The organism is Methylosinus sp. Ce-a6 (genome assembly GCF_009811655.1).
Taxonomy (GTDB): domain Bacteria; phylum Pseudomonadota; class Alphaproteobacteria; order Rhizobiales; family Beijerinckiaceae; genus Methylosinus.
Genome location: NZ_BGJX01000015.1, coordinates 1 through 95,063, shown reverse-complemented (window position 1 = coordinate 95,063; position 95,063 = coordinate 1). Strand labels below are relative to the sequence as shown.

Below are 95,063 nucleotides of genomic sequence, written 5' to 3'. Positions count from 1 at the left end.
AAACCTTCGTCGTTCTGGCGTCGATCCAGATCGCAATCAGGCGGCTCGCGCGATAGTTGTCTTTTGAGTCAGGTTCTCAGACCAAAGTCGACATCGTTTATCGTGACTTTCAGTCCATTCAAGAAGCCCTTTAGGCCGCGTAGGCCGCGGCGCGCCAAGTCTTGCGCGCTGTCGACCTTGCTCAATGAATAGAGGAGGGATCGTAATTTTGGCGCAAGTAATTCTGGGAGATTCTTGCCCTCGTGAGCTTCGACAAATGCTGATTTACAGCCAATATCAGAGGAAATTTCTTCGATCCGGTTTAATAGAACTGTCTTTCCGACGCCCCGTAACCCGACCATTATTAGGCTTTGCGCAGGGCGTCCGGCCGCAACGCGCTTGATCGCATTGGTGGCGTCGTCGATGAGGGATGACCGCCCGGCCAATTCCGGAGGCGGAGTCCCCGCGCCGGGCGCGTATGGGTTGCGGACGATGTCCAATTCGAGCGACCTTAGCTAATTATAGCGAAAAAATCATATACTCAGATAACTTCGCTATCAAGCCGCCTTGGAGGCATGCCGTGGCGTTCCTTATTCGCCATCATCGGCGAAGGTCGAGGAATGACCCAAAGCGAGCGCGCCCCCCCCCTCACGCCCGCACCCGCACATATTCCCCCGGCGCGTCGCAAATCGCCTTCAGCCGGCCGTCGCCGGGGATGCGCGCCGGCACGCGCTGCGGGGCCTGGGCGGTGAGCCAGGCGAGCCAGTCGCCCCACCAGGAGCCCTTGTTCTCACGGGCGGCCTTGGCCCAATCCTCATAGGCGCCGACAGGCGGGCCGCCGGTCCAATATTGATATTTGTTCTTGTCCGGCGGATTGACGACGCCGGCGATATGGCCCGCTCCGGCGAGCACATAGCGCACCTCGCCGCCGAAATATTTCGCTCCCGTGAAGACGGATCGCGCCGGCGCTATATGGTCCTCCTTGGCGGCGAGCTCATAGATCGGGATCTTCACCTTGCGCAGATTGAGCGTGACCCCGTCGATCACCATGCGGCCCTGCGACAGCGCATTCTCTATGTAGCAGTGGCGCAGATAGAAGAGATGGTTGGCGCGCGGGATGCGCGTGCAGTCGGAGTTCCAGGTCAAGAGATCGAAGGCCGCCGGCTCGACGCCCTTCATGTAATTGTTGACGAAATAGGTCCAGAACAATTCGTTCGGCCGCAGCAGATTGAAGGTCGTCGCCATTTTGACGCCTTCGAGATAGCCGGTGCGGGCCATGGCCTCGTCGAGCGCGGCGAGGCGCGCCTCGTCGATGAACACTTGCATGTCGCCGGCGTCGGTGAAATCCACCTGCGTCGCCAGAAAAGTGACGCTGTCGATGCGGTCGTCGCCCTTCTCGGCGAGATAGGCGAGCGTCGCGGCGAGCATGGTGCCGCCGACGCAATAGCCGGCCGCCGCCACATGTTCCGCGCCTGTCGCCTGCTGCACCGCGTCGAGCGCGGCGAGCACGCCCTCCTTCATATAGGCGTCGAAGCCCTTCTCGGCCTGGCTCTCGTCCGGATTGACCCAGGAGATGACGAAGACGGTGAGGCCCTGCGCCACCGCCCAGCGCACGAAGCTCTTCTCGCGATTGAGGTCGAGCACGTAGAATTTGTTGATCCAGGGCGGCACGATCAGCAGCGGGCGCTCATAGACCGTCTGCGTCGACGGCGCATATTGGATGAGCTCCATCACCTGCGTGCGACAGACCACCTTGCCGGGCGTGTTGGCCATGTCGACGCCGAGCTCGAACTCGCTCTCGTCGCTCTGGCGCAGCTTCAGCATTCCGTGTCCGGCGGAGAGGTCCTCGGTCAGCATCTTCATGCCGCGCACGAGATTTTCGCCGCGCGCGTCGAGCGTGGCGCGCAACAGCTCGGGATTGGTGGCGACGAAATTGGAGGGCGAGAGAGCGCTGGCGATGAGCCGCGTGTAGAAGGCCGCCTTGGCTTTCATCTGCGGGTCGAGGCCCTCCGTGCGCTCCACTGTCTCGCCGGCCCAGCGCGAGGTCAGCGCATAGGATTGGCGCAGCCAGTCGAAGAAGGGATTGTCGCGCCATTCCGGCGCGGAAAAACGCTTGTCATTGGGATCGGACGGAACGATGGGCGGCGCATCCTCGCCGGAGAAGCGCCGCAGCGTCTGGCTCCAAATGTCGGTGAGGCCGGAAAAGAGCGTCGCCTGAGCGGCGTAAGCCTGCTCGGGCTTGGCCATCCAACGCTCGGCCACCACGCCGAGCGTCTTCGCCGCATCGGCGACATTGCTGGCGAGCTCGCTGCGTGTGTCGCCGGGCTCCATGCCGCCGATCGCGGCGGCCAGCGCCTTGCGTCCCTGATCCACGAGCCGCGCGAGATTCTCCGCGAAAATCTCGATGTCATGGCCGCTCTGCGCGGCCGGCGCTCGGACGACCGGCTTCGGCCGCGCCGCTGTCCTCTCCTTGGGCGAGGGGGCGGGCGCCGGCGCGGCGGGCGTCAGCCTCTCGACCAGCAGGCGCCGCTGCTCCTCGCTCAATTCTCCAGCGGCGCTCGCCAGAAGCCGGGCCGCGGCGTCGAGCGCGTCGCGGCGGTGCGTCTCGTCCGCCGTTTTCGCGGTCTTCTTCGCCGGCGCGGCTTTCGCCGGGGCGCCCTTGCCCGGCTTTTTTTCCGGCGCGCGCTTTGCGGCGGGGCGGGGCGGTTCGGCCTCGGCGCGCTGCATCTTCTGTATCTTTTTCGCCGCGCGCTTGCGGGGGCCGTCGTTATCGGCCGCGAGCGTCAGCACTCGCTCGCCGGCGGCGGCCCCTCCTTTCGGCGCCTCTGGCGGCTCGGCCGATGCGCGAAGCGGCGACCGCCGTTTGGCTCCGGCGTGCGAACGGCGTTGTGCGGTCATGGGCTGTCCTGTCCTCGGCGGCTTTCGGCCCTCGGCTGTGTCTCTTCCTTAGAGCATATCCCGCGGAGGTTCGGAAACCGTCTCCGGCGCAGAAATGCTCTTCCTCCAATACTTAAGCGCGGCGATGCGTCGCGGAAGGGCTGGCGCTTCCTTATTCGGGCGCCCCCTTACCAAAGCCGCAATGTCGCTCTATGACGGGAGCAACCATCCGGAGAAACCGATGATCTCGCGCCTCGCGCTCTGCCTGATCCTGTTCGCTGTCGCCGCCGGCGGCGCGCGCGCGCAGGAAGGCGGGTCGGAGACGGTCGGCGAGTCGATCGGCAATTTCTTCGAGGGGCTGGACATGCGCAGGACGCCGCCGCCGCCGGCCGATTTCGTCGTTCGCTCGCGGACGGGGGCGACCGGCTACACGCCCTTCGTCGCGCCGGCGCCCGACGCCGCGAAGGACGCCAAGAAGAGCGCCGCCCGCGCCGCCACGCTCGAGAAGGAGCTCGCCGCCGCGGCCGCCGCCAATCGCGCTCGCGCCGCCCGCGTCAAAATTCCCGACGCGCCGAAAGAGCGGCGCGCCGAGACGAAACAGCCCTAGCTCTTTCGAAAGGGTTTCGCGTCACAATCCTCCGCCGCGCTCAAAAAGGGCGCGGACGGAATTTTCAACGGATATCGGCGATGTCGGACTTCTATCGCATCAAGCGCCTTCCCCCTTATGTGTTCGAGCAGGTCAATCGGCTCAAGGCCAAGGCGCGCGCCGGCGGCGCCGACATCATCGACCTCGGCATGGGCAATCCGGACCTGCCGGCGCCGCGCCATGTGATCGAGAAGCTCGTCGAGACCGCCGGCCGTCCGCGCACCGACCGCTATTCGGCCTCCAAGGGCATCGCTGGCCTCCGCCGCGCCCAGGCCGGCTATTACGAGCGCCGCTTCGGCGTGAAGCTCGATCCCGAGACGCAGGTGGTGGCGACGCTCGGCTCGAAGGAAGGCTTCGCCAATATGGCGCAGGCGATCACCGCGCCGGGCGATGTGATTCTCGCGCCCAATCCCTCCTATCCGATCCACGCCTTCGGCTTTCTGATGGCGGGCGGCGTCATCCGCTCCGTGCCGGCCGATCCGACGCCGCAGCTCTTTCATGCGCTGGAGAAGGCCGTCGCCCATTCGATACCGAAGCCCATCGCCATCGTCGTCTGCTACCCCGCCAATCCGACGGCGACGGTCGCCTCGCTCGATTTCTACAAGGATCTCGTCGCCTTCGCGAAGCGGCACGATATTTTCGTGCTCTCCGACATCGCTTATGCCGAGGTCTATTTCGACGACAATCCGCCGCCCTCCATCCTGCAGGTCAATGGCGCGATCGACATTGCGGTGGAGTTCTCCTCGCTGTCGAAGACCTTCTCCATGGCCGGCTGGCGCATCGGCTTCGCCGTCGGCAATGAGCGGCTCTGCGCCGCGCTCGCGCGGGTGAAGAGCTATCTCGATTATGGCGCCTTCACGCCGATCCAGGTGGCGGCGACGGCGGCGCTGAACGGCCCGGACGATTGCATCAAGGAGATGCGCGCCATCTATAAGAAGCGCCGCGACGTGATGGTGGAGAGCTTCGCGCAGGCGGGCTGGACGATTCCCGCGCCCTCGGCCTCCATGTTCGTCTGGGCGCCGATCCCGGAGCGTTTTTCCGGCATGACCAGCCTCGAATTTTCCAAGCTCCTCATCGAGAGGGCGGATGTGGCGGTCGCGCCGGGCGTCGGCTTCGGCGAGCATGGCGAGGGCTATCTGCGCCTCGCCCTCGTCGAGAACGAGCAGCGCATCCGCCAGGCGGCGCGCAATCTGCGCCGTTTCTTCGAGAGCGCGGAGACGACGCTGCACAATGTCGTGCCGCTGCAGGCGCGCGGGTGAGGGCGCGCGCCGCTTTCGGCCGAACGAGGAGAGGAGCCGCGACCATGCGCTTCATTCTGATCGTGTGCGCGCTCGTCGTCTTCGTTCCGCGCGAGCCATTCGCCGCCGAGCAGATCGAGCGCGGCCGCGCCATCGCCAAGGCCAATTGCAGCCGCTGCCACGCCATCGGCGCGCGGGGGAAGAGCCCCAATCCGGCCTCGCCGCCCTTTCGCTCGCTCACGAAGAAATATCCGCTCGACAATCTCGAGGAGGCGCTGGCGGAGGGAATCGTCGTCGGCCATGGCGGGCTCGACATGCCGCGCTTCGAATTCTCGCCCGCGCAGATCGAGGCGCTGCTCGCTTATACGGCGTCGATCCAGCGCAAATGACGCCAGGCGGCCTCCTGCACAATTTCTTAAGACGACCTACGTAATTTTGTCACATGGAGGATCGGGCGCATGTGGCGGGCGCTCGAAGGCATGACGCCGCTCCTCCATTCCGGTGTCGATCCGGCCTGTTCCCGGTCGCGGAGCGTTCCGCGCCGACAGCTTCGCTCTCCCTCGCAACATATCCGCCGCCAGGACAATTATCGTCTCCGAGCGGCTCGCTCCATCCGGAGGCAGTGTAATGCGCCTTTCCATCGCACGCGCCGCGAGCCTGCTCGCCGCGATCGCGCTTTTCGCCTTTGCGGCGACCGCCGGCGCGAGCCGCTATATTCTCGGCGAGCTGCAGATCGGCGGCCCGGCCTATCAGAAGCTCGCCGCCGGCAAGGACTTCGTCGCCGATCTTCTGCCGCCGCCGCTCTTCTTGGTGGAGGCCTATCTCGACGCGGAGCGCGCCGCTTCCTCCAAGCTGGACGCGAGCGAGGCGAAATCGCGTCTCCAGGCGTCGCGCGAACGGTTCGAGCAACGACGCGCCCTCTGGTCGAAATCGACGCTTCTGCCCGCCGATCTCGTCGCCCTCGCCAATGGGCCGGCCGCGAAGGAGGCCGAGGCCTTCTGGCGCGAGATCGACGTCTTTTTCTCCGCGCTCGAGCGCGGCGACGGCGCCGGCGTCGAAGCGTCGCTGGCGCGCCTCGACAAGAGCTTCTCCGCCCATCGCGCCTTCGTCGAGCGTCAAATCGACAAGGCGAACGGCTTTGCGAGGACGACGGAACAGAGCGCGGTCGCGCTCGGCGAGCGTTACGATTGGGCGAGCCTCGCGGCGGCGCTCGCCATTCTCGGCCTTCTCGCCGGCGCGGCGCTCGTCGCGCATCGCCGCGTGGTGAAGCCGATCGTCGCGCTCTCGGACTATGCGGCGAAGCTCGCGCGCGGCGACACGCTCGGCCAGCCGCCCTTCGCGGGGCGCGACGACGAGATCGGCCGGCTGCGCGACGCCATCGGCGTGGTGCGCGACAGGCTCGAGGAGGTCCGCCTCGCCGAGACGCGCGCCGCCGAGCAGAACGCCGCCGCCGCCGCCAAGCTCGAAGAAAAGGCGGCCGGCGCCAAATGGTATATCGAGAATCGCGATTTCTTCTTCGCCGAATATACGGCCGCCATGGAGCGGCTGGCCGAGGGCGACCTCGAGGTCCGTCTCGAGAAGGAGTTCATCAAGGATTACGAGAAGCTCAGGGCTCGGTTCAACGCCGCCGCCGAGCGCATGCAGCATACTTTGCGCGGCATCGTCGCGACCAGCGGCGCGATCGGCGCCAGCACGCGCGACATCGCCCATGCGGCCGAGGATCTCTCGCAGCGCAACGAGCAGCAGGCGGCGACGCTGGCGGAGACGGCCGCGGCCGTCGACCAGATCACCGGCACGGTGCGCAAGGCGGCCGAGAGCGCCGTCGAGGCGCGCGAGATCGTCGGCGACGCCAAGACCGATGCGGTCAAAGGCGAGAAGATCGTCGGCGACGCCATAGAAGCGATGAGCGGCATCGAAAAATCCTCCGAGCAGATCGGCCAGATCATCGGCGTCATCGACGAGATCGCCTTCCAGACCAATCTTCTCGCGCTCAACGCCGGCGTCGAGGCGGCGCGCGCGGGCGAGGCCGGACGCGGCTTCGCCGTGGTGGCGACGGAGGTGCGCTCGCTCGCCCAGCGCTCGGCGGAAGCCGCCAAGGAGATCAAGGACCTCATCGTCGCCTCCAACGCCCGCGTGCAGGACGGCGTCGCGCTCGTCGCCGAGACGGGCGCCTCGCTCCACCGCATCGTCGAGCAGGTCAATCGCATCGATGTCGTCGTCACCGGCATCGCCTCGAGCGCCGAGGCGCAATCGACGAGCCTGCGCGAGGTGAACACGGCGGTGCAGGAGATCGATCAGGTCACGCAGAAGAATGCGGCCATGTCCGAGGAGACCAATGCGGCGAGCCGCTCGCTCGCCGAGGACAGCGCCGAGCTGGTTCAGCTCGTCTCGCGTTTCAAGATCGGCGAGATCGAGAGCCGCGCGCCTTCTGCGGCTCGCCCCATGCTGAAACGGACCGCGACCTCGCGCTCCGGCGCGGCCGTGCGAAAGGCGGAGGTCGCGCAGGAGGGGGATTGGACCGAGTTCTGAGTTTCGGGGGCGGAGGCTAGAGCTTTTCTAGCCTCCGCCGAAACCGCCGCCGGCCGGACCGCCGCCGAACCTCTCATAGCGTGACCTTTCGTGCATCCGCCGGCCGTTTCGCCCGGGGGCGATGGCGGACGGCTCGGCGACAGCATGAAATCGCCTCGCCCCTGCCGGTCGGATTTCCGCGGCAGACGAAAGCCGCGCGCCGCGCTATAGACGCCTTCCTCGCCGGGACGGAGCCGCCGCGCCATGACGACACTCTTTTCGCGCTTTCCGCTTTTCCTTCTCGCGGTTCTCATCGGCGCCCTGCCGGCGCGCGCGCAGGAGCGCTCCGTCGTTCCGCTCGATGTGATCCATGGCGCGGATGGCGGCGGCCGCGTCTATGTCACCATGCGTTTCGGCAATGTGATGGGGCCGATGCGGCTCGACACCGCCGCCTCGACGAGCCGCATCGAGCTCGCGCCATGGAACGAGGGATTTCCGGCGCTGGGCGCGAGCGTCTCGACGGGGGCCTCGGGGGCGGCGACGAGCTGCGAGGACGTCGAGGCGACGAATGTCGAGCTGAAAGCCGCGCAAGGAACCAACATCGGCCGGGCGACATATCGCGTCACCCGCTGCACGACCTCCGACGGGGACGATCTTCTGGGGCTCGATTTCTTCAAAGGCGCGCGCTTCTCGCTCGATCTCGAGGGCAAAGAGATGGTCTTCTTCCCCGAGGGCGAGGAGAGCGGCTTTCGGCCCTTCCGCCGTCTCTGGCCGGATCACAGGCTCCTCGGCCTCGACGTGCGCCTGGGCAAGACGGAAGCGGTCGGCCTCTTCGACACGGGCGCCGAAATCTCCGCCGTCGACCGCCGCTTCCTGGAGCGGCGCAAGGCGCTTTTCGTCCCGGTGAAGAAAAAAGCCGAGGTGAGCGATGCGTCGGGCAGGAAATTCGGCGCGAAAGTCTATAAGGCGAAAGAAATCGACCTCGGCGACGGCCATGTTCTGAAGGATGTCGTGGTCGTCTCCTATGACTTCGGCCCGCTGCGGGAGGCGTTGGGCGGCGAGGCGCCTCTCATTCTCGGCTTCGACATTTTGAGCCGTTTCCGTTGGGAGCTGGATTTGCGTGTCGCGGACGCCCCGCGCTGGAAGGCCGAAGCGCGCTAGAGCGCATTCGGACAAATCAGGTCCGAATGCGCTCTAGAGCTACTTGAATTCGCATGTTCTTTCCCGAAAACCGCTTCGCACTTTTCGGGAACATGCTCTAGAGCGCTTTCCGCTCGAACGGAATCGTTCGAGCGATCAGAATTCGCTCCAAGCAAGAAAAGCTGGACCGGAATCCGATCCGGTCGGATCGGATTCCGGTCCAGCCCCGGCCCTTTGCGCCTCCCGCCGCTTTTCGCTAATAGTCTGATGGAGCCGTCAGAGGAAAGAAATGTCCCAAATTCCCGACTTCACAAAAATCGCCTTCGCTCCTGTCGACGCGACCCCGGCGCAAGCCGCGGAGCCGCGCCGCTGGCTGACGCCCGAGGGCATAGAAGTCAAGAATTCCTACGGACCCGAGGATGTAGAAGGCCTCTCTTTCATCGACGGATTCCCGGGCGTCGCGCCTTATGTGCGCGGGCCCTATCCGACCATGTATGTCGCCCAGCCCTGGACGATCCGCCAATATGCGGGCTTCTCCACGGCCGAGGACAGCAACGCCTTCTACCGCCGCAATCTCGCCGCCGGGCAGAAGGGCCTCTCCATCGCCTTCGATCTCGCCACCCATCGCGGCTATGACAGCGATCATCCGCGCGTTTCCGGCGACGTCGGCATGGCGGGCGTCGCCATCGACTCCATCTACGACATGCGCACTCTGTTCGACGGCATTCCGCTCGATCAGATGAGCGTCTCCATGACGATGAACGGCGCGGTTCTGCCGGTGCTCGCGCTGTTCATCGTGGCGGGCGAGGAGCAGGGCGTTCCGCCGGCGCGGCTCACCGGCACGATCCAGAACGACATCTTAAAAGAATTCATGGTGCGCAACACCTATATTTATCCGCCTTTCCCGTCGATGCGCATCGTCTCGGACATATTCGCCTACACCAGCGAGAATATGCCGAAGTTCAACTCCATCTCGATCTCCGGCTATCACATGCAGGAGGCGGGCGCCTCCGCGGATCTCGAGCTCGGCTATACGCTGGCTGATGGCGTCGAATATGTGCGCGCCGGCGTCGCCGCGGGCCTCGATATCGACGCTTTCGCGCCGCGGCTCTCCTTCTTCTTCGCCATCGGCATGAATTTCTTCATGGAAGTGGCCAAGCTGCGCGCCGCGCGCCTGCTCTGGGCGCGGCTGATGAAAGACCTCGGCGCCAAATCCGAGAAGAGCATGACTCTGCGCACCCATTGCCAGACCTCCGGCTGGTCGCTCACCGCGCAGGACGTCTATGTCAACGCCATCCGCACCAGCGTCGAGGCGATGGCGGCGACGCAGGGTCATACGCAATCGCTGCACACCAATGCGCTGGACGAGGCGCTGGCGCTGCCGACCGACTTTTCCGCCCGCATCGCCCGCAATACTCAAATTGTCTTGCAGGAGGAGAGCGGCACGACGCGCATCATCGATCCTTGGGGCGGCTCCTTCTATGTGGAGAAGCTCACCGCCGAGCTGGCCGAGGCGGCCTGGGCGCATATTCAGGAGATCGAGAGCCTCGGCGGCATGGCCAAGGCGATCGCCGCGGGCGTCCCCAAGCAGCGCATCGAGGAAGTCGCCGCCAAGACGCAGGCGCGCATCGACACGGGACAGCAGGTCGTCGTGGGCGTGAACAAGTTCCGCCCGGACAGCGACGTCGCGCCGGATGTGCTGAAGGTCGACAATTCCGCCGTGCGCGCCGCGCAGATCGCCAAGCTCGAGCGCCTGCGCGGCGAGCGCGACGAGGCGAGGACGCAAGCCGCGCTCGACGCGCTGACGGAAGGCGCGAAGGGCGACGGCAATCTTCTGGCGCTCGCCATCGAGGCCGCGCGCGCCAAGGCCAGCGTCGGCGAAATCTCCTTCGCGCTGGAGAAAGTGTTCGGCCGTCACAAGCCCAAGGCCAATGTCATTTCCGGCGTCTATGCGCGCGAGGCGGGCGCAGATTGCGACAAGGTCGCGCGCGTACGCGGCATGACCGAGGCCTTCGCCGAGAACGACAAGCGCAAGCCGAAGATTCTGGTCGCCAAGCTCGGCCAGGACGGCCATGACCGCGGGCAGAAAGTCATCGCCTCCGCCTTTACGGATTTGGGCTTCGACGTCGTCATCGGCGATCTCTTCGCGACGCCGGAGGAGGTCGCCAAGCGCGCGGCGGAGGAGAATGTGCATATCGTCGGCGTGAACACGATGACCGCCGGCCATCTCGCTCTGACGCCGGAATTGCGCGACGCGCTGAAGGCCGCGGGGCGCGAGGAAGTGATGATGGTCGTCGGCGGCGTCATTCCCGAGCAGGATTTCCAGGCGCTCTATGACGCCGGCGCGGCGGCGATCTTCCCGCCCGGCACCAATATTCCGGAAGCCGCCGAGAAAGTGCTCGAAGAGCTGAACGTCCGGCTCGGCTATGCGCAGCGGGAGACGGTTCGGCGGTAGGCCGCGTTTCGTCATGAAGCGAGCCTTCAGGCTCGCATCGTTCGATCTCTGTAAGCGCGTCAGACCGAGCTCGCCTCGGGCGTCGTCGCGCCTGCGGCGGCGGGGTCGCCCGGCCCGGTCTCCCAGGCGACGCCGGGAATGGCGACGATGCGCCAGCCGCGCGCGTCCAGACGGCAGACGATCGCCTGCCGCTCCTCCATATAGGCGAGCAGCCGCCGCGCCCGGCCGGGCGAGCTTGTGCCATAGGCGTTGGCGACATCGGCGTCGGAGGGGCAGGGGCGGCGGTCGAAGGCGGCGCGCGCCAGCGACAGAAAGACGCCCTGCATATCCTCCGGCAGCGCGCCGGCCATGGCGAGCACCTCGGCCCAGGGCGAATTCTCGGCCTCCGCCTCGGCGAGCTCTATGCCGGCGTGCGCCACGGCCAGACGGCGGCGGAAGGCGGGCAGGCTCAAGGGCTCGCCGCCGATGCGGCGGATGCGGCAGCGCACGAGAAAATCCTGATAGAGCACCGTAATGGTGCGAAAATTGGCGTCGCTGTCGGCCAAAATCTCGCGCAGCGCCGCGTCTATGGCGGTCTGACGCTGCTCGGGCGAAAGGCTCGGCGTCGGCTCGACGGAAGGCGGCGCCGGCGGCGCGCTGCGGGCGAGGCGCGCCAGCACATCGGCGGTCGGCGGCGCCGGCGGCGGCCGGCGCGGGGCCTCGTAGCGCGCCTCATCGACGCCGGGCGTGAAGATCAGATCATGGGCGTCCTCGCCCGCGGCGGGCTCCGGCAGCGGCAGCAGCTTGGGGCTGACCGAGCGCGCCGCCGTCTCCACCGGGCCGATGCGCACGGACAGCGGGCGGCGCGCGAGGGCGGGGCCGAGAGCCACGAAATTGCCGCTCGGAAGATCGCGGAACATTTCGGCCTGACGCCGCTCCATGCCGATGAGATCGGCGGCGCGGGCCATGTCTATGTCGAGGAAAGTGCGGCCCATGAGGAAATTGGACGCCTCCGCCGCGACATTCTTGGCGAGCTTGGCGAGCCGCTGCGTGGCGATGACCCCGGCGAGGCCGCGCTTGCGGCCGCGGCACATCAGATTGGTCATCGCGCCGAGCGAGGCCTTGCGCGCCTCGTCCGACACTTCTCCGGCGGCGGCGGGCGCGAAGAGTTGCGCCTCGTCCACCACCACCAGCAGCGGATACCATTGATCGCGCTCGGCGTCGAAGAGCCCGCCGAGAAAGGCGGCGGCCGCGTGCATCTGCTGCTCGGCGTCGAGCCCTTCGAGGTCGAGCACGACGGAGACTCTGTGCTGGCGCGTTCGCGCCGCGATGCGCGTGAGATCGGCCACGCCGCGCCGCGCATCCACGACGACATGGCCATAGCGCTCCGCGAGCGTGACGAAATCGCCCTCCGGATCGATGACCGCCTGTTGCACCCAGGGCGCGCTCTGCTCCAGCAGGCGGCGCAGGAGATGCGATTTGCCGGAGCCGGAATTGCCCTGCACGAGAAGGCGAGTCGCCAGCAGCTCCTCGAGATCGAGAGCGGCGACGCCGCCGTCCGCGCGGGCGCCGAGGTCGATGGAAACCTTGGCGGTCGATGTCATCGCGACGCAAGTCCGGCGGAGAAGGGGCTGAAGATCATGGCGCGGACTCAAATCGATTCGCGCCGCGCGTTCAACTGCGCCGCATCTCCTGTGGACAAGGGCGCGGAGCCGGGCGCTTCCCGCCGTCGCCGCTCCTCCCCATCGCGCGAAAGCGTTCGATCCCGCTTCGCTCGGTCAGCGCAGCGCCAGCAGATGGCCTCGCGTCAAACGTTCGACCAGGAGGCTCATGAAAATCGCCCCGACCGCGAATTCGAGCACATAGGCGCGGTCCAGAAATCCGGCCCCCACGCCGTCGTAATAGGCGGCCCGCATCCATTCGATCGATTGCGCGATCGGATTATAGCTCTGCATGGTGCGATAGGGCTCCGGCAGATTGTCGGGCAGGAAAATCGTTCCGGACGCCATCCACAGCAAAATTCGTATCAGCGCGAAAATCATGGCCCATATCGGAATGGCGAGAGCCAGCGTTCCGTTGAAGAAGCCGACGCCGACGCCGAGCAGGATCGCGGCGCCGTAGGCGCTCGCCGCCTGTTCTATGTCTCGTGGCATCAGATTCTCGCCGAAAGCGGTTCCGATGCCGATGAGGATCAGAACGACGGCGCAGGAGGAGAGAATCTCCTGCACGATGCTCGCGAGCAGCACATCCATCACCTTGACTTCCGGAAAGGCGAGGAGAGGCCGGGTCGTGAGGATGGACATCATCATGAAGGTGGAGAGATAGGCCTGCACTTGAAACGGCACCGCGCCGGTCGCGATGAAAAGCATCGTGCTTTCGCCGACCGGGGCCATGCGGCCGTTGAGGCTGAACAGGACGATGACGATCAGCGTATGCGCCAGCGGCCAGGCGATCGCGATCAGATAGCCGAGGCCGTGACCGAAAAATCGCGTTCGGATGTTTCGCAGCATCAAAGCGAGAATCACCTGCCGCTGTCGCGCAAAGGCTTCCCTGAATTCCGATCGCGCATTCAGTTCGGCGTACATGGCTCGGCTCCACTCGGTTTCGGCGATCTCCGAACCGATGATCGGGTCGCTTTCGCTCGCAAGAGGCGAAGGGATTTCGCCTCGCATAGGTCTCGAATATGGCGCTCCTGCGGCGCGGACGCCGCGGAAGCCGAGATGGTGGGCGCGATGCGGGTTCGGCTGGCGTCGCGCAAAAGTCGTTTCTTGATCCGGTCGCAGCTTTCTCTTAATAGAATCGCCTCACGCCAGCGAGCGTTCTTCCCGGCGAATTGTCTTCGAAGCAGGCTGTTTCCATGCGTAGAACGGCCAGTGTGATCTCGATCTGCGCGATGTTTGCCGGAGCTCCCGGCCTCGCCGCTCCGTCGGGGCCGAGCGTCGAGCCGGAGGCGCTCGAGCATTATTCCTATTGCGTCGCCGAGGCGAAGGACCGACTCTCCGTCTTCGTCCTCTCGCGGCAGATTCTCTATCGCTGCCATGGAGATGTCGCCATCTCCTATTTCAACTATCTCGGCCATGCGCATGTCTTGGATCGGCGCGTCGAGGACGAGACTGGCGTCTATCTCTTTCGGACGATCAACGGCGTCGGACGATGCTGGAACAAAATTTTCGACGAAGCGCGTTTTCCGGTCTCGGCCTTCGGCTGCGAGATCTTCGTCGATATCTGAGCGTGTCGGCGCGCCGCCGCGCCCTGCTCCGCGAAACCGCCGTCGCCATATTGACGGCGCGCGGGGAGGGGCGCGCGCTCGCCCATGTCGCCTGGATCGCTCTCGCGGCGCTCGCTTACGCCTTTCTCGAGCCGGCGCCGCTCGGATGGTGGGCGGCGCCGACGTCGATCCTCTTCGGCGCGTTGGCGCTCGCGGCTCTGTTCGACGCGCGCTTTCTCGTTATTCCCGACGGTCCGCTGATCCTTCTTCTGCTGCTCGGCCTCGCCATGCTGCCGCCGGATGGCCATGAGGCGGCGCTGCGCCTCGCGGCGGCGGCCGGCGGCTATGGAGCCCTGCGCGCGATCGACGCCGCCTATCGCCTATTGCGGGGGCGCGACGGGCTCGGCCTCGCCGACGCCCATTTGCTGGGGATCGCCGGCCTGTGGCTGGGGCCGGCCGCCCTGCCCGGATGCCTGCTCGTCGCGACCCTTTCCGCCTTCGTCTCCGCGCTCATCGCGGCGCGCGACGGGGCTCTCGGCGATATGACTCGCCCCATCCCCTTCGGGCCGCATCTCGCGCTCGGCTTCTGGCTCTGCTGGAGCCTCGGGCCGCTCGAGGCGGGATGATCGCGTCACAGCGGATTTTGCCGAATGCCGACGACGAAAGAGGCGTCGATGAGCTTGCCGTTGCGCTTCGCCGTGAGCCGCACCGAGACGAGCCGCGGCGCGACGATGCGCTCCGACCAGATGTTCGTCCAGCTCGGGGCGGCGTTCGGCTCGGCCGCGCCGAAATAGGCGAGCTCGAAAGTCGCGAGTCCGCGTAGCGCCGTCGTCGCGCGCGTCGGCGCGCCCGCGCCGCCGAACCAGGCTTCCTGCCGCAGCACGCCGGAGCGGACGGCGAGCTCGTCGCCGGATAGCGATATCTCCGTCAGCGCGAGGCCGCCCCAATCCGCGCCGCCGTCGCTCGTCGTCACCAGCCTTATGCGATCCGGGCGGCCCTCGAAGGCGACCGTCGGCGCGCCGTCCCGCCTGGTCAAAGGAATGGGAAAGGCGCGCGACAATAGGGCTTCGAGCGCGCCGGCGGCCTCCTCCACCTCCTGCACGCCCTCATAGTCGCGGCCCGTCTCCCAGACGCGCTTGCCGAGACGAAAGCCGCCCGCGATCGCGCCGACGATCAGCGACATCAGAGCGATCGAGAGCAGCACCTCGATCAGGGTGAAGCCGCGGGAGCGAATGGGAGCCTTCATCGCTGCGTCCCGCTCGCGTCGATCTTGACCGTTTGCAGCGTCAGCCTGTCGCCCGGCGCGGCGTCGCCCGGCCGGCGTATGGTGAGCGCCACGGCGCAGGCGACGGTCTCGCCGAGGCCAGCGCGGTCGGACGCCGTCCGGCACGCGCCGATCGTCAGCGACCAGAGCAACCCGTCCGAATAGCGTCCCGAGGTCTCGCCGGCGACGAGCGGCGTCTCGACGCCGAGCGCCTCGATCTGCGAGCGCCCTTGCCGCGCGGCGCGCAGCAGGAAGTCGCCGCGACTCTCGTTGCGCGCGCCGAGGCCGACGCCTTGCAGCAGCCCGCCCAGAACCAGCGCGAGAATCAGAAAGGCCGCGAGCGCCTCGATCAGCGCGAAGCCGCGCCGCGCCGTGATAGGCGCCGGACGCGTTCGCGATCTGACCGGACGGAAAACGCGTCTCGCTTCTCGCAAAAACGATCGCTCTAATGGAGAACGCATCGCGTCGCTCCGGTGAGCCAATTCACGGCGATTTCGGCGCGCGCGCCCGAAAGGCCGATCGAAACCACGCCTCCCGAGGAGCCGCCGTCGGGAAAGAAGGAGATGGCTCCGCGCGAGGGCCCCGATCGCTCGCGCTCGGACACGGAGAATTCGATTCTGGCGTCCCCCGGCAGCGCCGTCGTGGCGATGGCGGGAGAAAAGAAGGCTTTTCGATGCAGATCGATCGTCAGCGCCTGCTCGCTCGCCATGGAGATCGCCCGCATGCGCGTCGTGCGCAGCGCGACGCACAGCGAGCGCATCGCGCTCTCGACGCGCAGACGCGGCGAGGGCCGGCGCGTGAACTGCCCGGCCATTCCCGCGAGAAGCGCCACGATCGCCATGACGGCGAGCATTTCAAGCAGCGAGAATCCGCGCCTGCGCCGCGCGCCGCGGGCGAAAGGAGGTCTCATCGCATCGCGAGATCATTGATGCCGAGAACGGCGTCCATCACCGTCATCACCAGTCCGCCGACGACGGCGGCGATGAGGATGGTCAGGGTCGGCGTGACGAGGCCGACCGCCTGTTCGAGGCTTCGCTGCGTCTGCCGCTCCAGCATGGATGCGTGACGCAGCAGCATGTCGTCGAGCCGGCCGGCCTCCTCGCCGATGCGGGTCATCGTCGGCGTCGTCGCGGGGAGCCGCTCGAAACGCTCCAGCGCCGAGCTCAGCGCGCCGCCGCCGCGCACGCTCTCGATGACTTTCGCGAGCTCCGCTGAAAAATAACGGTCGGAGAGCGCCGCCCGCGCGCTCTCGAGGCCTTGCAGCAGCGGCACGCCGGCTTTGAGCGACGAGCCGAGCGTATAGGCGAAGCGCGCGGTTTGCAGCTTGGCGGCGAGCGGGCCGGCGTAGGGCAGAGCGAGCAGCGCGCGATCGAAGCGCACGCCGAATTCGGGACTGGCGGCGGCGTATCGCCTCAGCGCGAAGACGAGAGCCGCGACGAGCGCGAGGCCGGCGACGCCCCATCGCCAATTGGCCGAGACGTCGATGACGAATTGCAGGCCGGCGGGCATGGGCTGGCCGCTGTCGGCGAAGATCGGCGCGATATTGGGAACGAGCGCGCCGAGCACCACCGCCGTCGAGACGATCGCCAGCACGATCAGCAGCGCCGGATAGACGAGGCCGCTCTGAATGCGCCCGCGCATCTCGAGGCGCCGCTCCAATATATCGGCCATGTCGGCGAGCGCCTGCGCCGCATTGCCCATGGTTTCGCCGGCGCGCACGATATTGATGTAATCGGCGCCGAAGAGATCCGCGCGCGTCGCCAGAGCGTCGGACAGCGACGCGCCGTCGACGACGCGCCGCAAGATCTCGTCCGCCAGAGCGCGCAGCGCCGGCGTCGCGCTCTGCGTCGACAGCAGCCGCAGGCTGTGGTCGAGCGGCACGTCGGCCTGTTCCAGCGTGGCGAATTCGCGCGTGAAGGAGGCGATGTCGGCGGCGGAGGGCTTGCGGACGCCGAATTGCAGCGTCAGCAGCGAGCCCTTCGCCCCGGCGCGAGTCTCGCGCAAGGAGAGCGGCGTGAGGCCGCGCCGCCACAGAGCGTCCTCGGCGTCCGCGGTCGAGCGCGCCTCTATGTCGCCTTCGACGAGATCGCCGATCGACGAATAGGCGCGGTAGCGAAAATTGGACATGTCAATCGACCTGCGTCACGCGCAGCACTTCGTCGATGCTGGTCTCGCCGCGCCAGGCCTTGCCCATGCCGCATTGATACATCGTCGTCATGCCGGCGTCGCGCGCCGCCGCCGCCATCGTCGCCTCGGGCGCCGACTCGCAGACGAGCCGCCGCATCGGCTCGTTCAGGACCAGCATTTCCGCGATCGTCGAACGTCCGGCGTAGCCAGTCTGGCGGCAGGAGGGGCAGCCCCCCGGCGCGCCGAGCCTCTCGGGCTCTCGGATGAAAGCTTCGGCCGCGAGACGGCCGCGCCATTGCGCGCGCTCGGGCAGCGGCCGGGCGCAGGAGCGGCACAGGCGCCGCACCAGACGCTGCGCCATGATCGCCTTGACCGTCGAGGCGATGAGATAGGGCTCGACGCCCATGTCGATGAGGCGCGTGATCGAGCCCACCGCGCTGTTGGTGTGCAGCGTCGAGAAGACGAGATGTCCAGTCAATGACGCCTGTATGGCGATCCTCGCCGTCTCGGCGTCGCGAATCTCGCCGATCATGATGATGTCCGGGTCCTGGCGCAGCATGGCGCGCAGGCTCGTCGGAAAATCGAGGCCGATCGCCGGCTGCACCTGCACCTGATTGACGCCGGCGAGCTGATATTCGATCGGATCCTCGACAGTGAACACTTTCACTTCCGGACGGGCGAGCTCCTTCAGCGCCGTGTAGAGAGTCGTGGTCTTGCCGCTGCCGGTCGGGCCGGTGACGAGCACGATGCCGTTCGGGCTGCGCATCACCTTGCGCAGCGAGGCGATCACGCCCGGCTCGAAGCCGAGCGCGTCGAAGTCGAGCGCGACCTGGCTGCGGTCGAGAATGCGCAGCACGATGCTCTCGCCATGCGCCGTCGGAATGGTGGAGACGCGAAAATCGATATCGACGCCGCGCACGGCGAGCTTGATGCGGCCGTCCTGCGGCAGCCGCCGCTCGGCGATGTCGAGCCGCGCCATGATTTTTATGCGCGAGGTGATGGCGGCTTTGAGGCCCGGCGGCAGCGTGTCCACCGTGCGCAAGGCGCCGTCGATGCGATAGCGCAGCTGCACGGCGTCGAGCCCGGGCTCGATATGAATGTCGGAGGCGCGCGCCTCGATCGCCCCGCCGACGATCTGATTGACGCGCCGAATGACCGGCGCCTCATTGGCGATGTCGCGCAGGCGCTGCAGATCGAAGTCGCTGGCGTCTTCGGCCCTCGCATCGGCTTCGACCAGCGTCGAGCCGTCGGAGCGATCGCCGTAGAGGCTGGCCCAGGCCTTTTCGAACAGAGCCGGCGTCGCGATGCGCAGATCGTGCGCGAGGCCCGTGGAATAGGCCAGCGCCTCCATAGGGCCGTTGTCGAGCGGATCGAGAACGGCGAGCGTGAGACGTTCGCTGGTCGCGGCGAGCGGGAGGATGCCGTTGGCGCGGATGAATCGTTTCGGAATCCGCGCTTCGAGCACCGGCTCGGCCGGCGTCTCCTCCGCCGACATCACGGGAATTTGCAGGAATTTGCCGAGATGGAGACAAAGATCGTTTTCGGAGACGAGCCCGAGCTTCGTCAACACGTGATCGAAGCGCTCGCCGCTCTGGCGCGCCGCCCGCTGCGAGCGTTGCAGGGCGAGCTCGTCGATGACCTTCTCACGAAGCAGATAGGCGCCGAACGCTTCCAGCAGCGCGCCGTTCTGGGCATCGGGCCGGGGCGACGTCGCCCGCGAAATCACGCCGTCGGTCATCGAAAGAGCTCGCTCGAAATGTTCGGACCTCTCCGCCGATTCGCCTCTGAGATTGGCGACGGAGCGCTGGCGCCGCGCGGGATCGAATGGTAGCCTCGCGGCGTTCCCGGCGCAATCGCGCCGAGCAGCGAACGAGCGATCGCATATGTCGTCGGCGTCGATCGCGCGGGGGCGCCTTGCTGCGAGGGCCCGGCGCGCGTCCCATATTTTATGGCTTTGCGCGGCGGTTTGGCCGTCGCTTCTCCTCGCGCCTCGCGCCGCCGCGATATCGTCATATCTTTTCGCTACTCCCGAGGCCTGCGCAGCGTCCAGACGATTCTCACGGCAAAATTGCGCGGATGCTTTCGCCAATGCGCTCGTCGAATTGCGCGAGCGCATCGCGAATTTTTCTACGCGATGGAAATGTCAGTTCAAATACCGCCTCTGCGAGAAGGACGGCGGCGCCGAGGAAGCCTGGCGCCCGACATTGCTCGGCGTCGAGATCGTGGTCGGCGCCGGCGAGCCGTCGGCGACGCCCATTCTCGCCGTCGAGACGCCGCGCGGCGCCTTCGCGGCGCTGCCGATCTCGCGATCGATCGAGCCCGTGCGTCGCATTTCCGCGGGTTTCGCGCCGATCCTGCCCGTCGGACGTTTCCACGCCAAATCGCATAGCGTGGCGTCGAAGAGTGTGGAGGAGGGCGCGGAAACCTCTTTCGGCACGATGATCGACGTAGAAGAGCCGCCGCCCCGCGACGACGCCGCGCCTTCGACGCATGAGTCATCGGCCGCGCGGCGTCGGCGCCTGCGCGCGGCGCCGTTTGTCGAATGACTTTGTCGTCACGCGAGTGGAACGTCGCGCGGGATTGGCGGCTAGACCTCGTCTGTGCTAAAGACCGCGCCGCATATCGATCGTCACTTGGAAATGAGCGCGTCCTCGATGCCGTCTTCGTCCATCTGGCGCAAGGAATTGTTCGAGGGTTCGCTCGCCGGCGCTGCGAGTCGCGCTCTGCATTGGTATCGCGCTGAATTTTTCGCGCTCTTCTCTCCCTCCACGCTCGCTTGGCTGCTCGATCGCGGCGAGCGCCGGCTGCTCTTGCGCGCCGGGCGACGGCGTGAGCCGCTGCGATTGCTCTCCGCGGACGGGCAGGAGCTCGCCGAGCCGGTTTCGGCGGAGGAGCTTTCGGCTGCTTCGATCGATGAAGCATTGGAGCGTCGGGGCGCGACGCGCGCCGCGACGAAAATCGTCGTGGAAGTTCCGCGCGAGGCGTTCCTCGTGCGGCGTTTCGATGCGCCTCTCGTCGCGCAGCCCGATCTGCCGCGCCTGCTCGCGGCGGAGGTCGAACGCAAGACGCCCTTCGCGCTCGCCGACATTCTGCACGGCCATATCGCCACGCCGCATCCGCGATCGCCGGGCAAGATCGTCGTGGAGCAATGGATCTTGCGGCGCGATCTGCTGCCCGGTTTGCTCGACGGCTCCGGCCTTTCCGTCGAGGATCTCGACCTGGCGCAGCCCGCGCCTTCGGGCGACGGCTCCGCGCCGGTTCCGACTCTCGCCGTCGGCCGCGCCTTCGAGGCGCCGCATTGGGAGCGCAAGGCGGCGCTGATCCTCGCTCTGCTCGCTGCGGCGTTTTTCGTCATCGGCGCGACGATCACGATTTGGCGACAGGAACATGACGCCGCGGCGCTCGACGTCGAAATCGCCGAAATCTCGCGCCGCGCGGGCGAAGCGCGAAAGATCGCCGACCAGGCCGCTTCCGAGAGCCGGCTGCTCGCCACGCTGCGCGAGGAGCGCGCGAAATATCCGGCGTTCGCCGATCTGTGGGAGGACGTTTCTCGGCTCCTGCCCGACGGCGCCTTCGTATCCGATCTGCGTCTCGTCGAAGCGCGCGAGGGCGAACGCTCCATCGAGATCGCCGGCCTCGCCGATTCCGCCGCGAGCCTTCCCGCGTTGTTCGATCGCTCCTCGCTCTTCGCCGACGCCAAGCTGACCGCGCCGATCACGCCCGATCCGATCGAGAAGCGCGAGAGCTTCTCGCTGCAGGCGAAGGTGAGACGAAATCCATGAGGGGGACGGAACGATGCCGCTGAGCTCGACGGCGCTCTCGCATCCGAAATCGCGGCGCGCCTTGTTTTTCGGCGTCAACGCGCTACTGGCGCTGCTCTTCTTCTTCGCCTTCGTCGAGCCTTTGCGTGGGCTCCTCGCAGAGCGCGCGGAGGGCGTCGCCGACCGCCGCGCGACGCTCGCGCGCTATGAGGCCGTCGCCGCGCAGGAGAAGGCCGTGCGGCTCTATGCGCGGCAGGTGGCGGAGAGCAATGCGCAGGGCGAATTGCTCTCCGGCGCGACGGAGGGCGTCGTCAACGCCAATCTCCAGGCGCTGCTGAAGGCCGCCGCCGACCGATCCGGCGCGACGGTGAATTCGATTCGCATGCTGCCGCCCAAAACGCTGAATGGCGCGTCTCTCGTCGGCGCGCGGCTCGATGTGAGCGGGTCGATCGAATCGCTTCACGCGCTCGTGCGCTCGCTCGAGAACGAGACGCCGCTGCTTCTCGTGCTCACGGCGTCATTGCGTCGTCAAATGCCCGTCTGGGGGGCGCAGACTGCGACCGACGCAATGCTGGCCGGGCAATTCGACGTCTTCGGCGGCGCGTCGCCGAAAGAGCGCTCGTGACGGCGGCGCCGATCGAAGGTTTTCGGTCGCTGGCGCGCGCGCTGCGTTTGTCGCCGCTCGCCGCCATGCTCCTCTTCGTGCTGGCGACGCTGGACGTCGCCGCTTTCGCCTTTGCGATTGTTTCACTGATCGGCCCCGACGAGGCGGCGCCGACGCAGAAGACGGATTGGCGCCCGCCGAGCTTCGTGTCGCCGTCGTCGGGCCGCGCCCCGGCGGCGAGCGACGACGCGCAGACATTGTCTCGGCCCATCTTCTGGAAATCGCGGCGTCCGCGCCCGCAGGTCGCGAAGGTCGGCGACAATGCGGCCGCAGGCTCCGCGGCGCTCGCCGGCCTCTCGCTCGCCGCGATCGTCAAGACCGGCGGATCGACGCGCGCTTTCGTCGTCTCCGCCGAATCCCCCGAAGGCCGCTGGCTCGCGCAGGGCGAGACAGTGCAGGGCTGGACCATCGCGGATGTCGGCGAATTCGAATTGAAGCTCGTCAATGGCGCGCGATCGGCCCGCCTGCAACTCTATCCGGAGCATTAGTTTTTCAGCCCGTGAATTGCGTCGGCGCGAGTGGCGCGTGACCGACAATCATGTTAGGTGACGAGCGTGAGCCTGGGTATTCTTCGGCGTTGAGGCGAATGTGCGGTCGCGCTTTTTACATTCGAGTCTTTTCGCCATCGTGGCAGCCGCGGCCTCTGGTTGTCAGAGCACGAGCGATCCTCCCGTCGCGGAATGGAGTCGAGAGGCGCTCGACGACGCGTCGCGATATTCCGCTGGAGAAACGAAGAGCCGCGCATCCGCCGTTCGCGGAGGGCGCCTCTCCGCCGAATCGATCGTGGGCAGCGGGCGTTTCGTCGGCGACGCGGCGCCGCGGCAAAAAGACGACATGCGGGACGAGAAAGACGGCGTCACGCTCAATCTCGCCAATCTGCCGATCGCTCAGGCGGCGAAAGTGGTGCTGGGCGACATCGCCGGCGTCGACTATGTCGTCGATCCGCGCATCGACGGCAAGGTGACGGCGCATACCGCGCGGCCGGTCAGGCGAAAGGCCGCGATCGAATTGTTCCAATCCGCTCTGCGCGTCTCCGGCGCGGCGATCGTCGAAAGCGATGGGGTCTACAAGATCGTGCCGCTCGATCAGGCGGCCGCCAGCGGCTCGATCTCCGTCTCGCCGCAACCTCTCGACCAGGACCGCCTCGCCGGCGGCGCGCGCATCGTGCGTCTGCGTTATGTCTCGGCCTCGGAGATGAAGCGCGTGCTCGAGCCGATCACGCGGCAGGGCGCCGTCGTGCGCGCCGACGATCAGCGCCGCACGCTGACATTGAGCGGCGGCCCGCAGGAGATCGCCGCGCTCGAAGACGCGATCGCTCTCTTCGACGTCGACACGATGCGCGGGATGTCCTTCGCCGTCGTGCCGGTCACGAGCGCCGATCCGGACGCGCTCGTCGAGGATTTGCGCAAGGTCTTCGGCTCCGAGCGGGAGGGGCCGATGAACGGCATGATCCAGTTCATCGGCAATAAGCATTTGTCGGCGATTTTGGCGATCACTCCGCAGCCGGCCTATCTCTCGCGGGCGCGCGCCTGGATCGAGCGTCTCGACGCGCGGGCGCAGGGCGTTCAGAAGCAGTTCTTCAGCTATCGCGTGCAGAACCGGCCAGCGAAGGAGCTCATGCAGGTCGTCGCGTCCATGTTCGGGCGCGACGCCGGCGTCTCCAAGAGCAATGACGTCTCGCCGCGTTTCGGATCGTCGGTCCTCTCCTCCTCCGGCGGGCTCTCGACGAGCTCCGGCGGCTCTTCGGCCCTCGGCTCTTCCGGTTTCGGCTCATCCTCGGGACAGCTCGGGGCGATCTCGCCGACGAGCTCGACGAGCGGCGGCCTCGGCTCTTTCGGCGGATCGTCGAGCGGCGGCGCGGCGGGCTTCGGCGCGACGAGCGGCTCATCGAGCTCGAGCAACGGACAGGATCAGACGCAGACGGCGTCGGCGCTCGGCGAGGACAGCCGCTTCAAGCTCGCCGTCGACGAGGCGAAGAACGCAATCGTGGTGATGGCGACGCCGGAAGACTACAAGCGCCTCCTGCACGTCATCGAGAAGCTCGACGTGCTGCCCAATCAGGTGTTCATCGAAGCCACGATCGCCGAGGTGTCGCTCAACGACGATCTGCATTTCGGCGTGCGCTGGTTCCTGCAGAAGCGATCGTCGATGGCCGGTTTCTCGACCGGGGACGCCGGCGCGCCCGCGGCGATCGACACGCTCGGCAATAATCTGCTCGGCGCGGCGGTCGGCGGGGTGTTTCCGGGCTTCGCCTACGCTTTTCGCGGCGCCAACGCGCAAGTCACGCTCAACGCGCTCAACCAGATCACCAATGTCAACATCATCTCGACGCCCTCGCTCACCGTGCTCGACAATCGCCAGGCGGTTCTGCAGGTCGGCGATCAGGTTCCGGTGACGACGCTCTCCGGCGCGACGGCGCAGGGCGGCATCACGACATTCAACTCGGTCAATTATCGCGACACCGGCGTCATTCTCGCCATCACGCCGCATATCAACGAGAGCGGCCGCGTGATGCTGGAGCTCGAGCAGGAGGTCTCCAATGTGGCGCCGGGAACCAACACGACCACGACGACGCCGACGATCCAGCAGCGGCGCGTCAAGACGCAGGTCGTCGTGAACGACGCCGAATCGCTGATGCTCGGCGGCCTCATTCAGGATTCGCGCACGCGCGGCTCCGCCCAAGTGCCGGTGCTCGGCGACGTGCCGATTTTCGGAAACGCCTTCAAGGACAAGATCGACACCGCCGGCAAGACCGAGCTGCTCATCATGATCACGCCGCATGTGGTGCGCACGCTCGGCGAAGCGCGCGACATCACCGACGAATATAAGCGCAAGCTGCTGAACATCGCCACCAAGTCGAAGGTTCGCCCCCATTCTCTCGAGGGCGTGACGCGGCGCGTGCTGCTCGACGAATAGAGCATATTCCCGAAAAGCGCGAAGCGCTCGGCGACGACTTTCGTCAGCAGGGCGGCGCGGAGGCGCCCGCGCCGATCAGCTCGCGGCTGCGGGCGGGCGCGCGTTTCGATTCGACGATGGTGAAGGGGAGGCGCTCGTTCGGCCGCAGAGCGACGATCGTCTCTTCGACGCCGATCGCTCCATTCGAGAGGGCGGCCTCCGCATGGATCGAGTAGGTTCCGGCGGCGACGACGCTCTGGCGAAATTCCGGCGGAAAGCGCGGATCGCGGCGATCGAGGCCATTGGGGAAGGGCCTCGCGGCGAGCGCCAGCGCCTCGGCTGCGGGATAGCGCGCGAGCGCGGCGAAGAGGGCGGGCGGCGCCGCGCGCGGATCGACGCCGACGCCATGCGCATGGACGGTGGCGATCGGCAGCAGCGCGCGCATGAGCCGCGGCTCCATTCCGTCCACTTGGTCGAGCTCCGAGGCGGTCTGGAACGGCGCATGTTTCGGCGCGAAAGGCCGCTCCGACGACGGCGGCGGCGCGGTGAGACGCGCGAGCTCCGAGGTCTGCGTCTCGCGAAAGGAGACGATCGCGCGCGCGAGGCGGCCGGCGTCGCCGACGCCGAAGCCGCGCAGCGTCGCTTCGATCAGAGCGGACGAAGCCGCGTTGAGATCGAGCTTGCCGCTCTCGTCCTCGATCGAGATCGCGACGAGCGCGCCGGCGAGCGTGCAGATGCGCGGCGCGCCGTCGTGAGCGGTGGTTTCCGCCTTCAGAGGATCGGCTGCGTTCTGCTCCGCGAGCAGTCCGAGGATCGCGAGATTGACGGCCCCTTGCGCGACGAGCCGCGCCCTTATCGCCGAGGAATTGTCGACGGCGCCGCGCAGGCGCAGCCGCGCCGTCGCCATGAAGGAGGTCATCAGCAGAATGACGACGCCGAGGCCCCAGATCACGATGAGCAGCGCGAAGCCTCTGCGCTTCTTCGACCGCCGTCTCTCGAGCGCGTCGCGACGGGCCGCCGGCATGGGAGAGCGAATGATCAGCGCGACGCCGTGTCGCGACTGCGCGTGAGCGATCCCGCGCCGCCTTCGCGGCCCTCGGGGCCGAGCGAGCCTATGTCGAAGGGCCCGTGCTGGCCCGGAGCGCGATAGAGATAGTCATGTCCCCAAGGGTCTTTCGGGACATTGGCGGATTTCAGATAAGGGCCGTTCCATACGCTCGCGGCGGCGGGCCTGCGGGCGAGCGCGGAGAGTCCTTCCTCCGTCGACGGGTAGCGACCGACGTCGAGATAGTACAGCTCGAGCGCGCTCGAAATATTCTCCATCTGGATCTGCGCGGTCTTGACCTTCGACTCGGAGAGATAATTCAAAACGCGCGGGCCCACGAGGCCGACGATCGATCCGATGATCGCCAGCACGACCAGCATTTCGACCAGCGTGTAGCCGGCGCGCGCGGATTTTCCGACCGCGCGGCGAAGAGTTCGATAGGGACGGATCGAGGCTTTGAGCGAAGGAGAGGATCGCATCGGACTCTCGGGCTGTGCGTTCACACGCGGAAAAGCGGCGCCAGACTAGGCAGAGCGAGCCGACGAGTCCAGCCGCGCGCCATGCGCCTCAGCAAAGGATTTCTCGCGTTCCGTCATTGGATCGACACGAAAACATGTCTCGCCTGCGAGGGGCGGCGGAGGGGCGCGGTTTGCCCTCGAGGGAGGGGGAGCTGGCCTTCGCATCGTTCATCCAGATCCCCATGCCCTCGCGCTTGACACATCTTCGTCCAGGGCGGTGAACTCCGCCTCATGCGCAGACGAATCGTTCGACGTCACTCGGCCGAGAGGCCATGCTCCTTCGGCCTGTCATGAAAGTCGTCGGACTATTCGCCGGCATCGGCGGCCTCGAGCTCGGGCTCGCCCGCGCCGGGCACGAATGCCTCATGTTTTCCGAAAATTGGCCGCTCGCCGCGCATGTGCTCGCCGCGCGTTTCCCGCAGACGCCCAACGCCGGCGACGTCGCTTTGCTGCGCGCGCCGCCGGGCGAGACGGAGCTCGTCGCCGCCGGCTTCCCCTGCCAGGATTTGAGCCAGGCGGGCCGCACGCAGGGCATAGGGGGGCGCAAATCCTCGCTCGTCGAGCATGTGTTCCGCCTGCTCGACGAGAGGCCCGCGCCTTACGCTCTGCTCGAGAATGTCTCCTTCATGCTGAGCCTCGATCGCGGGCGGGCCATGGCGCGGCTCGTCTCGGCTTTCGAGGCGCGCGGCTATCGCTGGGCCTATCGGGTGGTCAACACTCTGGCCTTTCTGCCGCAGCGGCGCGAGCGCGTGCTCTTTCTCGCCTCCCGCGCCGCCGACCCGGCGGATGTCCTGCTCGTCGACGAGGCGGCGCCGCGGCCGCGCGTCACGGCGCTGCGGACGCACGCCCATGGTTTCTATTGGACGGAAGGCGTGCGCGGCCTCGGCTGGGCGCCTGATTGCGTGCCGACGCTGAAAAACGGCTCGACGCTCGGCATCGCCTCGCCGCCGGCGATCCTGCTGCCGGGCGGCGAGGTGGTGACGCCGGACATTCGCGACGCCGAGCGGCTGCAGGGATTTCCGCAGGATTGGACCGCCCCGGCCGAGGCGCTGGGGCGTCCCGCCTGGCGCTGGTCGCTCGTCGGCAACGCCGTGAGCGCGCCGGTCGCCGAATGGGTCGGCCGCCGCCTCGCCGCGCCCGGGCGCTATGATCGCGTCCGCGACGGCGGGAGGCTGGAAGAGGGCGCCCGCTGGCCCCGCGCCGCGCGCTATGACGGCGAGCGGCGCGTCGGCGTCGAAATCTCCGCTTTTCCCTGCTGGCGGGAGCGCGAGCCGCTGCATCTTTTCCTGAACCATCCGGGCAAGCCGCTCTCGGAGCGCGCCGCCGCGGGCTTCCTCGCCCGCACCGAGCGCGCCAAGCTGCGATTCGAGCCGGGTTTTCGCGAGGCGGTCGCCGCCCATCTCGAGCAGATGCGCGCGCCCCTCGTCGCAGCCCAATGAAGACGCCCCCGGCCAGCGATCCCGCGCGCTCGGCGCTGATGAAGCGCGTGCGGCAGGCCCGCACCGGGGCGGAGGAGGAAGTCGCTGCGGCGCTGCGGCGGGCCGGCCTCCATTATCGGCGCAACGCCAAGGGTCTGCCGGGCGCGCCGGATTTCGCCAATCGCCGCCGCGGCTGGGCGCTCTTCGTCAACGGCTGCTTCTGGCACCACCACAAGAATTGCGCGCGCGGCACGATCCCGAAGCAGAACCGCGCCTTCTGGCTGGAGAAATTCGCCGCCAACCGCGCCCGCGACGCCCGCAAAGCCAAGGCCTTGAGGGCCTTGGGGTTTCACGTCGCGATAGTGTGGGAGTGCGAGGCGCTGGACGCTCGCCGCCTCGCCGAGCGCGTCTCGAGGCTCGCGCGGCGCCGCGGCGCTCGGGGACCGCGAGAAGAGGATCCGCGAGAATTGGAATAGGCGCGGCGAAGGGCGGTTCACGCCGATCGCCCAGGCTTCTGGCCATGCGGCCGCCGAATTGCTACAAGCCGCAGCGAGCGATCTATATTCCGCTTCATCCCTCGAGCGAGCCCGTCAGCCCATGCGCAGCGCCAGATACGAGCGCGACACGAAAGAGACCAGGATCGCCGTCGCCGTCGACCTCGACGGCGAGGGCAAATCCGATATTTCGACCGGGATCGGCTTCTTCGACCATATGCTCGACCAGATCGCCCGCCACGCCCCGCTCGACCTCACGGTCGCGGCCAAGGGCGATCTGCACATCGACGGCCACCATACGGTGGAGGACGTCGGCATTGCGCTCGGCAAGGCCGTGGACGAGGCGCTCGGCGACCGCAAGGGCATCGCCCGCTATGGCGACGCCCATGTGCCGCTGGACGAGGCGCTCGCCCGCGTCGTCGTCGACGTCTCCGGCCGGCCCTTCCTCGTCTTCGACGTCGCCTTTCCGGCGGCAAGGATCGGCGAGTTCGACACCGAGCTCGTGCGCGAGTTCTTCCAGGCTTTCGCCACCAATGCGCGCATCGGCCTGCATGTCGAGGCGTTGCGCGGCGTCAATTCGCATCACATTGCGGAAAGCTGCTTCAAGGGATTCGCCCGCGCCTTCGGCAAGGCGGTCGCGCCCGATCCGCGCCGCGGCGGCGTCGTGCCGTCCACCAAGGGCACGCTCACCGGCTGAAAGGGAGGCGGGCCCATGGCCGTCTACACGGTCCACATTCCCCCGGCGGCGCCGGGCGAGGCTCCGTCGCCGGAGCGCGTCGTCTTTCTGCGCGACGGCTTCTCGGCGCCGGCCTTTCTGTTCGGGCCGCTGTGGCTCGCCTGGCGGCGGGCCTTTGCGCCGGCCGTCCTATGGTCGGCGCTGCTGGCGCTGGTCCTCGGGGGCGGGGCGGCCTTCGGATCGAACGCCGAGGCGGCTTCGGTCTTGCAGCTGGCGCTCGGCCTGCTGCTGGGCTTCGAGGGGCCGCGGCTCGTCGCCTGGTCGCTCGAGCGCAAGGGTTATACGGAGAGCGCCGTCATGGTGGCGGATAGGATGGACGAGGCCGAGGACGTGTTTTTCGCCAATTGGCGCCCATCCGGCGCCGTCGTGACGACGGCTCCGACGACGGCCGCCGGCGCGACGGCGATGCGTCCGATCGTCGGCGGCCTGTTCGAGGAGCCGCGCGCGTGACGACGGCGATCATCGACTATGGCTCCGGCAATCTGCACTCGGCCGCCAAGGCCTTCGAGCGCGCCGCTCGGGAGGGCGACGGCGCCGAGATCATCGTCACCAATGATCCGGAAGTGGTGCGGCGGGCCGAGCGAATCTGCCTGCCGGGCGTCGGCGCTTTCCGCGATTGCCGCCGCGGCCTCTCCGCCCTCGCCGGGCTGGACGAGGCGCTGCGCGAGGCGGTGATCGCGCGCGGCCGGCCGTTTCTCGGCATATGCGTCGGCATGCAGCTGATGGCGACGCGCGGCCTCGAACATGGCGAGGCGGCCGGCCTCGGCTGGATCGAAGGCGACGTCGCCGTCATCGAGCCGAAGGACAAGAGCCTCAAAATCCCCCATATGGGCTGGAACACGCTGGAGCTCTCGCGCCCGCATGCGCTCTTTTCCGGCATTCCGACCGGGGAGAGGGGGCTGCACGCCTATTTCGTGCATTCCTACCAATTCCTGCCGACCTCGCCGGAGCATGTCGTCGCGACGGCCGATTATGGCGCCCCGCTGACGGCGGCGGTGGCGCGCGACAATCTCGTCGGCACGCAATTCCATCCCGAGAAGAGCCAGAAGCTCGGGCTCGCTCTCATCGCGAATTTTCTGAGGTGGCGTCCGTGATCCTGTTCCCCGCGATCGATCTCAAAGAGGGCCAATGCGTTCGCCTCGTCGAGGGCGAGATGTCCTCGGCGACGGTGTTCAACGACGATCCGACCGCGCAGGCGCAGGCCTTCGAGCGCCAGGGCTTCGAATATCTGCATGTCGTCGATCTCGACGGCGCCTTCGCCGGCGCGCCGATGAATGCGCTGGCGGTCGAGGGCATTCTCGCCAATATCCAAATCCCCGTGCAGCTCGGCGGCGGCATTCGCGAGATGCGCACCATCTCGCGTTGGCTCGACAAGGGGATCTCGCGCGTCATCATCGGCACGGCCGCGGTGCGCGATCCGGCGCTGGTGCGCGAGGCGGCGCGGCTCTATCCGGGCCGCATCGCCGTCGGCGTCGACGCCAAGGACGGCTTCGTCGCCGTCGAGGGCTGGGCGCGCCGCACTCATGTCTCGGCGCAGGATTTGGGCCGCAGCTTCGAGGACGCCGGCGTCGCCGCCATCGTCTACACCGACATCTCCCGCGACGGCGTGCTGAAGGGCCTCAACATAGAGGCGACGCTGGCGCTCGCCGAGGCGCTGAGCATTCCGGTCATCGCCTCGGGCGGCCTCGCCTCGCTCGCCGACATAGAGCGGCTGCTGCAGCGCGACTGCAAGAAGCTCGCGGGCGCGATCACCGGCCGCGCGCTCTATGACGGGCGGCTCGATCCGGCCGAGGCGCTGGCGCTGATCCGCGCGGCGAAGACGGCGGCATGAGACCGCAGGACTTCATCGCCAGCTTGACGTCTCGCGCCGGCGTCGTGCGCGTGAGAAACGTCATGAACCATGTCTTGTGGTTCATGACGGTCGGAACACTGGCTTTCCTGACGGCGGCGCATCAATTCGAAGCCGACGCGATCTTGAAGTATGTTTTCGCTTTCTTCGCGCTGGTTCCGTCCGTCGTGTTTGTCGTCACGCATTTCTTCTTTATGCTGAGGAGCCCGGACCGCCTTCAGTCCGAGGAGTTCGTCGTGCGGCAACACGAGCTTTGGATAGAGTCTCGGAGCAAGAGCGGCTTGCCGCAAAAGATCGAAGGAGAAGGATTGGAGCTTCCGAACGTGATCGAGGTCGATCCGAGCGAGGGAGAGCAACGATGAACGCTTTTCTCTTGGTTTACGACAGTTCGAAAATTTCGCGCGACCTCGTGTCCAGGAGGTTGGACAAGATTGCGGAAATCACGAACTGGTACGCCGTCTTCGACAATACTTTCTGCATCTCGTCCGAGCGCGACGCGCGGTGGCTCGCAGCACAGCTCAGGGAGCAGGTGATCCCCGAAATTCGATTCATCGTCACGGAAATCGAGACGAGGAAGAAAGGTGGTTGGCTGCCGAAGATCATTTGGGATTTCATCAATCGCCCGCAGTCGGTGGAATCGTCGGCCGCCTGATGCTCAAATCCCGCCTCATCCCCTGCCTCGACGTGAAAGAGGGCCGCGTCGTCAAAGGCGTCAATTTCGTCGATCTGCGCGACGCCGGCGATCCGGTCGAATGCGCCATCGCCTATGACGCCGCCGGCGCCGACGAGCTCTGCTTCCTCGACATCACCGCGAGCCACGAGAATCGCGGCATCATGCTCGATGTCGTGCGGCGCACGGCGGAGGCCTGCTTCATGCCGCTCACCGTCGGCGGCGGCGTGCGCAACGAGGACGATATTCGCAATCTCCTGCTCGCCGGCGCCGACAAGGCCTCGATCAATTCCGCCGCCGTCGCCGATCGCCAATTCGTGCGCGAGGCGGCGGAGAAATTCGGCGCGCAATGCATCGTCGTGGCGATCGACGCCAAGCGCGTCGGCGACCATTGGGAGATCTTCACCCATGGCGGCCGCCGCCCGACGGGCATAGACGCGGTCGCTTACGCCAGAGAGGTCACGAGCCTCGGCGCCGGCGAAATATTGCTCACCTCCATGGATCGCGACGGCGCGAAAATCGGATTCGACATAGAGCTGACCCGCGCCGTGGCCGACGCCGTCGACGTGCCGGTCATCGCCTCGGGCGGCGTCGGGACGCTGGATCATCTTGTCGAGGGCGTGCGCGAGGGCCATGCTTCCGCCGTTCTCGCGGCGTCTATTTTCCATTTCGGCGAGTTCACCATCCCGCAAGCGAAACGATATATGGCGAATGCGGGCATACCGATGCGTCTCGACGGCCTGGAGCCTTCATGAGCGATTTTTCTCTCGCCGATCTTTCGCGCATCATCGCATCGAAGCGGGGCGCCGACGCCGCGCAATCCTACACCAAGAGCCTGTTCGAGGCCGGAACGCCCCGCATCGCCAAGAAATTCGGCGAGGAGGCGGTGGAGACCGTCATCGCCGCCATGGAGGGCGACCGCGAGAGTCTGACGAGCGAGGCCGCCGACGCGCTCTACCATCTGCTCGTGCTGCTGGAGGCCAGCGGCGTCACGCTCGAGGATGTGCTCGCCGAGCTCGAGACGCGAACGGCGCAGTCGGGCCATGCGGAAAAAGCGTCGCGCGGAGAGAAAAAATGAACGCCGAGGCCATTCCGCCGGGCGGCGCGGCGTTGTCGCCCTATCGGCGCTTCACCCGCGCCGAATGGGCGAGCCTGCGCGCGGATACGCCGCTGACGCTGACGCTCGACGATCTCACGCGGCTCAAATCGCTCGACGATCCGATCTCTCTGGAAGAGGTGATCGAGATCTATCTGCCGCTCTCGCGCCTGCTCGCGCTCTATGTCGCCGCGACTCAAGGGCTGTTCAAGGCGACGCAGAGGTTTTTGGGCGCCGAGGACGGCAAGATGCCTTACATCATCGGCGTCGCCGGCTCCGTCGCCGTGGGCAAATCGACGACGGCGCGCATCCTCAAGGCGCTGCTGTCGCGCTGGCCCAACACGCCCAAGGTGGAGCTCGTCACCACGGACGGCTTTCTCTATCCCAACGCCGTGCTCGAGCGCGACGACCTCATGGACAAGAAGGGCTTTCCCGAGAGCTACGACAATCGCGCGCTGCTGCGCTTTCTCTCCGATGTGAAGGCTGGCCAGCGCAATGTCGCCGCGCCGGTCTATTCGCATCTGACCTATGACGTCGTGCCGAACGAGTTCTTCTATGTCGATCGCCCGGACATTCTCATCGTCGAGGGCGTGAACGTCCTGCTCGCGAGCCGTCCCCGCGGCGACGGGCGCGAAATTCCTTTCGTCTCGGATTTCTTCGACTTCTCGGTCTATCTGCACGCCGAGGAGAGCGTGCTCGAGCAATGGTATGTGGACCGTTTCCGCCGCCTGCGCGAGACGGCCTTCCGCGATCCGCGCTCCTACTTCAAGAAATACGCCGACCTCGACGATGAAGAGACGGTGCGCGTCGCCAAGGATATCTGGACGCGCATAAATCTCGAAAATCTGCGCCGCAACATCTCGCCGACGCGCCCGCGCGCGAGCCTGGTGCTGACCAAGGGCGCGGACCATCGCATAGAGGAAGTCGCGCTGCGGAAGTTGTGAGAGCGGTCTGTGTAACGTTTCCTTCTCCCGCTCGTGGGAGAAGGAAACGCCACGCCCGACGATCGCCATCAGTTCGTATTGATTTCGAAAACAGCCTTTCCGATCTTCCCGACCTTCATCCCGGAGAACGATCATGACCACGCGCCTCGATTACACCCACGCCGCGCCCGACGGCATGAAGGCGCTCGGCGCCGCCCATTCCTATGTCGGCGCGAGCCTCGGCAGAGCTCTCGTCGAGCTCGTCTATCTGCGCGTCTCGCAGATCAACGGCTGCGCCTATTGCCTCGATCTGCACACGCGCGCGCTCGTCGCCGAGGGCTTCACCGTGGAGAAGCTCGCGCTCGTCTCGGTCTGGCGGGAGGCGGAGGCGCTGTTCAGCGAGCGCGAGCGGGCGGCGCTCGCCTGGGCGGAGACGGTGACGCGCGTCGCCGAGACAGCCGTTCCGGACGCGGAATTCGCGGCGGTCTCGGCGCAGTTCGCGGAGAAGGAGCTCGCCGACCTCACCATCGCGATCGGCCTGATGAACGCCTACAACCGCATCGCCATCGCTTTTCGCGCGACGCCCGGAGCCGTGAAGCGCGCCGCGAGTCACGCGTAGCGAAATTGGCTGGCTCTGCCGTCGCTCTGGCTCGGCATGATGGAAAGCGTCGAGCCGGACGTTTCCGCCGCCTTCTTTCCCTCGATCGCCAGCGTCGTCGGTGCGTGGCGGCTCTGAGAACGCAACTTTTCGCCGCGTGCGGCGTTTTTTAAGCATCGGGGCAGGGTCATCGAGGCAAGGCCATCGAGGGAGGTCGAAATGGCGACCGCAATCCCTGAGCTTCACATGATCTCGAGCGAGCATGTCGTCGGCGCGAAAGTGTTCGATGGCGAAGGCAAGGAGATCGGCGAGATCGATCATCTGATGATCGATCCCATAACCGGGCAGGCGCGCTACGCCGTCGTGAACTTCTGCGGCTTCATGTGCTTGCGCAAGGGCCATCACGCCGTGCCGTGGAACGCGCTCTGCTACGACCGCGATCGGCGCCGCTATACGACGACGGTGACGGAGCGGCTGCTCGAGGAGGCGCCGGAATATGACGACGCCAGCTGGGCCGATCGCGATTGGGAGACGCGTATCCACAAACACTACGGCGCGACGCCCTATTGGCGGGAGGGCGCGGCGCGGTAGCGGAGCGCAGGCCGGGCAAACTGTCTTGACATTGTCTGGCGGCGCTCCTAGCTTATTCACATGGCTACACGCGTCACCCGGAGCGAGAAGCTCGACCTTCGCCTGAGCAAGGACGCCAAGCGGACCTTGCAGGCCGCGGCCGCGGCCGCACGCAAGACGGTCAGCGATTTCGTGCTCGAAAGCGCGCTGAGCGAGGCGGAGGCGCGTCTGGCCGATCGTCGCATTTTCGTGCTCGACCCCCGAGACTGGGACGCTTTCATCGCTGCGCTCGACGCGCCGCCCCGACGTCACGCGCGGCTCGAGCGCTTGTTCCGCGAGTTCTCGGTCTTCGATCGCGATCCGTGACGCTCCGTTGCGGATCGAAAAGCTCCATCGAACGCATGCCGTCGAGGATTTTACCTGTGGTCGGCCGGAGTTGGATCGATTCTTGATCCGTCATGCGCTTCCGGCGCAGCAAGCCGGATCGTCGCTCACCTATGTCGGCATGAGCGACCGTGCGATCATCGGCTTTTATTCGCTCGTCGTCGGCGAGGTGAGGCATGCCGATGCGCCGGAGCGCGTCGTCAAAGGCATGCCCCGACATCCAATTCCGCTCATGGTTCTCGCGCGTCTCGCCACGCACAGCGACTGGCGAGGCCGCGGCGTCGGCGCCGGGCTATTGCTGGATGCTCTGACGCGCGCCTCGCAGGCGGCGGATATAGGCGGCATTCGCGCGCTGGCCGTTCATGCGAAGGATGAGCCGGCTGCCTCGTTCTATCGACATTTCGGCTTTACGCCGTCGCCGACGGACGAGCGTCATTTGTTCATGCTGATAAAGGACATTTGGGCGGCGGCCGGCGCGTGATGGGGACGGGGTCGTGCGATTCAAATATGAATCGCCCGCCCATAGGCGTCGAGCGCGCTCTCGTGCATCGTTTCGGAAAGCGTCGGATGCGGAAAGATCGACTCGATCAGCTCCGCCTCGGTCGTCTCCAGATTCATCGCTATGACGAAGCCCTGGATCAGCTCCGTCACTTCCGCGCCGATGAGATGCGCGCCGAGCAGCCGGCCGCTCTTCGCCTCGAAGATCGTCTTCACGAGGCCTTCCGTCTCGCCCATCGCAATGGCCTTGCCATTGCCGATATAGGGAAAGCGCCCGATCTTTACCTCTAGCCCCGCCGCTTTTGCCGCCGCCTCGGTGAGGCCGACGGAAGCGATCTGCGGATGGCAATAGGTGCAGGCGGGAATGCGCGCGCGGTCTATTCCGTGCGGCGAGAGGCCGGCGATCGCCTCCACGCAGACGACGCCCTCATGCTCCGCTTTATGGGCGAGCATGGGCGGCCCGGCGACGTCGCCAATGGCGTAGACCCCCGCGACATTGGCGCGGCCGAACCCGTCGGTAAGAATGACGCCGCGCTCCATTTTCACGCCCAGCGCCTCGAGCCCGAGCCCCTCGCTGTTGGGAACGACGCCGACGGCGGAGATCACGCGCTCGGCTTCGACGATTCGTTCGCCGCCCGCCGCGGCGATCGTCGCGGCGACGCCATTCTCTCGCTTGTCGAGCCGCGCGACCTTGGCGTCGGTGATGATTTTTATGCCCTGCCTCTCGAAGGATTTGCGCGCCAGCGCGGCGATCTCGGCGTCTTCGGCGGGGAGAATTTGCGGCAGCGCCTCGACGAGCGTCACCTCAGATCCGAAGGTCGCATAGAAGGACGCGAATTCGACGCCGATCGCGCCGCCGCCGACGACGAGCAGAGATTTCGGAATGGAAGGCGGCAGCAGCGCCTCGAAATAGGTCCAGACGAGCTCGCCGTCCGGCTCGAGGCCGGGCAGAGCGCGCGGCCGCGCGCCCGTCGCGACAATGATATGCTCGGCCGAATAGGCGCCCTCGCCGAGAATATTCTTCGGCCGTGGGAATTGCGGACGCTCGCCGAACCCCTTCGGCGCGGCGACGCGCACTTCGCCCGGCGCGGCGAGCGAGGCCTCGCCCCAGATCACATCGACCTTGTTTTTCTTGCATAGAAATTCGACGCCGGCGTTGAGCCTTCCGGCGACCGCGCGCGAGCGCTTCACCAGCGCCTGCGGATCGAAGGAGACCTCGCCTTCGATGCGCAGTCCGAAATCCTTCGCATGTCTCGCATAGCGGAAAATATCGGCCGAGCGCAGCAGGGCTTTCGTCGGTATGCAGCCCCAGTTGAGGCATATGCCGCCCAAATGCTCGCGCTCGACGACGGCCGTCCTCAGCCCGAGCTGGGCGGCGCGGATCGCGGCGACATAGCCGCCCGGCCCGCCGCCGATGACGATGAGATCATATGAATTGGCCATGGAAGCCCTCGCGACTCGAACGCCCTCATATGTGGCCGATGCGCGGGCCGGGCGCCATAGCGTTCCAGCCGAAGTGGACGCCGGTTCGGCGCTGGAAACGCGTTAAAACAATAGCGAGAGCATGTTCCCGAAAAGTGCGAAGCGGTTTTCGGGAAAGAACATGCGAATTAAAAGCATTCGGACATGATGTGTCCGAATGCTAGCGGCCGGCGTCAGCCGGACGGCCGCGCGAGCTGCCGGCGCCGCTCGGCGCGGCCGCGCCGCTCGAAATGCGCGCGGGCGCAGGCGTAGCGGCCGCGCGCGATCAGAAAAGCGACGTCCGGATTGCGCGCGACATAGGCGTCCGCGTCGAAAGTCTCCGGCGTGACGAGGAGGTCGCGCGGGATCATCTGGACACGCCCCTCATAACGGCCGTAGCGGAGAAAATGCGTCCGGCCGGAGAGAAGACGCCCGCGCCGAACCGATTCGGCGACATCCGGATTGGCGTAGAGATAGGAGCGCTCGTCGAAATTCTCGAGCGTCGCGACTTCGGCGAAACTCGCTTCCGGCGGCAGGGGGGGAGGGGCGACGGCCTCGCGCGGCCTATGCGGCGCCAGCCCGCGCAGGGCGGAGCAGGCGCGGCGCAGCGCCCGCCCGCCCGCGGTCGCGGCCGCCTCGAGCCGCAGCGGCGCGAGCGCCGTCGGGCGGATGCGCTCGCCGCGCCGGCAGGCCTCGGCGGCGAGATCATGGAAGCGCAGAAAATGCGCATAGCCTTCCGGATCGCGGCGATAGAGCAGGCCCAATAGTTCGCCCGAAAGATCATCGCGAGGCGGCGCGCTCGCGAGCCGGCGCGCGTCCTCGGCCTTGGGGCCGTGGAAATGCACGATCGCTGCGTCCCATTCGACGCCCCAATAGGGCTTCCAGTGCATATGGATCGGCAGATGGTCCCAGCGCCCCTCGAAATGCTCGTTGAGCGCTTCCTGGTCGTAATAATGCGGCCGGCCGAGGGACTCGCGGGCGCGCCGCATCAGCGCGTCATATTCGGCGCGCATGGCCGGGATGTTGAGGAGCAGCACGCCCGAGCACAATTGCGACCATTCGTGCGGCTCGTGCTGCGGCGCGGCGGCGAAATAGCGCGGGCGCAGAGGCTCGAGCTCGACGCGGCGCGAAAACAGCACGTCGCAATCCGTATAGAGGACGAATTGGTCCCGCGTCTCGATGAGCGGAATGTCGAGGCGCAGCAGCGCGCCGGCGGCGACGGCGCGGCTCCAGCCCGGCGTCTCGGGCGTCGCCTCTATGGCCTCGATGAGGCCGGAGCGCCGGCGATGGATATGGATGGCGTCGTCATGGCCGAGGAGGGCGCGGATCTGGTCCGCTTCGCCGTCGAAGACGATATGCGGCTCGAGCCCCGCTATGTCGATCGCCGTGCGGACGGCGACGCGCAGATGCTCGGCGTAGCGGTCGAGAGCCGGCGCGTTCAGACAGGCGTACCATTTCATCCGCGCTCGTCCTCGCGGGCAGTCCCTGCCTGAAAGCGCCGGATTTCAGCCTCAGGCGGTCTGCGGCAGCGCGGCCTTGGCCTTTTCGACAATGGCCTTGAAGGCCTCCGGCTGGGTGATGGCGAGCTCGGAGAGCACCTTGCGGTCCACCGCGACGCCGGCCTTGGCGAGGCCGTCGATGAAGCGGCTGTAGGTCAGGCCGAACTCGCGCACGGCGGCGTTGAGGCGCTGGATCCACAAAGCGCGGAACACGCGCTTCTTGGCCTTGCGGTCGCGCGTCGCATATTGCATCGAGCGGTCGACCGCGGCCTTGGCGGCGCGGATCGTATTCTTGCGGCGGCCGTAGAAGCCCTTGGCGGCATCCAGGGTTTTCTTATGCTTGGCGTGCGAGGTGACGCCGCGTTTGACGCGAGCCATGGCGTGATCCTTTGTTTAAATCCGAAGCGAGGGAGGGGGAGAAGCTCAGCCGTTGGGCAGGAAATACTTCTTGATGTTGTCGCCGTCCGTCTTGAACAGGACGGAGGTCCCGCGCAGATTTCGGATTTGCTTGTTGGTGCGCTTGATCATGCCGTGGCGCTTGCCCTTCTGGGCATAGACCACCTTGCCGGTGCCGGTGAGTTTGAAGCGCTTTTTGGCGCCCGATTTGGTCTTCAACTTGGGCATTTTGCTCTCCTGGGCTCGAGGCCCCGTTTCTGCGCGCCGGGAATCCGGCGCTTATTCGCGCGAGCGAAAAGAACCGCCACGGCAGCCCATCTACTGGCCGGGCGGTTCGGAAGCGCGGCTTATAAGCGGAAAGACAGGAGGTTGGCAAGCCCGCGGGCGGCCGCAAAAGCCTTCACCGCGGCTTCGCCAGTCGCCAGAGCCAAAAGCTCAGCGCCAGCAGCACGACGAGCGCCACTGCGCTCGGCCAGAGCGGCATGGCCGCGCCGCCGACCTGTATGTCCGGCTGCGTCGCGAGGCGCCCCGCCTGACCGAGCGCCATGAGTCCGAAAATGACAGCCGCCACTTTCAGTCCGGTGATCCGAGAGTCCATCTCTTGGTCCTCCGCAATCCCTCGGTTCGCTCATATAAATGCGCTTCTGGAGAGGAAAAGGGCGCGCCGCCGCCTTGCGCATCGGCGCGCTTTTCCTTCGGCTGAGCGTTTACTGTAAAGGAAGCGCGCGTCATTCGCTGCAGGCCGAAGGCCCGACAGGGAATTCAGCGGCCGAGACGAGGAATGTGGTCGTTGCTCCTCGATTCCCGATCGCGCGCTTTGCGCGCGTCGGGAATGTCGCGCGGGGCCGATGGGGCGGCTCAGGCCGCGTCGCGCGCTTCCGAAGGCCCGCCGAAATAATCGAGATAGCGCGCGTCGATCTCGGCGACGCGCATGATCACAAAGACGTCGGTCGTGTTGAATTTGCGGTCGACGACGGCGCCGTCGCCGAATTTCGCGCCGCAGCGCAGATAGCCCTTTATCAGCGGCGGCAGCGCGCTCATCGCCTTGCGCGGATCGACCGCTTCTTTCGCGAGCATCTCCATCGGCACATGCAATTCGCGACGCGCGGCGACGCGCCAATCGTCTTCCGCGCGCGCATGATGGGAGAGAAAGCTCAGCGCCGCCGCATGGGCGAGCGGATTGGCGCCCTCGAGGCTCGCGCAGCCGATCATCGCGTCGATGCGATGATGCCGCACATAGGCGAGTATGCCGCGCCACAAAAGCTCGATCGTGCGCTTGCCGCGATATTGCTCGAGCACGCAGGAGCGGCCGAGCTCGAGAAAACGCAGGCCCGGATGGCGCGCGAGCAATGGCGCGATGTCATATTCGCCAGCCGAATAGAAGCCGCCCTTCTTCGCCGCGACGTCGTCGCGCAGCAGGCGATAGGCGCCGACGACTTTCGGCTTCATCTTGCCGAAGCGTGTGCGCGCCTCATGATCGATGACGATCAGATGATCGCAGAATTTGTCGAAACGGTCGGCGTCGCGGCGCGTCAAGGCGGCCTTGGCGTCGGGAATGGCGCCGCCTTTGCGAAAGAAGACTTTGAAGCGCAGCCGCTGCGCCTTGCGGATTTCCTTCTTGCCGCAAGCGAGCCGCACCTCGAGCGAGCCGATCCGCGCGAGCGGGCCTTCGAGGCCGCCGTGCTTCTTCTTTTTCGGCTTCAGGAAATTCTGCGGCTTCAGCAGAGGAAAGGCGCCGGCGATAATCTTGCGGCCGGCGTCGGCGTCGATCGCCCACATTTCGCGTATCGTCTCCGCTCGTGTCGCGCTCGCGCTTTTCTCGCAGGCGCCTCGGATCGATGCGTTAGATCACGAGCGGGCGAAGCTTTTGTGACGCCGCGCGCGAAACGAATGCGAGCCCGAAGGCTCGCGGTCCGGCGTGCGATATGGACCGCGAGCCTTCGGGCGTATCGCGAACAGGAACAGTGTCGAACGAGCTCGCTCGGACGGCGCGCGAGAGAATGCGCGCCGTCACGAGTCTCTCATCGGCGTCTTTGCGTCTCGGCCTGCGGGCCGTTCAAGAGCGGCGTGATTCGACGCACGGTCACGCGACGATTTTCGCGCGAGGGGCCTTGCGTCTGCACTTTGCGATATTGCTCGCCATAGCCTTGCGTCGTCAGATTTTCCGGCGGCACGCCGAAATCGCGCGACAATATCGTCGCCACCGCCTGCGCGCGGCGATCGGAGAGCGACAGATTGTCGACATCGGAGCCGACAGCGTCGGTGTGGCCCTCGACGAGGAACACTTCCGCCGGATTGCGGCGGATCGCTTGGTTGAGCGCCTCTGCGATCAGCGCCAGCCGCTGCGCCTGATCCGGCGCGATGGCCCAGGAGCCGGTGTCGAAATTGATCGTGTCGATATCGACGCTGCGCGTATAGGCGCGCAGCGACGAGCTGTAGCGGATCTCGTCCAGCGTATAGCGGCGCGGCACGGGCGCGAGCGGCGGCGCCGTCAGCGTCTCATAGAGCACGCGCTCGTCGGCCATGCCGTAATCGACGACATAGGCGTCGGGCGCGATCTCGACCAGCGGCGGCGGCAGCACGATGATCTCCTCGGCGAAGCTGCGCGGCGGGCCGCGGAAGCCATTGTCGATGAGGATGATCTCGCGTCCGTCGGGGAAGCGGCGGATGCGGCGCAGCAGCACGCCATTGGCGTCGGTGTAGGTCAGCACCTCGCCGCCGTCTCGGCGGGCGTAGACGCTGATATATTCGTCGCCGCGCCGTTCGCTGCGCAGATTGCCGCCGAGCTCGCGGAAACGCTCGTTCTCGTCATGACGGATGAAGGCGCCGCCGCCGTCGCGCACGATGGTGCGGCCGGGCTCCTGCACGACGAACACGCCGTCGCGCTCGAACTGCTGGCGGCGGGCGTGGATGTCGTCGAGCCGATGCGTTCCCGGCTGGCTCAGCACGAAGCCGCCGACGAGGCCGGCCGCCGCGCCGATCGCCGCCGCGGCGGCCGGCGACACGCGCGGTCCGCCGCCATGCGGCGGCGCCGGGGGCGGCGCGCCATAGGGCGCGCCCGCCTGGGGCGGACCTCCGGCCGGCGGCGGATAGGCTCCGCCGGCCTGCGGCGGGGCGGGGACCTGCGGCGGGGCGGGGACCTGCGGCGGGGCGCCTGCGGCGCCCGGGGTCGGGCCGGGCGAGGTCGCGCCGGCTCCGCCGGGCGGAAGGAAGCGGCCGGAGCCGGCTGAAGGCGGCTGGCCGGCGTGATCGCCGGATCCGCCGGCCGGAGGGGCGTCGGGTCGCGGCGCGCCCGGCGCGGCGGTCGGAGGCAGGAAACTGCCGCCCTGCGCTGGTTGCGCCGGCGGCTGGCTACGCGGCGCGGGGGCCTCGGGCGCGCCTGCGGCTCCCGCCGGATGCGGCCCGCCGAGATGCGCCGGCGCTCCGGTCGGCGCGTTGGCCGGTCCGCCTCGGGCGCCGCTCTGCGCGCCGCGGGCCGGCGGGGCTTCCGAATGCGGCGGCGCTCCGGCGCCGGGCGCCGTCGGCGCAGTGGCCGGTTGCTGTCCTCCGAGCGGCGCGCCGCCGACCGGGCCGCTCTGAACCGGGACAGGAGGACGTCCCGGCGAAAGGGCGTGGCTCTCATGCGGCGTCGACGGCGCCCCGCCGATTGCGGGCGCGGGGTTGGAGGGCGCTGCGGCCGGATGCGGCGTGGGCGCTGGCCGGATCGGGGCGGCCTGCTGCGATGGACGGATGATCGCCGGCCCCGGCGCCGAGGGCGGGCGCGGAGCGGCCTCTAGCGGAGGCGCGGCGCGAAGCTGTGGGCGCGGCATCGGCGGCGCGCCGGCTCCCGGATAGAGAGCGGGCGGATGGGACGGGCGTGGGCCGGGCTGCGGCGCCGAGGGCGCGTGCGTCATGGGCGCGTGCGTCATAGGCGCGGGATGGATGGGCGCGGGATGGATGGGCCGGGGACGGAAGGGCTCGGGATGGATGGACTCGGCGGCCGGCGGGGCCGGCGCTGGACGAGGAGCCGGCATTGGCCCGAGCGCAGGTCGCAGCGGATGTCTCGGATGATCGGCGTTGGGGTCCAAACCTTGCGCGGCTTGCGCGAGCAGGACCCGCTCGCTGGCGGCGGCGAGCGCGGTTCCGCCCTGCGGGCCGAGAGCCAGCGACGGCGTCATCAGGCTCGCGAGCAGCAGATTCTTTCGTCTCGACATTCCACTTCTCCACTCGGCGCCAGCATTCGCGAATCGTCCCCATGTCGCTTGTGACGCGGGCGCGGGGCGAAATTTTTTCTTTTTTGTGGCTTTGGGGAAGCGGAGCCGACGGGGAAATTCAGATCGCCTCGCGCGCGCCCGCCGCGCGGCCCCGGCCGGCGGCGACCGCCTCCTCGATCGCCGTCGCCAATGCGCCGAGCTCGACCGGCTTCGTCAGCACGAAGTCCACCCCGGCGCCGCGGGCGGCGCGTTCGTCCTCCTCGCGCGCGCTCGCCGTGAGCGCGATGATCGGGCGCCGTTTCGCGCCCATGCGCGCCTCCTCCGCCCGGATCGATCGCGTCGCCTCCAGCCCGTCGAGCTCGGGCATGAACAGATCCATCAAAATGACGTCGAAACGTCGCTCCCCGCCGCTCCGCGCCGGGCGCGCGAGCTCGACGGCGCGCGCGCCGTCCTTCGCGCGCGTGACCAGCGCGCCGAGCTTCTCGAGATGGCGGCAGACGATCAGCGCATTGACGTCGTTGTCCTCTGCGACGAGCACGCGCCGTCCCGAGAGCGTCGGCTCCGGCGCGACGAATCCGGTGTCGTTGCGCGTCGGCGGCGGGGCCGCGGACAGGCGCTCGACGAGCGAGGCCGCCCGCACCGGCTTCACCAGCCAGCCGTCGAAATGGCGCAGCGCCGCCTCGCCGAAGGCGCGCCGCTCCATCGGCGAGAACATCAGAAAGATGCGGCCCGCGCCAGCGAGACGCGCCGCGTCGGCGAGACGCTCGGTCGCGGCCTCGCCGAAGGCGCAGTCGACGACCACGGAGTCGAAAACGCCTTCCGGCGCTTCGCCGAGGCGAGCGGCGGCGCGCCTCTCCTCGCTCGAAATCTCGGCCAGCGCGCCGGCGCCGCGCAAAATTTCGGCCATGAAGGGGCCTTCGAAGACCGTCGGCGAGACGATCAGAGCGCGCGAGCCGGCGAGCGGCTTCTTGCGCTCGCGGGGGCGGTCGTCGAAGAGCGCATGCGGCCCGCGCGGTAAAGTGAAGGCGAAGACCGCGCCCGCGCCCGCGCTCTCCTCTATCTCCAGCCGGCCGCCCATCAGCGCGGCGAGATGGCGCGCGATGGCGAGGCCGAGGCCGGTGCCGCCGTGCCTTCGCGTCGATGAGGCGTCGCCCTGCTCGAACTCCTCGAAGATGATCTCGCGCGCCGCCGGGGCGACCCCGGGCCCGGTGTCGGCGACGCGAAAGACGAGCGCGCCCGCGGCGTCGCGCTCGACCCTCAGTCCGACGCCGCCGCTCGTCGTGAAATTCACCGCATTGCCGGCGAGATTGACGAGCACCTGGCGCACGCGGGCGGCGTCGCCGGCGACGGTCTCCGGCGCGTCCGGCGCGATATAGCTCGCGATCTCGAGATGCTTGGCCTGAGCGCGCGGCGCCAACAGCTCGACGACGCTTTCGACGAGCGGCGCCAGAGCGAAAGGCTCGACCTCGAGCTCGATCTTGCCGGCCTCGATCTTGGAAAAGTCGAGAATGTCGTCGATGAGCTGGGCGAGCGAACGGCCCGAAGCGGCGATCGCCTCGACATAGCTCGCCTGCTCGGCGTCGAGGCGCGTCGCCGCGAGCAATTGGGCGAGGCCGAGCACGCCGTTGAGCGGCGTGCGGATCTCATGGCTCACCGTGGCGAGAAAGCGCGATTTGGCCTGGCTCGCCGCCTCGGCGCGGTCGCGCGCGGCGGCGGCGGCGCGCAGCTCCCAGATCTCGTCGCGCAATCCTTCGAGCTCGCTCTCGACGGCCCGGCGCCGCCGCCCCCGGCGCCCGCGCAGAAACCAGAGCCAGCCCGCCGCGGCGCCGGCGGCGAGGAAGACGAGGGCGACGAAGACGCAATCGGGGACAACGGGCATGCGGAGCGTCCGAAACGGGTCGATCAGGACAGTTATTTCACGGCAATCGAGAGAAAAGTATGAATTGACGGAAGGGGCTTCGGCTCAGGCGGCGGCGCGCGCGCCGGCGGAGCCGCCCCGATAGGCGAGAGCTTCGGCGAGATGGCGGCGCGCGATCGCCTCCGCGCCGTCGAGATCGGCGATGGTGCGGGCGAGCTTCAGCGCGCGATGGAAGCCGCGCGCGGAGAGGCTCAGCCGCTCCGCCGCTTCGCGAATGAGCGCCGTTCCGGAGGCGTCGAGCGCCGCGGCCTTTTCGATGACGCCGGCGGGAGCCGAGGCGTTGGTGGTGGAGGGGGAGAGGCCGAGCGTCTCATAGCGCAGGCGCTGGCGCTCGCGCGCCGCGGCGACGCGTGCGGAGACCTCGGCCGAGCCCTCCGCCGGAGGCGGCAGGACGAGATCGGCCGCCGACACCGCAGGAACCTCGATGCGCAGATCGAAGCGGTCGATCAGCGGGCCCGAGAGCCGCGCCTGATATTGCGCGACGCAGCGCTCATTGGGCTGGCGGCGGCAGGCGAAGCCCGGATCGAGCGCATGGCCGCAGCGGCAGGGATTCATCGCCGCCACGAGCTGGAAGCGCGCCGGATAGACGGCGCGGTGATTGGCGCGCGAGACGGCGACCTCGCCCGTCTCCAGCGGCTGGCGCAGGCCGTCGAGCGCCTGCGCCGAAAATTCCGGCAATTCGTCGAGAAACAGCACGCCATTATGGGCGAGCGATATTTCGCCCGGACGCGCATGGGCGCCGCCGCCGGCGAGCGCCGCCATCGAGGCGGAATGATGCGGCGCGCGAAAGGGGCGCCGGTCGGTGAGCTCGCCGCCCTTGAGCTCGCCGGCGACGGAATGGATCATCGACACGTCGAGCAGCTCGCGCGGCGACAGCGGCGGCAGGATGGAGGGAAGACGCGCCGCCAGCATGGATTTGCCGGCGCCGGGCGGCCCGTTCATCAGGAGATTATGGCCGCCGGCGGCGGCGATCTCCAGCGCCCGCTTGGCGTTCTCCTGGCCCTTGATGTCGCGAAGGTCGGGAAGATCCGCCGCGGGCGCCCGCACCGCCGGCTCCGGCCGCGCGAGGACCTGCGTTCCCTTCAGATGATTGACGAGCTGGATGAGCGAGCGCGGCGCGATCACCTCCATCTCCTTCGACGCCCAGGCGGCCTCGGGCCCGCATTGGCGCGGACAGACGAGGCCGTGGCCGCGCATATTGGCGGCGACGGCGGCGGGCAGCACGCCGGCGACCGGCGCGATCGCCCCGTCGAGCCCCAATTCGCCGAGCACGGTGTAGCCGTCGAGCGCGTCGGAGGGAATCGCCCCGATCGCCGCCATCACGCCGAGCGCGATGGGCAGATCGTAATGGCTGCCCTCCTTGGGCATGTCCGCCGGCGCGAGATTGACGGTGATGCGCTTGGCCGGCAGCGCGAGGCCGGAGGCGACGAGCGCGGCGCGCACGCGCTCCCGCGATTCGGCGACGGCCTTGTCGGCGAGGCCGACCAGGGTGAACACGACATTGCCGCTGGCGATCTGGACCTGAACGTCGACCGGCTTGGCTTCGATGCCCTCGAAGGCGACCGTCGCGACCCTGACCACCATGGCGAAAGCTCCGAACAAAACCGCTAAAGAGAATTCCGATCGCTCGAACCATTGCTCCGCAGGAAAGCGCCCCTGACGCGGACGTCGCCATAGTAGACGCGCCGTCCCGCCTCGGCAAGAACAATATGAGAACGAAGTTTCTCCGCGTTTCGGCAACGGCCCGCTAACCGGCGCGGGCTAGCGTCTCCGGCCGAAACGGACGCCCGCTCGGCGTTGGAAGCGCGTCAGGAGCAGACTCTCGTGGCTGCGTCAGCTCAGCGTCGTTCCCGACGCTCGCATAGCGAGCGATCGGGAATCCAGAGCAGCAGGCAAGGTTTTCGCGCCGTCGTTCTGGATTCCCGGTCAGGCCTTCGGCCTGCCGGGAATGACGACGCCCTTTCTGTTCAGGTGACGCGGCCCCTGGTCTGCGCGGCGATTTCATGCCGAATATTTTCGTTTTTGCGAAAGCGGGCGCCATGGTGCGGCCGCGCTCTCATGACAGAGAGCGCCGAACAGGGCTTCGCCTCGAAATATGGAATGCGCGAGATGTCTCAGAAAGTTCGAATGAAGAGGGCGTTCGGCGCGGCGGTTCTGGCGCTCGCCTTGGGGCTCGGCGCGGCGCGCGCGCCGGCGGCCGAATGCGGGCGCAGCGGCGAGGGTTTCGAGAGCTGGCTCGACGGCTTCCGGCGCGAGGCGGCCGCGGCGGGCGTCTCGAAAGCGGCGATCGATACGGCGCTCGGCGACGTGTTCTACGACCGCTCGGTGATCTCGCACGACCGCGGACAGAAAGTGTTCCGCCAGACCTTCGAGCAATTCTCCGCGCGAATGGCCAACTCCTTCCGCGTGAACAAGGGGCGCGCTCTGCTGCGCAAACATGCGTCGCTGTTCGAGCGCATCGAGCAGAAATACGGCGTGCCGGGGCCGGTGCTCGTCGCGATCTGGGGGCTGGAGACGGATTTCGGCGCCTATCTCGGCAATTTTCCGACGATCCGCGCGCTGGCGACGCTCGCCTATGACTGCCGCCGCTCCGACAAGTTCCGCGCCGAGCTGCTCGACGTCCTGCGCATCGTCGAGCGCGGCGATCTCGATCCCGCGCAGATGCGCGGCGCCTGGGCCGGAGAGATCGGCCAGACGCAGTTCATGCCTTCGTCCTATCTCAAATTCGCGGTCGATTTCGACGGCGACGGCAAGCGCGATCTCGTCCACGACACGGCCGACGTGCTCGCCTCCACGGCGAATTTCCTGCACGGTTACGGCTGGAAGCGGGGCGCCGGCTGGGACGAGGGCGAGCCGAATTTCCCGGCGCTGCTCGAGTGGAACAAGGCGAAGGTCTATTCCAAGACGATCGCTTTGCTCGCCGACAAGATCAAAGGCGCGGGCGACTAGAGTCGTTCCATGTTTCATTGAAACATGGAACGACTCTAAGTTTTTGCTTCAACGCGTTTCCGACGCCGAACCGGCGTCCGCTTCGGTTGGAAACGCTCTATTCGGCAGGCTCTGGATCGGTCTTGAGCGGGCGCACGGGCGCGTGCCGCAGATAGATGAAGAAGAGAGCGACCACGGCCATGCCCATCAGCACGTAATAGGGCAGGGTGCGCATGAAGCTCATGCCCACGGAGAAGGGGAAGCGCGACACCCAGCGCTCGCCATGCTCCCCGGTCACCGTCACTATGCCGACGAAATAGCCCGCGTCCGCGAAGACATGCTCGAAATTGATGGTGCCGGTCGGATAGGTGCGCGGGCCGCGATAGGCGACCGTCACCGAGTCGATATCGGCGTTCTCCTTCTCCTCGCCGCCGACGTCTTTGACGATTCGGATTTCCACCGCCATGTCGCGCAGCTCGTCCTGCTCGGCGTCGAGCGCGATGATTGTGTGGCCGGTCGCCGGAATATCCTCGCAGAATTCGTTTTTCGAGGCGTCCGGAAGATAGCCGGTGAAATTCATGATGTCGGGGCCGATGTAGAGCCGACACCGTCCTTCCGCCGAGCCGAGACGGCCATGGGCCGAGGCGGGCGCGCTCGCGGCGAAAAGCGTCAGCAACAGAATGAGAAGAGCGGGCGCGGCGGAGCGGATCGCGGAACGCAGAAACCCATCGATCGACCGCCAGAACGGGGCAAGGCCGCTGTCGGACATGATGATTCCCCCATGGAGCATTGTTGCGGGCCTCGTTTCGCGGGCGCCTTCGCTCCGACGACGAAGCGAGACCCGGATCGGACGACCCGGTCGCTCGCCGCCCGCGACAATGCGGCATGTTAGCGCATTCTCCCCGGCCGGCAAGAGCGTGACCGGGTTGGCGTTTTTCAGCCCCTCGGGCTAGACTTCGAAGCGGCTGTCGCGACGCGATACTGGAACTTTTGCTTGCGCGTCCTCCGAATTGGCGCAGGCTTTGCGGCGCTTATTCTCGGACTCTTGTTTTTTCGCGGGGCGCACGCCATATTCGGCGGCGAGGACCGCGCCGATTGGCCGGATTCACCGGGCCGCGCGGCCTTTTTCGAGAGGATGCTATGTCCAATTTCGACCGCAACACGAGCTTCGGCTATCGGGGCGGCGTCTCCAGAGCCGGCACGGCCGAGATCGACGAGGGCCTGCGCGCCTATATGCTCGGCGTTTATAATTACATGGTCCTGGGGCTCGGCGTCACCGGCCTCGTGGCGCTCGGCACACATATGCTCGCCGTGGCCAAGGAAGGCGGCCGGCAGATCGCGCTCACGCCCTTCGGCCAGATGCTCTATACGAGCCCGCTGAAATGGGCGGTGATTCTCGCGCCGCTGGCCTTCGTGTTCTTCCTCGGCTATCGCGCCGACCGCATCTCCGCGGCGACGGCCCGCAACCTGTTCCTCGCCTTCTCGGCGGTGATGGGCCTGTCGATGTCGTCGATCATGATCGTCTTCACCGGCGCCTCTATCGCCAAGGTGTTCTTCATCACCGCGGCGGCCTTCGGCGGCCTGAGCCTCTACGGCTACACGACGAAGCGCGATCTTTCGGCCTTCGGCTCCTTCCTGGTGATGGGCCTTTGGGGCCTCGTGCTCGCGAGCCTCGTCAATCTGTTCTTCCAGAGCAGCGCGATGCAGTTCGCCTTGTCGATCCTGTCGGTGTTCATCTTCGCGGGGCTCACCGCCTGGGACACGCAGTCGATCAAGGACGGCTACTATCAGAGCGCCGGCTATGGTCATGAGGTCGCGCAGAAGCAGAGCGTGTTCGGCGCGCTCGCGCTCTATCTCGACTTCATCAACATGTTCCAGTCGCTGCTCTATCTGTTCGGCGACCGCAACGACTGATCTTGCCGGCATCCGATCGGATGCCGGTCTCGCTTTCTTCGCTCAGAGCGAATTCTGATCGCTCGAACGATTCCGTTCGAGCGGAAAGCGCTCCAGGGTCCGCGTGCGATGAGATGAAGGCCCTGCTTTCGGCAGGGCCTTTTCTTTAGTTACGCGCGGTTCGTCTTTATTACGCGCGGTCGCGCAGTTTTCCTTTCAGTCGCGCACCAATTCGAGCTTGTTCCGCAGCACGGCGAGCACGCGCGAGAGATCATGGCCGCGGCGCATCACCAGGCCGCTGGCGGCGACCACGCTGAACGCGCCCTGACGGCGGCCGAGCTCGGGATTTTTCTCGATGCGGTAGAGCGGCGCTTCGCTAGCGCGGCGATAGACGGAGAACATCGCCTTGGCGGGAGAGAAATCGATCGCATAATCGCGCCATTCGCCGGCCGCGACCTTGGCGCCATAGAGATCGAAGAGCAGCCGCAATTCGCGCTGGTCGAAGGAAACGAGCGGAGCGGTTCTGCGCTCGGGCGCGCCTCTCGGCGGATCGGCTTCGAGCGTCGCGCGGCCTGTCACGACGGACAACAGGCCGCGCCGCCGGCTGGGTTCGGTCGTCTCCGTCTCGCTCATGCCGCTTTCCCTGCTATTGCGCGCATGATCGCCCGGTAATGGCGCGAGGGCAAGATAAAGATGACAATAAGACGACGAGCGCCCGACGGTAACGGCCAGATTTCACATTTTCGCCAATATCGAGCCCCTTGCCCGCCAAAGGAGACGACCAATATCTAGCCTATTGCCTCGACAGGCTCGGGAAGCGGTTTTTCCGGATTTCGTCAGCCCCCCAGCCCCCCGGAAGGGCGCTTTTCGAGCAGCGTTACGTTCGTGGCGATGGACGGGCCGGCCGGGCGACGCTCGGTCGGCCCGTCTTGTTTTCGGGGCGGCCTTTTCCCCATCCCGCGTCGCTGCGGCGGCTGCAGCGATCTTGCAACTTTCGGAGCGATCTCCGATATCACCTCTCGCGCTCCGCTCGAGGCGGCTCGAGCGAGCGCCCCATTGCCGATCGACGAAGACCTTTGTCCGGGCCCGAGCCTGCGCGCCGACGGCCATGCTTCCATTTGCGGGAAGCGGCGCGCGGCGGGGACGACGACAACAAGCGGAGACGACGCCCGTGAACGATCACGCCGAGACCACGACGACCGATGCGGCCGAGCGCAAGGATTACGGCTTTCAGGCCGATGTCGCGCGGCTCCTGGAGCTGATGACGCATTCGGTCTATTCTGAGCGCGACATATTTCTGCGCGAGCTCGTGTCCAACGCCGCCGACGCGATCGAGAAGCTGCGTTTCGAGGCGGTGGCGAACGAGGCGCTGGCGGCGCAGGCCGGCGCGCCGCTCGTCGCCATCGCGATCGACAAGGACGCCCGCACGCTGAGCGTCACGGATAATGGCGTCGGCATGTCGCGCGAGGAGCTCGTCGGCGCGCTCGGCACGATCGCCAGCTCCGGCACGCGCGCCTTTCTCGACGATCTCGCGACGAAAAACGGCGCCGATAAGGGCGGCTCGCTCATCGGACGTTTCGGCGTCGGCTTCTATTCCGCTTTCATGGTCGCCGACCGCATAGAGGCGGCGACGCGCCGCGCGGGTTCGTCCGAGGCGTTCTTATGGACATCCGAAGGCAAGGGCTCGTTCCAGATCGAGCCGCTTCCACTGGACGCCGCGCCCGCCGTCGGCACGCGCGTGACGCTGCATCTCAATTCCGAGTCGGACGAGTTCCTCGAGCCCTATCGCATCGAGCAGATCCTGCGCGAGCATTCGGGCGCGATCGCCATACCGATCGATCTCGTCGAGGAGAAGGGCAAGGAGCCGCGTCGCTTGACCGACGGTCAGGCGTTGTGGACGCGGCCCAAATCCGAGGTGAGCGAAGAGGACTATAAGGATTTCTATCAGCAGATCTCCGGCCAGTTCGACGAGCCGGCGCTCACCATTCATTGGCGTGCGGAAGGACGCACGGAATATACGGTGCTCGCCTTCGTTCCCGGCTCGCGGCCCTATGATCTCTTCGATCCCGAGCGCAAGAGCCGCTCCAAGCTCTATGTGCGCCGCGTGCTGATCTCGCGCGACGCCGACCTGCTGCCGGCTTGGCTGCGTTTCGTGCGCATCGTCGTCGACAGCGCCGATCTGCCGCTCAATGTCTCGCGCGAGATGGTGCAGAACAATCCGATCATCGGCGCCATTCGCAAGGCGGTCGGAGCGCGCGTCCTCAAGGAGCTCGCCGATCTTTCCGCCAATGACAAAGAGAAATTCGCCTCCGTGTGGAAGAATTTCGGCGCGGTGATCAAGGAGGGCCTGCACGAGGACCCGACGCGCCGCGACGAGATTTTCGCCATTGCGCGTTTCGCGACGGCGCAGCATTCGGACGGCGGCCGCAGCTTGAAGGATTATGTCGAAAATCTGCGGCCCAATCAGACGGCGATCTATTACATCGCCGGCGACGACAAGAAGCGGCTCGCCGCGAGCCCGCAGCTCGAAGGCTATCGCGCCAAAGGGATCGACGTGCTGCTGCTCGACGATCCGGTCGACTCCTTCTGGGTGACGAGCGCGGTGGGTTTCGACGGCAAGCCGTTCAAATCGGTGACGCAGGGCGCGGCCGACATTGACGCCGTGCCGACGCCGGAAGGCTCCGCCGACACGCCGCCGGCCGAGGCGAGCGCGGAGGTCGCGCTGCTCACGGCGATGCTGAAGGAGACGCTCGCCGACAATATCGAGGATGTGCGCGTCTCGACGCGCCTGCGTGAGAGCCCCGCCTGTCTCGTCGCCGCCGATCACGGCTTCGACCTGCAGCTCGCGCGAATGCTCGCGGAGAGCGGCAACAGGGGCGTGTTCGGCAAGCCCGTGCTCGAGATCAATCCGCGTCACGAGGCGGTGCTGGCGCTGGCGCGGAAGGCCAAGGCCGATAGAACGAGCGCGGAGGACGGCTTCTGGCTGCTATTCGACACGGCGCGCATCGCCGATGGCGAAGCGCCGCTCGACGCGGCCGCTTTCGCGCGGCGCGTTACCGCGCTGCTCGCCAAAGACTGACGCGCGCCCATGTCCTCTCTCGCGCCCATGTCCTCTCTCGCGCCCATGTCCGCTCTCGCGCTCGAGGCCGGAACGCGCGCCACGGCGCTCGACGAGGTCGCGGCCTTTCTCGATCGCTGCGGCGTCGAGGATGCGCGCCGCGACGCGCGGGCGCTGCTGCTCGCCGCGGGCGAATTCTCGGCGGCGGAGCTCTTGCTCGAGCCGAATGCGGCGCTCGCCGGCGCCGCGCGCGAGAAGCTGCGCGACTATGCGGAGCGGCGCGCGGCGCGCGAGCCGGTGTCGCGGATTTTGGGCGCGCGCGGCTTCTGGACGCATGATCTCGTCGTCGCGCCGCGCGTGCTCGATCCGCGGCCGGACACGGAGACGCTGATCGAGCTTGCGCTGGAGCTCCTGCGCGAACGTCGGCGCGAGGCGCTCTTCATTCTCGATCTCGGCGTCGGCTCGGGCGCGATCCTCTGCGCGCTGCTCGCCGAATTTCCCAATGCGCGCGCCATCGGCGTCGATCTTTCCGCGGAGGCCTGCGCCGCCGCGGCGCTCAATCTGTCGCGCTGCGGCTTTGCTGAGCGCTCCTTCATTCTGCGCGGCCGCTGGGCGGAGGCGCTCGACGCGCGCTTTGATCTCGTCGTCTCCAATCCGCCCTATATCGCGAGCGGGGAGCTGGAAACGCTCGAGCCGGAGGTGCGGCTTCATGATCCGCGTCTCGCGCTCGACGGCGGCGCCGATGGACTGCGCTGCTATCGCGACATCGCCCGCGAGCTGCCGCGCCTGCTCGCGCCGACGGGCGTGGCGGCGCTCGAGGCGGGCTGCGGACAGGCGCAGAGCGTTATCGCGCTGATGGCGGAGAATGGCCTCGAGCCTGCCGGAATTCGCAAGGACGCTGGCGGACGCGAGCGCGCTGTCGCCGCGCGGCGCGAGCGCTCCCTCGCCGCGCGGCGAGGCGGCTGACGTGTCGAAGCGGCCGCGTTGGTCGTGACATATTGGCTACACCGCCTATTTATATACGGGACGGAACATTCACGCCCTTGGCGGGCCTGTCCGGGTAGACTATAGTCGCCCGCGAAAAGACGGTGATCGTCGCGAGCGAGGCTGAGCGCAGACGAGGGGGAGTTCGGCCGGACCCCGATATTTGCCGATGGCGCGCATCCCGCGCCGCGCGTGTGTCCGGCGCCGCCGTTCGAGAGCCCGAAAAGACGATTCACGATCGGGGTATTCGGCGCGCGACACGCTGTTATTCGGGCAATCGAGCGTGAGCGGCGGTTTCGCGAATTGACCGCCACAGCGCGGAAGTCGTGGTTCTCGACGCGTGTCACGACAGGCGCCGATGAAGGGCGTCCTCGGCGGGCGCTCTCGGCGGGCGCTCTTGGGAACCGAACGGCTTCGACGCGTCTCGACGTTCCTCGGAAAGCGCGTTCGAATGTGTCGGAGGCGCTCGCATGGGAGATGTGAATTCGGCGCTGGCCGTCCTGTGAGGGCGGCGCGCCGGCCGCGCGATCCGCGCCGGGATCGCGCAAGCGACAGAACGGACCGAATCGCCGCTCGAATCGGAGCGGAGAGTTCCGTTGGATCGGGCATTTGCGGTGATGGCCGCGCCCGGCTTCCGCCTCTGACGCAGTTTCGAGCGTCCCTCTCGGCGCGTTCCGCCGAAGAGGACGACGCGGAGCCAGACAAAGCCTAAGGACCTTCTCGGGGATATTCGATGAGACCAGGACAGAATAAACGCATCCGCGGCCGCAATGGCCGCAAAGGGCCCAACCCCCTCACGCGTTCCTACGAGTCGAACGGCCCCGATGTGAAGATCCGCGGCACCGCTCAGCATGTCGCCGAGAAATATCTTCAGCTCGCCCGAGACGCGCAGTCCTCCGGCGACACCATCATGGCCGAAAGCCTGCTTCAGCACGCCGAGCATTATTTTCGCCTGATCGCCGCCGCTCAGGCCGCGCAGCAGCAGGCGCAGGGCGGCTATGGCGGCCGCTCTTTCGAGGCCGAAGCCGATCTGGACGACGACGACGATCTCGGCGGCATCCCGGACCGCTTCGCGCCGCTCTCCGAGCGCCTGCCGCAGCCCGCCTATCAGCAGCCGCAGCCGCAACCCTATTCGTCCGCGCCCTATCCGCAGCCGGCGCCGCAGCCGCAATTCGCGCCGCAGCCGCAGCCCTATGAGGAACGGCCGATCGGCGATCGTCCGGTCAATGAGCAGCGCTATGAGCGCCAGCCGCGCCAGGATCGCGGCGGGTTCCGCGACCGCAGGGACCGCGACCGCGGCGGCGAGCAGAACGCCGAGAACGGCGGCGAGCGGCCGCACCGCCAGAATTTCGATCGCAATCGCGAGCGTCGCTTTCCGCCGCGCGTTCAGCCCGCCGCGCAGGACGAGGCGCCGGCCGCGCTGCCCTCCTTCATCACCGCCGCGCCGATTCGCGCCGCCGGGCCGGATGAAACGGAGGCTTTCGCGCGCTCCGAGCGCGCCGTGGCGCGGGAGCATGAAGAGGCGGCCGCGGGCTTTCATCTGAACCAGCGCCGCCGCCGCCGCACGCGTTCGCAGAACGACGAGGCGAATGGCAATGTCGCTTCCGGCGACGAGCCGCCGCGTTCCGACGAGCTGCCGCTCGCCGATTGAGCGTAACGCCGCGGCGCGCAGTCAAAGCGCCGCGCGTCTTTGCCCGCGCGGCGCCCGCTGGGCGAGTATCTTGTCGATCCGGCGGCCGTCCTTGTCGAGAACTTCGAAGCGCCAGCCATGCGCGTCGAAGCTCTCGCCGATCTCCGGCAGATGGCCGGCGTGAGCCAGAACGAAGCCGGCGGCCGTCTGATAGCTCCTGTCCTCGGATGCGGGCATCGAGAGAAGATCCAGCATTTCGTCGGCGGGCATGCTGCCGGAGACGAGCCATGAGCCGTCGTCGCGCTGCACGGCATGAGGCTCGGGTGGGCCGTCCGCGTTTCCGAATCCGCCGGCGATGGCCTCGAGAATGTCAGCGTCGGTCACGATCCCCTGGAAGTGGCCGTGTTCGTCGAAGACCAGCGCGACATGGACCGAGGCCTTCTTGATCGATTCGACCACATCGAGAGCGTCGGCGGCGGCCGGGACGATCGGAGCCTGGCGCACGAATTCGCTCGGCTGCGGGTTCTCGCCGCGCAGATAGGCGTCGAGCAGGTCCTTCGCCTGCAGGACGCCGAGCATGTTCTCGGTCTTTCCTCGATAGGCGGGCAGCCGTGAATGGACGCTGGCGATGATCGCCTCGCGAATCGACTCTCGCGAATCGTCGAGATCGATCATGTCGACCTCTCCGCGCGGCGTCATCACGCCGCGCACCGGGCGATCGCCGAGACGCATGACGCCGGCGATCATCGCGCGTTCGCCCGGCTCCAGAACGCCGGCCGTCTCGGCCTCGGCGACCAGCGCCCGGATCTCCTCGTCGGAAACGAGAGGCTCGCCCGCCGCGCCATAGCCGAGAGCGCGCAAAAGCGCGCGTCCGGAGAGATCGAGAACGAAGACGAGCGGCGCGGCGAGCCGCGCCAGCACGCTGAGGACCGGAGCGACGGCGGCGGCGATCCTTTCGGGATTGCGCAGGGCGATCTGCTTGGGGACGAGCTCCCCGACGATCAGCGACACATAGGTGATCGCCGCGACGACGAGACCGACGCCGAGCGTCTCCGACATCGCCGGGGACAGGCCGTGCGACGCGATCCATTCGGAGAGCCGCGCGCCGATGGTCGCGCCGGAGAAGGCGCCGGACAGAACGCCGATCAGCGTGATGCCGATTTGAACGGCGGACAGAAATTTTCCGGGATCGGAAGCGAGGGCGAGGGCGGCGCGCGCGCCGGGAGCCCCGCGCTCCGCCGCAGCTCTGAGGCGCGCCGGGCGTGACGACACGATCGCGAGCTCCGACATGGCGAGCGCGCCATTGGCCAGGGTCAAGGCGATGACGACGGCGATTTCCAAGTAAGGCATGAGGGGAGCATAACGGCGCCGTCCCTGTCCCGCGAGTCCTCTCGCGGCCGGAGCGATCGGGCGACCGCCGAGAAGGCTTTATCCGCAATCCCTCGCGCTCGCGTTTCGTCGCACCCTCTTTTCGAGCGCGAGGGCCTTTCCCATATCGGCCTGGAAGGTCGCCGCAAGGGGCCGATTTCACGCCATATAGGGACGAGGCGCGCCGCTCGACGTGGCGCCTCGAGGCCGGAGGGGTTCCATGAATTTCGACAAATACACGACGCGCGCGCAGGGCTTCGTGCAGGCGGCGTTGTCGCTGGCGACGCGTGAGGGCAATCCGCAGCTCACGCCCGAGCATGTCTTGAAAGTGCTGCTCGACGACGAGCAGGGCCTTTCCGCCGGCCTCATCGACCGCGCCGGCGGCCGCTCGCGCGAGGCGCTCGCCAAGACCGAGGCCGCGCTCTCCAAGCTTCCGAAAGTCTCCGGCGGCGGCGCCGGACAGCCGCAGCTCAATCAGGCGACGGCGCGGCTCTTCGACAATGCCGAGACGATCGCGCAGAAGGCCGGCGATTCCTATGTCAGCGTCGAGCGACTGCTGCTCGCCATCGCCCTCGAGAAGGGGACGGAGGCCGCGCGCATTCTGAGCGAAGCGGGCGTGACGCCGCAGACGCTGAGCGCCGCCATCGAGGATCTGCGCAAGGGCCGCACCGCCGATTCCTCCTCCGCCGAGAGCGCCTATGACGCGCTGAAGAAATATGCGCGCGATCTCACCGAGGCCGCGCGCGAGGGCAAGCTCGATCCCGTCATCGGCCGCGACGAGGAAATTCGCCGCACGATCCAGGTGCTGTCGCGCCGCACCAAGAACAATCCCGTGCTCATCGGCGAGCCCGGCGTCGGCAAGACGGCGATCGTCGAAGGGCTGGCGCTGCGCATCGTCAATGGCGATGTGCCGGAATCGCTCGAGGACAAGAAGCTGCTCGCGCTCGACATGGGCGCGCTCATCGCCGGCGCGAAATATCGTGGCGAGTTCGAGGAGCGTCTCAAAGCCGTGCTGAGCGAGATCACCGCGGCGCAGGGCGGGATCATCCTCTTCATCGACGAGATGCACACGCTCGTCGGCGCCGGCAAGGCGGATGGCGCGATGGACGCCTCGAATCTGTTGAAGCCGGCCTTGGCGCGCGGCGAATTGCATTGCGTCGGCGCGACGACGCTCGACGAATATCGCAAGCATGTGGAGAAGGACGCGGCGCTGGCGCGGCGTTTCCAGCCGGTGTTCGTCGACGAGCCGAGCGTCGAGGACACGATTTCCATTCTGCGCGGGCTGAAGGAGAAATATGAGCTGCATCACGGTGTGCGCGTCACCGACGGCGCCATTGTCGCGGCGGCGACTCTCTCCAACCGCTATATCTCGGATCGCTTCCTGCCGGATAAGGCGATCGACCTCGTCGACGAGGCGGCCTCGCGCCTGCGCATGCAGATCGATTCGAAGCCCGAGGAATTGGACGAGCTCGATCGCCGCATCATTCAGCTGCGCATCGAGCAGGAAGCGCTGCGCAAGGAGACCGATCCGGCCTCCAAGGACCGGCTCGCCAAATTGGAGACGGAACTCGGCGAGCTCACCGAGAAATCGGCGGCGCTGACGCAGCGTTGGAAATCCGAGAAGGACAAGCTCGGCCAGGCGCAGAAATACAAGGAGCAGCTGGAGACCGCCCGCAACGAGCTCGCTCAGACGCAGCGGCGCGGCGAGTTCCAGCGCGCCGGCGAGCTCGCCTATGGCGTGATCCCCGATCTCGAGCGCAAGCTCGCCGCGAGCGAGCAGGAGGGCGCGCAGAAAATGCTCGAGGAGGAAGTCAGCCCTGAGCATGTCGCGCAGGTCGTCTCGCGCTGGACCGGCATTCCGGTCGACAAAATGCTCGAGGGCGAGCGCGAGAAGCTCCTCCATATGGAAGACGAGCTGTCGCGCCGCGTCGTCGGGCAAAGGGAAGCGGTCGCCGCCGTCTCGACGGCGGTGCGCCGCGCGCGCGCCGGCTTGCAGGACCCCAACCGTCCGATCGGCTCTTTCATCTTCCTGGGGCCGACCGGCGTCGGCAAGACCGAGCTCACCAAGGCGCTCGCGAGCTTCCTCTTCGACGACGAGACGGCGATGGCGCGTCTCGACATGTCGGAATATATGGAGAAGCATTCGGTCGCGCGTCTCATCGGCGCGCCTCCCGGCTATGTCGGCTATGAGGAGGGCGGCGCGCTGACCGAGGCGGTGCGGCGCCGACCCTATCAGGTCGTGCTGTTCGACGAGATCGAGAAGGCGCATCCGGACGTGTTCAACGTGCTTCTGCAGGTGCTGGACGACGGGCGCTTGACCGACGGCCAGGGCCGCACGGTCGATTTCAAGAACACGCTCATCATCATGACGTCGAACCTCGGCGCCGAATTCCTGGTGATGCAGCAGGAGGGCGAGGATTCGACCGCCGTGCATGACGAGGTGATGCAGGTGGTGCGCGCGCATTTCCGGCCGGAGTTTTTGAACCGCGTCGACGAGATCATCCTGTTCCATCGCCTGCGGCGCGAGGACATGGGCGCGATCGTCGATATTCAGATGAAGCGGCTCTCGAGGCTGCTCGACGATCGTAAGATCGCCCTGGAGCTCGACGAGAAGGCGCGGGCGTTCCTCGCCGCCAAGGGCTATGATCCGGGCTATGGCGCGCGGCCTCTGAAGCGCGTGATCCAGAAGGAGCTGCAGGACCCGCTCGCCGAGGCGCTGCTCGGCGGAAAGATCGCCGACGGCTCCACCGTGCGCGTCTCCGCCGACAGCCAAGGGCTGACGCTGGACGGCCGCCCGATCGGACGTCGCGGTTTCGGGGCCGATAAGGCGGCGTGAGGCGTGGGCGGCGGCCCGCGCCCTCATCCGACCCTCGCTGACGCGAGGGCCGCCTTCTCCCGCAAGCGGGAGAAGGGCCGCGGCGTCGAGATTTCTGTTGTCTTGCAGAATGGGCGGCTTCCTTCTCCCACTCGTGGGAGAAGGTGTCGCGCGTATGCGCGACGGATGAGGGCGCCCGGCGCACAACTTGCTTCTCCGAAAGCGGAGGCGCGAATGAAATTCTATATGACGCCGGGGTCCTGCTCGACCGGCATCCATATTCTGCTCGAGGAGGTCGGCCTCGTCTTCGAAGCCTATATCCTCAATCTGCCGCGAGGCGATCATCTGAAGCCGGAATATCTCGCCATCAATCCGCATGGCACGATTCCGACTCTGGTGCGCGACGACGGGACCGCGCTCTGCGATTTTGTCTCGATTGCGACATGGCTCGCCGAGACCTATCCGCGCCGCAAGCTGCTGCCGGAGGACCCCGCCGGCAAGAACCAAGCGATGGAGGTGCTCAATTTCGCCACGCGCTACATCCATGGCGAGGGCTTCCGCCGCGTCTTCACGCCGGAGCGCTACGCCGTCGCGGGCGACATAGAGGCCACGAAGGCGCAGGGGCGCGAGATCGTCGCCGAGGCTCTGGAGAAAGTGAGTCGCGATCTCGACGGCAAGAGCTATGCGGCGGGCGCCTTCTCCATCGCCGACGCCGGCCTCTTCTATGTGGAGTTCTGGGCCGACAAGATCGGCATGGAGCTGCCGGTCAATTGCCGCGCCCATTACGAGCTCATGAAGAGCCGGCCCACCGTGCGGCAGGTGCTGGCGGAGGAAGGCTATCGCTGACGCTCACGCGGCAACTTGCCGCATGGCGGCGTCGGCGGGCGGCTTGACCCTCCGCCGCCGCTCGCCTAGCGTGCTGGCTCGCAGCTCGGAATAGGCGGCCCGTGCAAGCAGAACCCCGTTCGATCTTCAGGATGGATAGAGCCGTCGGCCTTCTGGCGGCTGCGATCCTCCTGTTGCAGATCGTGGCGATCGGCTTCGCCACCGGCGCCATGGCCGGGGAGGGCGCTTTCGGCGTCGTCTGCGTCACGGCTGCGGCGAGTTCCGCATCCTCCGATTCCGCGCCTCTCGACAAGCATGTCGGCCCCTGCTGCATGCTTCATTGCAGCTCGGCGGCTGAGGTCGAGGGCGCCGATGCGGTCGTCATCGTTCTGAGCTTCGACTTTCCCTCGGCGGCTCCGCCTCGTTGCGACGAGCGAACGGCCGTCGCCGCCACCGACCCGCCGGAGCTGCGGCCACTCTCCCCACGCGCGCCGCCTGCGCGCTTCGCCTGATCCCGCTCTCGCGACTTTGAAAGTCGTGACAGGGGCGATTTCGAGCGCCACCAGCCGGGACTCCGTCGCAAGATCGAAACGTGATCGCGACGCCGCGAAGACGAATTGGGAGCGATAGGCTCTCATCCGCCCCCAAACGACAGACTATTTCCGTCAGTGTCTCGCCGAGCGTCTCGCGCGTCAGGGCTGCGCCGCTCGGAACTCTGTCGGGCGCCCCATAGGCGAAGCGGCCTTTTGAAGCGGCCGCGCGCTCCTCCTCTTCACTCGGAAAGCTCTCCTCCGAGTGGGGCTCCCAACTTTCCCCCCGCTCGACATGTCTCGAGCGGGGCTTTTTTTTATGGGTCAGGCGGCGGCGGCGGTGACGCGATTGCGGCCGCCGCTCTTCGATTCGTAGAGCGCCTTGTCGGCGCGGCGTAGCAGCGCCTCGGCGTTGGCGTCGCGTCCCCGCTCCGCTATGCCGATCGAGGCCGTGACCGGTATGACGCGGCCATTGCGGTCGATGCGGAAAGGCTCCGATTGTATGGCGGCGCGCACGCGCTCGGCGACCTTGGCGGCGATGACGAGCGGCGTGTCCGGCATGACGATGACGAATTCCTCGCCGCCGAGACGGCAGATGAGATCGGCGCTGCGCACCGCGCGCTTCACTCGCTGAGCGAAATGTTTCAGCACCTCGTCGCCGGCGTCATGGCCATGCGTGTCGTTGACGGATTTGAAGTGGTCGATGTCGAGCATCATCAGCGTCAGCGCGCGGCCCTTATGGGCGGCCTGGTCGAGCAAAGCGGCGAGATGAGTCTCGAGATAGCGTCTGTTGTTGAGGCCGGTGAGCGAATCGACGGCGGCGAGCTCGATGGCCGCCTGCAGATCGGAGCGCAGGCTGTCGGCGTAGCGCTTGCGGCGCAGCTGGCTGCGCACGCGAGCGACGAGCTCATTGCCGTCGATCGGCCGCACGATATAGTCGTTCACGCCGAGATCGAGGCCCCGCAATATGCGGCCGCGGTCGTCCATATCCGCGATGACGAGAATGGGCAGCGCCCGCGTGCGCTCCAGCGAGCGGATCTGGCTGCAAAAGCGCAGCGCGTCGAATCCATCGAGGTCGAGGCTCACCGCGATGAGATCGAAATCGCCCTCCGCGGCGCGAAACAGCGCGTCCTGCGGATCGGATAGGATCGTCACCTCGTGCCGATCGCGCAAGGCCATGGCGATTCGCTCGGCCGAGCCGCCGCGATTCTCGAGCACGAGGATGCGGCCGTTCTCGCCGCCGTCGAACATTGCGCGCGCGCCCTTGTCGCCGAGGCCGAGGCTGACGGATGTGTCGGCGCGCGCCCGCAACTCGTCGAGCATCACCTTGAGGCGGGCGAGCGAGCGGACGCGCGCGATGAGCGCGATCTCGTCCACCGGCTTGGTGAGAAAATCATCCGCGCCGGCTTCGAGGCCGCGCAGCCGATCGGCCGGCTGGTCGAGCGCGGTGACCATCACGACCGGAATATGCGCGGTGAGGGGATCGGACTTCAGACGCCGGCACACCTCGAACCCGTCCATGCCGGGCATCATCGCGTCGAGCAGCACGATGTCGCAGCGATCCTCGCGGCAGAGCGCCAGAGCCTCGGGACCGCTGGTCGCCGAAAGAACGTCGAAATATTCGGCGGTGAGACGCGCCTCCAGCAATTTGATATTGGGCAAAAGGTCGTCGACGATCAGAATGCGTGCGGTCATAACGCTCGGCCTCTCATCTGTCCGCTAAAAACGCGTTCACGGTTTCCAGAAAGCGAGCCACGGAGATCGGCTTGGAGAGATAGGCCTCGCAGCCGCCTTGGCGAATCTTCTCCTCGTCGCCCTTCATCGCGAAGGCGGTGATCGCGATGATCGGGATGGAGCGCAGCTGCTCGTCGTCCTTGAGCCAGCGCGTGACTTCGAGGCCGGAGATCTCGGGGAGCTGAATGTCCATCAAAATGAGGTCCGGCGAGTGGATGCGCGCCAGAGCGACGGCCTCGACGCCGCTCTTCGTCTGCAGCGTCGAATGCCCATTGGCCTCGAGGAGATCGTTGAAGAGCTTCATGTTGAGCTCGTTATCCTCTACGATGAGGACGGTTTTCGGCATCGGTTGCGACTCTCGTGATTCTGCACTCGTTTCGGCGCGGCTCGCGCCCTTTGGCGTCTCGTTCCCGGCGGCGACCGGCGTCTCGCCCTCCCCGAAAATCGAAAGCCGGTCCATTCGAAGACGATCTCGCCTCCGGGTTAGCAGATGAAGATTGATGAAATGAAAATCGAAAAGACTAGACACCGTCTCGGTGGCGAAAAGCGGGCAGAGCGGCCATCGAAATCGCAGGCTCGTTCTATTGCCTTGCGATCATTGGTGTTTCTCGCCGAGGACGATGAGCGGATGGGCCGCTTTCTGGCGCTCACCGGCGCAGATCCCGGCGACATTCGCGCGCTTTCGAAAGACGAAGGATTTCAGCTCGCGCTGCTCGAGCATATTTGCGCCGACGAGCCCTTGCTGATCGCATTCGCCGCCGCGGAAGAGCTCGCGCCGGAGAGCGTCGTCGCGGCGCGGACGGCGCTCGGCGGCGGGACAATGGATTGATTGATGGATTGAGGCGCGGATGCGGCGCAGGCGCGTCGCATAGGCGCCGGCGCCCGATCATCGCCGTTTTTCGTCACGATTGCGGATCGTCGAGGCGTTCCGCCCCGGCCTTGGCCACGATGCCGTCCTGAAAGGACTGCACGCCGGAAACGCCGATCGCCCCGACGATATCGCCGCGATAGACGAGCGGCAGCCCGCCCTCCACCGCGGTGACGCCGGGCAGGCTCAGCATGGCGACGCGGCCGCCGGCGACGATGTCCTCCAAGGCCTTGCTCGGCCGTTTGAACAAGGCGGCGGTGCGGGCCTTCTCGGTCGCGATCTCGGCGGAGGCGGCCTGCGTCCCGTCGAGGCGCTGCAAAAGGACGAGATGGCCGCCTTCGTCCACGATGGCGATGACGACGCTCCAGCCGTTCTTCATCGCTTCGGCCTCGGCCGCGGCGGCGACGCGCCTGGCGTCGGCGAGAGTGAGCGCGAATCTGGTGTTCATCGGTAAACCTGTCCTTCGCAACCGCAGCGAGCGACGGGCTTGCGCGCCGGCGCCTGCTCGAATAGGGAGGTTACGAGCACGAAACGGCCGGGGCGCGCAAGCCGGCCGCAGCGGCCTGGCCGCAGCTTCGACCGAACTTTTCAGCGAGTCCGCATGTCTCTCCTCATGCCGCTTCCCGAGCAGGCGATCTTGGCGCGCCGCGAGGAGCTCGTCGCGCGGCTTCGCGCGATACTGCCGGCCGCCAATGTCATAGCCGACGAGACCGCGCGCCGGGCCTATGAATGCGATGCGCTGGTCATGTATCGCGCGCTGCCGCTCGTCGTCGCGCTGCCGGAGACGGTGGCGCAGGTGAGCGCGGTCATGGCGCTGGCGCAGGAGATGAATGTGAAAGTGGTGCCGCGCGGCGCCGGCACCTCGCTCTCGGGCGGCGCGCTGCCGCTCGAGGATGGCATTCTGCTCGGAATGTCCAAATTCAACCGTATATTGGAGGTCGATTTCGAGAATCGCTGCGCGCGCGTGCAGCCCGGCGTGCAGAATCTCGCCATTTCGAAAGCCGTGGAATATGCGGGTTTCTATTACGCGCCGGACCCTTCCTCGCAGATCGCCTGCACCATCGGCGGCAATGTCGGCGAGAACGCCGGCGGCGTGCATTGCCTGAAATATGGTCTGACCACCAACAACATCCTCGGCCTCGAGATCGTGCTGATGGGCGGCGACGTGCTGCGCCTCGGCGGCAAGCATCTCGACAGCGAGCTCTATGATCTCATCGGCCTGATGACCGGCTCGGAAGGGCTGCTCGGCGTGGTGACGGAAGTCACCGTGCGGCTGTTGCGAAAGCCCATGTCGGCGAGAGGCCTGCTGCTCGCCTTCCCGAGCGTCGAGGCCGGCGCGCGCTGCGTCGGCGCGATCATCGCGCGCGGCGTCATTCCCGGCGGCCTCGAGATGATGGACGCCGCCACCATTCGCGCCGTCGAGAATTTCCAGCCCTGCGGCTATCCGCTGGACGCCGGCGCCATCGTCATCGTCGAATTGGACGGAACGCCGGCCGAGGTCGATCATCTCGTCGCAGTGGCAGAGCAAATCGCCCGCGCCGAGGGCGCGACCGAGACGCGCGTCTCGCAGAGCGAGGCCGAGCGGCTGCGCTTCTGGGCGGGGCGCAAGAACGCCTTTCCCGCGGTGAGCTGCATCGGTCCCGATTATCTCTGCATGGACGGCACGATTCCGCGCGGCCGCCTGCCGGAGGTGCTCACGCGCATGGACGGACTGGCGAAATTGCACGGGCTTCGCGTCGCCAATGTGTTCCATGCCGGCGACGGCAATCTGCATCCGCTCATCCTCTATGACGCGTCGAAAGAGGGCGACATCGAACGGGCCGAGAAGCTCGGGGCCGATATTCTGCGCCTTTGCGTCGAGGTCGGCGGCGTGCTGACCGGCGAGCATGGCGTCGGCGTCGAAAAGCGCGATCTGATGCACGCAATGTTCGACGAGACCGATCTCGCGCAGCAGCAGCGCGTCAAATGCGCCTTCGATCCGCAGCATCGGCTCAATCCGGGCAAGGTGTTTCCGACGCTGCATCGCTGCGCCGAGCTCGGCATGATGCATGTGCAGGGCGGCAAGCTGCCGTTTCCTGATTTGCCGAGGTTTTGAGCGAATGATCGCCGTCCTCCCACAATCTTCGTGCGCGCTCCTTCTCCCGCTCGCGGGAGAAGGTGGCCCGGCGCAGCCGGGTCGGATGAGGGTTCGAGCAATCGGCGGGGACATTCACGGTCGAGCGAGATTCATTCATGATCGGCGACAAGCCCTCATCCGACCCCGCTTCGCGGGGCCACCTTCTCCCGCAGGCGGGAGAAGGAAACGCGCGTCTCGATGCGGGAAGCGCGTCATATGCTGCTGACCCCGAGAGATGAGAAAGACGTCGCCGACGCGATCCGCGCCGCGCTCGCGCAAGACGCGCCATTGTCTGTCGAAGGCCATGGCTCCAAATCCGCGCTCGGCCGCGCGACGCAGCGCGAGCGCATTCTCTCGCTCGCCGCGCTTTCGGGCGTCACGCTCTATGAGCCGCAGGAGCTGGTGCTGACGGCCCGCGCCGGCACGCCCTTGCGCGATATCGTCGCGCTGCTCGACGGAGAGGGCCAGCAATTGGCCTTCGAGCCGCTCGACCATGCGCCGCTGCTCGGCGGCGCGCGCGATAATGCGACGATCGGCGGCGTCATCGCCGTCAACGCCTCCGGTCCGCGCCGCATCAGAGCGGGCGCGGCGCGCGATCATCTGCTCGGCTTTCGCTGCGTCACCGGCCGCGGCGAGATCGTCAAATCCGGCGGCCGCGTGATGAAGAATGTCACCGGCTATGATCTCTCCAAGCTCGTGACCGGCTCCTATGGCACGCTCGCGGCCCTGACCGAAGTGACGTTGAAAGCGCTGCCCAAGGCGGAGACGGAAGAGACTTTGCTGCTCTCCGGCCTCGGCGAGGAAAAGGGCCTCGCCGCCCTGCGCAAGGCTTCCGGCTCGCCTTACGAGGTCTCGAGCTTCGCCTATGATCCGCGCAATGACGCGGCGGCGCTGCGGCTCGATGGGCCGGAGATTTCTGTTCTGACGCGCCGCGACGATCTCGCCGCTTTTCTCGCTTCCTTCTGCGCCGCGATCGACGTTCTACGCGATGCGGAGAGCCGCGCGTTCTGGTCGCGTCTGCGCGACGCCGAGCCGATCGCGGGCGAGGGCGTCATATGGCGCGTGTCGCTCGCGCCGACCGACGGTTTTGCTTTCGTCGAGCGCCTGCGCCGCGCCGGCGCGCCGCTCATCGCCCATGTCTATGATTGGGCCGGCGGCCTCGTCTGGCTGCGGCTGGAGACGGCGGCGGACGCCCATGCGCAGGCGATCCGCGCGATCGTCGATTCGCTCGGCGGCCATGCGACGCTCATTCGCGCCGACGCCGAGATTCGCGCGCGCGTCGATGTGTTTCATCCGCAGCCTTCCGCGCTCGCCGCGCTCACGCGGCGTGTGAAGGAGGCTTTCGATCCGCGCTTCATTCTGGAGCGCGGGCGCTTGCGCGCGGAGTTCTGAGACAAAAGCGATGCTGACGCATTTCTCTCCCGAGCTTCTCGCCGATTCCGACATGGCGCAGTCGGAGAAAATCCTGCGCGCCTGCGTGCATTGCGGCTTCTGCACGGCGACCTGCCCGACCTATCTCTTGACCGGCGACGAGCTCGATTCGCCGCGCGGGCGCATCTATCTGATGAAGGAGATGCTGGAGAATGGCCGCGCCGCCGACGAGCGCACCATGCGCCATGTCGACCGCTGCCTCTCCTGCCTCTCCTGCATGACGACCTGTCCGTCGAGCGTGCATTACATGCATCTCGTCGATCACGCACGCGCGCATATCGAGAAAACTTACCGGCGGCCCTTCCTCGATCGCTGGCTTCGCGCCGCGCTGGCCTTCGTGCTGACGCGGCCGGCGCTGTTCCGCCAGTCCTTGCGCGCCGCCTCGCTCGCGCGGCCCCTTGCGAGCCTGCTGCCGCGCCGCATGAAAGACATGATCGCAATGGCGCCGGCGCGGCTGCCGTCGCCTTCGCCGATCGATCGCCCGCAAACTCTCGCGGCGAAGGGGGCGCGGCGAATGCGCGTCGCGCTGCTGAACGGCTGCGCGCAGACCGTGCTCGATCCGAAAATCCATGAGGCGACCGTGCGTCTGCTGACGCGTCTCGGCGTCGAGGTCGTGGTGGCTGAGGGCGCCGGCTGTTGTGGCGCGCTGCCGCATCATCTGGGCAAGGCCGCGCAATCGCACGAGCTGGCGCGCCGCAACATAGAGGCCTGGACGCGCGAGATCGAGCGCGGCGGGCTCGATCACATCGTCATCGACACATCCGGCTGCGGAACGACGGTCAAGGACTACGGCCATATGTTCCGAGACGATCCCGCGCTCGCGGAAAAATCCGCGCGCATCGCCGCCATGGCGCGCGACGTGACGGAGATTGTCGCCGCGCTCGACTTCGCCGCGTCGGTCGATGTCGGCGGGCTCCGCATCGCCTATCATTCCGCGTGCTCTTTGCAGCATGGGCAGAAGATCGCCGATCTGCCGATGGAGCTGTTGCGACGCGCCGGCTTCGACGTCGTCCCCGTTCCGGAGAGCCATATCTGCTGCGGCTCGGCGGGAACCTATAATCTCCTGCAGGGCGAGCTCGCGAGCGCATTGCGCGAGCGCAAGGTGGCCAATATCGAATTGGTCGCGCCGCAGGCGATCGCGGCGGGCAATCTCGGCTGCATGATCCAGATCGGGCAGGGGACGACGATCCCCATTCTTCACACCGTGCAATTGCTCGATTGGGCGAGCGGCGGCGACAATCCCCTTCAATGAACCGACCCGTCATCGCGAGCGCAGCGAAGCGATCCAGAGCCATGGGGCGGCCCCCTGGATCGCTTCGTCGCTGCGCTCCTCGCGATGATGGCGGGTTTTGCGTCAGCGCAAAAAGCCGACGATGTCCTTCACCGCATCCATATTGGCGCGGGCCAACTCGCGCGCGCGGGCGGAGCCGTCGCGCAGCACATTGTCGATATAGGCTTCGTCCGCGGTCAGCTTGCGCATTTCGGCGGTGATCGGCGACAGCTTGGCGACGGCGAGATCGACCAGCGCATTCTTGAAGGTCGAGAAATTGGCGCCGCCGAATTCGCTCAGCACATCGGCCTTGCCGCGCTCGGCGAGCGCAGCGAAAATGCCGACGAGATTATCCGCCTCCGGCCGGCCCTCGAGGCCCTTCTCTTCCGAGGGCAGGGCGTCCGGATCGGTCTTGGCCTTCCTCACCTTCTGCGCGATCTGATCCGCGTCGTCGGAGAGATTTATGCGCGAATAATCCGAAGGGTCGGATTTCGACATTTTCTTCGTGCCGTCGCGCAGGCTCATCACCCGCGTCGCCGGGCCGGAGATCAGCGGCTCTGGCAGCGGGAAGAAGGCCTCGCCGAAGTTGTTGCGCGCGATCGATTCGGCGAAATCATTGTTGAACTTCTGCGCAATGTCGCGGGAGAGCTCCAAATGCTGCTTCTGATCCTCGCCGACCGGCACATGGGTGGCGCGATAGAGCAGAATATCGGCGGCCATCAGCACCGGATAGTCGAGCAGGCCCATGGAGGCGTTCTCGCGATCCTTGCCGGCCTTGTCCTTGAACTGCGTCATGCGATTGAGCCAGCCGATGCGGGCGACGCAATTCAAGATCCAGGCGAGCTCGGCGTGCTCGGCCACCTGGCTCTGATTGAAGACGATGTTCTTCTTCGGGTCGATTCCGCAGGCGATGAAGGCCGCGGCGATCTCGCGCGTGTTGGCTTTGAGCGCGATCGGGTCCTGCGGCACGGTGATGGCGTGCAGGTCGACGACGCAATAGAGGCAGTCGAAGCTCTTCTGCAGCTCGACGAATTTGACGATCGCGCCGAGATAATTGCCGAGGTGCAGATTGCCGGTGGACTGCACGCCGGAGAAGACGCGCTGCGGGAAGCTGGTCATGGAAGCGCCGACTGGTTCGAGATCGGCGGCTCTTATGACAATGCGGGACCCCGAGCGCAAGTAGCGGCCTCAGCCGCCGGACGCCGCCCTCTCCGCCGCCGCCCAGGCCTCATAGCCGCCGTCGAGGCTGTAGACCTCGGCAAAGCCCATATCGGCGAAGATGCGCGCATAGGACTGGCTCGAATTGCCGTGATAGCAGCAGACGATGACGGGCTTCTCCTTCGGCGTCTCGAAGAGATAATAGGTGAGGTCGTCCTGCGAGGCGTTCTCCGCGCCCTCTATGTGCCCGCGCCCGAAGGATTCGGGATCGCGCACATCGAGGACGAGCGTCTCGCCGCGGCTCATCACCTCGCGCGCGGCGGCGACGTCGATCCTGCGAAAATCTTGCGCCATTGTAAGGTCTCGCGCTTCGATCGGGCGCCCTTTGCGCCATTCCGCCTGCGCTCATGCGAAGAAGGGGCCAACTCGAGCGGCCGTCGGGCGGACGTCCGGTCGCGCCCGCTCTCGACATTGGGCGCGGTCTCGTGTATGGCGGCGCGTCCAAATCAAAACAGCGTCCCGAAACGCTCGCCAGAGCGCCGCCAAGGCGAAAAGGCGAAACGGCAGGAGTTTTCTTTCATGTCCTCTATCATCGAGCAGCTCGACGCCGAGCAATCCGCCCGCCTTCTCGCCGGCAAGTCGATCCCGGAGTTCCGCCCCGGCGACACCGTCATCGTCAATGTGAAGGTCAAGGAAGGCGACCGTTCCCGCATCCAGGCCTATGAGGGCGTGGTGATCTCCCGTCAGGGCGGCGGCCTCAACGAGAGCTTCACAGTTCGAAAGATTTCCTATGGCGAAGGCGTGGAGCGCGTGTTCCCCATCCATTCGCCGCTCGTCGATTCGATCAAGCTCGTCCGCCGCGGCAAAGTGCGCCGCGCCAAGCTCTATTATCTGCGCGATCGTCGCGGCAAATCCGCCCGCATCGCCGAGCGCATCGACAATAAGGCGAAGGCCAAGGACAAGCCCGCGGCCGAGTAAGGCCGAGGCAACCCTCTCTTCCGTCATCGCGAGCGAAGCGCAGCGATCCAGGGACCGCCCGTGGCTCTGGATCGCTGCGCTCGCGATGACGCTGTCTCGCGCGACGAGGACCAATGACCAAAATCCTGTTCTGGGATTTCGAGGGCGCGCTCGCGCGCCGCGAGCCCGATTGGCGGCTTGCAGAGGGCGCGGCGGAAGCGCTCGAGGCGCTCGCCGCCAAGGGCTGGAGCCATGTCGCCGTCGCCGCGGGGACAAAAGAGCTCGCGGCGGTCGCCGAGCGCCTCGGCCTCGCCGGCCGCTTCGCGAAACTCTATGACGCCGCGACGCCGGGCCTCGGCGAGGGCGCGTCGCTGCTCGTTTGGGCGATAGAGGCGTCGCGGCCCTTCGACGAGGCTTTCGTCATCGGCGACAGCGTGCAAAGGGCAGTGCTGCCGGCGCGAGAGGCGGTGCTGCCGTCCATTCTGGTTCGCGATGCGTCGCCGCTCGCGCAATTCTGCGTCGAGGAACTCTCGGAGATCGCGCTCGCGCTCGAGACATGGACCTCGATGCGCCGGTCCTTCTTCGTCTCGCCCTGAAGCGTTTCCAGCCGAAGTGGACGCCGGTTCGGCGTTGGAAACGCGTTAAAAAACAAAAAGCGTTTCCAGCCGAAGTGGACGCCGGTTCGGCGTCGGAACACGTTAAAAACAAAAGTCTCTCGCGCGAGAGATCAAGTCCCGCCGACGGACGAATCGAGCGGCGCGTTCAATATCCATCTGTGGCCGAAGGGATCGCGCAGCGCGGCGTAGCGCGTGCCCCAGAAGGAATTGGTCGGCTGCGTCTCGATCTTGGCGCCGAGCTGGCCGGCGCGCGCGACGATCTCGTCCACTTCCTGCGGCTTGTCGTATTCGAGGCTCACGGAGGCTGTGACCAGCTCGCCGGGCAATGGCGTGCGGGCGTGGCCGAACTCCGGAAAAGCGTCGGCGAGCATCACCGAGCCGCCATTGATGCAGAGTTCGCAATGGGCGATGCGCATCCCGTCGACGGAGGGCATCAGAGCCCGCTGATGCGCGCCGAAGGCGGCGGTGTAGAAGGCGATCGCGCCGGCGGCCGGCGAGACCGTGAGATAGGGCGAGACCCTCGGGCGCTGCATGTCACTCCCCCGCCGATATTTCCTCCGCGGCGACCTCGTCGCCCCAGTCTTTCTTTTTTATAGGCGCGAATTTCCGCTTATCGCGCTTCGCCACCATAACTTCTGCGATTCCCGCCTCAGTGCAAAGCTTTATCCTTAACCCATGCTTGAGAACTTCCGGCCGAGCCGACATACGGGCCGGCGCAGGCGCGATCTCGGCCTCCGCGCGGGTCGCGACCAGATAGGCGAATTTCTCGTCCTCGAATGGCGCGTCGGCGCCTTTGAGCAGCTTATGGTCGCGCGAGCGCGCGAGCCGCACCGAGAAATGGCACCAGTCGGGCGGAGCCAGCGGGCAGGGCGCCGAATGCGGGCAGGGCAAAGAGACGCGCGCTCCGGCCGCGACGAGCCGCGCCCGCATCCGCATCAGCCGCGCATGATCGCGCGGCGTGCCGGGCTCGACGAGGGCGAGCGCCCCGCCACAGTTCGCCCAAGCGGCGTCCACGGCGGTGGCGAGGCTGTCCTCCGCGATCTCCGTAAAGGCGTAGCTCGCGACGACGAGATCGAATGGGCCGCCGAGATCGGGGGGAGCGGAGAGGTCTCCAACGACGATCTCGGCCGCGGACAGCGCCTCGCCGGCGAGCCGCCGGGCGAGCGCCAGAAAGGGCGCGCTGCGGTCGAGCAGCGAAAGTTTCTCGATTCGAGGCCAAATCTCGCGCGCGGCCCGGCTCGCGGTCCCCAGTCCCGCGCCGAGGTCCAGCACCCGCCGCGGAGCGAAGTGAGGGGCGCGCTCGCGGAGCCGGCCGAGCGCATGGATCGTCGCCGCATAGGTCGCCGGAAGGCGATAGAGGGCGTAGGCGAGGGCGTCGTCTTCGTCGAGAATGGCCTGCGCCGTCGCGCCGCCGCCGCGATAGACGGCGGAAATGCGCGCCGCCCGCTCGGCCAGGCTTTTCCGCGAGCGTTCGTCCAATAGGAGCTCCAGCGCCGCCGTCAGCTCCTGCGGCGGCGCCGTCGAAATTCGCGTCACGTCGAAGAGACCTCCCGCTCGGACGCGGCCGAGATTACATGCTTCCAAGCCGCCCGGGTTGCGAGTAGAACATCCTGCCGGGTTCGGTCGAGGCCGAATTTGCGGCTCTTTTTACGGCGGTTCGAAGCAGGAACGAGACAAATGTCAGCACGCCCGCGCACGCTCTACGACAAGATCTGGGATGATCATGTGGTTCATGAGCAGGAGGACGGGGCGTGCCTCATCTATATCGATCGCCATTTGATCCATGAGGTGACGAGCCCACAGGCCTTCGAGGGGCTGCGCGTCGCCGGCCGCAAGCTGCGCGCGCCGGGCAAGACTCTCGCCGTCGTCGATCACAATGTGCCGACCACCGACCGCTCCAAGCCGATCGAGGATCCGGAGAGCAAGGCGCAGGTCGAGCAGCTCGCCATCAACGCCGCCGAGTTCGGCGTCGAATATTTCAATGAGCATGATTCGCGCCAGGGCGTCGTGCATATCGTCGGCCCCGAGCAGGGCTTCACCCTGCCCGGCACGACCATCGTCTGCGGCGACAGCCACACCTCCACCCATGGCGCCTTCGGCGCGCTCGCCCATGGCATCGGCACGTCGGAGGTCGAGCATGTTCTGGCGACGCAGACGCTGATCCAGAAGAAGGCCGCCAATATGCTGGTGCGCGTCGACGGCAAGCTCGCCGAGGGCGCGACCGCCAAGGATATTATTCTGGCCATCATCGGCGAGATCGGCACGGCCGGCGGCACCGGCCATGTGATCGAATATGCCGGCGAGGCGATCCGCGACCTTACGATCGAGGGCCGCATGACGGTCTGCAACATGTCGATCGAAGGCGGCGCGCGCGCCGGCCTCGTCGCGCCGGACGAGAAGACTTACGAATATTTGCGCGGCCGGCCCAAGGCCCCGCAGGGCGAGACCTTCGAGGCGGCGCGCCGCTATTGGGACACGCTGCGCACCGACGAGGGCGCGCATTACGACCGCGAGATCGTCATAGACGCGGCCAATCTGCCGCCGATCCTCACCTGGGGCACCTCGCCCGAGGATGTGATGCCGATCACCGGCAATGTGCCGACGCCGGACAGCGTCGCCAATCCGGCCAAGCGTCAGGCGATCGCCAGAGCGCTGGACTATATGGGCCTCGCGGGCGGCGAGAAGGCGAGCGACATTGCGATCGACCGCGTCTTCATCGGCTCTTGCACCAATGGCCGCATCGAGGATCTGCGCGCCGCCGCCGCTCTTGTCGCCGGCAAGACGGTCAACGCCCGCGTCAACGCCATTGTCGTGCCGGGCTCGGGCCTCGTGAAGGCGCAGGCCGAGGCCGAGGGTCTCGACAAGATCTTCCTCGCCGCCGGCTTCGAATGGCGCGAGCCCGGCTGCTCCATGTGCCTCGCGATGAATCCGGACCGCCTCGCGCCCGGCGAGCGCTGCGCCTCGACCTCCAACCGCAATTTCGAGGGGCGGCAGGGCTTCAAGGGCCGCACCCATCTCGTTTCGCCCGCCATGGCCGCGGCGGCGGCGATCGCCGGCCGTTTCGTGGATGTGCGCAGCTGGAGGTAAGTCCCCATGGCCTCGCCTCTCGACGATAGCGTTCTGGCCGGGCTTCGGGCCCCTTCGCTCGAGGATCTGGAGGTGCTGGCCGATGCGGCTTTCGCGTCCTTGCCGTCACGCTTCACGCGGCTCTGCGAAGGTCTCGTGATCCATGTCGAGGATTTCCCGGACGAGGAAATCCTCGAGGAAATGGAATGCGAGACGGAGTTCGATCTCCTGGGGCTGTTTCGCGGCCAGGGCCTCGCCCAGCGCGAGGCGACGGGGCGCACGGGCGAGCCGCCGAACATGATCTGGCTCTATCGCCGTCCGATCCTCGACTATTGGGCGGATGGCGAGGACACGCTGCAAGAGGTCATCACCCATGTCCTCGTGCATGAGATCGGCCATCACTTCGGCCTCTCGGACGAGGATATCGAGGAGATCGAGCTGCGGGCGGGGTGAGCGCGGCGTCGCCGAGCTTGCGCCAACGCCGCTTTCTTCGAGCGCGGCCGTCAGTCGGGCAGCCGCATCGTCACCTCGAATGTCGCGCCCTGCAGCGGCTGCGACCGCGCGGTCAGCGTCCAGCCGTGGCGGTCGGCGATCGTCTTGCAGATGGCGAGGCCGATCCCCGTGCCCGGATATTCCGCCTTGCTGTGCAGGCGCTTGAATGGCTCGAAGATCGCCTTGGCGTATTTCGCCTCGAAGCCGACGCCGTCGTCCGACACGGAGAGGCGCAGCATTCCATCCTCGACATGGCCGGCGATGGCGATGCGCGGCGCCTCTCCCCGGCGGCGAAACTTGATGGCGTTGCTGACGAGATTATGCATGAGCCGCGCGAATTGCGGCGGGTCGGCCTCGAACTCGACGCGCGGCGCGTCCAGGCTGACATCGGCGTTCGATTCCTCGATCAGCTCGGAGAGATCGGTCAGCGCCGATTGAATCTCGACGCGCAGCTCGCGCCGCTGCACTTTGAGCGGAGCCTCGACGATCCGCGAATAGACGAGCAGATCCTCGACCAATTCGCGCGCGCGCAGCGCCGAGCCGCGCATCACCTCGCTCGCATAGGAAATGTCCTTGTGGTCCGAGGCGGCGACGGCGGCGTCGAGCATTTGCGAGAAGGCCACGATCTTGCGCAAGGGCTCCTGCAGATCATGCGAGGCGACATAGGCGAAGCGGGCCAGCCGCTCATTGGCGCGCTCGAGCTCGACGATGCGCTGCTCCAGCGCGCGCTCCGCCTCGAGCCGCGCCGCCTCCTCGCGCTTGCCCTCGGTCACATCCTGCGCATAGCCGTGCCAGACGGTGGAGCCGTCCGCCTGACGCACCGGCTGCGCCTGCGTCTCCAGCCAGATTTGGCCCTTGGAGGGATGGTCGTAGCGAAACTCCTCGCGCAGAAGCGTCATCTGCGCCGCCGAGCGGGCGAAGCTCGCGCGCATGCGCTCTGCGTCGGCGGCGTCGATGCGGCGCAGCATGGGCGCGGCGTCGGCGGCGATCTCCTCGGGCGCGAGGCCGAACACGGCGCGCACATTCTCCGCGAGATAGGGGCAGGAGCCGAAGCCTTTCGTATCGAGCCGGAAGGAGAAGACGACGCCCGGCGCGGCGAGGGCGACGCTGCCGAATTGCTCGACGAGCCGCGCATTCTGCGCCGCGAGCCGCTCCATCGCATGGCGCGTCTCGAGATTGTCGACATGGGTCAGCGTGCGCTGGAACGCTTCGCCGACGACGATGATGACGCTGTTGGTGGTCAGGAAGGTGGCGAAGGCGAGCGCATCTTCGAGGCCCTCGATCGGCGCGAGCCAGAGGTGGGCGACCGCAGTGCTGATGAGCAGCGTCAGCGCTCCAGATACTGCGCCGCCGGTGAAGGAGGCGACGAGGACCGGGAAATAGAAGGTCACATAGGCATGGGCGCCGCTGTCGCCCGCGATGAGCTGGCGCCAGACGACGCCTGCGGCGGCGGCGAGAAGGCCGATGGCGAGGCGCCAGGAGAGCGAGGAGCGATACCAGCGCGCGAGCTGCGGGGCGAGCACGGCGACGAGCGCGCGGATGCGGCCATGGTCGGCTCGCGTAAGATCGGAGCTCGCGGCGGGCGGAGGTGGCGCTTTGACGCTCGGCATGTTCAATTCGCCCATATCCGCCGTCGTCGAACGAAGCTGCGCGCCTCATGAGGAGACGAGCGGATAAGCCAAGGGGGGTCGCCCCGGGAATTCGGCGATTCCGGTGGCGGGGCGCCGCCTCCCGAGCCCAATGCGCGCGCTTCCCGGCTCATTTATGGCCGAAAGTGGCGCAGCGCAGGGACCCTGCGACGATAAGCCCTTCACACGGCCCGGCTTCCCGGCGTCTGACCCTTCTCGTAATTGGTGCCGAACACATAATCCCACCAGATCGCATGAACGCCGAAGCCTCGCTCCGCGTCACGAAAATGGTGCAGCATATGGAGCCTGCGGACCAGATGGCCGAGCTGCGACTTCGGCTGGCCGTGATGCGTCCAATAATGCACGCAGTCGTAGAGCACGTAGCCGGCGATGAAGCCCGCGAGCATCGGCCAGGCGAAAGCTCCGCCGAAGAGAAGGCGGATCAGCGTCAGCGCGATCAGCATGATCGGGGCCGATAGCAGCGGCGGCATGACGAGCCGCAGCGGATCGTTCGGATAGATGTGATGCACGCCATGGATGAGGAATTGGAAGCGCGGGCCGAGCCCGAAGGGCAGCGCAAACACCGTGTGGAACAGGAAGCGATGGCCGAAATATTCGGTGAGCGTCCAGGCCGCATAGCCCGCGATGAAGGCGAAGAGAATATAGGCGGCGCTCGCATAGCCGCTCGCATAGGCGACGAGCCAGAGAATGACCGGCCCATAGACGAGCGGCGGCGTCAGATGATGGACGCGCGAATATTTGTCGAGAATGTCGCTCTCGAAGAGCCGCGGCGAGGCGGCGAGCGCGTCGTTTTCGGTCGCAGTCATGAGGAACTCTACTCCGCCGGGACGGGAACGAGCGGCGCGGCGGCGCTGGCGAGCTCCACATTGGCGGAGCGCGTCTTCAGCGAATAGCGCCGATCGAAGACGAAGGTGACGAGCAGGGCGAACCAGGAATAATGGGCGCCGAGCGGCTTGTAGAACTCCGGCGCCATTTCGGTGAGCTCTGGCAGGCGCCGCCAGGGAATCTCGTGAAAGTCGTGATGCTCGTTATGATAGCCGATGTTGAGCGCGACTTTGTTGAGCGGGCCGTAATAGTCGAAAGTGCCTTGATTGGGGCCGAAGGCGAAATGCTCCTGCACCCAGCGCGCGCTCAAGGGATGCAGCCCGCCGACCGAGAACCAGAAGGACAGAAAGAGATAGAGCAGCGCATTGGGGCCGAAGGCGAAGAGCACGAAAGCATCGAAGAGGAGGATGACGGCGGTGTTGACATAGGTCCACAGCCCCATGATCGGCACCGTGCCTTTCAGCCGCGAGAGGCGGGCGAGCTGGATCGCCGGGAAGAAGAACAGCCAGACGGCCTTGCGCCATGTGCTGTCGCCGACCCATTCCACTTCCCAGCGGCTCGGAATATCGGCGTCATAGTCATAGGCCGAGAGGTGGGAGTGATGCTTGATGTGATAGCAGCGAAAGCCCATGGCGGTCGGAAAGGCGTTGGGGAGATCCGCGAGCAGGGCGGTCAGCTTGTTGTAGAAGTGGTTCTCGAACACGCAATTGTGGATCGCGTCATGGATGACGACGAAATTGGCGTGATTGGCGAAAGCGCCGACGCAAATGGCGAGCAGCAGGGCGAGCGGCCAGTAGGAGAGGCCGAGCCAGCCGAGAATGGCGGCGATCAGCAATTGGCCGGCGAAAATTCCCGCGGTGATCTTGAAGGTGACGTCGTCCCTGCCGAACAGCATCTTCACTTCCGGATGCGCCTCGAGAATGAGGCGACGGCGCTCGACATGCGAGCGGTCGGCGGAGGATGTCGAGGAAATAGAGATGACATTCATGGCCTCGCCTCTTCTCTCTGAGCCTCGAATGAAACGAGCGGCGCGCCGGTGACGCGCTTCTCATAGATGCGGTGAATCTTGTCGATCTTGCCGCCGAACATTTCGATCGGCCTGCGCATGCCGATATTGTCCTCGAGCACCCAGCCGGCCTCGAGCGCGAAGACGTCGGCGTTGCAGCTGCGCCGGCGCATGTCCTCGATCAGCGACAAGAGGATCGCGCCGCCCGTCGCGCTGTTCTGCAGCGATTTGCGCGTGCCGAGCAGCAGAAGCCGGCCAGTGGAGAATTTGTGCTTGCGGATGCGCGAGATCAGCTTGAACAGGTTGAAGGGCAGGAGCTTGCCGTCGAAATCGGCGGTGACCTCGTGCAGATTGGGCAGCGCGACCGCGAAGGAAACGGGCGCGCCATCGAGCTCGAGCACGATGCCGAATTCCGGCGGCATCACATATTTCATGAGGTCCGCAAAACCGTCGAGCTCGTCCTTGCCGAGCGGCACGAAGCCCCAATTGTCGCGCCAAGCGTCGTTGAACAGCTCGGACATCAGCGCGGTCTCGCCTTGCTTCAGGTGATCGCGGTCGAGCTGGCGGATCTTCAACCGATCGCGCCATTCGGGGCGGTCCGCGATGCGGCGTTCCTTGCTGAGGTCCTGCTCCGAGGAGAGGTGCCGGTAGGAGATCAGATCCTTCGCCTTCTCATAGCCCAGCGCCTCGATGAGCCGCGACAGATAGGGAGGATGCCAGGGCATCAGAAACATGGGCGTCGCTTCGAAGCCCTCGATCAGCACGCCGCTTTCGCCGTTGATGTCCGGCGAGAATGGGCCGGTGATGCGCTCGGCGCCGCGCGCGCGCAGCCATTCTTCGGCGGCCCGCGTCAGCGCGCGCACGACCTCTATGTCGTCGATCGCGTCGAGTGAGCCGAATTGCCAGCGCGAGGCGGAGACGGGTTCGATCTCGGGCTTGTAGACCTGCGCGCTTATGCGGCCGACCCATTTGCCGTCCTTGCGCGCCAGAAACTCCTGCGCCTCGACATGCTTGAAGTGCGGATTGAGCTTGTGGCTATAGAGGTTCCAGCGCTCGGCGTCCAACGAGGGGGCGAAGCCCGCGGCGCCTTTGTAAATGAGACGCGGCAGCTTGCAGAAGGTCAAAAACCTCGAAAGACTATCAACGGGAACAATCTCGATGCCGGCCATTGCGCACACCTATCGTTGTTATGCTCGGACCGAAAGCGGTCATATCGACGCGGACGAGACGGGCAGTGGGCAGTCGGGTCGCTACTTGCCGACTGCCCACTGCCGCTCCTCACAAACTCGCGCCCGCCATCGCCTTGCGCACCAATTCATGCGCCTCGGCGGCCACGGGCGGCAGATCGCGCAGCGTGTCGATGACGCCTTTGATTTCCGCTTCCGAATGATTGGCCGAGAGGAAGAAGCGCAGCCGCGGCTGGTCCTTGGGCACGCCGATCTGCACGATCGGCGGCACGTAATAGCCGGCGCCGAGCAGATGCTGCGAGGCCCACATGGTCTCGACGCTGTCCTGGAACAGGATCGGCACCACGCCGCGGCCGATCGCCGGGCCAGTGCTCAGCCCATTGGCGTGGGCGTAGTCGCGGAACAGCTCGGCGTTGCGCGCGAGCTTGCCGACGCGCCAATTCTCCTCCTGCATCAGCCGCAGCGCCGTGCGCGCGGCGGCGAGGATCACCGGCGAGAGGCCGACGCTGTAGACGAAACCCGGCAGCGTGTAGCGGAACCAGTCGATGACCGGCTTTTTCGCGCAGACGAAGCCGCCGCAGGAGGCGAGCGTCTTCGACATGGTGCCGACGACGAGATCGATGCGGCCGGGATCGACGCCCTGCAGCTCGGCGAGGCCGCGGCCGGTCTCGCCCAGCACGCCGAGCGAATGGGCCTCGTCCACCATCAGCCAGGCGTCGTGGCGCTCTTTCAGCTCCAAGAGGCGCGGCAGATCGGCGGTGTCGCCGTCCATGCTGTAGATGCCCTCGACGACGATGAGCGCATGGCGGAACTCCTCGCGCTTCTTGGCGAGGAGATGGTCCAGATGCTCGAAGTCGTTGTGGCGGAATTTGATCACCTCGGCCGGCGAGCCTTCGCAGCCGGCGACGATGCTGTTATGGGCGAGCTCGTCGATGAACAGAGCGTCGCGCTTGCCGAGCAGCCAGGAGATGGTCGTCACATTGGCGAGATAGCCGGAGACGAGCGTCAGCGCCGCGTCCATGCCGAGAAATTCGGCGATCTCCGCCTCGAAGGGCTTGTGGGTCGAGCGCTCGCCCCCGACCAGCCGCGAGGCCAGCGCGCCGACGCCGAGCCGATGCAGCTCGCGCTCGGCCTCCTCGACGATTCTGGGATGATTGGCGAGGCCGAGATAGTCGTAATTGGCGAAACTGACGAAATGCGTTCCCTTCGCCTCGAAATCGGCGCGGAGCCGGTCGATCTGCGCGAAGAAGGGGTCGTGATATTGGAGGAGCGCATTGCCGGCGAAACGAAATCGTCTCGATGCGTAATCCGAAAGGCTGTTATGCTTCGCCACTTAATGCGTCATCCCGAGTCTCGAGGCCGCGCGCGGTTCTCGCGGCGCGGCGCCCCATTGGAAGCCGGCGCCCGATTGCTCGCGACGCCCGCGGTCGGCCCGCAGGCTTAGCATCCTTCGGCGCCAGAGCGCCAGCGAAAGCATCGTGCGCCGCGGCGGGGTTTCCCCTGCGGCGAAACTTGCTCTATTGGCTCTCGAGATGACAGACGATCCGCATCATCGCTCCCGGCCCCATGCCGCGCGCGCCTTTGCCCTGCGCCTGCGGGTGGAGGAGCTCGCCGTCGCCCGCGGCGGCCGGCGCGTCATAGCCGGCCTCGGCTTCTCGCTCGAGAGCGGCGAGGCGCTGATCGTCACCGGCCGCAACGGGGCGGGCAAATCGACGCTGCTGCGCGCTCTCGCCGGCCTTTTGCCGCGCCTTGCCGGCCGCATCGCGATCGAGGGCGCGCAGGAGGGCGAGGAAACCTTGGCGCTCCTGCATTATCTCGCCCATGCGGACGGTCTGAAGGCGCCGCTCACCGCGCGCGAAAATCTGGAGTTCTGGGCGCAGTTTCTGGGCGGCGAGCCGGATCGGCGCAGCCTCGAGCCGAAAGAGGCGCTGGAGCGCGTCGGCCTCGCGCATCTTTCCGAGACGCAAGTCGCCATGCTCTCCGCCGGGCAGAAGCGCCGCATCGCGCTGGCGCGCCTGCTGGTCGTGTTCCGGCCGCTCTGGCTGCTCGACGAGCCGACGAGCGCCCTCGACGCCGCCTCGCGCGCGCGGCTCGCGCGGCTGATGACGGAGCATCGGGCGCTCGGCGGAATGATCGTCGCCGCCACCCACGAGCCGCTCGGCCTCGAGGACGCGCGCGAGCTGGCGCTGGGGAAAAATTCGTGACGTCTCCGCTTCTCGCCCTGTTTTTGCGCGATCTGCGCGTCGCCCGCCGCATCGGCGGCTCGGCGACGATGGGCGTCGTCTTCTTCCTGGTGATGGTGTCGATCGCCCCCTTCGCCATCGGACCGGACCCCAACCTCCTCGCCCGCATCGGGCCGGCGATATTGTGGATCGCGGCGCTGCTCGCGAGCCTCCTCTGCCTCGATCGGCTGTTCCAGGCCGATCTCGAGGACGGCTCGCTCGATCTGTTTCATCTCGGCCGCGCCCCGCTCGAGCTCGCCGTGCTGGTGAAATGCGCCGCCCATTGGGTGACGACCGGGCTGCCGCTGACCTTGGCGGCGCCCTTCCTGGGCCTGATGCTGCAGCAGGAGGAGATGGCGCTCGCCGCCGTCACAGCGACGCTGCTCGCCGGCACGCCGGCGCTGACGCTGATCGGCGCGATCGGCGCGGCGACGACGGTCACGCTACGCCGCGGCGGACTGCTGATGGCGCTGTTGGTGCTGCCTTTGACGATTCCGGTGCTGATTTTCGGCGTCTCGGCGGCGGAGGCGGCGAGCGGCGGGACGGTCTCGTTTTTCGCGCCTTTCGCCATACTCTGCGCGATCAGCCTCGCCTCGCTGGCGCTCTGCCCCTTCGCCGCGGCGGCGGCGCTGCGGCATTCGGGGGAATGAAGAGACGTCGTTCTGGGTCGCCCGGCGTCACCGCTCGGTCAGCAAAGCTGTTATGCGATCGATGAATCGCGCCGGTCGATTCGACGATGAAGGCTTCGGCCGCGTGGAACGCGGCGTAATAGGCGCAGCGAGCGGCGACTTTGGCGAGCCCTATCGAGGCGATCTTTCTGGCGTCGCTCAAATCTTCGCGAGCCTTGTCGAGAAAGTCGGCAGCCTCCGCCTTCACAGCTCCACGCCTTCGCGGCGCAAGGCTCCCATCAGCGCCGTCGGCTCGCGATAGGCCTCGGCCACGAAGGGCAGAGCGTTGATGACGACGCCCGTGTCATAGAGAATGTCGGTCTCGATCTCGGCGATCTTTTCCGCTTCGCGCCCGACGCTCTCCATGTCTTCGAGGAACACCGCCACGTCATAGTCGGAATCGGGCCGCGCATCGCCGCGGGCCCGCGACCCGAACAGCACCACGCGTCGAAGCCGCTGGCCATAGGCGTCATCGAGCGCGGCGCGAAACCGGCTCATGATCGGATCGATCGCTGTCGTCATGGGCGCAACATCGCTTTTCCGCCCCGCTCAATACAGCCCGCCGGTCCCGCTGCCCACCTGCTTGTCCACATCCTGGGCGGCGCCGGATTGCAGTCCGCCGTCGCTGCCCGCCGCCGAATAAGAGTCGGGCGGCGCGGTGCCGGGCTTGAAGGCCTCGAGGATCGAGCCCGCGCCCTTGGAGCGCAGTCCCGAATGCGGATCGACCGTGATCAGCTTGATTCCCGGCGGCACGCGGAAGGGCGCGTCCGGCTTGTCCTTCAGCGCCACCGTCATGAAGTCGCGAAAGATCGGCGCGGCGTAGGTCGCCGCCTGCGCGCTCTTGCCCTCGCCCACGGGACGGGGGCGGTCATAGCCGATATAGACGCCGACGGCGAGGTCCGGCGAGAAGCCGACGAACCAGAGGTCCTTGGCCTCGTTGGTCGTGCCCGTCTTGCCGGCGAGATGCTTGCCCACGGCCTTGATCGACTGGCCGGTGCCGCGCTCGATGACGCCCTCCATGATCGAGGTGATCTGATAGGCGGTCAGCGGGTCGAGCACCTGCTCGCGCTTGTCGATGAGCCTGGGCTCGTTCTGGCCCTCCCATCGGGGCGCGTCGCAGCCGAGGCATTGGCGCTCATCGTGGCGGTAGATCGTATGGCCCCAGCGGTCCTGAATGCGGTCGATCAGCGTCGCCTTCACGCGCTTGCCGCCATTGCAGAGCATGGAATAGGCGGTCACCATGCGCAGCACGGTGGTTTCGCCCGCGCCGAGCGCCATCGGCAGATAGAGCGGCATTTCATCATAGATGCCGAAGCGCTTGGCGTATTCGGCGATGAGCGGCATGCCGACGTCCTTGGCGAGGCGCACCGTCATCATATTCTTGGAGTGCTCGACGCCATAGCGCAGCGGATGCGCGCCGGTGCCATGGGCGCCCTCGAAATTCTCCGGCGTCCAGCTCTCGCCATTGGCCTGCACGATGGTGATCGGCTCGTCGAGGATCGAGGAGGAGGGCGTGTAGCCATTGTCGAGCGCGGTCGCGTAGACGAAGGGCTTGAAGGAGGAGCCCGGCTGGCGCAGCGCCTGAGTCGCGCGGTTGAATTCCGACTGGTCGTAGGAGAAGCCGCCGACCATGGAGAAGACGCGGCCCGTATAGGGATCCATCGCCACCATGGCGCCGGAGATTTCCGGAATCTGCCGCAGCCGGAACTGACCCGGCCGTCCGGCGAGCGGCTCGACATAGATGACGTCGCCCGGCGTCAGCGCGGCGCGCACGCTGCGGCCGGCCCAGCGCATCCCCTCCTGAGCGAGCTGGCCGGTCTCGCGCTCGCGCGCCACTTCGCCGGATTTCTCGCGCGGCGGCTGCAAGCCGATGCGCGCGAAACTGTCGTTCGTCTCCAGCACGACGGCGAGGCGCCAGGGCCTCACATCGCCGAGCGCCGGAATATCGGCGAGCGGCAGGCCCCAGTCATAAGAGATGTCGATATGGCGCATCGGCCCGCGGAAGCCATGCGCCTCGTCGAAGCGCACGAGGCCGTCGGCCAGCGCCTTGCGCGTGACGGCCTGCATCTTCGGGTCGAGCGTCGAGCGCACCGAGAGGCCGCCCTCATAGAGCTTCTTGTCCCCATATTTGTCGAGCAGCTCGCGGCGCACCTCCTCGGCGAAATAGCCGGCGACATAGGTGTTGGGGGAGGTCACGCGCGGATTGACGCCGAGCGGCTCGGTCTTGGCCTTGTCGCCGTCCTTCTGCGAGACGACGCCGTCGGCGACCATGCGGTCGATGACATAGTTGCGGCGCTCGACCGCGCGCTCGCGATGCTGGAAAGGGTGGTAGTTGTTGGGCGCCTTGGGCAGAGCGGCGAGATAGGCGGCCTCCGCGATCGTCAGCTCATAGACGGATTTGTTGAAATAATTCAGCGCCGCGGCGGCGACGCCATAATTGCCGAGGCCGAGATAGATCTCGTTGAGATAGAGCTCGAGGATGCGGTCCTTGGGATAGGCCGCTTCTATGCGGAAGGAGATCAGCGCCTCGCGGATCTTGCGCTCGAAGGAGCGCTCATTGCCGACGAGGAAGTTCTTGGCCACCTGCTGGGTGATCGTCGAAGCGCCCTGCATATGCCGCCCGCCCTGGGCGAGGATCGACACGGCGCGGGCGATGCCCTCGAAGTCGACGCCATTATGCGTGTAGAAATTCTTGTCCTCGGCCGAGATGAAGGCCTGCTTGACGAGCGGCGGAATGGCCGAGCTCGGCAGGAACAGCCGGCGTTCGCGCGAATATTCGGCGAGGATGGAGCCGTCATTGGCGTGGATGCGCGTCGTGACCGGCGGCTCGTAATTGCGCAGCTGCGCCGTGTCCGGAAGATCCTTCGAGAACACATAGACGATTCCCGCCGCCGCCGTCACGCCGATCAGGAAGACGATGGCGCCGGTCGCGAAGAGAAAGCCGAAGAATCGGACGAGCAGCCGCATGAAGGACGATCCTCGAAGAGACGCGTTGCTTTGAAATCTGGCGCGCGCTGCGCCCTTGGCGTCCCGCTTAGAGCATATTTTCCACAGGCGGAACCGAATCGGCCCGCCGCCGCCCATCCTTATCGCCGATTTTATGTTTTATTGTGGGCGAGCGGCCATCGCCTGGGGAGTTGCGCCGGCCTGCGCTTGCTGCTCTCGCGCCTGCTCCTGGCGTTCGTCGAAATAGCGCTCGATCGCCTGCGCCGTGGCCTCGGCGGCGCGCTCGCGCCATTCCGGCGAGACGAGCCGCGAGAGATCGCGCGCGCTCGAGAGATAGCCGAGCTCGAGCAGGACGGACGGAATGTCGAAGGCTTTCAGCACCACGAAGCCGGCCGATCGGCTCGGATTCTTGTTGAGATGGCCGACGGTCCGCCAATAGGCGATCAGCGTGCGGGCGAAGACGCGGCTATAGGCGCGCGTCTCGCGCCGCGTCAGATCGTAGAGAATGTCGCCGACTTCGCCGGCGTCCTCGGATTTCGGCTCGAGCCCGGCGGCGCGGTCGGCGAAATTCTCCTTCTCGGCGATCTTGGCCGCCTCGGCGTCCGAGGCGCGGGCGGAGACGGTGTAGACCGTCGCGCCCTCGACGCTCGCCTCGCCGAGCGTGTCGGCGTGAATCGAGAGAAAAAGCTCGGCGCCCGCCTGGCGCGCGACGCGCACGCGCTCGTCGAGCGCCATGAAGGCGTCCTCATTGCGGGTGAGCGCGACCCGCAGCCTGCCCTGCGTCTCGATCTTCGCCTGGAGCGCGCGGGCGAATTCGAGAACGATCGTCTTCTCCTGCTCGCCATGGGGTCCGGCGGCGCCGACGTCGACGCCGCCATGGCCGGGGTCGATGACGAGCATCGGCTTGCCGCCCTGCGCAGGCGCGGGCGCGGGCGCAGGCTCGGCCGCGGCGGCGCGGGGAGCTGCGGGCGCGAGCCGGGCGGCTTCGGCCGCGAAGCTCGTCGCGTCCGAGGCCGCGAGCTCGACGACGAGACGCGGTTTGTCGAGAGTCGTTTCGCTCTCCGCGCGCATGATCTTGGCGGGCCGGGCGAGATCGATGACGATTCGCGACCGCCCGGGCGCGAGCTGGCCGAAGCGGAAGGACGTCACGAGATCGTCGGCGCCGCGCTTCTCCTTGGGCGGGCGTCCGATCTCCGGGTCGAGGCGGAAGGCCGTCTCCGGCAGATCGACGACGATCCGATAGGGGTCGGCGACAGGAAAGGCGGCCGGTCTGACCTCGGCCGTCGTCTCGAAAACGAGGCGGGCCCTGTCCTTCTGCTGCTCGATTCGCGCGGCGACCGCAGCGACCGGCTCGGCCGGCGGCGCCGGCTCCGTCGCGGCTTGGGCCACGGCTTGGGCCACGGGCTGGGCCACGGCGAGAACGAGGCCGAAAGCGAGCGCCGCCCGCGCAAATCGACCATGAGCCCGCGAGGGCCCGGCCCCCGTCGGTCGCCTGTCGTCCATGTCGAAAATCGCTCCGCTCACGCACTCGCCCGCAATAATATGGCGCGGCTCACGCGTGCGCGCGAGCCGGAAATCTTTCTGGGGATTTCTGGTTAACGCAGCGTTAGGAGCGGCCGCGCCGGCGCCGCGCTGTGGGCGGCGGCGTGTCGAAGCGGCGTTCAACTTGCGGTGTCGCCTTCGAGACATTATGTATGGAAACGTTCCGTGGAAGGGTTCGAAACGCGCCTCGCGCATTTTCGGCGTTCTACGGCGCCGGGAACCGTCTTCAAGACGGGCGGCGCGTTTTTCCGCGGGACGAATTACGTTCGAACGCATGCTTCGCGCGCGGGTTCAGGACGGGCGGGCGCCGCCGTAAGGCGCTGTGACATAAGGTTTTTGTGACGAGCTCATGGCGAAGTCCATGACATGCCGCCGATTCTGGCGCCGCTCCGCTCGAGAGTATCGAGCGCCGGCGGCGTCGATGATTCGGGATGTCCGCCCGAGCCGTCGCCGCTTCGGCTCCCGGCCGGTCTCGCTTCGGCGGCCGTTCGGGTTCCTCGCCCAGTTCCCCGGCGGTCGCGCCGGCTCGCGTATCCGATGTGTCGCAATCGACACCAACTCCCAGAAAACATGCGTCGACGCTTCGACGCTTCGCCGGATCAGGGTCGCAACGTCCCTTCGGGGCCGTTCGCTCGAGACCGCCGGCGTCGCCTCGCGTCACGCCGCAAAGAGTTTCTCATGGCCAACAAAATGCTCATCGACGCCTCCCACCCGGAGGAAACCCGCGTAGTCGTGCTGCGCGGCAATCGCGTTCAGGAATTCGACTTCGAGGCCGCCGACAAGAAGCCGCTGCGCGGCAACATCTATCTCGCCAAGGTCACGCGCGTGGAGCCCTCGCTCCAGGCGGCCTTCGTCGATTACGGCGGCAATCGCCACGGCTTTCTCGCCTTCGCCGAAATTCACCCGGACTATTATCAGATTCCGGTCGCCGACCGGCTCGCTCTGCTCGAGGAGGAGAGCCGCGTCCATCAGCAGGAGGAGGAGGAGCCGCGTCCGCATGGCCGCCGCCGCTCCCGCCGCCGCCATTCGGACGGGGCCGAGAAGCGCGCCCATGCCGATGAGGTGATCTCCGAAAGCGCCGGCGAGGGCGAGGAGCTCTCCGAGGGCGAAGCCGTCTCGGCGGCGCCGGCGGAAGAAAACGCGGTCGTCGAACGCGAGACGTCCGCGCAGGAGGCCCCGGCCGAGGCTGCGCCGGTCGCGGAAGCGGCGTCCGACGCCGAGGCCCCGCCTGCCGCCGAAGTCGAGTCCGCCGCGGTCGAGGCCGTCGCCGAGCCGATCACGGTCGATCCGCAGGGCTACGGCGTCGTCGAGGCCGGGCATCCCGAGGAAGCTCCGGCCGAGCCCGTCGAGCCCGACCACGAGGTCAAGGCGCGTCGTCAGGACGAGCGCGACGAAGAGCACGAGGCCGAGCGCGAGGAGGCCCGTCGCGGCGGCGACGACGAGGATCACGACGAGGAAGAAGAGCACGAGGAAGAGGAAGAGCACGTCGAGCATATCGGCGGCGACGCGATGGAGGAGGTGCCTCACCGCCCGTCGCGTTCGCGGCGTCAATACAAGATCCAGGAGGTGATCAAGCGCCGCCAGGTTCTGCTCGTCCAGGTCGTGAAGGAGGAGCGCGGCAACAAGGGCGCGGCGCTCACCACTTATCTCTCGCTCGCCGGCCGCTATTCCGTGCTGATGCCCAACACCGCGCGCGGCGGCGGCATCTCCCGCAAGATCACCGACGGCGCCGACCGCAAGCGCCTGAAGGAGATCGTGCAGGAGCTCGAGGTGCCGGAGGGCATGGGCGTCATCCTGCGCACGGCCGGCGCGACGCGCACCAAGGCCGAGGTCAAGCGCGACTTCGAATATCTCCTGCGCATGTGGGAGAGCGTGCGCGAGCTCACCCTTCGCTCGAGCGCGCCGACGCTCGTCTATGAGGAAGGCTCGCTCATCAAGCGCGCGATCCGCGATCTCTATGGCCGCGACGTGGACGAGGTCGTCGTCTCCGGCGACGACGCCTATCGCGAGGCCAAGGATTTCATGCGCATGCTCATTCCGAGCCATGCGAAGAACGTCCGTCTCTTTCGCGACCCCAATCCGATCTTCGCCTCCGCCGGAGCGGAGGCGCAGCTCGACGCGCTGTTCTCCAATCAGGTGACGCTGAAGTCCGGCGGCTATCTGGTCATCAATCAGACCGAGGCGCTGGTCGCCATAGACGTGAACTCGGGCCGCTCCACCCGCGAGCACAACATCGAGGACACGGCGCTGCGCACCAATCTCGAGGCGGCCGACGAGGTCGCCCGTCAGCTGCGCCTGCGCGATCTCGCCGGCCTCATCGTCGTCGATTTCATCGACATGGAGGAGGGCCGCAACAATCGCGCCGTCGAGCGCCGCCTGAAGGACGCGCTGAAGAACGACCGCGCCCGCATCCAGGTCGGCCGCATCTCGCATTTCGGCCTGCTCGAAATGTCGCGTCAGCGCATTCGCGCCGGCGTGCTCGAGGGTTCGACCGTTCCCTGCCCGCATTGCGCCGGGGCCGGAACGGTGCGCTCCACCGCTTCCATCGCGCTGCATGTGCTGCGCGTGCTCGAGGACGCGCTCATCAAGAGCGCGGCGCATGACATCATCCTGCGCACCCGCACCGTCGTCGCGCTCTATATTCTCAATCAGAAGCGCGGCCATCTGCAGGCGCTGGAGCGCCGCTTCGGCGTCGCCATAACCGTCTCGGCCGACGACACTCTGACGGGCGCCAATTATCACGCGCTGGAGCGGGGCGAGCCGGCGACGGGCGTCCGCGAGATTCCCGTGCAGCAGCCGCTGCGCGTCGATTCTCTCGCCGCCGATCTCGAGGAAGAGGAGCCGGAGGAGGCCGAGGCCGCAGGGGACGAGGGCGAGATCATCGAGCGTCGCGGCGAAGCGCGGCGCGAGGATCGCGGCGCCCGCGCGCCCGTGTCCGAGGAAGAGGGGGACGGCCAGCCGCGCTCGCGTCGTCGCCGGCGTCGTCGCGGACGCGGCGGCGGACTCGCCGGCGGCGAAGCGCCTGCGCCGGGCGCCGAGCAGCCTTCCGACGAAGGCCTCGCCATGATGGCGGAGATCGACGGCGTGCCCACGGCGCCCGCCAATGAAATTCCGCGGCCGGCGGAACGCGGCAGCCGCGGCGGACGCGGCCGCCGGGCCGGCCGTTGGACGCGCTCCTCGCCGCTGCCGCCCGAGTTTCGCGAGCAGGGCTCCTTCCCGCTCGACGAAGGCGTCGAGGAGACGGCCGTCTCCGCGGCCGAGGCGCATGTCCCGCCTTTCGAGCCGGGCGAGGCTCTCCTCCCTGTCGTCGGCGAGCAGGCCGCGCCCGCTGCTCCGCCGCCGGTGGAGGCGGCCGCGCCGAGCGTCTCCGAGCCGGAGCCGCAGGCTCCGCAGCCCGAGGCCTTTGCGCCCGCGGCGGCGGCTCGCGCGCCGGAGCCTACTCCCGCGCCGATCGCGCATGAGGCCGCCGCGCCGCCGCCGCCGCGCGAGCCGACCGAGACGATCATCACCGAGGCCGATCCGAATCGCCCCAAGAAGGGCGGCTGGTGGCAGCGCGCCAAAGCCTCGATCGGCACCCAGCAGTAACGAAAGAGCGGCAATGACGAAAAAAGGCGGGACGACTTCGAGGTCGTCCCGCCTTTTTCATTCCGTATCGGTCGAGCGCCTGCGCGCGGCATGAGGTGAGCTTGCCGCGACGCAAGGCGATTTCACATCGGAAAATCCGGCGACACTCACGCCTCCGGCGCGCCGAGCCAGGCCGCGAGTCGGTCGAGGCCGAGCATGACGTCGCTCTCTTGCCCGGCGTAGGAGAAGCGCAGCATGCGCGCGCCGCGCGTGCGGTCGAAATCGACGCCGGGCGTCGCGGCGACGCCGGCCTCTTCCAACATGCGCTTGGCCAATGCGGCCGAATCCGCGGCGAAACGGGAGATGTCGGCATAGATGTAGAAGGCGCCGTCCGGCGGCGCGAAATCGGCGAGCCCCAAGCGCGGCAGGCGCTCCAGCAGCAGCGCGCGGCTGCGGGCGTAGCCGGCCTTCACGGCCTCGAGCTCCGCTTTCGCCTCGAAGGCGAAGGGCGCGGCGATCTGCGCCAGCGTCGGCGCGGAAATGGCGAGCGATTGTTGCAGCCGCTCCATCGGCCGCACCAAGGGCTCGGGCGCGACGAGCCAGCCGAGCCGCCAGCCGGTCATGGCGTAATATTTGGAGAAGCTGTTCACGACGACGGCGTTGCGCGAATGGGCGAGCGCCGTCTCGCAGGGCCGCTCATAGGAGAGGCCGTGATAGATTTCGTCGGAGACGAAAAGAATCCCGGCCTCCTCGCAAAAGGCGCAGATATTTTTGAATTCGTCGGAGGGGATCATCGCGCCGGTCGGATTGGCCGGGCTCGCCAGCAGCGCGCCGTCGAGGCGCTTTGCGCGATGCGCCGCCTCGAGCAGCGCCGCCGTCGGCGAATAGCCGGTCTCCGGTCCGACCTCGATCAGCGCGGGCTCGAGACCGAGCGAAGCGAGGATATTGGCGTAGGCCGGATAGCCCGGCGCCGTCATGGCGATGCGCGCGCCCGGATCGAATCCGGCGAGAAAGGCGAGCAGAAAGGCCCCGGAAGAGCCGGTGGTGACGATGACGCGCTCGGCTGAGACGTCGACGCCATAGGCCTCGCCGTAATGGCGCGCGATGCGCTGGCGCAGGGCTGGCCGCCCGAGCGCTTCCGCATAGCCGATGACGCCCTGCGAAAGCGCGCGCGCCGCCGCCTCGCGCACGGCGAGCGGGGCGGGCGCGCCGGGCTCGCCGAGCTCCATATGGACGATATGTCGGCCCTGACGCTCGAGCGCGCGCGTCTCGCTCAGAACGTCCATGGCGAGGAAAGGCGCGATGGCGCTGCGCTTCGAAGGAAGGGGCGGGATCATCGCGGGATTATAGCAAGCCTACCCGGCGGGAGCGAAATCGGGATCGTCGCCCCGGAGCGGACGGTCCCGCCGCCGCCATGGACGCTCGCTTCCCGGCCTGTGCGCAGAGGCGCACGAACGCGCGTCGCTCGACGCGATAGGAAAGCATCGTTCGCAGACGCCGCTCAAACTCTCGCATCTCGTTCTCTCGCACCTCGCTCAAAACGTCCATGACGAGGGAGGGGGCGACGGCGCAGCAGCGCGAGAGGCAAGGCGGAGTCGTCGCAACATGTATAGAAGGGAGGCTGGCGAGAAACGAAATCAATGCTCTGGCATTTTGTCAACAATTCGCGACAATTGCGCAAGCAGTTGACACAATGCGCAAAAATTTTTTCGTTGATTTTGAAGTTGCAAAAGAGATAAGATGATCGGTATATTCGTTTAAGATGAAGTTTGGATTTGGTTCAATGGCGGACGAAACGACCTTTTCCGATAACGTATGTTTGGCTGCTACGACGCTCGTCGGCGCGTTCGTCGGAGCCTACTCTCGTTCAGTATTGGGTATTATACTTGTCGCCGGGGCAGGGTTTTATCTTGGGGAAGGCGGTCATTTGCAAGAATGAAGGCGTAAGGCAGTTTTTTCGAGACCATACGGATTTCGAAATGAAGATGTCCACCGCATTGGCCGACAAAAGTCTCATATCAAAGCTGGCGGAGATGCTGGTCGAGCAAAAATACGCCAAGGATAAAGAAACGGCCATTGTGATGATCGGCCATGTTGTACAAGAGCTACATAAAGATCCTAAGAAGTATTTCAATTCCTATAAGCAGTCTCAAAAACTGGACACAAAAGCGGTTCATGGCGTCAGCATCATGAACAATATTTCGTCTTCATCAGTCCATACGGCGAAGGCCACTAGCGCCTAGCCTGCCTCTGCCGGATCCCGCGCCGTTATTCGCTATTCCCGCGCCGTCGCGCCCGCGCCGAGCTCCCTCTCGTCCAGCGCCACCGATTTCACCAGCGTGAAAATCGCGGAGCCGACGGTCAGATTCATCGCGTCGACCGAGAGCCGCGTCGCCGCGGAGACGAGCCGCTCGCCGCCGATCAGCTCGATATGCACGAAAGCGAGCGGTCCGTCGTCCTCGTCGATCGCGACGATCTTTCCCTCGAGCGCGGTGCGGATGCTGATGTCGGCCGGCTTGCGGTGGGACAGAGCCACATCGGTCGCATTGATGAGCGCCCGCACCTTGCGCTCGCCGTTCGTGACATGGGCGGCGACCACGATCTCGCCGGCCGGATGGTCGAGCCGCGTCACGCCATAGCGCGCGTCGAAGGCCCCGACCTGCGCCTCCAGCGCGCTCACCACCGAGAAACGGCCCCCTTCGGTGATCCGGCTCGCGGCGGCGAGAGTCTCGGAGGGCAGGCCCTGCGCGACGATACGGCCGCGATCGAGCGAGACGACTTCATCGGCGAGGCGCAATATCTCATCCGCCGCGTGAGACACGAGCAGGATGGGGATGGAGAATTCGTCGCGCAGCCGCTCGATCAGCGTCATGATCTCCTGGCGCCGGTCATAGTCCAGCGAGGCCATGGGCTCGTCCATGACGAGGAGGCGCGGCGAGCAGAGCAGGGCGCGGGCGAGGCCGACGCGCTGGCGCTCGCCGCCCGAGAGCGCCCCGGCGCGGCGGCGCAGCAGATGGCCGACGCCGAGCGTCTCCACCACCGCGTCGAAGGGCACGCGGCGCTCCGCCTTCGGCGTGAAGAAGCGGCCGAACAGAATATTCGTCCTCACGTCGAGATGCGGAAACAGCAGCGCGTCCTGGAAGACGAGGCCGATTCGCCGCTTCTCCGGCGGAACATTGAGGCGCTGCGCCGTATCGACGAGCCGCGCGCCATTGATCGCTATGCGGCCCGCGTCCGGCGCGACGAGGCCGGCGACGAGATGGGCGAGAGTCGTCTTGCCGGAGCCCGACGGCCCGTGCAGCGCCAGGATGCGGGCCTTCGATTCGAAAGCGGCCTCGAGCGAGAACTCGCCGCGCTTCAGCGTCACATCGACGGCGATCATCTGCCGGCCCTCGTGGCGTCGGCGCGCTTCTGGAGGATTTCCGAGACGACGAGCGCGGTGATGGCGATCGCCGCCGACACGGCCGCGAGCCGCAGCGCGTCGGCGTCGCCCTCCGGCGTCTGGGTGAGGCTGTAGATGGCGGAGGGAATCGTCCGCGTCTCGCCGGGAATGTTGGAGACGAAGGTGATCGTCGCGCCGAATTCGCCGAGCGCCTTGGCGAATCCGAGTATCGTGCCGACGATGACGCCGGGCGCGGCGAGCGGCAGAGTGACGAGGAAAAAGGTCCACAGCCGGTTCGCGCCGAGCGAGCGCGCGGCAAGTCCTAAGCGCTCGTCAATGCTCTCGAAGGAGAGGCGGATCGGGCGGATCATCAGCGGAAAGCTCATCACCGCGGCGGCGAGCGCGGCGCCGGTCCAGCGGAACGCGAAGACGATGCCGAAATGATCCGCGAGAAAGGCCCCGAGCGGCGCCTTGCGGCCGAGCAGCAGCAGCAGGGCGAAGCCGGTGACGACCGGCGGCATGACGAGCGGCAGATGGATAATCGCGTTCAGCGCCGCATGGCCGGGAAAGCGCCAGCGCGCCAGCGCATAGGCGATGAAGACCGCGACCGGCAGGGAGGCGACGGTCGCGACCCCCGCCACCTTCAGGCTGAGGATGATCGCGGTCAGCTCCGGCGGGGAGAATTCGAGAAAAGGCGCAAGATCGGAGAGCGTCATCTCCGATGCATTACGCCTTCGCTCCCGTTGCGTCGAGCGCTTATATAGCGCCGTTGATCCAGCGCAGCAGCTCGCCCTTGGGCGCGGCGCCCACCTTCTGCGAGGCGGCCTTGCCGTCCTTGAAGATGATCAGCGTCGGAATGGAGCGAATGCCGAGCTGGCCGGCGACATTGGGATTCTCGTCAACGTTGAGCTTGACGATCTTGAGCTTGCCCTCGAGCTCTGTGGCGATCTCCTCGAGCGCCGGGGCGATGGTGCGGCAGGGGCCGCACCATTCGGCCCAGAAATCCACGACGACCGGCCGGTCGGATTTCAGCACCTCGGCTTCGAAGCTCGCATCGGAGACTTTGACGGTCGCGGCAGACATGGCTTTCCTTTCGAATTGAAACTTTGTCGAAAGAGTAGGAACGGCGCGGCGGCGCGTCAAGCCGAGGGCGCCCCTCGTGCGCCCATCGCCGTCTCTCGCGCCGGCGCAGGGCTCCGAATTCAGGTTAACGAGCAGACATGTTTCCAGCGTCATGGCCGCGCTTGTCGCACGGCTGTCCGGCACAAAAATTGGTTGTACAAGCGCATGACATTGATTCTAATCCAGTCCTGAGTTTGGCGACT

92 protein-coding genes are annotated in these 95,063 nt (G+C 66.8%); 48 read left to right on the top strand and 44 right to left on the bottom strand.

All coding sequences use genetic code 11. The features are described 5' to 3' along the window. Positions 1 to 68 precede the first annotated feature (68 nt). Positions 69 to 479, bottom strand: coding sequence for an AAA family ATPase (locus Mspo_RS11415; RefSeq protein ID WP_159729816.1), 411 nt, complete (start codon positions 477 to 479; stop codon positions 69 to 71). A 148-nt stretch (positions 480 to 627) separates the two neighbouring features. After that, complete coding sequence (phaC, locus tag Mspo_RS11410) at positions 628 to 2,877, bottom strand: class I poly(R)-hydroxyalkanoic acid synthase (protein WP_159729814.1); 2,250 nt, start codon at positions 2,875 to 2,877, stop codon at positions 628 to 630. A gap of 220 nt (positions 2,878 to 3,097) precedes the next feature. Between phaC and Mspo_RS11405 the strand changes: the two genes are divergently transcribed. The 6 genes from Mspo_RS11405 to scpA all read left to right on the top strand — a co-directional run bounded on the left by Mspo_RS11405 (position 3,098) and on the right by scpA (position 10,843). Next, positions 3,098 to 3,463, top strand: a complete 366-nt coding sequence (locus Mspo_RS11405) for a hypothetical protein (RefSeq protein WP_159729812.1) — start codon at positions 3,098 to 3,100, stop codon at positions 3,461 to 3,463. A gap of 80 nt (positions 3,464 to 3,543) precedes the next feature. Beyond that, entirely contained in the window at positions 3,544 to 4,761 is a 1,218-nt protein-coding gene (locus Mspo_RS11400) for an LL-diaminopimelate aminotransferase (RefSeq protein WP_159729810.1), read from the top strand. A 44-nt stretch (positions 4,762 to 4,805) separates the two neighbouring features. Next, positions 4,806 to 5,129, top strand: coding sequence for a cytochrome c (locus Mspo_RS11395; protein WP_159729809.1), 324 nt, complete (start codon positions 4,806 to 4,808; stop codon positions 5,127 to 5,129). Between the two features lie 238 nt (positions 5,130 to 5,367). Further along, entirely contained in the window at positions 5,368 to 7,269 is a 1,902-nt protein-coding gene (locus Mspo_RS11390) for a HAMP domain-containing methyl-accepting chemotaxis protein (protein ID WP_159729807.1), read from the top strand. Positions 7,270 to 7,512: 243 nt separating this feature from the next. Next, positions 7,513 to 8,409, top strand: a complete 897-nt coding sequence (locus Mspo_RS11385; RefSeq protein WP_159729805.1) for a retropepsin-like aspartic protease — start codon at positions 7,513 to 7,515, stop codon at positions 8,407 to 8,409. A gap of 268 nt (positions 8,410 to 8,677) precedes the next feature. Further along, positions 8,678 to 10,843, top strand: coding sequence for a methylmalonyl-CoA mutase (gene scpA, locus Mspo_RS11380; protein WP_159729803.1), 2,166 nt, complete (start codon positions 8,678 to 8,680; stop codon positions 10,841 to 10,843). A gap of 59 nt (positions 10,844 to 10,902) precedes the next feature. Here the strand turns inward: scpA and Mspo_RS11375 are convergent, their stop codons facing one another. Then, positions 10,903 to 12,426: an ATP-binding protein gene (locus Mspo_RS11375; RefSeq protein WP_159729801.1), complete on the bottom strand. Its 1,524-nt coding sequence runs from the start codon at positions 12,424 to 12,426 to the stop codon at positions 10,903 to 10,905. Positions 12,427 to 12,600: 174 nt separating this feature from the next. Then, complete coding sequence (locus tag Mspo_RS11370) at positions 12,601 to 13,407, bottom strand: ABC transporter permease (protein WP_159729799.1); 807 nt, start codon at positions 13,405 to 13,407, stop codon at positions 12,601 to 12,603. 308 nt (positions 13,408 to 13,715) lie between these two features. Between Mspo_RS11370 and Mspo_RS11365 the strand changes: the two genes are divergently transcribed. After that, complete coding sequence (locus tag Mspo_RS11365) at positions 13,716 to 14,051, top strand: hypothetical protein (protein ID WP_244613363.1); 336 nt, start codon at positions 13,716 to 13,718, stop codon at positions 14,049 to 14,051. Between the two features lie 2 nt (positions 14,052 to 14,053). Continuing rightward, a complete protein-coding gene (locus tag Mspo_RS11360) occupies positions 14,054 to 14,656 on the top strand; it encodes a prepilin peptidase (protein WP_244613360.1) in 603 nt (200 codons plus the stop codon). Between the two features lie 5 nt (positions 14,657 to 14,661). Here Mspo_RS11360 and Mspo_RS11355 read toward each other — a convergent pair whose 3' ends face one another. Genes Mspo_RS11355 through Mspo_RS11335 form a run of 5 tightly spaced genes read right to left on the bottom strand, consistent with a single transcriptional unit; the run spans position 14,662 to position 19,159 of the window. Further along, on the bottom strand, positions 14,662 to 15,276 hold the full coding sequence (locus Mspo_RS11355; RefSeq protein WP_159729795.1) for a type II secretion system protein J: 615 nt from the start codon (positions 15,274 to 15,276) through the stop codon (positions 14,662 to 14,664). Continuing rightward, the gene (locus Mspo_RS11350; protein ID WP_244613357.1) at positions 15,273 to 15,755 is read right to left on the bottom strand and encodes a type II secretion system protein; all 483 of its coding nucleotides are present in this window, start codon (positions 15,753 to 15,755) and stop codon (positions 15,273 to 15,275) included. Before Mspo_RS11350 ends, Mspo_RS11355 begins: the two co-directional genes overlap by 4 nt. After that, positions 15,740 to 16,204, bottom strand: coding sequence for a prepilin-type N-terminal cleavage/methylation domain-containing protein (locus tag Mspo_RS11345; RefSeq protein ID WP_159729793.1), 465 nt, complete (start codon positions 16,202 to 16,204; stop codon positions 15,740 to 15,742). Before Mspo_RS11345 ends, Mspo_RS11350 begins: the two co-directional genes overlap by 16 nt. Continuing rightward, positions 16,201 to 17,421, bottom strand: a complete 1,221-nt coding sequence (locus Mspo_RS11340) for a type II secretion system F family protein (RefSeq protein WP_159729791.1) — start codon at positions 17,419 to 17,421, stop codon at positions 16,201 to 16,203. The genes Mspo_RS11345 and Mspo_RS11340 overlap by 4 nt, the downstream gene beginning before the upstream one ends. A 1-nt stretch (position 17,422) precedes the next feature. After that, complete coding sequence (locus tag Mspo_RS11335) at positions 17,423 to 19,159, bottom strand: GspE/PulE family protein (protein ID WP_159729789.1); 1,737 nt, start codon at positions 19,157 to 19,159, stop codon at positions 17,423 to 17,425. 364 nt (positions 19,160 to 19,523) lie between these two features. Between Mspo_RS11335 and Mspo_RS11330 the strand changes: the two genes are divergently transcribed. The 5 genes from Mspo_RS11330 to gspD all read left to right on the top strand — a co-directional run bounded on the left by Mspo_RS11330 (position 19,524) and on the right by gspD (position 24,762). After that, positions 19,524 to 19,967 carry a hypothetical protein gene (locus Mspo_RS11330; protein ID WP_159729787.1) on the top strand — a complete coding sequence of 148 codons (444 nt, stop codon included), beginning with the start codon at positions 19,524 to 19,526 and terminating at the stop codon, positions 19,965 to 19,967. 108 nt (positions 19,968 to 20,075) lie between these two features. After that, on the top strand, positions 20,076 to 21,203 hold the full coding sequence (locus Mspo_RS11325) for a PilN domain-containing protein (RefSeq protein ID WP_159729785.1): 1,128 nt from the start codon (positions 20,076 to 20,078) through the stop codon (positions 21,201 to 21,203). A gap of 13 nt (positions 21,204 to 21,216) precedes the next feature. Beyond that, positions 21,217 to 21,807, top strand: coding sequence for a type II secretion system protein GspM (gspM, locus tag Mspo_RS11320; protein WP_159729783.1), 591 nt, complete (start codon positions 21,217 to 21,219; stop codon positions 21,805 to 21,807). Then, positions 21,804 to 22,334 (top strand): hypothetical protein, encoded by a 531-nt coding sequence (locus Mspo_RS11315; protein WP_159729781.1) that lies wholly within the window; start codon positions 21,804 to 21,806, stop codon positions 22,332 to 22,334. The genes gspM and Mspo_RS11315 overlap by 4 nt, the downstream gene beginning before the upstream one ends. 346 nt (positions 22,335 to 22,680) lie before the next feature. Then, on the top strand, positions 22,681 to 24,762 hold the full coding sequence (gene gspD / locus Mspo_RS11310; protein WP_244613356.1) for a type II secretion system secretin GspD: 2,082 nt from the start codon (positions 22,681 to 22,683) through the stop codon (positions 24,760 to 24,762). Between the two features lie 43 nt (positions 24,763 to 24,805). On the opposite strand, the gene Mspo_RS11305 is transcribed toward gspD, so the two are convergent. Together Mspo_RS11305 and gspG are read right to left on the bottom strand one after the other, a co-directional pair. Beyond that, on the bottom strand, positions 24,806 to 25,765 hold the full coding sequence (locus Mspo_RS11305) for a type II secretion system protein GspK (protein WP_159729777.1): 960 nt from the start codon (positions 25,763 to 25,765) through the stop codon (positions 24,806 to 24,808). 14 nt (positions 25,766 to 25,779) lie between these two features. Further along, positions 25,780 to 26,265, bottom strand: a complete 486-nt coding sequence (gspG, locus tag Mspo_RS11300; protein ID WP_244613354.1) for a type II secretion system major pseudopilin GspG — start codon at positions 26,263 to 26,265, stop codon at positions 25,780 to 25,782. Between the two features lie 311 nt (positions 26,266 to 26,576). Between gspG and Mspo_RS11295 the strand changes: the two genes are divergently transcribed. The 12 genes from Mspo_RS11295 (at position 26,577) to Mspo_RS11240 (ending at position 34,109) form a co-directional block, all read left to right on the top strand. Beyond that, positions 26,577 to 27,743, top strand: a complete 1,167-nt coding sequence (locus tag Mspo_RS11295; protein WP_244613352.1) for a DNA cytosine methyltransferase — start codon at positions 26,577 to 26,579, stop codon at positions 27,741 to 27,743. Continuing rightward, positions 27,740 to 28,198 (top strand): very short patch repair endonuclease, encoded by a 459-nt coding sequence (locus Mspo_RS11290; protein ID WP_159729775.1) that lies wholly within the window; start codon positions 27,740 to 27,742, stop codon positions 28,196 to 28,198. Before Mspo_RS11295 ends, Mspo_RS11290 begins: the two co-directional genes overlap by 4 nt. 121 nt (positions 28,199 to 28,319) lie before the next feature. After that, the gene (gene hisB / locus Mspo_RS11285) at positions 28,320 to 28,913 is read left to right on the top strand and encodes an imidazoleglycerol-phosphate dehydratase HisB (RefSeq protein WP_159729773.1); all 594 of its coding nucleotides are present in this window, start codon (positions 28,320 to 28,322) and stop codon (positions 28,911 to 28,913) included. A 15-nt stretch (positions 28,914 to 28,928) separates the two neighbouring features. Then, the gene (locus tag Mspo_RS11280; RefSeq protein WP_159729771.1) at positions 28,929 to 29,402 is read left to right on the top strand and encodes a DUF2628 domain-containing protein; all 474 of its coding nucleotides are present in this window, start codon (positions 28,929 to 28,931) and stop codon (positions 29,400 to 29,402) included. Continuing rightward, positions 29,399 to 30,046: an imidazole glycerol phosphate synthase subunit HisH gene (hisH, locus tag Mspo_RS11275; protein WP_159729769.1), complete on the top strand. Its 648-nt coding sequence runs from the start codon at positions 29,399 to 29,401 to the stop codon at positions 30,044 to 30,046. Before Mspo_RS11280 ends, hisH begins: the two co-directional genes overlap by 4 nt. After that, positions 30,034 to 30,783, top strand: coding sequence for a 1-(5-phosphoribosyl)-5-[(5-phosphoribosylamino)methylideneamino]imidazole-4-carboxamide isomerase (hisA, locus tag Mspo_RS11270; protein ID WP_159729767.1), 750 nt, complete (start codon positions 30,034 to 30,036; stop codon positions 30,781 to 30,783). Before hisH ends, hisA begins: the two co-directional genes overlap by 13 nt. Next, on the top strand, positions 30,780 to 31,163 hold the full coding sequence (locus tag Mspo_RS11265) for a hypothetical protein (protein WP_159729765.1): 384 nt from the start codon (positions 30,780 to 30,782) through the stop codon (positions 31,161 to 31,163). Before hisA ends, Mspo_RS11265 begins: the two co-directional genes overlap by 4 nt. After that, the gene (locus Mspo_RS11260; RefSeq protein ID WP_159729763.1) at positions 31,160 to 31,453 is read left to right on the top strand and encodes a hypothetical protein; all 294 of its coding nucleotides are present in this window, start codon (positions 31,160 to 31,162) and stop codon (positions 31,451 to 31,453) included. Before Mspo_RS11265 ends, Mspo_RS11260 begins: the two co-directional genes overlap by 4 nt. After that, on the top strand, positions 31,453 to 32,226 hold the full coding sequence (gene hisF, locus Mspo_RS11255) for an imidazole glycerol phosphate synthase subunit HisF (protein WP_159729761.1): 774 nt from the start codon (positions 31,453 to 31,455) through the stop codon (positions 32,224 to 32,226). Before Mspo_RS11260 ends, hisF begins: the two co-directional genes overlap by 1 nt. Next, entirely contained in the window at positions 32,223 to 32,549 is a 327-nt protein-coding gene (locus Mspo_RS11250) for a phosphoribosyl-ATP diphosphatase (protein ID WP_159729759.1), read from the top strand. The genes hisF and Mspo_RS11250 overlap by 4 nt, the downstream gene beginning before the upstream one ends. Continuing rightward, complete coding sequence (gene coaA / locus Mspo_RS11245; protein WP_159729757.1) at positions 32,546 to 33,511, top strand: type I pantothenate kinase; 966 nt, start codon at positions 32,546 to 32,548, stop codon at positions 33,509 to 33,511. The genes Mspo_RS11250 and coaA overlap by 4 nt, the downstream gene beginning before the upstream one ends. Positions 33,512 to 33,644: 133 nt before the next feature. Further along, positions 33,645 to 34,109, top strand: a complete 465-nt coding sequence (locus Mspo_RS11240; RefSeq protein ID WP_159729755.1) for a carboxymuconolactone decarboxylase family protein — start codon at positions 33,645 to 33,647, stop codon at positions 34,107 to 34,109. On the opposite strand, the gene Mspo_RS11235 is transcribed toward Mspo_RS11240, so the two are convergent. Next, a complete protein-coding gene (locus Mspo_RS11235) occupies positions 34,100 to 34,279 on the bottom strand; it encodes a hypothetical protein (RefSeq protein ID WP_159729753.1) in 180 nt (59 codons plus the stop codon). The genes Mspo_RS11240 and Mspo_RS11235 overlap by 10 nt on opposite strands. A 28-nt stretch (positions 34,280 to 34,307) precedes the next feature. On the opposite strand from Mspo_RS11235, the gene Mspo_RS11230 reads away from it, so the two are divergent. The 3 genes from Mspo_RS11230 (at position 34,308) to Mspo_RS11220 (ending at position 35,523) form a co-directional block, all read left to right on the top strand. Further along, positions 34,308 to 34,679: a PRC-barrel domain-containing protein gene (locus Mspo_RS11230; RefSeq protein WP_201281685.1), complete on the top strand. Its 372-nt coding sequence runs from the start codon at positions 34,308 to 34,310 to the stop codon at positions 34,677 to 34,679. A gap of 60 nt (positions 34,680 to 34,739) precedes the next feature. Then, positions 34,740 to 35,024 carry a DUF1778 domain-containing protein gene (locus Mspo_RS11225; protein WP_159729751.1) on the top strand — a complete coding sequence of 95 codons (285 nt, stop codon included), beginning with the start codon at positions 34,740 to 34,742 and terminating at the stop codon, positions 35,022 to 35,024. 82 nt (positions 35,025 to 35,106) lie between these two features. Continuing rightward, on the top strand, positions 35,107 to 35,523 hold the full coding sequence (locus tag Mspo_RS11220; protein ID WP_306344964.1) for a GNAT family N-acetyltransferase: 417 nt from the start codon (positions 35,107 to 35,109) through the stop codon (positions 35,521 to 35,523). A gap of 20 nt (positions 35,524 to 35,543) precedes the next feature. On the opposite strand, the gene lpdA is transcribed toward Mspo_RS11220, so the two are convergent. The 9 genes from lpdA to Mspo_RS11175 form a co-directional block, all read right to left on the bottom strand. After that, positions 35,544 to 36,983, bottom strand: coding sequence for a dihydrolipoyl dehydrogenase (gene lpdA, locus Mspo_RS11215; protein WP_159729749.1), 1,440 nt, complete (start codon positions 36,981 to 36,983; stop codon positions 35,544 to 35,546). 212 nt (positions 36,984 to 37,195) lie between these two features. After that, on the bottom strand, positions 37,196 to 38,461 hold the full coding sequence (locus Mspo_RS11210) for a hypothetical protein (RefSeq protein ID WP_159729747.1): 1,266 nt from the start codon (positions 38,459 to 38,461) through the stop codon (positions 37,196 to 37,198). A gap of 51 nt (positions 38,462 to 38,512) precedes the next feature. Further along, positions 38,513 to 38,878, bottom strand: a complete 366-nt coding sequence (gene rplT / locus Mspo_RS11205; protein ID WP_159729745.1) for a 50S ribosomal protein L20 — start codon at positions 38,876 to 38,878, stop codon at positions 38,513 to 38,515. A gap of 45 nt (positions 38,879 to 38,923) precedes the next feature. Next, positions 38,924 to 39,124, bottom strand: coding sequence for a 50S ribosomal protein L35 (rpmI, locus tag Mspo_RS11200; RefSeq protein ID WP_159729743.1), 201 nt, complete (start codon positions 39,122 to 39,124; stop codon positions 38,924 to 38,926). Between the two features lie 172 nt (positions 39,125 to 39,296). Then, positions 39,297 to 39,494: a hypothetical protein gene (locus Mspo_RS11195; protein WP_159729741.1), complete on the bottom strand. Its 198-nt coding sequence runs from the start codon at positions 39,492 to 39,494 to the stop codon at positions 39,297 to 39,299. 260 nt (positions 39,495 to 39,754) lie between these two features. Then, a complete protein-coding gene (locus Mspo_RS11190) occupies positions 39,755 to 40,675 on the bottom strand; it encodes a GNAT family N-acetyltransferase (RefSeq protein WP_159729739.1) in 921 nt (306 codons plus the stop codon). Between the two features lie 242 nt (positions 40,676 to 40,917). Next, positions 40,918 to 43,089 (bottom strand): OmpA family protein, encoded by a 2,172-nt coding sequence (locus tag Mspo_RS11185; RefSeq protein WP_159729737.1) that lies wholly within the window; start codon positions 43,087 to 43,089, stop codon positions 40,918 to 40,920. Positions 43,090 to 43,207: 118 nt separating this feature from the next. Next, positions 43,208 to 44,968: an ATP-binding protein gene (locus Mspo_RS11180; RefSeq protein WP_159729735.1), complete on the bottom strand. Its 1,761-nt coding sequence runs from the start codon at positions 44,966 to 44,968 to the stop codon at positions 43,208 to 43,210. Between the two features lie 84 nt (positions 44,969 to 45,052). Further along, positions 45,053 to 46,591, bottom strand: a complete 1,539-nt coding sequence (locus Mspo_RS11175) for a YifB family Mg chelatase-like AAA ATPase (RefSeq protein WP_159729733.1) — start codon at positions 46,589 to 46,591, stop codon at positions 45,053 to 45,055. A 543-nt stretch (positions 46,592 to 47,134) separates the two neighbouring features. On the opposite strand from Mspo_RS11175, the gene Mspo_RS11170 reads away from it, so the two are divergent. Then, complete coding sequence (locus Mspo_RS11170) at positions 47,135 to 47,956, top strand: lytic transglycosylase domain-containing protein (RefSeq protein WP_244613350.1); 822 nt, start codon at positions 47,135 to 47,137, stop codon at positions 47,954 to 47,956. Positions 47,957 to 48,053: 97 nt separating this feature from the next. Here Mspo_RS11170 and Mspo_RS11165 read toward each other — a convergent pair whose 3' ends face one another. After that, positions 48,054 to 48,704 (bottom strand): hypothetical protein, encoded by a 651-nt coding sequence (locus Mspo_RS11165; RefSeq protein WP_159729729.1) that lies wholly within the window; start codon positions 48,702 to 48,704, stop codon positions 48,054 to 48,056. 371 nt (positions 48,705 to 49,075) lie between these two features. On the opposite strand from Mspo_RS11165, the gene Mspo_RS11160 reads away from it, so the two are divergent. After that, the gene (locus Mspo_RS11160) at positions 49,076 to 49,849 is read left to right on the top strand and encodes a Bax inhibitor-1/YccA family protein (protein ID WP_159729727.1); all 774 of its coding nucleotides are present in this window, start codon (positions 49,076 to 49,078) and stop codon (positions 49,847 to 49,849) included. Between the two features lie 195 nt (positions 49,850 to 50,044). On the opposite strand, the gene Mspo_RS11155 is transcribed toward Mspo_RS11160, so the two are convergent. Further along, positions 50,045 to 50,461 (bottom strand): DUF2794 domain-containing protein, encoded by a 417-nt coding sequence (locus Mspo_RS11155; protein ID WP_159729725.1) that lies wholly within the window; start codon positions 50,459 to 50,461, stop codon positions 50,045 to 50,047. Positions 50,462 to 50,936: 475 nt separating this feature from the next. Here Mspo_RS11155 and htpG point away from each other — a divergent pair, with 475 nt between their 5' ends. The 3 genes from htpG to Mspo_RS11140 all read left to right on the top strand — a co-directional run bounded on the left by htpG (position 50,937) and on the right by Mspo_RS11140 (position 55,521). Continuing rightward, a complete protein-coding gene (gene htpG, locus Mspo_RS11150) occupies positions 50,937 to 52,907 on the top strand; it encodes a molecular chaperone HtpG (protein WP_159729723.1) in 1,971 nt (656 codons plus the stop codon). A gap of 9 nt (positions 52,908 to 52,916) precedes the next feature. After that, complete coding sequence (prmC, locus tag Mspo_RS11145) at positions 52,917 to 53,852, top strand: peptide chain release factor N(5)-glutamine methyltransferase (RefSeq protein WP_244613349.1); 936 nt, start codon at positions 52,917 to 52,919, stop codon at positions 53,850 to 53,852. Between the two features lie 751 nt (positions 53,853 to 54,603). Further along, on the top strand, positions 54,604 to 55,521 hold the full coding sequence (locus tag Mspo_RS11140; protein WP_159729721.1) for a DUF4167 domain-containing protein: 918 nt from the start codon (positions 54,604 to 54,606) through the stop codon (positions 55,519 to 55,521). 21 nt (positions 55,522 to 55,542) lie between these two features. Here the strand turns inward: Mspo_RS11140 and Mspo_RS11135 are convergent, their stop codons facing one another. After that, entirely contained in the window at positions 55,543 to 56,850 is a 1,308-nt protein-coding gene (locus Mspo_RS11135; RefSeq protein WP_159729718.1) for a hemolysin family protein, read from the bottom strand. Positions 56,851 to 57,088: 238 nt separating this feature from the next. On the opposite strand from Mspo_RS11135, the gene clpB reads away from it, so the two are divergent. The 3 genes from clpB to Mspo_RS11120 all read left to right on the top strand — a co-directional run bounded on the left by clpB (position 57,089) and on the right by Mspo_RS11120 (position 61,020). Further along, positions 57,089 to 59,704, top strand: a complete 2,616-nt coding sequence (gene clpB, locus Mspo_RS11130; RefSeq protein WP_159729716.1) for an ATP-dependent chaperone ClpB — start codon at positions 57,089 to 57,091, stop codon at positions 59,702 to 59,704. A 213-nt stretch (positions 59,705 to 59,917) separates the two neighbouring features. Beyond that, positions 59,918 to 60,529 carry a glutathione S-transferase family protein gene (locus Mspo_RS11125; RefSeq protein WP_159729714.1) on the top strand — a complete coding sequence of 204 codons (612 nt, stop codon included), beginning with the start codon at positions 59,918 to 59,920 and terminating at the stop codon, positions 60,527 to 60,529. Between the two features lie 131 nt (positions 60,530 to 60,660). Beyond that, the gene (locus Mspo_RS11120) at positions 60,661 to 61,020 is read left to right on the top strand and encodes a hypothetical protein (RefSeq protein WP_159729713.1); all 360 of its coding nucleotides are present in this window, start codon (positions 60,661 to 60,663) and stop codon (positions 61,018 to 61,020) included. 342 nt (positions 61,021 to 61,362) lie between these two features. Here Mspo_RS11120 and Mspo_RS11115 read toward each other — a convergent pair whose 3' ends face one another. Together Mspo_RS11115 and Mspo_RS11110 are read right to left on the bottom strand one after the other, a co-directional pair. Continuing rightward, the gene (locus tag Mspo_RS11115) at positions 61,363 to 62,733 is read right to left on the bottom strand and encodes a PleD family two-component system response regulator (RefSeq protein ID WP_159729711.1); all 1,371 of its coding nucleotides are present in this window, start codon (positions 62,731 to 62,733) and stop codon (positions 61,363 to 61,365) included. Positions 62,734 to 62,746: 13 nt separating this feature from the next. Next, positions 62,747 to 63,118, bottom strand: a complete 372-nt coding sequence (locus Mspo_RS11110) for a response regulator (RefSeq protein ID WP_159729709.1) — start codon at positions 63,116 to 63,118, stop codon at positions 62,747 to 62,749. Between the two features lie 144 nt (positions 63,119 to 63,262). On the opposite strand from Mspo_RS11110, the gene Mspo_RS11105 reads away from it, so the two are divergent. Further along, complete coding sequence (locus Mspo_RS11105; RefSeq protein WP_159729707.1) at positions 63,263 to 63,601, top strand: DUF3572 domain-containing protein; 339 nt, start codon at positions 63,263 to 63,265, stop codon at positions 63,599 to 63,601. A 73-nt stretch (positions 63,602 to 63,674) separates the two neighbouring features. On the opposite strand, the gene Mspo_RS11100 is transcribed toward Mspo_RS11105, so the two are convergent. Next, positions 63,675 to 64,088: a heme-binding protein gene (locus tag Mspo_RS11100; protein ID WP_159729705.1), complete on the bottom strand. Its 414-nt coding sequence runs from the start codon at positions 64,086 to 64,088 to the stop codon at positions 63,675 to 63,677. Positions 64,089 to 64,241: 153 nt separating this feature from the next. Here Mspo_RS11100 and Mspo_RS11095 point away from each other — a divergent pair, with 153 nt between their 5' ends. The 3 genes from Mspo_RS11095 to glcF all read left to right on the top strand — a co-directional run bounded on the left by Mspo_RS11095 (position 64,242) and on the right by glcF (position 68,439). Continuing rightward, positions 64,242 to 65,735, top strand: coding sequence for an FAD-linked oxidase C-terminal domain-containing protein (locus tag Mspo_RS11095; protein WP_159729703.1), 1,494 nt, complete (start codon positions 64,242 to 64,244; stop codon positions 65,733 to 65,735). 237 nt (positions 65,736 to 65,972) lie between these two features. Next, positions 65,973 to 67,148: a glycolate oxidase subunit GlcE gene (glcE, locus tag Mspo_RS11090; protein WP_159729820.1), complete on the top strand. Its 1,176-nt coding sequence runs from the start codon at positions 65,973 to 65,975 to the stop codon at positions 67,146 to 67,148. Positions 67,149 to 67,158: 10 nt separating this feature from the next. Then, positions 67,159 to 68,439 (top strand): glycolate oxidase subunit GlcF, encoded by a 1,281-nt coding sequence (gene glcF, locus Mspo_RS11085; protein ID WP_159729701.1) that lies wholly within the window; start codon positions 67,159 to 67,161, stop codon positions 68,437 to 68,439. A gap of 102 nt (positions 68,440 to 68,541) precedes the next feature. Here glcF and trpS read toward each other — a convergent pair whose 3' ends face one another. Together trpS and glpE are read right to left on the bottom strand one after the other, a co-directional pair. Further along, positions 68,542 to 69,576 carry a tryptophan--tRNA ligase gene (gene trpS / locus Mspo_RS11080; RefSeq protein WP_159729699.1) on the bottom strand — a complete coding sequence of 345 codons (1,035 nt, stop codon included), beginning with the start codon at positions 69,574 to 69,576 and terminating at the stop codon, positions 68,542 to 68,544. Between the two features lie 69 nt (positions 69,577 to 69,645). Further along, positions 69,646 to 69,969, bottom strand: coding sequence for a thiosulfate sulfurtransferase GlpE (gene glpE, locus Mspo_RS11075; protein ID WP_159729698.1), 324 nt, complete (start codon positions 69,967 to 69,969; stop codon positions 69,646 to 69,648). 225 nt (positions 69,970 to 70,194) lie between these two features. On the opposite strand from glpE, the gene rplS reads away from it, so the two are divergent. Further along, positions 70,195 to 70,593: a 50S ribosomal protein L19 gene (gene rplS / locus Mspo_RS11070; RefSeq protein WP_159729697.1), complete on the top strand. Its 399-nt coding sequence runs from the start codon at positions 70,195 to 70,197 to the stop codon at positions 70,591 to 70,593. 113 nt (positions 70,594 to 70,706) lie between these two features. Then, entirely contained in the window at positions 70,707 to 71,168 is a 462-nt protein-coding gene (locus Mspo_RS11065) for a hypothetical protein (protein ID WP_159729696.1), read from the top strand. Positions 71,169 to 71,299: 131 nt separating this feature from the next. On the opposite strand, the gene Mspo_RS11060 is transcribed toward Mspo_RS11065, so the two are convergent. Then, the gene (locus Mspo_RS11060; RefSeq protein WP_159729695.1) at positions 71,300 to 71,722 is read right to left on the bottom strand and encodes a glyoxalase/bleomycin resistance/extradiol dioxygenase family protein; all 423 of its coding nucleotides are present in this window, start codon (positions 71,720 to 71,722) and stop codon (positions 71,300 to 71,302) included. A gap of 1 nt (position 71,723) precedes the next feature. Next, entirely contained in the window at positions 71,724 to 72,725 is a 1,002-nt protein-coding gene (locus Mspo_RS11055; protein WP_159729694.1) for a small ribosomal subunit Rsm22 family protein, read from the bottom strand. A gap of 141 nt (positions 72,726 to 72,866) precedes the next feature. Here Mspo_RS11055 and leuC point away from each other — a divergent pair, with 141 nt between their 5' ends. Together leuC and Mspo_RS11045 are read left to right on the top strand one after the other, a co-directional pair. Further along, positions 72,867 to 74,276 (top strand): 3-isopropylmalate dehydratase large subunit, encoded by a 1,410-nt coding sequence (gene leuC, locus Mspo_RS11050; RefSeq protein WP_159729693.1) that lies wholly within the window; start codon positions 72,867 to 72,869, stop codon positions 74,274 to 74,276. 6 nt (positions 74,277 to 74,282) lie between these two features. Then, positions 74,283 to 74,708, top strand: a complete 426-nt coding sequence (locus tag Mspo_RS11045; RefSeq protein WP_159729692.1) for a metallopeptidase family protein — start codon at positions 74,283 to 74,285, stop codon at positions 74,706 to 74,708. Positions 74,709 to 74,758: 50 nt separating this feature from the next. Here Mspo_RS11045 and Mspo_RS11040 read toward each other — a convergent pair whose 3' ends face one another. The 5 genes from Mspo_RS11040 to Mspo_RS11020 form a co-directional block, all read right to left on the bottom strand. Beyond that, positions 74,759 to 76,357 (bottom strand): ATP-binding protein, encoded by a 1,599-nt coding sequence (locus Mspo_RS11040; protein WP_159729691.1) that lies wholly within the window; start codon positions 76,355 to 76,357, stop codon positions 74,759 to 74,761. A 200-nt stretch (positions 76,358 to 76,557) separates the two neighbouring features. Next, on the bottom strand, positions 76,558 to 77,202 hold the full coding sequence (locus Mspo_RS11035; RefSeq protein ID WP_159729690.1) for a sterol desaturase family protein: 645 nt from the start codon (positions 77,200 to 77,202) through the stop codon (positions 76,558 to 76,560). Positions 77,203 to 77,210: 8 nt separating this feature from the next. Continuing rightward, positions 77,211 to 78,209, bottom strand: a complete 999-nt coding sequence (locus tag Mspo_RS11030; RefSeq protein WP_159729689.1) for a fatty acid desaturase — start codon at positions 78,207 to 78,209, stop codon at positions 77,211 to 77,213. Continuing rightward, complete coding sequence (locus Mspo_RS11025) at positions 78,206 to 79,396, bottom strand: hypothetical protein (protein WP_159729687.1); 1,191 nt, start codon at positions 79,394 to 79,396, stop codon at positions 78,206 to 78,208. Before Mspo_RS11025 ends, Mspo_RS11030 begins: the two co-directional genes overlap by 4 nt. A 109-nt stretch (positions 79,397 to 79,505) precedes the next feature. Then, positions 79,506 to 80,747, bottom strand: coding sequence for an aminotransferase class I/II-fold pyridoxal phosphate-dependent enzyme (locus Mspo_RS11020; protein ID WP_159729686.1), 1,242 nt, complete (start codon positions 80,745 to 80,747; stop codon positions 79,506 to 79,508). Positions 80,748 to 80,946: 199 nt separating this feature from the next. On the opposite strand from Mspo_RS11020, the gene ccmA reads away from it, so the two are divergent. After that, the gene (gene ccmA / locus Mspo_RS11015; RefSeq protein WP_201281684.1) at positions 80,947 to 81,618 is read left to right on the top strand and encodes a heme ABC exporter ATP-binding protein CcmA; all 672 of its coding nucleotides are present in this window, start codon (positions 80,947 to 80,949) and stop codon (positions 81,616 to 81,618) included. Beyond that, positions 81,615 to 82,286, top strand: coding sequence for a heme exporter protein CcmB (gene ccmB, locus Mspo_RS11010; protein WP_159729684.1), 672 nt, complete (start codon positions 81,615 to 81,617; stop codon positions 82,284 to 82,286). The genes ccmA and ccmB overlap by 4 nt, the downstream gene beginning before the upstream one ends. Here the strand turns inward: ccmB and Mspo_RS11005 are convergent. The 4 genes from Mspo_RS11005 to Mspo_RS10990 all read right to left on the bottom strand — a co-directional run bounded on the left by Mspo_RS11005 (position 82,219) and on the right by Mspo_RS10990 (position 86,753). Continuing rightward, the gene (locus tag Mspo_RS11005) at positions 82,219 to 82,512 is read right to left on the bottom strand and encodes a HEPN domain-containing protein (protein ID WP_159729682.1); all 294 of its coding nucleotides are present in this window, start codon (positions 82,510 to 82,512) and stop codon (positions 82,219 to 82,221) included. The two genes, ccmB and Mspo_RS11005, sit on opposite strands and share 68 nt — an antisense overlap. Then, positions 82,509 to 82,826 carry a nucleotidyltransferase domain-containing protein gene (locus tag Mspo_RS11000; RefSeq protein ID WP_159729680.1) on the bottom strand — a complete coding sequence of 106 codons (318 nt, stop codon included), beginning with the start codon at positions 82,824 to 82,826 and terminating at the stop codon, positions 82,509 to 82,511. Before Mspo_RS11000 ends, Mspo_RS11005 begins: the two co-directional genes overlap by 4 nt. 27 nt (positions 82,827 to 82,853) lie before the next feature. Further along, positions 82,854 to 85,271: a penicillin-binding protein 1A gene (locus Mspo_RS10995; protein WP_159729678.1), complete on the bottom strand. Its 2,418-nt coding sequence runs from the start codon at positions 85,269 to 85,271 to the stop codon at positions 82,854 to 82,856. 138 nt (positions 85,272 to 85,409) lie between these two features. Beyond that, positions 85,410 to 86,753: an N-acetylmuramoyl-L-alanine amidase gene (locus Mspo_RS10990; RefSeq protein WP_159729677.1), complete on the bottom strand. Its 1,344-nt coding sequence runs from the start codon at positions 86,751 to 86,753 to the stop codon at positions 85,410 to 85,412. Positions 86,754 to 87,470: 717 nt separating this feature from the next. On the opposite strand from Mspo_RS10990, the gene Mspo_RS10985 reads away from it, so the two are divergent. Next, positions 87,471 to 90,377 (top strand): ribonuclease E/G, encoded by a 2,907-nt coding sequence (locus Mspo_RS10985; protein ID WP_159729676.1) that lies wholly within the window; start codon positions 87,471 to 87,473, stop codon positions 90,375 to 90,377. 146 nt (positions 90,378 to 90,523) lie between these two features. Here Mspo_RS10985 and Mspo_RS10980 read toward each other — a convergent pair whose 3' ends face one another. Continuing rightward, positions 90,524 to 91,693 (bottom strand): pyridoxal phosphate-dependent aminotransferase, encoded by a 1,170-nt coding sequence (locus Mspo_RS10980; protein WP_159729675.1) that lies wholly within the window; start codon positions 91,691 to 91,693, stop codon positions 90,524 to 90,526. Between the two features lie 642 nt (positions 91,694 to 92,335). Here Mspo_RS10980 and Mspo_RS10975 point away from each other — a divergent pair. Further along, on the top strand, positions 92,336 to 92,599 hold the full coding sequence (locus Mspo_RS10975; protein ID WP_159729674.1) for a hypothetical protein: 264 nt from the start codon (positions 92,336 to 92,338) through the stop codon (positions 92,597 to 92,599). A gap of 32 nt (positions 92,600 to 92,631) precedes the next feature. Here Mspo_RS10975 and modC read toward each other — a convergent pair whose 3' ends face one another. From modC to trxA, 3 genes are read right to left on the bottom strand one after another with little or no spacing between them, the layout of a single operon-like run. Beyond that, the gene (modC, locus tag Mspo_RS10970; RefSeq protein ID WP_159729673.1) at positions 92,632 to 93,738 is read right to left on the bottom strand and encodes a molybdenum ABC transporter ATP-binding protein; all 1,107 of its coding nucleotides are present in this window, start codon (positions 93,736 to 93,738) and stop codon (positions 92,632 to 92,634) included. Next, positions 93,735 to 94,454, bottom strand: a complete 720-nt coding sequence (gene modB, locus Mspo_RS10965; protein ID WP_159729672.1) for a molybdate ABC transporter permease subunit — start codon at positions 94,452 to 94,454, stop codon at positions 93,735 to 93,737. Before modB ends, modC begins: the two co-directional genes overlap by 4 nt. A gap of 40 nt (positions 94,455 to 94,494) precedes the next feature. Beyond that, positions 94,495 to 94,821 (bottom strand): thioredoxin, encoded by a 327-nt coding sequence (gene trxA / locus Mspo_RS10960; protein ID WP_159729671.1) that lies wholly within the window; start codon positions 94,819 to 94,821, stop codon positions 94,495 to 94,497. Positions 94,822 to 95,063: the final 242 nt, after the last annotated feature.

Coding starts and splice junctions, on each gene's coding strand:
- Mspo_RS11355 (WP_159729795.1), bottom strand. CDS start 15,276: ATGAAGGCTCCCATTCGCTCCCGCGGCTTCACCCTGATCGAGGTGCTG.
- modC (WP_159729673.1), bottom strand. CDS start 93,738: ATGATCGCCGTCGATGTGACGCTGAAGCGCGGCGAGTTCTCGCTCGAG.
- Mspo_RS11160 (WP_159729727.1), top strand. CDS start 49,076: ATGTCCAATTTCGACCGCAACACGAGCTTCGGCTATCGGGGCGGCGTC.
- trpS (WP_159729699.1), bottom strand. CDS start 69,576: ATGACCAGCTTCCCGCAGCGCGTCTTCTCCGGCGTGCAGTCCACCGGC.
- Mspo_RS10995 (WP_159729678.1), bottom strand. CDS start 85,271: ATGCGGCTGCTCGTCCGATTCTTCGGCTTTCTCTTCGCGACCGGCGCC.
- Mspo_RS11175 (WP_159729733.1), bottom strand. CDS start 46,591: ATGGTGGTCAGGGTCGCGACGGTCGCCTTCGAGGGCATCGAAGCCAAG.
- modB (WP_159729672.1), bottom strand. CDS start 94,454: ATGACGCTCTCCGATCTTGCGCCTTTTCTCGAATTCTCCCCGCCGGAG.
- phaC (WP_159729814.1), bottom strand. CDS start 2,877: ATGACCGCACAACGCCGTTCGCACGCCGGAGCCAAACGGCGGTCGCCG.
- Mspo_RS11395 (WP_159729809.1), top strand. CDS start 4,806: ATGCGCTTCATTCTGATCGTGTGCGCGCTCGTCGTCTTCGTTCCGCGC.
- hisF (WP_159729761.1), top strand. CDS start 31,453: ATGCTCAAATCCCGCCTCATCCCCTGCCTCGACGTGAAAGAGGGCCGC.
- Mspo_RS11225 (WP_159729751.1), top strand. CDS start 34,740: ATGGCTACACGCGTCACCCGGAGCGAGAAGCTCGACCTTCGCCTGAGC.
- ccmA (WP_201281684.1), top strand. CDS start 80,947: ATGACAGACGATCCGCATCATCGCTCCCGGCCCCATGCCGCGCGCGCC.
- Mspo_RS11305 (WP_159729777.1), bottom strand. CDS start 25,765: ATGCCGGCGGCCCGTCGCGACGCGCTCGAGAGACGGCGGTCGAAGAAG.
- Mspo_RS11260 (WP_159729763.1), top strand. CDS start 31,160: ATGAACGCTTTTCTCTTGGTTTACGACAGTTCGAAAATTTCGCGCGAC.
- Mspo_RS11295 (WP_244613352.1), top strand. CDS start 26,577: ATGCTCCTTCGGCCTGTCATGAAAGTCGTCGGACTATTCGCCGGCATC.
- Mspo_RS10975 (WP_159729674.1), top strand. CDS start 92,336: ATGAAGATGTCCACCGCATTGGCCGACAAAAGTCTCATATCAAAGCTG.
- Mspo_RS11115 (WP_159729711.1), bottom strand. CDS start 62,733: ATGACCGCACGCATTCTGATCGTCGACGACCTTTTGCCCAATATCAAA.
- Mspo_RS11340 (WP_159729791.1), bottom strand. CDS start 17,421: ATGTCCAATTTTCGCTACCGCGCCTATTCGTCGATCGGCGATCTCGTC.
- scpA (WP_159729803.1), top strand. CDS start 8,678: ATGTCCCAAATTCCCGACTTCACAAAAATCGCCTTCGCTCCTGTCGAC.
- Mspo_RS11125 (WP_159729714.1), top strand. CDS start 59,918: ATGAAATTCTATATGACGCCGGGGTCCTGCTCGACCGGCATCCATATT.
- gspD (WP_244613356.1), top strand. CDS start 22,681: ATGCGGGACGAGAAAGACGGCGTCACGCTCAATCTCGCCAATCTGCCG.
- trxA (WP_159729671.1), bottom strand. CDS start 94,821: ATGTCTGCCGCGACCGTCAAAGTCTCCGATGCGAGCTTCGAAGCCGAG.
- Mspo_RS11210 (WP_159729747.1), bottom strand. CDS start 38,461: ATGAAATGGTACGCCTGTCTGAACGCGCCGGCTCTCGACCGCTACGCC.
- Mspo_RS11060 (WP_159729695.1), bottom strand. CDS start 71,722: ATGCAGCGCCCGAGGGTCTCGCCCTATCTCACGGTCTCGCCGGCCGCC.
- leuC (WP_159729693.1), top strand. CDS start 72,867: ATGTCAGCACGCCCGCGCACGCTCTACGACAAGATCTGGGATGATCAT.
- Mspo_RS11385 (WP_159729805.1), top strand. CDS start 7,513: ATGACGACACTCTTTTCGCGCTTTCCGCTTTTCCTTCTCGCGGTTCTC.
- rplS (WP_159729697.1), top strand. CDS start 70,195: ATGTCCTCTATCATCGAGCAGCTCGACGCCGAGCAATCCGCCCGCCTT.
- Mspo_RS11240 (WP_159729755.1), top strand. CDS start 33,645: ATGACCACGCGCCTCGATTACACCCACGCCGCGCCCGACGGCATGAAG.
- Mspo_RS11025 (WP_159729687.1), bottom strand. CDS start 79,396: ATGGCCGGCATCGAGATTGTTCCCGTTGATAGTCTTTCGAGGTTTTTG.
- Mspo_RS11375 (WP_159729801.1), bottom strand. CDS start 12,426: ATGACATCGACCGCCAAGGTTTCCATCGACCTCGGCGCCCGCGCGGAC.
- Mspo_RS11335 (WP_159729789.1), bottom strand. CDS start 19,159: ATGACCGACGGCGTGATTTCGCGGGCGACGTCGCCCCGGCCCGATGCC.
- Mspo_RS11350 (WP_244613357.1), bottom strand. CDS start 15,755: ATGCGTTCTCCATTAGAGCGATCGTTTTTGCGAGAAGCGAGACGCGTT.
- Mspo_RS10990 (WP_159729677.1), bottom strand. CDS start 86,753: ATGGACGACAGGCGACCGACGGGGGCCGGGCCCTCGCGGGCTCATGGT.
- Mspo_RS11195 (WP_159729741.1), bottom strand. CDS start 39,494: ATGGACTCTCGGATCACCGGACTGAAAGTGGCGGCTGTCATTTTCGGA.
- Mspo_RS11405 (WP_159729812.1), top strand. CDS start 3,098: ATGATCTCGCGCCTCGCGCTCTGCCTGATCCTGTTCGCTGTCGCCGCC.
- Mspo_RS11180 (WP_159729735.1), bottom strand. CDS start 44,968: ATGCCCGTTGTCCCCGATTGCGTCTTCGTCGCCCTCGTCTTCCTCGCC.
- Mspo_RS11190 (WP_159729739.1), bottom strand. CDS start 40,675: ATGTGGGCGATCGACGCCGACGCCGGCCGCAAGATTATCGCCGGCGCC.
- Mspo_RS11140 (WP_159729721.1), top strand. CDS start 54,604: ATGAGACCAGGACAGAATAAACGCATCCGCGGCCGCAATGGCCGCAAA.
- gspG (WP_244613354.1), bottom strand. CDS start 26,265: ATGCGATCCTCTCCTTCGCTCAAAGCCTCGATCCGTCCCTATCGAACT.
- Mspo_RS10980 (WP_159729675.1), bottom strand. CDS start 91,693: ATGATCCCGCCCCTTCCTTCGAAGCGCAGCGCCATCGCGCCTTTCCTC.
- Mspo_RS11325 (WP_159729785.1), top strand. CDS start 20,076: ATGCCGTCTTCGTCCATCTGGCGCAAGGAATTGTTCGAGGGTTCGCTC.
- Mspo_RS11290 (WP_159729775.1), top strand. CDS start 27,740: ATGAAGACGCCCCCGGCCAGCGATCCCGCGCGCTCGGCGCTGATGAAG.
- gspM (WP_159729783.1), top strand. CDS start 21,217: ATGCCGCTGAGCTCGACGGCGCTCTCGCATCCGAAATCGCGGCGCGCC.
- rpmI (WP_159729743.1), bottom strand. CDS start 39,124: ATGCCCAAGTTGAAGACCAAATCGGGCGCCAAAAAGCGCTTCAAACTC.
- Mspo_RS11165 (WP_159729729.1), bottom strand. CDS start 48,704: ATGTCCGACAGCGGCCTTGCCCCGTTCTGGCGGTCGATCGATGGGTTT.
- Mspo_RS11170 (WP_244613350.1), top strand. CDS start 47,135: ATGAAGAGGGCGTTCGGCGCGGCGGTTCTGGCGCTCGCCTTGGGGCTC.
- glcE (WP_159729820.1), top strand. CDS start 65,973: ATGCTGCTGACCCCGAGAGATGAGAAAGACGTCGCCGACGCGATCCGC.
- Mspo_RS11095 (WP_159729703.1), top strand. CDS start 64,242: ATGTCTCTCCTCATGCCGCTTCCCGAGCAGGCGATCTTGGCGCGCCGC.
- Mspo_RS11030 (WP_159729689.1), bottom strand. CDS start 78,209: ATGAATGTCATCTCTATTTCCTCGACATCCTCCGCCGACCGCTCGCAT.
- Mspo_RS11370 (WP_159729799.1), bottom strand. CDS start 13,407: ATGTACGCCGAACTGAATGCGCGATCGGAATTCAGGGAAGCCTTTGCG.
- Mspo_RS11280 (WP_159729771.1), top strand. CDS start 28,929: ATGGCCGTCTACACGGTCCACATTCCCCCGGCGGCGCCGGGCGAGGCT.
- Mspo_RS11035 (WP_159729690.1), bottom strand. CDS start 77,202: ATGACTGCGACCGAAAACGACGCGCTCGCCGCCTCGCCGCGGCTCTTC.
- lpdA (WP_159729749.1), bottom strand. CDS start 36,983: ATGGCCAATTCATATGATCTCATCGTCATCGGCGGCGGGCCGGGCGGC.
- coaA (WP_159729757.1), top strand. CDS start 32,546: ATGAACGCCGAGGCCATTCCGCCGGGCGGCGCGGCGTTGTCGCCCTAT.
- Mspo_RS11365 (WP_244613363.1), top strand. CDS start 13,716: ATGTTTGCCGGAGCTCCCGGCCTCGCCGCTCCGTCGGGGCCGAGCGTC.
- prmC (WP_244613349.1), top strand. CDS start 52,917: ATGTCCTCTCTCGCGCCCATGTCCTCTCTCGCGCCCATGTCCGCTCTC.
- Mspo_RS11185 (WP_159729737.1), bottom strand. CDS start 43,089: ATGTCGAGACGAAAGAATCTGCTGCTCGCGAGCCTGATGACGCCGTCG.
- Mspo_RS11045 (WP_159729692.1), top strand. CDS start 74,283: ATGGCCTCGCCTCTCGACGATAGCGTTCTGGCCGGGCTTCGGGCCCCT.
- Mspo_RS11155 (WP_159729725.1), bottom strand. CDS start 50,461: ATGAGCGAGACGGAGACGACCGAACCCAGCCGGCGGCGCGGCCTGTTG.
- htpG (WP_159729723.1), top strand. CDS start 50,937: ATGCTTCCATTTGCGGGAAGCGGCGCGCGGCGGGGACGACGACAACAA.
- Mspo_RS11065 (WP_159729696.1), top strand. CDS start 70,707: ATGACCAAAATCCTGTTCTGGGATTTCGAGGGCGCGCTCGCGCGCCGC.
- Mspo_RS11400 (WP_159729810.1), top strand. CDS start 3,544: ATGTCGGACTTCTATCGCATCAAGCGCCTTCCCCCTTATGTGTTCGAG.
- Mspo_RS11135 (WP_159729718.1), bottom strand. CDS start 56,850: ATGCCTTACTTGGAAATCGCCGTCGTCATCGCCTTGACCCTGGCCAAT.
- rplT (WP_159729745.1), bottom strand. CDS start 38,878: ATGGCTCGCGTCAAACGCGGCGTCACCTCGCACGCCAAGCATAAGAAA.
- Mspo_RS11040 (WP_159729691.1), bottom strand. CDS start 76,357: ATGCCGAGCGTCAAAGCGCCACCTCCGCCCGCCGCGAGCTCCGATCTT.
- Mspo_RS11110 (WP_159729709.1), bottom strand. CDS start 63,118: ATGCCGAAAACCGTCCTCATCGTAGAGGATAACGAGCTCAACATGAAG.
- hisB (WP_159729773.1), top strand. CDS start 28,320: ATGCGCAGCGCCAGATACGAGCGCGACACGAAAGAGACCAGGATCGCC.
- Mspo_RS11235 (WP_159729753.1), bottom strand. CDS start 34,279: ATGACCCTGCCCCGATGCTTAAAAAACGCCGCACGCGGCGAAAAGTTG.
- Mspo_RS11100 (WP_159729705.1), bottom strand. CDS start 64,088: ATGAACACCAGATTCGCGCTCACTCTCGCCGACGCCAGGCGCGTCGCC.
- Mspo_RS11120 (WP_159729713.1), top strand. CDS start 60,661: ATGGATAGAGCCGTCGGCCTTCTGGCGGCTGCGATCCTCCTGTTGCAG.
- glcF (WP_159729701.1), top strand. CDS start 67,159: ATGCTGACGCATTTCTCTCCCGAGCTTCTCGCCGATTCCGACATGGCG.
- Mspo_RS11265 (WP_159729765.1), top strand. CDS start 30,780: ATGAGACCGCAGGACTTCATCGCCAGCTTGACGTCTCGCGCCGGCGTC.
- glpE (WP_159729698.1), bottom strand. CDS start 69,969: ATGGCGCAAGATTTTCGCAGGATCGACGTCGCCGCCGCGCGCGAGGTG.
- clpB (WP_159729716.1), top strand. CDS start 57,089: ATGAATTTCGACAAATACACGACGCGCGCGCAGGGCTTCGTGCAGGCG.
- Mspo_RS11230 (WP_201281685.1), top strand. CDS start 34,308: ATGGCGACCGCAATCCCTGAGCTTCACATGATCTCGAGCGAGCATGTC.
- Mspo_RS11390 (WP_159729807.1), top strand. CDS start 5,368: ATGCGCCTTTCCATCGCACGCGCCGCGAGCCTGCTCGCCGCGATCGCG.
- Mspo_RS11345 (WP_159729793.1), bottom strand. CDS start 16,204: ATGAGACCTCCTTTCGCCCGCGGCGCGCGGCGCAGGCGCGGATTCTCG.
- Mspo_RS11105 (WP_159729707.1), top strand. CDS start 63,263: ATGAAGATTGATGAAATGAAAATCGAAAAGACTAGACACCGTCTCGGT.
- Mspo_RS11000 (WP_159729680.1), bottom strand. CDS start 82,826: ATGACGACAGCGATCGATCCGATCATGAGCCGGTTTCGCGCCGCGCTC.
- Mspo_RS11250 (WP_159729759.1), top strand. CDS start 32,223: ATGAGCGATTTTTCTCTCGCCGATCTTTCGCGCATCATCGCATCGAAG.
- Mspo_RS10985 (WP_159729676.1), top strand. CDS start 87,471: ATGGCCAACAAAATGCTCATCGACGCCTCCCACCCGGAGGAAACCCGC.